The 113,264-nt window shown below is 71.4% G+C and carries 104 protein-coding genes, 2 tRNA genes and 1 riboswitch (2 of these 107 running past the window's edge); of the genes, 51 read left to right on the top strand and 55 right to left on the bottom strand.

What is annotated here, in order from left to right; genetic code table 11:
* Window positions 1–2,317: the 5' portion of an EcoAI/FtnUII family type I restriction enzme subunit R gene (gene hsdR, locus H7A72_RS02235; protein WP_185221495.1), read on the bottom strand. The gene continues 80 nt to the left of window position 1, outside the view; only the first 2,317 of its 2,397 coding nucleotides appear in the window; its start codon is at window positions 2,315–2,317; its stop codon lies beyond the left edge, outside the window.
* An 87-nt stretch (window positions 2,318–2,404) separates the two neighbouring features.
* Here hsdR and menE point away from each other — a divergent pair, with 87 nt between their 5' ends.
* Window positions 2,405–3,553, top strand: a complete 1,149-nt coding sequence (gene menE / locus H7A72_RS02230) for an o-succinylbenzoate--CoA ligase (protein ID WP_370543553.1) — start codon at window positions 2,405–2,407, stop codon at window positions 3,551–3,553.
* A 22-nt stretch (window positions 3,554–3,575) separates the two neighbouring features.
* Window positions 3,576–4,466: a 1,4-dihydroxy-2-naphthoate polyprenyltransferase gene (locus H7A72_RS02225; protein WP_185221493.1), complete on the top strand. Its 891-nt coding sequence runs from the start codon at window positions 3,576–3,578 to the stop codon at window positions 4,464–4,466.
* Window positions 4,467–4,579: 113 nt separating this feature from the next.
* On the opposite strand, the gene H7A72_RS02220 is transcribed toward H7A72_RS02225, so the two are convergent.
* The 6 genes from H7A72_RS02220 to rsmI are packed head-to-tail and all read right to left on the bottom strand — an operon-like array spanning window position 4,580 to window position 10,424.
* A complete protein-coding gene (locus tag H7A72_RS02220; protein ID WP_084449927.1) occupies window positions 4,580–4,897 on the bottom strand; it encodes a DUF4229 domain-containing protein in 318 nt (105 codons plus the stop codon).
* 8 nt (window positions 4,898–4,905) lie between these two features.
* Window positions 4,906–7,404: a c-type cytochrome biogenesis protein CcsB gene (gene ccsB / locus H7A72_RS16570; RefSeq protein WP_223277739.1), complete on the bottom strand. Its 2,499-nt coding sequence runs from the start codon at window positions 7,402–7,404 to the stop codon at window positions 4,906–4,908.
* Between the two features lie 26 nt (window positions 7,405–7,430).
* Window positions 7,431–8,207, bottom strand: coding sequence for a cytochrome c biogenesis CcdA family protein (locus H7A72_RS02205; RefSeq protein ID WP_185221492.1), 777 nt, complete (start codon window positions 8,205–8,207; stop codon window positions 7,431–7,433).
* Complete coding sequence (locus H7A72_RS02200; RefSeq protein WP_159451147.1) at window positions 8,204–8,794, bottom strand: TlpA disulfide reductase family protein; 591 nt, start codon at window positions 8,792–8,794, stop codon at window positions 8,204–8,206. The genes H7A72_RS02205 and H7A72_RS02200 overlap by 4 nt, the downstream gene beginning before the upstream one ends.
* Before the next feature lie 7 nt (window positions 8,795–8,801).
* Window positions 8,802–9,569, bottom strand: coding sequence for a histidine phosphatase family protein (locus H7A72_RS02195; RefSeq protein ID WP_223277738.1), 768 nt, complete (start codon window positions 9,567–9,569; stop codon window positions 8,802–8,804).
* An 18-nt stretch (window positions 9,570–9,587) separates the two neighbouring features.
* Complete coding sequence (gene rsmI, locus H7A72_RS02190; RefSeq protein ID WP_084449922.1) at window positions 9,588–10,424, bottom strand: 16S rRNA (cytidine(1402)-2'-O)-methyltransferase; 837 nt, start codon at window positions 10,422–10,424, stop codon at window positions 9,588–9,590.
* Between the two features lie 28 nt (window positions 10,425–10,452).
* Here rsmI and H7A72_RS02185 point away from each other — a divergent pair, with 28 nt between their 5' ends.
* The 5 genes from H7A72_RS02185 to H7A72_RS02165 all read left to right on the top strand — a co-directional run bounded on the left by H7A72_RS02185 (window position 10,453) and on the right by H7A72_RS02165 (window position 15,787).
* Window positions 10,453–12,000 (top strand): dolichyl-phosphate-mannose--protein mannosyltransferase, encoded by a 1,548-nt coding sequence (locus tag H7A72_RS02185; RefSeq protein ID WP_185221491.1) that lies wholly within the window; start codon window positions 10,453–10,455, stop codon window positions 11,998–12,000.
* 84 nt (window positions 12,001–12,084) lie between these two features.
* The gene (locus tag H7A72_RS02180; protein WP_185221490.1) at window positions 12,085–13,605 is read left to right on the top strand and encodes a TM0106 family RecB-like putative nuclease; all 1,521 of its coding nucleotides are present in this window, start codon (window positions 12,085–12,087) and stop codon (window positions 13,603–13,605) included.
* Window positions 13,606–13,632: 27 nt separating this feature from the next.
* Complete coding sequence (locus H7A72_RS02175; protein ID WP_185221489.1) at window positions 13,633–14,430, top strand: DUF3152 domain-containing protein; 798 nt, start codon at window positions 13,633–13,635, stop codon at window positions 14,428–14,430.
* Window positions 14,431–14,460: 30 nt separating this feature from the next.
* Entirely contained in the window at window positions 14,461–15,027 is a 567-nt protein-coding gene (locus H7A72_RS02170) for a hypothetical protein (RefSeq protein WP_185221488.1), read from the top strand.
* Window positions 15,028–15,085: 58 nt separating this feature from the next.
* Window positions 15,086–15,787, top strand: a complete 702-nt coding sequence (locus tag H7A72_RS02165) for a YcnI family protein (RefSeq protein ID WP_185221487.1) — start codon at window positions 15,086–15,088, stop codon at window positions 15,785–15,787.
* A 23-nt stretch (window positions 15,788–15,810) separates the two neighbouring features.
* Here the strand turns inward: H7A72_RS02165 and H7A72_RS02160 are convergent, their stop codons facing one another.
* The 4 genes from H7A72_RS02160 to H7A72_RS02145 form a co-directional block, all read right to left on the bottom strand.
* Window positions 15,811–16,398: a dihydrofolate reductase family protein gene (locus H7A72_RS02160; RefSeq protein WP_185221486.1), complete on the bottom strand. Its 588-nt coding sequence runs from the start codon at window positions 16,396–16,398 to the stop codon at window positions 15,811–15,813.
* A gap of 31 nt (window positions 16,399–16,429) precedes the next feature.
* Complete coding sequence (locus tag H7A72_RS02155) at window positions 16,430–16,939, bottom strand: DUF1990 family protein (protein ID WP_223277737.1); 510 nt, start codon at window positions 16,937–16,939, stop codon at window positions 16,430–16,432.
* A 10-nt stretch (window positions 16,940–16,949) separates the two neighbouring features.
* A complete protein-coding gene (locus H7A72_RS02150; protein WP_185221484.1) occupies window positions 16,950–18,659 on the bottom strand; it encodes a hypothetical protein in 1,710 nt (569 codons plus the stop codon).
* Between the two features lie 821 nt (window positions 18,660–19,480).
* A complete protein-coding gene (locus H7A72_RS02145; protein ID WP_185221483.1) occupies window positions 19,481–20,227 on the bottom strand; it encodes a hypothetical protein in 747 nt (248 codons plus the stop codon).
* Between the two features lie 627 nt (window positions 20,228–20,854).
* Here H7A72_RS02145 and H7A72_RS02140 point away from each other — a divergent pair.
* Together H7A72_RS02140 and H7A72_RS02135 are read left to right on the top strand one after the other, a co-directional pair.
* Window positions 20,855–21,037, top strand: coding sequence for a hypothetical protein (locus H7A72_RS02140; protein ID WP_185221482.1), 183 nt, complete (start codon window positions 20,855–20,857; stop codon window positions 21,035–21,037).
* Window positions 21,037–21,279: a hypothetical protein gene (locus H7A72_RS02135; RefSeq protein WP_185221481.1), complete on the top strand. Its 243-nt coding sequence runs from the start codon at window positions 21,037–21,039 to the stop codon at window positions 21,277–21,279. Before H7A72_RS02140 ends, H7A72_RS02135 begins: the two co-directional genes overlap by 1 nt.
* Window positions 21,280–21,285: 6 nt before the next feature.
* Here the strand turns inward: H7A72_RS02135 and H7A72_RS02130 are convergent, their stop codons facing one another.
* Window positions 21,286–22,578, bottom strand: a complete 1,293-nt coding sequence (locus H7A72_RS02130; RefSeq protein WP_185221480.1) for a hypothetical protein — start codon at window positions 22,576–22,578, stop codon at window positions 21,286–21,288.
* Between the two features lie 658 nt (window positions 22,579–23,236).
* Here H7A72_RS02130 and H7A72_RS02125 point away from each other — a divergent pair.
* From H7A72_RS02125 to H7A72_RS02115, 3 genes are read left to right on the top strand one after another with little or no spacing between them, the layout of a single operon-like run.
* Complete coding sequence (locus tag H7A72_RS02125) at window positions 23,237–24,652, top strand: replication initiator (protein ID WP_185221479.1); 1,416 nt, start codon at window positions 23,237–23,239, stop codon at window positions 24,650–24,652.
* A complete protein-coding gene (locus tag H7A72_RS17045; RefSeq protein ID WP_370543552.1) occupies window positions 24,649–24,867 on the top strand; it encodes a helix-turn-helix transcriptional regulator in 219 nt (72 codons plus the stop codon). Before H7A72_RS02125 ends, H7A72_RS17045 begins: the two co-directional genes overlap by 4 nt.
* A complete protein-coding gene (locus H7A72_RS02115) occupies window positions 24,864–25,946 on the top strand; it encodes a site-specific integrase (protein WP_185221478.1) in 1,083 nt (360 codons plus the stop codon). Before H7A72_RS17045 ends, H7A72_RS02115 begins: the two co-directional genes overlap by 4 nt.
* A gap of 58 nt (window positions 25,947–26,004) precedes the next feature.
* Here the strand turns inward: H7A72_RS02115 and H7A72_RS02110 are convergent.
* Window positions 26,005–26,080, bottom strand: a tRNA-Ala gene (locus H7A72_RS02110).
* Window positions 26,081–26,169: 89 nt separating this feature from the next.
* Between H7A72_RS02110 and H7A72_RS02105 the strand changes: the two genes are divergently transcribed.
* Window positions 26,170–27,432 (top strand): AI-2E family transporter, encoded by a 1,263-nt coding sequence (locus H7A72_RS02105; protein WP_185221477.1) that lies wholly within the window; start codon window positions 26,170–26,172, stop codon window positions 27,430–27,432.
* Between the two features lie 14 nt (window positions 27,433–27,446).
* Here the strand turns inward: H7A72_RS02105 and H7A72_RS02100 are convergent, their stop codons facing one another.
* From H7A72_RS02100 to H7A72_RS02090, 3 genes are read right to left on the bottom strand one after another with little or no spacing between them, the layout of a single operon-like run.
* Window positions 27,447–28,298, bottom strand: coding sequence for a hypothetical protein (locus tag H7A72_RS02100; protein WP_185221476.1), 852 nt, complete (start codon window positions 28,296–28,298; stop codon window positions 27,447–27,449).
* A gap of 41 nt (window positions 28,299–28,339) precedes the next feature.
* On the bottom strand, window positions 28,340–28,993 hold the full coding sequence (locus H7A72_RS02095) for a GNAT family N-acetyltransferase (protein WP_185221475.1): 654 nt from the start codon (window positions 28,991–28,993) through the stop codon (window positions 28,340–28,342).
* Window positions 28,990–30,387, bottom strand: coding sequence for a UTP--glucose-1-phosphate uridylyltransferase (locus H7A72_RS02090; RefSeq protein WP_185221474.1), 1,398 nt, complete (start codon window positions 30,385–30,387; stop codon window positions 28,990–28,992). Before H7A72_RS02090 ends, H7A72_RS02095 begins: the two co-directional genes overlap by 4 nt.
* 23 nt (window positions 30,388–30,410) lie before the next feature.
* On the opposite strand from H7A72_RS02090, the gene H7A72_RS02085 reads away from it, so the two are divergent.
* Complete coding sequence (locus tag H7A72_RS02085; protein WP_185221473.1) at window positions 30,411–30,986, top strand: 5-formyltetrahydrofolate cyclo-ligase; 576 nt, start codon at window positions 30,411–30,413, stop codon at window positions 30,984–30,986.
* Here H7A72_RS02085 and H7A72_RS02080 read toward each other — a convergent pair.
* On the bottom strand, window positions 30,952–33,528 hold the full coding sequence (locus tag H7A72_RS02080; protein WP_185221472.1) for a penicillin acylase family protein: 2,577 nt from the start codon (window positions 33,526–33,528) through the stop codon (window positions 30,952–30,954). The two genes, H7A72_RS02085 and H7A72_RS02080, sit on opposite strands and share 35 nt — an antisense overlap.
* A 49-nt stretch (window positions 33,529–33,577) precedes the next feature.
* Here H7A72_RS02080 and H7A72_RS02075 point away from each other — a divergent pair, with 49 nt between their 5' ends.
* The 4 genes from H7A72_RS02075 to mscL all read left to right on the top strand — a co-directional run bounded on the left by H7A72_RS02075 (window position 33,578) and on the right by mscL (window position 36,373).
* Entirely contained in the window at window positions 33,578–35,098 is a 1,521-nt protein-coding gene (locus H7A72_RS02075; protein WP_185221471.1) for a potassium/proton antiporter, read from the top strand.
* An 11-nt stretch (window positions 35,099–35,109) separates the two neighbouring features.
* A complete protein-coding gene (locus tag H7A72_RS02070; RefSeq protein WP_084451362.1) occupies window positions 35,110–35,424 on the top strand; it encodes an FmdB family zinc ribbon protein in 315 nt (104 codons plus the stop codon).
* 41 nt (window positions 35,425–35,465) lie between these two features.
* Complete coding sequence (locus tag H7A72_RS02065) at window positions 35,466–35,900, top strand: hypothetical protein (protein ID WP_084451363.1); 435 nt, start codon at window positions 35,466–35,468, stop codon at window positions 35,898–35,900.
* A gap of 110 nt (window positions 35,901–36,010) precedes the next feature.
* Window positions 36,011–36,373: a large conductance mechanosensitive channel protein MscL gene (mscL, locus tag H7A72_RS02060; RefSeq protein WP_084451364.1), complete on the top strand. Its 363-nt coding sequence runs from the start codon at window positions 36,011–36,013 to the stop codon at window positions 36,371–36,373.
* 31 nt (window positions 36,374–36,404) lie between these two features.
* Here mscL and H7A72_RS02055 read toward each other — a convergent pair whose 3' ends face one another.
* From H7A72_RS02055 to H7A72_RS02045, 3 genes are read right to left on the bottom strand one after another with little or no spacing between them, the layout of a single operon-like run.
* Window positions 36,405–36,575, bottom strand: coding sequence for a hypothetical protein (locus H7A72_RS02055; protein ID WP_185221470.1), 171 nt, complete (start codon window positions 36,573–36,575; stop codon window positions 36,405–36,407).
* Entirely contained in the window at window positions 36,572–40,213 is a 3,642-nt protein-coding gene (locus H7A72_RS02050; protein WP_185221469.1) for a DUF4011 domain-containing protein, read from the bottom strand. The genes H7A72_RS02055 and H7A72_RS02050 overlap by 4 nt, the downstream gene beginning before the upstream one ends.
* A gap of 10 nt (window positions 40,214–40,223) precedes the next feature.
* Window positions 40,224–41,462 carry an MFS transporter gene (locus tag H7A72_RS02045; protein ID WP_185221468.1) on the bottom strand — a complete coding sequence of 413 codons (1,239 nt, stop codon included), beginning with the start codon at window positions 41,460–41,462 and terminating at the stop codon, window positions 40,224–40,226.
* A gap of 60 nt (window positions 41,463–41,522) precedes the next feature.
* Between H7A72_RS02045 and H7A72_RS02040 the strand changes: the two genes are divergently transcribed.
* A tRNA-Arg gene (locus tag H7A72_RS02040) sits at window positions 41,523–41,594 on the top strand.
* Between the two features lie 3 nt (window positions 41,595–41,597).
* Here the strand turns inward: H7A72_RS02040 and H7A72_RS02035 are convergent.
* Window positions 41,598–41,819 carry a hypothetical protein gene (locus H7A72_RS02035; RefSeq protein WP_185221467.1) on the bottom strand — a complete coding sequence of 74 codons (222 nt, stop codon included), beginning with the start codon at window positions 41,817–41,819 and terminating at the stop codon, window positions 41,598–41,600.
* Between the two features lie 62 nt (window positions 41,820–41,881).
* On the opposite strand from H7A72_RS02035, the gene H7A72_RS02030 reads away from it, so the two are divergent.
* On the top strand, window positions 41,882–42,547 hold the full coding sequence (locus H7A72_RS02030) for a hypothetical protein (RefSeq protein ID WP_185221466.1): 666 nt from the start codon (window positions 41,882–41,884) through the stop codon (window positions 42,545–42,547).
* Here H7A72_RS02030 and H7A72_RS02025 read toward each other — a convergent pair.
* Both H7A72_RS02025 and H7A72_RS02020 read right to left on the bottom strand, forming a co-directional pair.
* Complete coding sequence (locus tag H7A72_RS02025) at window positions 42,544–43,485, bottom strand: 5'-nucleotidase (RefSeq protein WP_185221465.1); 942 nt, start codon at window positions 43,483–43,485, stop codon at window positions 42,544–42,546. The genes H7A72_RS02030 and H7A72_RS02025 overlap by 4 nt on opposite strands.
* A 381-nt stretch (window positions 43,486–43,866) precedes the next feature.
* Window positions 43,867–45,324, bottom strand: coding sequence for an HNH endonuclease signature motif containing protein (locus tag H7A72_RS02020; RefSeq protein WP_185221464.1), 1,458 nt, complete (start codon window positions 45,322–45,324; stop codon window positions 43,867–43,869).
* Window positions 45,325–45,516: 192 nt separating this feature from the next.
* Here H7A72_RS02020 and H7A72_RS02015 point away from each other — a divergent pair, with 192 nt between their 5' ends.
* The 6 genes from H7A72_RS02015 to mnhG are packed head-to-tail and all read left to right on the top strand — an operon-like array spanning window position 45,517 to window position 51,604.
* On the top strand, window positions 45,517–48,336 hold the full coding sequence (locus H7A72_RS02015; RefSeq protein ID WP_185221463.1) for a Na+/H+ antiporter subunit A: 2,820 nt from the start codon (window positions 45,517–45,519) through the stop codon (window positions 48,334–48,336).
* Window positions 48,333–48,776 (top strand): Na(+)/H(+) antiporter subunit C, encoded by a 444-nt coding sequence (locus tag H7A72_RS02010; RefSeq protein WP_072623636.1) that lies wholly within the window; start codon window positions 48,333–48,335, stop codon window positions 48,774–48,776. The genes H7A72_RS02015 and H7A72_RS02010 overlap by 4 nt, the downstream gene beginning before the upstream one ends.
* Window positions 48,773–50,404 (top strand): Na+/H+ antiporter subunit D, encoded by a 1,632-nt coding sequence (locus H7A72_RS02005; protein WP_185221462.1) that lies wholly within the window; start codon window positions 48,773–48,775, stop codon window positions 50,402–50,404. Before H7A72_RS02010 ends, H7A72_RS02005 begins: the two co-directional genes overlap by 4 nt.
* The gene (locus H7A72_RS02000; RefSeq protein WP_072623634.1) at window positions 50,401–50,967 is read left to right on the top strand and encodes a Na+/H+ antiporter subunit E; all 567 of its coding nucleotides are present in this window, start codon (window positions 50,401–50,403) and stop codon (window positions 50,965–50,967) included. The genes H7A72_RS02005 and H7A72_RS02000 overlap by 4 nt, the downstream gene beginning before the upstream one ends.
* Complete coding sequence (locus H7A72_RS01995) at window positions 50,964–51,230, top strand: monovalent cation/H+ antiporter complex subunit F (protein WP_072623633.1); 267 nt, start codon at window positions 50,964–50,966, stop codon at window positions 51,228–51,230. Before H7A72_RS02000 ends, H7A72_RS01995 begins: the two co-directional genes overlap by 4 nt.
* Complete coding sequence (gene mnhG / locus H7A72_RS01990; RefSeq protein ID WP_072623632.1) at window positions 51,227–51,604, top strand: monovalent cation/H(+) antiporter subunit G; 378 nt, start codon at window positions 51,227–51,229, stop codon at window positions 51,602–51,604. Before H7A72_RS01995 ends, mnhG begins: the two co-directional genes overlap by 4 nt.
* Before the next feature lie 60 nt (window positions 51,605–51,664).
* On the opposite strand, the gene H7A72_RS01985 is transcribed toward mnhG, so the two are convergent.
* The 3 genes from H7A72_RS01985 to H7A72_RS01975 all read right to left on the bottom strand — a co-directional run bounded on the left by H7A72_RS01985 (window position 51,665) and on the right by H7A72_RS01975 (window position 54,703).
* Window positions 51,665–52,132 (bottom strand): C40 family peptidase, encoded by a 468-nt coding sequence (locus H7A72_RS01985; RefSeq protein ID WP_185221461.1) that lies wholly within the window; start codon window positions 52,130–52,132, stop codon window positions 51,665–51,667.
* Between the two features lie 351 nt (window positions 52,133–52,483).
* Window positions 52,484–52,659, bottom strand: a riboswitch (cyclic di-AMP (ydaO/yuaA leader).
* A gap of 123 nt (window positions 52,660–52,782) precedes the next feature.
* Window positions 52,783–53,499 carry a metal-dependent transcriptional regulator gene (locus H7A72_RS01980; RefSeq protein WP_185221460.1) on the bottom strand — a complete coding sequence of 239 codons (717 nt, stop codon included), beginning with the start codon at window positions 53,497–53,499 and terminating at the stop codon, window positions 52,783–52,785.
* Between the two features lie 7 nt (window positions 53,500–53,506).
* The gene (locus tag H7A72_RS01975; RefSeq protein WP_072623629.1) at window positions 53,507–54,703 is read right to left on the bottom strand and encodes an MFS transporter; all 1,197 of its coding nucleotides are present in this window, start codon (window positions 54,701–54,703) and stop codon (window positions 53,507–53,509) included.
* A gap of 71 nt (window positions 54,704–54,774) precedes the next feature.
* Between H7A72_RS01975 and H7A72_RS01970 the strand changes: the two genes are divergently transcribed.
* Window positions 54,775–55,512 carry an SDR family NAD(P)-dependent oxidoreductase gene (locus H7A72_RS01970; protein ID WP_185221459.1) on the top strand — a complete coding sequence of 246 codons (738 nt, stop codon included), beginning with the start codon at window positions 54,775–54,777 and terminating at the stop codon, window positions 55,510–55,512.
* A gap of 12 nt (window positions 55,513–55,524) precedes the next feature.
* Complete coding sequence (locus tag H7A72_RS01965; protein WP_185221458.1) at window positions 55,525–56,820, top strand: hydroxyacid-oxoacid transhydrogenase; 1,296 nt, start codon at window positions 55,525–55,527, stop codon at window positions 56,818–56,820.
* Window positions 56,821–56,826: 6 nt separating this feature from the next.
* On the opposite strand, the gene pdxH is transcribed toward H7A72_RS01965, so the two are convergent.
* The gene (pdxH, locus tag H7A72_RS01960) at window positions 56,827–57,531 is read right to left on the bottom strand and encodes a pyridoxamine 5'-phosphate oxidase (RefSeq protein WP_223277736.1); all 705 of its coding nucleotides are present in this window, start codon (window positions 57,529–57,531) and stop codon (window positions 56,827–56,829) included.
* Between the two features lie 1,245 nt (window positions 57,532–58,776).
* Between pdxH and H7A72_RS01955 the strand changes: the two genes are divergently transcribed.
* Entirely contained in the window at window positions 58,777–60,786 is a 2,010-nt protein-coding gene (locus tag H7A72_RS01955) for an acyltransferase family protein (RefSeq protein WP_185221457.1), read from the top strand.
* A gap of 18 nt (window positions 60,787–60,804) precedes the next feature.
* Here H7A72_RS01955 and H7A72_RS01950 read toward each other — a convergent pair whose 3' ends face one another.
* The gene (locus tag H7A72_RS01950) at window positions 60,805–62,775 is read right to left on the bottom strand and encodes an acyltransferase (RefSeq protein WP_185221456.1); all 1,971 of its coding nucleotides are present in this window, start codon (window positions 62,773–62,775) and stop codon (window positions 60,805–60,807) included.
* Window positions 62,776–62,898: 123 nt separating this feature from the next.
* Between H7A72_RS01950 and H7A72_RS01945 the strand changes: the two genes are divergently transcribed.
* Genes H7A72_RS01945 through H7A72_RS01930 form a run of 4 tightly spaced genes read left to right on the top strand, consistent with a single transcriptional unit; the run spans window position 62,899 to window position 67,506 of the window.
* On the top strand, window positions 62,899–64,008 hold the full coding sequence (locus tag H7A72_RS01945; RefSeq protein WP_084451382.1) for a citrate synthase 2: 1,110 nt from the start codon (window positions 62,899–62,901) through the stop codon (window positions 64,006–64,008).
* The gene (locus H7A72_RS01940; protein ID WP_084451383.1) at window positions 64,008–64,889 is read left to right on the top strand and encodes an LppX_LprAFG lipoprotein; all 882 of its coding nucleotides are present in this window, start codon (window positions 64,008–64,010) and stop codon (window positions 64,887–64,889) included. The genes H7A72_RS01945 and H7A72_RS01940 overlap by 1 nt, the downstream gene beginning before the upstream one ends.
* The gene (gene serC, locus H7A72_RS01935) at window positions 64,886–66,004 is read left to right on the top strand and encodes a phosphoserine transaminase (RefSeq protein ID WP_185221455.1); all 1,119 of its coding nucleotides are present in this window, start codon (window positions 64,886–64,888) and stop codon (window positions 66,002–66,004) included. The genes H7A72_RS01940 and serC overlap by 4 nt, the downstream gene beginning before the upstream one ends.
* Window positions 66,005–66,012: 8 nt before the next feature.
* Window positions 66,013–67,506: a glycosyltransferase family 39 protein gene (locus H7A72_RS01930; RefSeq protein WP_185221454.1), complete on the top strand. Its 1,494-nt coding sequence runs from the start codon at window positions 66,013–66,015 to the stop codon at window positions 67,504–67,506.
* 60 nt (window positions 67,507–67,566) lie between these two features.
* Here H7A72_RS01930 and H7A72_RS01925 read toward each other — a convergent pair whose 3' ends face one another.
* From H7A72_RS01925 to H7A72_RS01915, 3 genes are all read right to left on the bottom strand, one after another.
* Entirely contained in the window at window positions 67,567–68,850 is a 1,284-nt protein-coding gene (locus H7A72_RS01925) for an MFS transporter (protein ID WP_185221453.1), read from the bottom strand.
* Window positions 68,847–69,284, bottom strand: coding sequence for a MarR family winged helix-turn-helix transcriptional regulator (locus tag H7A72_RS01920; protein WP_223277735.1), 438 nt, complete (start codon window positions 69,282–69,284; stop codon window positions 68,847–68,849). Before H7A72_RS01920 ends, H7A72_RS01925 begins: the two co-directional genes overlap by 4 nt.
* Window positions 69,285–69,446: 162 nt before the next feature.
* Entirely contained in the window at window positions 69,447–70,931 is a 1,485-nt protein-coding gene (locus H7A72_RS01915) for an NCS2 family permease (RefSeq protein WP_185221452.1), read from the bottom strand.
* Between H7A72_RS01915 and H7A72_RS01910 the strand changes: the two genes are divergently transcribed.
* Entirely contained in the window at window positions 70,930–71,190 is a 261-nt protein-coding gene (locus H7A72_RS01910) for a DUF2530 domain-containing protein (RefSeq protein WP_084451564.1), read from the top strand. The two genes, H7A72_RS01915 and H7A72_RS01910, sit on opposite strands and share 2 nt — an antisense overlap.
* A 12-nt stretch (window positions 71,191–71,202) precedes the next feature.
* Here H7A72_RS01910 and H7A72_RS01905 read toward each other — a convergent pair whose 3' ends face one another.
* Entirely contained in the window at window positions 71,203–71,940 is a 738-nt protein-coding gene (locus tag H7A72_RS01905; RefSeq protein WP_084451388.1) for a DUF3027 domain-containing protein, read from the bottom strand.
* Window position 71,941: 1 nt separating this feature from the next.
* Window positions 71,942–72,337, bottom strand: coding sequence for a cold-shock protein (locus tag H7A72_RS01900; RefSeq protein ID WP_072623615.1), 396 nt, complete (start codon window positions 72,335–72,337; stop codon window positions 71,942–71,944).
* A gap of 126 nt (window positions 72,338–72,463) precedes the next feature.
* On the opposite strand from H7A72_RS01900, the gene H7A72_RS01895 reads away from it, so the two are divergent.
* Together H7A72_RS01895 and H7A72_RS01890 are read left to right on the top strand one after the other, a co-directional pair.
* On the top strand, window positions 72,464–73,774 hold the full coding sequence (locus tag H7A72_RS01895; protein ID WP_185221451.1) for an MFS transporter: 1,311 nt from the start codon (window positions 72,464–72,466) through the stop codon (window positions 73,772–73,774).
* A 14-nt stretch (window positions 73,775–73,788) separates the two neighbouring features.
* Window positions 73,789–75,987: a helicase-associated domain-containing protein gene (locus tag H7A72_RS01890; protein ID WP_185221450.1), complete on the top strand. Its 2,199-nt coding sequence runs from the start codon at window positions 73,789–73,791 to the stop codon at window positions 75,985–75,987.
* Here H7A72_RS01890 and H7A72_RS01885 read toward each other — a convergent pair whose 3' ends face one another.
* Complete coding sequence (locus tag H7A72_RS01885) at window positions 75,988–76,926, bottom strand: hydroxymethylglutaryl-CoA lyase (protein ID WP_185221449.1); 939 nt, start codon at window positions 76,924–76,926, stop codon at window positions 75,988–75,990.
* A gap of 70 nt (window positions 76,927–76,996) precedes the next feature.
* Between H7A72_RS01885 and H7A72_RS01880 the strand changes: the two genes are divergently transcribed.
* Together H7A72_RS01880 and H7A72_RS01875 are read left to right on the top strand one after the other, a co-directional pair.
* A complete protein-coding gene (locus H7A72_RS01880) occupies window positions 76,997–77,434 on the top strand; it encodes a hypothetical protein (RefSeq protein ID WP_185221448.1) in 438 nt (145 codons plus the stop codon).
* A 2-nt stretch (window positions 77,435–77,436) separates the two neighbouring features.
* Window positions 77,437–79,071, top strand: a complete 1,635-nt coding sequence (locus tag H7A72_RS01875) for a DNA repair helicase XPB (protein WP_185221447.1) — start codon at window positions 77,437–77,439, stop codon at window positions 79,069–79,071.
* Window positions 79,072–79,075: 4 nt separating this feature from the next.
* Here the strand turns inward: H7A72_RS01875 and ehuA are convergent, their stop codons facing one another.
* Genes ehuA through ehuB form a run of 4 tightly spaced genes read right to left on the bottom strand, consistent with a single transcriptional unit; the run spans window position 79,076 to window position 82,116 of the window.
* Window positions 79,076–79,876: an ectoine/hydroxyectoine ABC transporter ATP-binding protein EhuA gene (gene ehuA / locus H7A72_RS01870; protein WP_185221446.1), complete on the bottom strand. Its 801-nt coding sequence runs from the start codon at window positions 79,874–79,876 to the stop codon at window positions 79,076–79,078.
* Window positions 79,866–80,534 (bottom strand): amino acid ABC transporter permease, encoded by a 669-nt coding sequence (locus tag H7A72_RS01865; protein ID WP_185221445.1) that lies wholly within the window; start codon window positions 80,532–80,534, stop codon window positions 79,866–79,868. Before H7A72_RS01865 ends, ehuA begins: the two co-directional genes overlap by 11 nt.
* Window positions 80,534–81,232 (bottom strand): ectoine/hydroxyectoine ABC transporter permease subunit EhuC, encoded by a 699-nt coding sequence (ehuC, locus tag H7A72_RS01860; RefSeq protein ID WP_072623609.1) that lies wholly within the window; start codon window positions 81,230–81,232, stop codon window positions 80,534–80,536. The genes H7A72_RS01865 and ehuC overlap by 1 nt, the downstream gene beginning before the upstream one ends.
* Window positions 81,229–82,116 carry an ectoine/hydroxyectoine ABC transporter substrate-binding protein EhuB gene (gene ehuB / locus H7A72_RS01855; protein ID WP_185221444.1) on the bottom strand — a complete coding sequence of 296 codons (888 nt, stop codon included), beginning with the start codon at window positions 82,114–82,116 and terminating at the stop codon, window positions 81,229–81,231. The genes ehuC and ehuB overlap by 4 nt, the downstream gene beginning before the upstream one ends.
* Before the next feature lie 176 nt (window positions 82,117–82,292).
* Here ehuB and H7A72_RS01850 point away from each other — a divergent pair, with 176 nt between their 5' ends.
* The 5 genes from H7A72_RS01850 to H7A72_RS01830 all read left to right on the top strand — a co-directional run bounded on the left by H7A72_RS01850 (window position 82,293) and on the right by H7A72_RS01830 (window position 88,338).
* A complete protein-coding gene (locus tag H7A72_RS01850) occupies window positions 82,293–83,006 on the top strand; it encodes a response regulator transcription factor (RefSeq protein ID WP_072623607.1) in 714 nt (237 codons plus the stop codon).
* A 7-nt stretch (window positions 83,007–83,013) separates the two neighbouring features.
* The gene (locus H7A72_RS01845) at window positions 83,014–84,486 is read left to right on the top strand and encodes a cell wall metabolism sensor histidine kinase WalK (protein ID WP_185221443.1); all 1,473 of its coding nucleotides are present in this window, start codon (window positions 83,014–83,016) and stop codon (window positions 84,484–84,486) included.
* Between the two features lie 86 nt (window positions 84,487–84,572).
* On the top strand, window positions 84,573–85,820 hold the full coding sequence (locus H7A72_RS01840) for a S1C family serine protease (RefSeq protein WP_223277734.1): 1,248 nt from the start codon (window positions 84,573–84,575) through the stop codon (window positions 85,818–85,820).
* Window positions 85,821–86,104: 284 nt separating this feature from the next.
* Window positions 86,105–87,988, top strand: coding sequence for a DUF2339 domain-containing protein (locus H7A72_RS01835; RefSeq protein WP_185221442.1), 1,884 nt, complete (start codon window positions 86,105–86,107; stop codon window positions 87,986–87,988).
* A gap of 53 nt (window positions 87,989–88,041) precedes the next feature.
* On the top strand, window positions 88,042–88,338 hold the full coding sequence (locus tag H7A72_RS01830; protein ID WP_084451398.1) for a WXG100 family type VII secretion target: 297 nt from the start codon (window positions 88,042–88,044) through the stop codon (window positions 88,336–88,338).
* A 63-nt stretch (window positions 88,339–88,401) separates the two neighbouring features.
* Here the strand turns inward: H7A72_RS01830 and H7A72_RS01825 are convergent, their stop codons facing one another.
* The 15 genes from H7A72_RS01825 to H7A72_RS01755 form a co-directional block, all read right to left on the bottom strand.
* Window positions 88,402–90,936 carry an ABC transporter permease gene (locus H7A72_RS01825; protein ID WP_185221441.1) on the bottom strand — a complete coding sequence of 845 codons (2,535 nt, stop codon included), beginning with the start codon at window positions 90,934–90,936 and terminating at the stop codon, window positions 88,402–88,404.
* Window positions 90,936–91,676, bottom strand: coding sequence for an ABC transporter ATP-binding protein (locus H7A72_RS01820; RefSeq protein ID WP_185221440.1), 741 nt, complete (start codon window positions 91,674–91,676; stop codon window positions 90,936–90,938). Before H7A72_RS01820 ends, H7A72_RS01825 begins: the two co-directional genes overlap by 1 nt.
* A 162-nt stretch (window positions 91,677–91,838) precedes the next feature.
* A complete protein-coding gene (locus tag H7A72_RS01815) occupies window positions 91,839–93,431 on the bottom strand; it encodes an alkaline phosphatase D family protein (protein ID WP_370543551.1) in 1,593 nt (530 codons plus the stop codon).
* 54 nt (window positions 93,432–93,485) lie between these two features.
* Window positions 93,486–94,241, bottom strand: coding sequence for an SRPBCC family protein (locus tag H7A72_RS01810; RefSeq protein ID WP_185221439.1), 756 nt, complete (start codon window positions 94,239–94,241; stop codon window positions 93,486–93,488).
* A 10-nt stretch (window positions 94,242–94,251) separates the two neighbouring features.
* On the bottom strand, window positions 94,252–95,103 hold the full coding sequence (locus tag H7A72_RS01805; protein WP_072623599.1) for a xanthine dehydrogenase family protein subunit M: 852 nt from the start codon (window positions 95,101–95,103) through the stop codon (window positions 94,252–94,254).
* A complete protein-coding gene (locus H7A72_RS01800; RefSeq protein ID WP_185221438.1) occupies window positions 95,100–97,616 on the bottom strand; it encodes a xanthine dehydrogenase family protein molybdopterin-binding subunit in 2,517 nt (838 codons plus the stop codon). The genes H7A72_RS01805 and H7A72_RS01800 overlap by 4 nt, the downstream gene beginning before the upstream one ends.
* Window positions 97,613–98,107: a (2Fe-2S)-binding protein gene (locus H7A72_RS01795; RefSeq protein ID WP_084451404.1), complete on the bottom strand. Its 495-nt coding sequence runs from the start codon at window positions 98,105–98,107 to the stop codon at window positions 97,613–97,615. The genes H7A72_RS01800 and H7A72_RS01795 overlap by 4 nt, the downstream gene beginning before the upstream one ends.
* A gap of 85 nt (window positions 98,108–98,192) precedes the next feature.
* Entirely contained in the window at window positions 98,193–99,323 is a 1,131-nt protein-coding gene (locus H7A72_RS01790; protein WP_084451405.1) for an XdhC/CoxI family protein, read from the bottom strand.
* Complete coding sequence (locus H7A72_RS01785) at window positions 99,316–100,446, bottom strand: VWA domain-containing protein (RefSeq protein ID WP_084451406.1); 1,131 nt, start codon at window positions 100,444–100,446, stop codon at window positions 99,316–99,318. Before H7A72_RS01785 ends, H7A72_RS01790 begins: the two co-directional genes overlap by 8 nt.
* Window positions 100,443–101,315, bottom strand: a complete 873-nt coding sequence (locus H7A72_RS01780; RefSeq protein ID WP_072623595.1) for a MoxR family ATPase — start codon at window positions 101,313–101,315, stop codon at window positions 100,443–100,445. The genes H7A72_RS01785 and H7A72_RS01780 overlap by 4 nt, the downstream gene beginning before the upstream one ends.
* A gap of 81 nt (window positions 101,316–101,396) precedes the next feature.
* Window positions 101,397–103,031: a chaperonin GroEL gene (gene groL / locus H7A72_RS01775; RefSeq protein WP_072623594.1), complete on the bottom strand. Its 1,635-nt coding sequence runs from the start codon at window positions 103,029–103,031 to the stop codon at window positions 101,397–101,399.
* 246 nt (window positions 103,032–103,277) lie between these two features.
* Window positions 103,278–103,847 carry a hypothetical protein gene (locus H7A72_RS01770; protein WP_185221437.1) on the bottom strand — a complete coding sequence of 190 codons (570 nt, stop codon included), beginning with the start codon at window positions 103,845–103,847 and terminating at the stop codon, window positions 103,278–103,280.
* A gap of 102 nt (window positions 103,848–103,949) precedes the next feature.
* The gene (locus H7A72_RS01765) at window positions 103,950–104,414 is read right to left on the bottom strand and encodes a hypothetical protein (protein WP_185221436.1); all 465 of its coding nucleotides are present in this window, start codon (window positions 104,412–104,414) and stop codon (window positions 103,950–103,952) included.
* A 151-nt stretch (window positions 104,415–104,565) separates the two neighbouring features.
* On the bottom strand, window positions 104,566–104,865 hold the full coding sequence (locus tag H7A72_RS01760) for a DUF3263 domain-containing protein (RefSeq protein WP_185221435.1): 300 nt from the start codon (window positions 104,863–104,865) through the stop codon (window positions 104,566–104,568).
* Window positions 104,866–104,971: 106 nt separating this feature from the next.
* Window positions 104,972–106,330 (bottom strand): aminotransferase class V-fold PLP-dependent enzyme, encoded by a 1,359-nt coding sequence (locus tag H7A72_RS01755; RefSeq protein ID WP_223277733.1) that lies wholly within the window; start codon window positions 106,328–106,330, stop codon window positions 104,972–104,974.
* Between the two features lie 108 nt (window positions 106,331–106,438).
* Between H7A72_RS01755 and H7A72_RS01750 the strand changes: the two genes are divergently transcribed.
* From H7A72_RS01750 to H7A72_RS01720, 7 genes are all read left to right on the top strand, one after another.
* On the top strand, window positions 106,439–106,672 hold the full coding sequence (locus H7A72_RS01750) for a three-helix bundle dimerization domain-containing protein (RefSeq protein ID WP_072623590.1): 234 nt from the start codon (window positions 106,439–106,441) through the stop codon (window positions 106,670–106,672).
* Between the two features lie 67 nt (window positions 106,673–106,739).
* Window positions 106,740–107,417 (top strand): uracil-DNA glycosylase, encoded by a 678-nt coding sequence (locus H7A72_RS01745; protein WP_185221434.1) that lies wholly within the window; start codon window positions 106,740–106,742, stop codon window positions 107,415–107,417.
* Window positions 107,414–108,232 (top strand): SGNH/GDSL hydrolase family protein, encoded by an 819-nt coding sequence (locus H7A72_RS01740; RefSeq protein WP_185221433.1) that lies wholly within the window; start codon window positions 107,414–107,416, stop codon window positions 108,230–108,232. The genes H7A72_RS01745 and H7A72_RS01740 overlap by 4 nt, the downstream gene beginning before the upstream one ends.
* 73 nt (window positions 108,233–108,305) lie before the next feature.
* Window positions 108,306–108,707, top strand: a complete 402-nt coding sequence (locus H7A72_RS01735; protein ID WP_072623587.1) for a molybdopterin-binding protein — start codon at window positions 108,306–108,308, stop codon at window positions 108,705–108,707.
* Window positions 108,704–109,474, top strand: a complete 771-nt coding sequence (gene modA, locus H7A72_RS01730; protein ID WP_185221432.1) for a molybdate ABC transporter substrate-binding protein — start codon at window positions 108,704–108,706, stop codon at window positions 109,472–109,474. Before H7A72_RS01735 ends, modA begins: the two co-directional genes overlap by 4 nt.
* Window positions 109,471–110,250 carry an ABC transporter permease gene (locus tag H7A72_RS01725; protein WP_072623585.1) on the top strand — a complete coding sequence of 260 codons (780 nt, stop codon included), beginning with the start codon at window positions 109,471–109,473 and terminating at the stop codon, window positions 110,248–110,250. The genes modA and H7A72_RS01725 overlap by 4 nt, the downstream gene beginning before the upstream one ends.
* Complete coding sequence (locus tag H7A72_RS01720) at window positions 110,247–111,317, top strand: sulfate/molybdate ABC transporter ATP-binding protein (RefSeq protein WP_185221431.1); 1,071 nt, start codon at window positions 110,247–110,249, stop codon at window positions 111,315–111,317. The genes H7A72_RS01725 and H7A72_RS01720 overlap by 4 nt, the downstream gene beginning before the upstream one ends.
* Here the strand turns inward: H7A72_RS01720 and H7A72_RS01715 are convergent.
* Together H7A72_RS01715 and H7A72_RS01710 are read right to left on the bottom strand one after the other, a co-directional pair.
* The gene (locus H7A72_RS01715) at window positions 111,310–112,437 is read right to left on the bottom strand and encodes an LCP family protein (protein WP_185221430.1); all 1,128 of its coding nucleotides are present in this window, start codon (window positions 112,435–112,437) and stop codon (window positions 111,310–111,312) included. The genes H7A72_RS01720 and H7A72_RS01715 overlap by 8 nt on opposite strands.
* Before the next feature lie 18 nt (window positions 112,438–112,455).
* The gene (locus H7A72_RS01710; protein ID WP_185221429.1) at window positions 112,456–112,803 is read right to left on the bottom strand and encodes a hypothetical protein; all 348 of its coding nucleotides are present in this window, start codon (window positions 112,801–112,803) and stop codon (window positions 112,456–112,458) included.
* A gap of 132 nt (window positions 112,804–112,935) precedes the next feature.
* Between H7A72_RS01710 and H7A72_RS01705 the strand changes: the two genes are divergently transcribed.
* On the top strand, window positions 112,936–113,264 hold the 5' portion of the coding sequence (locus H7A72_RS01705) for an acyl-CoA dehydrogenase family protein (protein ID WP_185221428.1). It continues 832 nt past the right edge of the window; the window shows 329 of its 1,161 coding nt (coding positions 1–329); its start codon is at window positions 112,936–112,938; its stop codon lies beyond the right edge, outside the window.

Here is a 113,264-nt window from a genome sequence, read left to right as displayed (position 1 = left end):
CGGCGATCTCGCGCACCGTCCCCAAGGGGACGATCTCGGGCAGGCGCAGTCGCTCCGGCGAGGAGACCTCGTCGATGCCTCGCTCCGCGTAGACGTCGAGCAGGCGCGTCAGCACCTCTCGCGCCAGCTGGGAGCGCCGCTCGAGATCGGCGTGGTGACGCTCTCGCACCCGCCGCGCCCTCTCGGCTCGCGTCCGCGAGGGCAGGCCCCACGCGAGCTGGACGAGGAAGTCGAACGGATCCACGTCCCCTTCGCCGACCGGCAGCAGCGCGTCGACCTCGATGCCCTCGTCCTCGAGGAGGGTCAGCACTTCATCGCGCGACGGCCTCCGTGACCACTGGCGCGCCAGGTCGCTGGGCGTCGGCGCCACCCGGCGGACCACGCCCGCGACGAACTCGCCGTACTCGGTCAACCGCAGCTTTCCGCTGGAGTGGTCGACCACATGGAGCGACTCGGAGACCACCGAGAAGCCCCCCTCGTCGACGACGAAGGTCGGCCTGCCCTGATGCTCAGGGTCGTGGTCGGGCGACGGCGGACCTCCAACGTCCGGGTCGCCCGGGTTGTGCACGACGAATGGAGGCTCGGGCTCGTGCACGGCGGCATCGCCCCCTTCGTCGCTACCGCCGCCCTCCAGCGGCGGGTCGCAGATGATTCGCACGGGATAACCATCGAAGTCAGGGTCCTCGAAGTGCCGCGTCGCCCCGACGAAGTCGACGATCTCGAAGGACGTCTTGTCCTTGTCCGGGCACAGTCGAGTGCCACGCCCCACGATCTGCTTGAACTCCACGATCGACCCGACGGCGCGAAAGATCACGACGTACTTGAGATCGGGCACGTCGATGCCCGTCGACAGCAGCCGGGACGTCGTCGCCACGACCGGCGAGTCCTGCCGCGGGTCGCAGAAGGCCTCCAGGAGGCGGGTCTTCTCCCCTTCGACACCGACGATGCGTACTGCCCACTCCGGGTCGGCCGCCACCAGATCCGGGTTGGCGTTGACCAACGCCTGACGCATGTCGTCGGCGTGCTGGGCGTCGACGCAGAAGATCATCGTCCGGGCCGTGGGGTCAGCGCGCAGCAGGTCGGAGATGTAGGCCGCCGCCAGATCCGTGCGCGCCAGCAGGCGGAGCAGCCGCTCGAAGTCCCGGGTGGTGTAGACGCCCTGCGGGATCTCGCGGCCGAAGCGGTCCACCTGCCCGGGCGTCGGCTCCCAACCGTCAGCATCGGGACTCAGCGTGACCCGTCGCACGCGGTAGGGGGCGAGATAGCCCTCCTCGATGCCCTGCCGCAGCGAGTACGTGAAGACGGGATCGCCGAAGTACCGGTAGGTGTCGACCGTGTCGTCCTGCTTCGGCGTGGCCGTCAGGCCGAGCTGGATCGCCCCGCCGAAGTGGTCGAGGATCCGGCGCCACGACGAGTTCTCCGAGGCGCTCCCACGGTGGCACTCGTCGACGATGACGAGATCGAAGAAGTCCGACCGGTACTCGTCGAGTCGGTCTTCGTCACCCTGCACCAGGGACTGATAGGTCGCGAAGTAGACCTCGCGATTGAGGTTGGCCGTGCCCCCCACCCGGAAGAGCGGCTCCCCACCGAAGGCCACCCGGAAGGTCTTGTCCATGGGATCGGCGACCAGCGCGTCGCGGTCTGCGAGGTAGAGGACCCGGTAGTTGCGCTCGGGGGTGACGACCCGCGCATGCTCCCGCACCAGATGCACGATCTGCATGGCGGTGAAGGTCTTGCCCGTGCCCGTGGCCATGAGGAGCAGAACCCGGCGCTCACCTCGAGCGATCTCGGTGAGCACCCGGCGGATCGCGACGGCCTGGTACCAGCGGGGCTCCTGCACATCTCCTGAGGCCAGCCTCTGCTGCCGGTTGAAGCCACGCGCCTGCAGGTCCGCTCCACCAGGGTCGAGGTCGTGCAGCCGAACGAAGCTCGACCACGCTTCCGGCGGAGTAGCAAATCCGTCGACACGACGCTCATGGCCCGAGACCATGTCCCGCTCGATGATCTCTGCACCGTTGGTGGAGTACGCGAGCGGCACGTCGAGCTGCTGCGCGTACCGCACCGCCTGCTGCAGGCCGTCCGACGCCGATCGGTAGGCGCGCTTGGCCTCGACCACAGCCACGGGTACCTGGTCGACCTCGAGCACGTAGTCGACGAAGCCGTCACCCAGCTCTCGCCTGCGCCGCCCCAGCCGCAGGCTCCTGGTCGCCTTGACCGGGTACTGCTCTCGGATGTCCGCCGGGTCCCACCCGGAGGAGTGCAGCGCCGGCACGACGACGTCCCGACACGTCTCGCTCTCCAGAGGCCCCTGACTCATGAGGTCAATCTACGAGCGGAGTCAAGATTTCCACCGAGGACCTCGGGTGGCCGAGCACGCCAGCGACGATGGGAGAGGATGAGTCCCGTGCCGATCACCCCCCTCCCCCTCCCCGCCGGCCTGGCCGCGCTCGAAGCGCTCCCCGCGCTCGAGCGGGCACTGACCGGCACCGCGCCGATCCACCCGCACACGCCCGGCGAGACCCCGAGCCTGCCCGAGGGCGAGCTGCCCGCCGACCTCGCCGTCGCCATCGCCACCTCCGGCTCGACGGGCACGCCGAAGCTCTCGTTGCTCACCGCCGCCAACCTCATCGCGAGCGCCGAGGCGACCGCGCAGCGGCTCGGCGGGCACGGCCAGTGGCTGCTCGCGCTGCCCCCGCACCACATCGCCGGCCTGCAGGTGCTGCTGCGCAGCATCGCCGGCGGCACGACACCGGTGGCGCTGGAGCCGTCGGGGGTCACCCCCTTCGCGCTGGTGGAGGCGACGGCCGGCATGCACGCCGAGCGGCGCTACACCTCGCTCGTGCCGACCCTGCTCGCCCGGCTCGTCGACGACCCGCTCGGGCTCGAGGCGCTGCGACGCTTCGACGCGATCCTCGTGGGCGGGGCCGCCACTCCCGCAGCGCTGCTCGACCGTGCGCGGTCGGAGGGCGTGCGCGTGGTGACCACCTATGGCATGTCCGAGACCGGCGGTGGTTGCGTCTACAACGGCCAGCCGTTGCAGGGCGTCGCGGTGCGCACCGACGCCGCCGGTGCCCTCGAGATCGGTGGCCCGGTCGTCGCCCACGGCTACCTCGGCGCGGACACCGGCGCCTTCCGCAGCGAAGGGGGCCAGCGCTGGTTCCGCACCGGCGACCTCGGCAGCGTCGACGACAAGGGTCGGGTGAGCGTCACCGGCCGCGCCGACGACCTCATCAACACCGGCGGCCTCAAGGTCGCACCCCGCGTCGTCGAGGAAGCCGTCCTCGCCCACGTGCCCGCCGTGACCGAGGCGGTCGTCGTCGGCGTCCCCGACCCCGAGTGGGGCCAGGCCGTCGCGCTCGTCGCGGTCACCTCGCCCGGCGGCCCGCCGGTCGGCCCGGTCCCCGACGCCGGGGTCGGCGAGATCCGCGAGATGCTGCGGCCTCACCTCGAGTCCGCCGCGCTCCCCCGCCGCGTGCTCGTCGTGCCCGAGCTGCCGATGCGGGGGCCGGGCAAGCCGGACCGTGCCGCCGTGGCGCGTCTGCTCGGGGGCTGACCGCCTCGTAGGATCGCCTCTCGTGGCCACCATCAAGCAGTGGGTCGCCGGCGCCCGTCCGCGAACCCTCCCCGCAGCACTCGCCCCCGTCATCGTCGGCACCGCCGCCGCGGCAGCCAACCGGGACGTCGAGGAGGGGACGAAGGGGGCCAACCTCGGCCTGGCACTGCTGGCCCTGATCGTCTCGTGCTGCCTGCAGGTCGGCGTCAACTACGCCAACGACTACAGCGACGGCATCCGTGGCACCGACGAGGAGCGGGTCGGTCCGGTGCGGCTGGTCGGCCAGCGCCTCGCCGACCCGGCCAACGTCAAGCTCATGGCCTTCACCTTCTTCGGCATCGCCGCCTTCGTCGGGTTCGCGCTCGTCGCGCTCAGCCAGGCGTGGATCATGATCCCCATCGGTGCCTTGGCGATCCTCGCGGCCTGGCGCTACACCGGCGGCGACAACCCCTACGGCTACCGCGGCCTCGGCGAGGTCTACGTCTTCATCTTCTTCGGGCTCGTCGCGACGCTCGGCACGCAGTACACCCAGATCGGCTCGATCACCGCGGTCGGTGTGCTCGGCGCGATCGGCGTCGGCGCCCTCGCCAGCGCGATCCTCGTCGCCAACAACCTGCGCGACATCCCCACCGACTCGGTGACCGGCAAGACCACGCTCGCGGTCCGGCTCGGTGACACGCGCACCCGTCAGCTCTACCTCGGGCTCTTCGGCGTGACGATCCTGTGCACCCTGCTCATGGCGATCTGGCGCCCGTGGGCCCCGATCGGCCTGCTGGGCCTGGTCATCGCCTGGCCCGGGATCCAGGCGGTGCGCTCCGGCGCGACCGGCAAGGCACTCATCCCGGCCCTCGGGCTCACCGGCTTCGCTGAGCTGATGTGGGCGATCTGGCTCTTCGCGCCGCTCGCGCGCTGACCCCCCTTCGGCACTCCGCAAGAGAAACTGCCCCTTGGCAAGAGTTTGAAACTCTTGCCAAGGGGCAGTTTCTCGGGTGACCCGGAAATCGTGGGGCGAGCGAGGTCCCGACCTCAGCGGAAGGTCTCGGGCTCCTCGGCCTCGGACCCGGTCTCGGCCTTGCCCTCGCTCGATCCCCGGCCGTCCTCGACGGCCTCGTCGGTGTCGGGGCGGGCGGCCCGGGCGCGGGCCTTGGCCTCCTGGCGGTCCTGGATCTGCTGGACCATCTCGGCGCGGAAGGGCTTGAGCACGACCATCGAGATGAGCATCGAGGCGATCGCCGCGGTGACGACGAGCCAGGGCAGCTCGGTGGGCTCGCGCAGGCCGACGAGCCACAGGGCCGCGAGGCAGCCGAAGAAGATCATCAGGCGGAGCAGGGTGTAGCGGACCATGTAGTGCCTCACTGGGCGTAGCTGTGCATGCCGATGAAGTAGAAGTTCACGACCGTGTAGTTGATGATGATGCACACGAAGCCCGCGATGGCGATCCAGTTCGCCGTGCGACGTGGGGTGTTCTTCGTCGCGCGGGCGTGCAGGTAGGCGGCGTAGACCGTCCAGATGACGAAGGTCCACACCTCCTTGGGGTCCCAGGTCCAGTACGCGCCCCAGGCCTCGCGGGCCCAGATGGCGCCGGCGATGAGGGTGAAGGTCCACAGCGGGAAGCCGATGATGTGCAGGGAGTAGGAGAACCTCTCCAGCGCCGGAGCTGACGGCAGCTTGCGCCAGAACCGCTCGCCACCGACCTCGCGGTCGCTGAGCAGGTAGAGCCCGCTGACGATGGCGCCGACGGTGAGGACACCGACGGCGAGGGTGGCGACGGTCACGTGGATCGGCAGCCAGTAGGACTGCAGCGAGGGCACGACCTCGTCGGCCTCGACGTACCAGGAGGTCGAGGCGATCATGAGCAGCAGCACCACGAAGGCCGTGACGAAGACCCCGAGCCAGCGCAGGTCACGCCGCGACTTGGCCACGCTGAACGTCGCCATGGCGAAGAAGGCTGCGCCGATGCTGAACTCGAAGAGGTTGCCCAGGGGGAATCGGTCCACCGCGAACCCCCGCAGCGCGAACGACAGCAGCAGGAACCCCGCACCGAGCCACGAGAGGGAGCCGGCGACACCGGCGGCCTTGCGCGCCCGCATCGGGGTCTCCACAGCGGTCGCGGTGCCGGTCTCGGCGGGTGCGTCGCCCCCTTCGTCCGTGGCAGGAGCGCCCACAGCAGCAGGGACTTTGGCTGCCACCTCGTCGCGCTCGCGCACCGGCACCGCCTGCGCGAGGTACAGGGCGTAGCCGAGCATCGCCACGGTGATCACCAGCGCGGCCGCGGCCAGCGAGTAGTTGGCGTACTGGGCCAGCATCGCGTTCGTCATCATTGTCCTCGATTCTCCCACGAGCTCGTCGCGGATCTCCTGGACCACCCCGAGGATGCCCTCGTCGTCGTCCTTGCTCATACCAGCGACCTCCACCCGCACGACCTCGCCCACCTGGACGAGACGCACGAAGACGCGGCGGCGCTTGATGGTCAGGGTCGTGATCAGGCCAGCCAGCGCAGCGAGCGCCGACCACAGGGTCAGGCCCTTGCCGGGGTCGTGGCGCACCGAGAAGCCCGCGTATCGCTCGATGCCGTCGAAGGTGATCGTGCCCATGCCGTCGGGCAGCGTGGCGCCCTCGCCGGGCTGCAGCCACAACCGCAGCGCGTCCTTGCCGTCCTTGGTCTCGACCTTCTTCATCGACGCGGTGTCGAGGGTGAAGACGGACTGCGGACGGCCGTTCGGGTAGAGCTCGCCGGTGTACATGCTCATCGCGAGCGCCGGGCTCCTGGTGTCCGGGAAGACCGAGATCGGCCCCTGGTCGGGGTCGATGTAGGCGGTGGGGAGGAAGAGCCCGACGAAGCCGAACTGCTCCTTGGCCGCCCCGACCTTGATCGCGCCGGTCGAGCGGTAGTTGCCGTCCTGCGCGAGGAAGGCGGTGGCCCCCGAGTACAGGACCTTGCCGTCGGCGTCCTTGACGGTGACGACAGGCGCGTAGCCGTTGCCGAGGAGGAAGACCGTCGCGCCCTTCATCTCCAGGGGGTGGTTGACCTTGATGCTGTCGGTGAAGGAGTTGCCGTCGGCCTCGGTCACGTCGACGAGGGCCTCGAAGTCCCGCGGCTGGCCGAAGGTCGTCGCGCCGGGCTTGCGGTCGTTGAAGTCGGCGCTCATCTTCTTCACGTCGATGGCGAAGGGGGACATCGAGGACGCGTCGACGAAGGGCCCCGGGGCGAAGGTGTCGTAGCGGGTCACCGTGCTCACGAAGGACTCCCCGGAGGGCACGATGATGTCGGCCTTCCAGCCCCACAGGTAGCCGACCGCGATCCCGATGATCAGGGTGACGAGGGCGGTGTGGAAGACGAGGTTGCCGGTCTCCTTGAGGTATCCCTTCTCCGCCGACACCGACGCGTCGTCGTGGCTGGCGACGCGGTAGCGGCGGCGGCGCAGCACCGCGGTGGCCGCTGCGCGCACCTCGGCGAGGTCCCCGTCGACCTCGCCGTCGGCGTGCGCCTCGAGCCGGGCGAGCCGCTTGGGCGCGCGAGGGGGCTTGCTGCGCAAGGCCTTCCAGTGCACCGCGGTGCGCGGCAGGATGCAGCCGATGAGCGAGATGAAGAGCAGCAGGTAGATCGCGGAGAACCAGGGCGAGGAGTAGACCTCGAAGGCCCCGAGCTTGTCGAGCCACGGCCCGGTCGTCTCGTGCCGGGAGATCCAGTCCTCGGTGCGCGCCGGGTCGATGCTGCGCTGCGGGAAGACCGAGCCGGGGACGGCGCCGATGGCGAGGAGCAGCAGCAGGAAGAGCGCCGTGCGCATGCTCGTCAGCTGCCGCCAGCCCCACCGCAGGTAGCCGACGACGCCGAGCCGGGGTTGGGTCACGGTGGACCTGTCGGGCCGGTCCGCGCTCACAGGATGACCTCCGTGTCGCTGATGAGATGGATCTGCAGCCACTGGGTCATCGCGTCCCAGCCGCCGGTGAGCAGGAGCAGGCCGACGGCGATGAGCAGCACCGCACCGGCGATCTGGATGGCCCGCTGGCGACGGCGCAGCCACGCCGAGACGGGCGCCCAGCGTTCGTAGGCCGCAGCGATGAGCAGGAAGGGCAGGCCCAGACCAAGGCAGTAGGCGACGGCGAGAACCACCGCGCGGGTCGTGGACGCGTCACCGGTGAGGTTGAGCGCGAGGACGGCGCCGAGGGTCGGCCCCATGCACGGCGCCCAGCCCAGACCGAAGACCGCGCCGAGCAGGGGCGCCCCGGCCAGCCCGGTCGCCGGCTTGACGGGCAGGCGCAGGGTGCGCTGCGAGCCGGCGCCGAGGAAGACCAAGGCCATGAGGATGACGAGCACGCCGCCGAGGCGCATGAGCAGCTCGCGGTGCTCGACGAGCGCCCGTCCGGCGGTCGCGACGAACATCGACGCGAGGACGAAGACCGCACTGAAGCCGAGGATGAAGAGCAGGGTCCCCAGGACCATCCGGCCGCGGCTGCGCTTCTCGAGCGCGACATCGGACAGGCCGGTGACGTAGCCGAGGTAGCCGGGCACGAGCGGCAGCACGCACGGGGTGGCGAAGGAGACGAGGCCGGCGAGCGCCGCGACGAGCACGGCGAGGGGCAGCGCCCCGTCGGCCACCTGGTCGCTCAGTCCGCTGGCGAGCGCCGGGAGCGAGGTGTATGCCGTAATCATCCCTTTTCGGCCAGGGTGTCCTCGACGAGCCCGACGAGCGTCGAGGTGGTCACGGGCCCGAGGACGACGGCCGCGATCCGACCCTCACGGTCGAGCACGGCGGTGGACGGCGTGGCGGTCATCTTGCCCTGCATGGCCAGGGCGCTCTGGCCGGACTTGTCGTAGACGGAGGGCCAGGTGAAGCCCCACTCCTGCGCCTGCGCCCGGCCGGTCTCCTTGGAGGACTCGCGGAAGTTGATCCCGACGAACTCGACGTCCTCCCCCTTCGTCTCCTGCTGGGCCTCGACGAGGTGCGGCGCCTCCGTGGCGCACGGACCGCACCAGCTCGCCCAGCTGTTGACGACGACGACCTTGCCGCGCTCGTCGGCGCTGTCCCAGGTCTTGCCGTCGATGGTCTCGCCGGACAGCTCCACGGGCTCGGCCCGGTCGGCCTCGGCGACGAGGTGGGCGCCGCCGTCGCCATTGCGGTAGCCGAGCTCCTTGGCGGCCTTGGACGAGGCGGACTCACCGCAGGCGGCGAGGCCCCCGGTGATGGCCAGGGCGCTCGCGGCCGCGACGAGGGTGCGGGTCAGGCGGTGCATCTGCATGAAGGGGTCAGGCTCCAGGGATCTTCGCGGCGTGCGCGTAGAGGTGGGCGGCGGGCTCGCTGTACGCGACATCGGTGATCTCGTCGCCGATGAAGGTCACCGAGGTGAGGGAGGCGAGGTTGCACTCGCGCTTGCGCGGGTCGTGCCAGAGGTTGCGCTGCTCGAGGACGCTGCGGATGGTCCAGATCGGTAGCTGGTGGCTGACGATCAGGACCTCGCGGCCCCGCCCGTGGTCGCGGGCGTCCTCAATGGCGGCGGTCATCCGCTTGCCGATGGCGCGGTAGGACTCGCCCCATGTCGGCTTCGTCGGGTCACGCAGCCACCACCAGCGGCGAGGGTCGAGGAGGAGCCGCTTGCGGAAGCGCCGCCCTTCGAACTTGTTGCCCGCCTCGATGACCCGCGGGTCGACGACCGCGGTCAGGCCATGGCGCTCGAGCGTCGGGGCCGCGGTCTCGGCGGTGCGCACGAGCGGGCTGTGGACGACGAGCGCGAGGTCGGCGTCGGCGAGGTGGTCGGCGACGACCCGGGCCATCTCGTGCCCGAGGTCGGACAGGTGGTAGCCCGGCAGCCGGCCGTAGAGGATCTTGTCGGGGTTGTACACCTCGCCATGGCGCAGCAGGTGGACGACGGTGCGCTCGGTCCCGGGGTGGACGCCGTGCTCGGCGTGGGCCTCACGGGCGCCGGCGGCGGCCTCTCTCGTGGCCTCCGCGGCGACGGCGGAGGACTCCTCGTCGAAGGGCAGGTCGGTGCCGGAGTCGGGCATCGGCTCGGTCATGCCGCGGATTGTGCCATCTCAGTCTGAGTGCTCCTTGCGGTGGGCCAGCACCGCGTCGTAGAGCGCCTTCTTGCCGTGGCCGGTCGAGGTGGCCACGGCCGCGCACACGTCCTTGAGCCGGGAGCCTCGGTCGTGGCGGGCGAGGACCTCGGCGACGGCGTCCTCGACGGACACCGAGGTGTCCGGGGCGCCCCCGACGACGATCGTGATCTCGCCCTTCACTCCCTCGGCAGCCCATTCCGCGAGCTCGGCCAGGGTGCCGCGCCGCACCTCCTCGTAGGTCTTCGTCAACTCGCGGCAGACCGCCGCCTCCCGGTCCTCGCCGAGCACCTCGGCCATGACCTCGAGCGACACGGCGATGCGGTGCGGTGCCTCGAAGAAGACCATCGTGCGTCGCTCCTGCGCGATCTCGGTGAGCAGCCGGGTGCGCTCGCCTGCCTTGCGCGGCAGGAAGCCCTCGAAGGTGAAGCGGTCGACCGGCAGCCCGGAGACCGCCAGGGCCATGAGCACCGCGCTCGGCCCCGGCACGCAGGTGACGACCTCGTCGGCGTCGATGCAGGCCCGCACGAAGCGGTAACCGGGGTCGGACACCGAGGGCATCCCCGCGTCGGTGACGAGGACGACCCGCTCCCCCGCGACGACCGACTCGAGCAGCTCGGCGGTCTTCGTCGCCTCGTTGTGCTCGTGGTAGCTCACGACGCGCTCGGGCAGGTCGACGCCGAGCTCGCCGGCCAGGCGTCGCAACCGGCGGGTGTCCTCGGCCGCGACGACGTCGGCCCCGGCGAGCTCCTCACGCAGCCGCGGGCTGGCGTCGCGGGGGTCTCCGATGGGCGTGGCGGCGAGCACGAGAGGCATGGCCCCATCCTCGCCTACGATGACGGCCATGGACCGGGGGGAGCAGTTGCGCGCGCGTCTGCTCGGCTTCCGTCCCACCGACGCCCTGTGGGGCTGGGCCGGTCCGCTGCTCTTCGCCGCGATCGGCGGCATCCTGCGCTTCTGGACCCTCGGCCGACCCCACCAGCTGGTCTTCGACGAGACCTACTACGTCAAGCAGGGCGTCTCGATGCTCGAGTACGGCGTCGAGATGCGGTGGAAGGGCGAAGGGGAGAAGGTCGACCCGCTCTTCACCACCGGCAACCTCGACGTCTTCAAGTCCACCGAGGGCGACATGGTCGTCCACCCGCCGGTCGGCAAGTGGATCATCGCCGGCGGCGAGTGGCTCTTCGGCCCGACGTCGAGCTTCGGCTGGCGCTTCGCCGTCGCGCTCCTCGGCACGCTCTCGATCCTCATGGTCGGCCGGATCGCCCGCCGGATGTTCGGGTCGAGCTGGCTCGGGGCGATCGCGGCCTTCCTCATGGCCTTCGAGGGGCACCACTTCGTCCACTCACGCACCGGCCTGCTCGACATCATCGTCATGTTCTTCGCGCTCGCGGCCTTCGGCGCCCTGCTGATCGACCGGGACTGGTCGCGCGAGCGCCTCGCCGCCCGGGCCGCGGCACGCGGGGTCCGCGGTGCCGGCGCGATGCTGTGGTGGCGCCCGTGGCGGCTCGTCGCGGCGCTCTCCCTCGGCCTGGCCTGCGGCACGAAGTGGTCCGGCCTGTACTTCTTCGCCGCCTTCGGCCTGATGACCGTCTTCTGGGACCTGGGTGCCCGCCGCGCCGCCGGCACCCGGCACTGGGCCCTCACCGGCCTTTTCAAGGACGGCGTCTGGGCCTTCGTCACGATGACCGCCGTCGTCCTGGGCACCTACCTCGCCTCGTGGACCGGGTGGTTCGCCACGAAGACCGGCTACAACCGCACCTGGGCCGTGGAGCACCCCGGCGAGGGCGTCCAGTGGCTGCCGCCCGCCCTTCGTTCGTTGTGGCAGTACCACGTGCAGGCCTACGAGTTCCACGACGGGCTGACCTCGCCGCACACCTACCAGTCCAACCCGTGGTCGTGGATGATCCAGTCGCGGCCGACGTCCTTCTTCTACGAGAACAAGGCGATGGGCGTCGACGGCTGCGAGGTCGACAAGTGCTCCAAGGCGATCACCTCGCTCGGCTCGGTGTCGATCTGGTGGCTCGCGACCGCCGCCCTGTTCTTCCTGGTGTGGCACTGGGCGATGCGGCGCGACTGGCGCGCCGGGGCGATCCTCGCCGGCTTCGTCGGGGGCTGGCTGCCGTGGTTCTTCCTGCAGCACCGCACGATCTTCACCTTCTACACGATCTCCTTCGAGCCCTGGGTGATCCTCGCGGTCGTCTTCATGCTCGGTCTGGCCCTCGGCCCGCCGGGCGCCGACGCCCGCCGACGCCGCCTCGGTCACCTCGTCATCGGCGCCTACCTGCTGCTCGTCCTGGCCAACTTCGCCTTCTACTGGCCGGTCTGGACCGCGCAGGTCATCCCCTACGACCACTGGCGCTGGCGCATGTGGTTCCCGAGCTGGGTGTGAGCCCGGGAGGTCTCGAGGGTCGACCGCCGGCGGCCTCCCACCTCGACCAACGGGGTGTCGGCGGCGCCTCGTACCCTCGAGGCCATGGACCTGCCCCTCGTCGACGACCGGCCGCAGCCCGCGGTGCTCACCGCGGGTGACCTGCGCCGAGGTCGTGAGTGCGAGTTCGGCCTCCTCGTCGACCTCGACGTGCGGCTCGGCCGACGCGAGGCCCTCCCGGTCGAGGTCGACCCCGTGCGCGAGCGCTTCGGCGACCTCGGCCGCGACTACGAGCAGGAGGTCACCGACGAGCTGACCGCCGCGACCGGTGACGGCGTCGTCGACGCCGCGCGGCTGTCGCCGGAGCAGCTCCTGCCGCTCCTGCGCGATCCCTCGGTGCGGCTCATCCACCAGGCCCCGGTCGCCGGCGAGCGCTTCCGCGGCCGTGCCGACCACCTGCTCCGACACGACGACGAGACCTGGGTCGTCGCCGAGACCAAGCTCGCCCGCAGCGCCCGGCCCCACGCCCTCCTCCAAGTGGCCGCCTACGCCGAGGCGCTCGCCTCCTCCGGGGTGACGGTCGCCCCCTTCGTCCGGCTGATCCTCGGTGACGGGAGCATCGTCGACACCCCGCGCGAGGAACTCGCCGAGCCGCTGGGCGAGCTGCGCGACCGGCTGCTCGAGGTCATCGACACGCACACCGGCGAGTCCGGCCCGGCCCGGTGGGAGGACCCGCGGTGGCGGACCTGCCTCTTCTGCGACGCCTGCCGGGCCGAGCTGGCTGTCCGAGAGGACGTCGGGCTCGTCGGCGGCGTGCGCGCCACGACCCGGGCGCGACTGCTCGAGGCGGGCGTCACGACGATGACCGCCCTCGCCGAGCGCACCGAGCCCATCGAGGGCATCGACGACGACCAGCTCGCCGTCCTGCGCAGCCAGGCGGGGCTGCAGCTCACCGAGCCGACTCCCGAGACACCGCTGCCCTACGAGGTCTTCGCCCCCGAGGTGCTCGCCGAGCTGCCGGCGCCGAGCGACGGCGACGTCTTCTTCGACTTCGAGGGCGACCCGATGTGGCGGGGCTCGACGCCGACCGACACCGGGCTGGAGTACCTCTTCGGGTCGCTCACGGCGAGCGAGGAGTTCGTCGCCTTCTGGGCCCACGACCGGGAGCAGGAGCGGGCCGCCCTCGTCTGCTTCGTCGACTGGCTGCGCCACCGGCTCGAGCGCTGGCCCGACCTGCACGTCTACCACTACTCCGGCTACGAGCGAGCAGCCTTGTCCCGCATGGCCGCTCGCCACGGCGTCTACGAGGCCGAGGTGGCCCAAATCCTCGACGACGGCGTCTTCGTCGACCTCTACGCGGCGGTCAAGTCCGCCGTGCGCGTCGGCAGCCGCTCCTACTCGATCAAGCGGCTCGAGCCGCTCTACATGGGTCACGACCTGCGCGACGCCGACGGCGTCACCGCGGGCGGCGACTCGATCATCGAGTACCAGCGCTACCGCGAGGCGATCGCCGCGGGCGACGAGGCCGAGGCCGCCGCCCGCCTCGAGGACCTGCGCCAGTACAACGAGTACGACTGCCTGTCGACGCTGCGGCTGCGCGATTGGCTGCTCGCGCACGCGGGTTGACCACCGGGGCGGCCTACCCTGATGGACGTGTCCCACCTTCGATCCCTGGCCCCGGCGGGCGCCGCCCAGGCACGACGCCGACAGCTCGCGGCCGCCGGCCTGGCGCTGCTCGTCGTGGTCGCCCTCGTCGTCGGGCTGCGCTCGGCCTACGGCGCGCCCGACCGGGACGACCCCGGCGCCGGGGCAGCCGTCACCACGGCCACCTCCTCCGAGCCGTCCCCCACGTCGTCGAGCCCGACGTCCGCCTCCCCGACCCTGCCGGAGTACCGCTCGACGGGCCGCTACACCCGCATGCAGACCGGGACCCCGGTGCACGGCCGGTCCGGGCGGGTGGTGACCTATCGCGTCGAGGTCGAGCAGGGCGCCGGGGTGACCACGCGCGAGTTCGGCCGGGTCATCGACCAGGCCCTCTCCCACGAGCGGGGGTGGACGGGTGACGGCCGGTGGCGCTTCCAGCGGGTCGCGCGGGCCCAGCCGGAACTGACGATCCGGCTCGCGACCCCCGCGACCGTCGACAAGCAGTGCGAGGCGGCCGGAGCCGCCACCGACGGCTACACCTCTTGCCGCGCAGGGCAGTTCATCGTGCTCAACCTCGACCGCTGGTTCCTCGGGGTGCCGCACGTCGACGACCTCTCGCTCTACCGCACCTATCTCGTCAACCACGAGGTCGGGCACGGGCTCGGCCTGGGCCACGAGCGGTGCCCGGGCAAGCGCTGGCGGGCACCGGTCATGCTCCAGCAGACGCTCGGTCTGCAGGGTTGCACGGCCAACCCCTGGCCGTTCGACGCAGACGGCGACATGATCAGCGGACCCCCCGCTGCCTAGGATCAGCACGTAACCGAGCCGAGCAGGGGTGTGCTGCGGCCGGCGCGCACCCTCGCGTGGACGCTCGCGGCCGGTGGGCTGTCGACCGGCGCCCACCTCGCTGCCGGCGGCGGGCTTCCTTCGACCGGCGGGATCGTGCTCGTCATCGGGGTGCTCCTGTGGAGCGGCCTGCTCCTCACCCGCTGGCGGCTCGGCCGCGTGGCGCTGGCCGCCACGCTCGGCGGGGCCCAGGTGGTCCTGCACACCCTGCTCTCCGCCGGCCACCACGCCCCAACGTGCGCCGTCGGTGGTGGTCACCACGAGATGGTCGTCGGGTGCGCCGGCGGGGCCGAGGTGTCCCACACGAGCCCGGCGATGGTCCTGGCGCACACCGTCGCCGCGCTGCTGCTGGCCCTGCTCCTCGCCCGTGGCGAGGAGGCCGTGTGGTTCCTCGCCGGACTGCTGCGACCGGTCCTGCCGCGGCCTATCCGGCGGGTCGTCGACGCCGCGCCGTCCGAGATCCCGGCCCGCGCGGACCAGCGGCGACGGGCTCCCTTCGTCCTCGGTGGGGTGGGGCGACGCGGTCCGCCGGTGCGGCCCGCTCCCACTCCTGCCTGACCCGTCCCTCGCCGTGAGGGCGCGGGCGGGCTCCGCACACCTCACCGAAGGACATCTCATGAACCGCACCACCCTGCGCTCCGCCGCTGCCCTGACCCTTGCCCTCGCCGCCACCGCCGCGATGGCACTGCCCGCCGCCGCCCACGTGCGCGTCATCCCCGAGGCGACGGCGTCCGGCGGTTACGCGGCGATCACCTTCCGCGTGCCCAACGAGTCGGACACCGCCGCGACGACCAAGCTCGTCGTCACCCTCCCCCAGGACCGGCCGCTCGCGACCGTCTCCGTCCGCCCGGTCCCGGGCTGGACGGCGAAGGTCACGACGGCGAAACTCCCCGAGAAGGTCACCGCCAACGACCTCACGCTGACCGAGGCGCCGCGGACGGTCACGTGGACCGCCGACTCCGAGTCGGCCGGCATCGCGCCGGGCGAGTACGCGGAGTTCGCGATCAGCGCCGGCCCGCTGCCCACCCCCGGCGAGCTCGTCCTCCCGGCGAAGCAGACCTACTCCGACGGCGAGGTCGCCGACTGGTCGGACGTCGTCGAGGAGGACGGCGAGGAGCCGGAGCACCCCGCTCCGAGCTTCGAGGTCACGGCCGCCGAGGAGGGTGGCCACCACGCCACCGCCGCGGACGACGGGAGCGAGGACGAAGGGAGCCAGCCGGCCTCCGCCGACACCCTCGCCCGGGTGCTCGGCGGGCTGGCGCTCGTCGTGGCCCTCGTGGGCACGGGCGTTGCCGTGGCAGGGCGACGCCGGGCCTGACCCGCCCCGGTGCGGCCCGGCGCTCAGGCGCCGGGCCGCACCACCCGGTAGCGCGACGCCACGACGCCGTTGCCGAAGGTGCGGCTGGAGACGTGCTCGAGGTCGATCCGGTCCAACCCCTCGGGCCAGTAGGGGCGACCGCCCCCGACGACGACCGGCAGGACGAAGGGGCGGTACTCGTCGACGAGGTCGGCCGCCGCGGCCGCCGCGGCGAGCTCTGCGCCACCGAGGGCGATCTCCCCTTCGTCGGGCTCGGCTCGCAGGGCCGCGATCTCCTCGGCCAGGCCTCGGGTCGCCAGCCGGGTGTTGGTGCCGGTCACCTCCGTGAGGGTGCGGGAGAAGACGACCTTGGGCACCGCCCGCCACATCTGCGCCCACTCGACGGTGGAGTAGTCGGACTCGGGCTCCTGGTCGGCGGTCTCCCAGTAGGACATCGTCTCGTGCAGCCGGCGGCCGAGCAGATGCACGCCGACCCCGCGCAGCTCGTGGGTGTGGGCGGCGAAGACCTCTTCGTCCGGCTCCGACCAGTCGAAGCCGCCGTCCGGCCCGACGATGTAGCCGTCGAGCGAGATGTTCATCGAGTAGGTGACGAGGCGGGACGTAGGTGCCATGGACCGACGCTACTGGCGAAGGGGGAGCCCGTCACCCCTCGTCGTCGGCGAGCGCCGACAGGTAGCGGTCGGTGATCCGCGACTGCACCAGGCGGCCGACCGGCCCGGAGAGGCGCGCCAAGCGTGACGCCGGACGGGAGATCGCGGCGATCGTGAGGGTCACGTCGCCCGTTTCGCCCAGCTCCACGACGAACGACTCCTCGCCGCTCTCGGGGTGACCGGGCAGGGTGCCGTAGGCGAAGCCGCGACGGGTGGGCTCGTCGACCACGTCCACGACCCGCACTGGCGCGCGAACGCCTAGCCGACCCACGCCCAGGCGCAGTTCGGCGACCGCTCCGGTCTCGACCCGCGCGTGCGATGCCATCACCGCGATCCCGGCGCGACGGTGCATCTGCCAGGACAACAAAGCGTCGGCGGCCCGCTCGAAGCCGTCGCGCCCCGATCCGACCCGACGGCTGCGGCGCAGCTCGTCGAACCCGTCCGGCACCACGCCCGTGCGCGTGCACCCGACGGGGGCGTAGGTGACGGGGGGCTGGTCCATGTCTACGACCTCATCTTCGAACATCATCAGCATCGAGCTCGTCCAGGGTGAGAATGACAAGAGCTGAGGTCCAGCCGAGCGGCGCCGGCCCGCCTGGGTCGCCCTTCCAGTCGACCTTCTCGGGCAGAGAACCCCATTCCGTGCGATGCCTGTCCAGCCATGCGAGCCAGTGAAGCGCCGTCGACCTGTCGCCGGACGCCGCGGCGCTGTATGCGACAAGCGCGACTTCCGGTGTCCACGATGTCCCGTCCTTCTTCCACTCCGCACCCGGCGCGAGGCCTCCGGCCGGGCGAACGGCGTCCCGTTGGTACTTCGCCCAGGCATCGGCGACTCCCGGAAGAGGTTGGGGGTCGAAGGGAGGCATGAGCATGGCGCTCGACGCGTCGACACCTCCTTGGGTGGGCGATCGTTGGAAGCCCGGCCCAAAGATCTCGTTGACCTCAGCGCGCACTCCCTCTGCTGCCTGTTGAACAGTCTCGGCTCGCTGGGACTGGCCGAGCCTCCGGTAGTCGCTCGCGGCGAAGCGCAGGCCAGCGGCAACGGGTGCACTGGCGCCCAGGAGATATCGGTGGCTGGTCTGCTCCCAGTAGTCCTGCCCAGGTGACGGGAGGTGGCTTCCTCCGCCCGTAGACCTCAACAGCTGGTCGGTGCATCGGTCGCGGAGCCGGTCGATCTTCGACGTTGACCTGGCGTCCTGACTCGTCTCGTGGATCGCCCACAGCACCCAGCCGCACCCGTCAACTTGCGCCCGGCGGGGATCGAGGTAGACGCGTTCACCAGACAAGAGATACCGGGCGTCGAACCCATACATCGGGTCCAGGTAGAGAGTGCTGACACCCTCGAGCACACCTGTGGCCTCGAGCTCGTGCCCGGTGCGATGCAGTGCCACGGCCAGGAAGGCTCCGTCACGCGGCCAGAAGTAGCCCCACTTCTCGGATGGCCCTGCAGCCGGCAGCGCTCCGACCTTCAAGCCGTTGGTGGTCAGCAGGTGGAGGTCCCAGAGGGCGACTCGGCTCATCTCCTCGTACGGCCCGCCACTGCCAGGAATCGTCCCGTCCGCCAACCACACCGCGGCCTCGGGCGCGGGAGTGTCGCCCGCCGGAACATGGAAGCCCTTCCCAGCCACGGGGGTCGAGGCTCTGGGGTCAATTGATTCGCCCGGCGCGGCGATAGCGGCACCAACAGCAACCACCGCGGCGAGGGCAGCGACCACGACCACCCTCCGCGACACCGGCGGGCGCCGAGCCCAGAGAGAGGTCGCGGCTATGCCAATAAAAGCCCCACAGGCCAAACCCATCCATGCGTGCACCAGATCCGGTGTCGAGCCGACTCTGGCCAGTGAGGGGACCACATACTGCAACACCTCGACGACAAGGGGAGTCCCGGCGGCCCAGAACAGCATGCGCGGCCGGCGGCCCACTAGCAGACCTGCCAGAAGCATCAGCACGATCCCCCCGAGTCGAGGGTCCGGCTGGAGCCACTGCCACGGCCACAACACGTGCTCAACCGGCAGGTCCCAGGTACGCGGGAGCCCCGACACCAGGCCGCGGCTCGGCGGAACAAGTTCCCGCACCACGATCGCTCCCAGCGGCCACGTGACCAGCCACGCCGTTGGGACACCCCGCCCTCGACCCCACATGACCGCCGCAGCGGCGACCCAGACCAGTGACCAGACGACCAGAGGCACGTCATAGCGGAAGAGCAGGTCGAGGCCAGTCACCGTCGCATCCTATGAGCGCTTCTCGCCATGCTTGGGGACGCCTTGCCGACGACGGTGGATTCCAGGAGCCGGACCAGTTCTCGCCCTCACGTCAACGTCCAGAATCAGGCGACAGGCTCGAGGGCGTGGCAGGTCGCACTTCCTGGGCACAGGAACCGATCGGGCGGGCGTCGACCTACTCAATGTCGAGGCGGGACCAACTCCCCTGCCGATGATGAGGGCGGCACTGTCGCGATGCGCCCCAGAACGGCGAAGGCCCCCGGCGCGACGCCGGGGGCCTTCGGTGGTGGAGCTGAGGGGATTCGAACCCCTGACCTTCTCATTGCGAAGGCGTGCTGCCACGGCCGATCCCCGGTGTTACCGCAAGGACGGGTGTGCATACGTGCCACCCAGACCCTGGAATGTCGCGCCGGGGGGCATCAGGGGGGCACGGAGAGCCGGCGACCCGATAGCGGAGCAGAGCCGGTCGGAGCGGGTGCGGGTCAAGCGGCCGGGAGTTGTGATCAGGTGTGGATCGCAGGCGCGGAGCGCGTCCCGGATGCCGTGCGCGGTGGCCGCTTGAGCCGTGGCCGTGGAGGCCGGATGGTGTAGCGCCGGGTCGGCGGTTCGCAGAGTGAGGGCACTCGGTGAGGTGATCATCGGGTGCCCGCTCTTGTGCTCGGTCGGCGACGAAGGGCGCGCAGGTGGGGGTGCGCGGAGGGCGAGGAACGAGCCCGGAGCGCGGGGGTCCCCACCGGAGCGGCCGTAGGCGACGGCCGCGGGCCGAAGGCCCGCCTTGAGTCAGTAGAGAAAGTCCTCACAGGCAGCAGACCGCCTGCGCGTCACTTGCCTACTTCCGGGCATTGTTCGTTGCCGTCCGGCTGGACGGGGTCGACAGCGCCGAGGACCCGAGTGAAGTCTTCCGGGCGTTCTAGTTGAGATCGCGCTTGGCCGGCGTTCATGGCGTCCGGGTGCTCCGCAATCTCGGCAGCGAGGTCGAGCCGCTCAGGGTTACTGACGAGGACGGACCACTGGACCTGGACCGAGCGGTCCTTCGCCATCGCCGTCAGTGTCTCGGCGGGCAGACGACGAGAGGCAGCCGCAGCCGACCTGACGCGGGCACTCTTGTCGTGTGCGAGGGTCTCGAGGACGTCTAACGGCAATGCCTCATTGAGGGCAAGACTGGCTCTAACCGCGGGGTGAGGATCGCTCGCTAGCCTTCGCAGCACCTCATCATCGGTGGTCACCTCTGAGAGCCGTTCTCTCACCGAATGGGCTGGATCCCGGAGGATCTGATCGATCTGCGCGCGACTCAAGTCGTCGCGTTGGGCTGCGAGCCCGCGCACATCGGGATCAGAGCACGACATGGCAATGCGACACGCCTCTGAACTCGGGTTCTCAGCTACGGCATATCGGACTTGCCACCGGCCATCTTCGACGAGCTGGGCTAGAACTTCCGGCGGTGTCGATGGGTTCTCCGCAACTGCTGCGCGAACTTTCGGAGATTTGTCGATCGACGCGGCGACCAACACGTTCACGCTTGCGCTCGGGTCCCCTGCAGCTCGGGCGCGGTCATTGGTTGACGGCATCGCTTCCACCCTTCGTGACGTCCTGAGGTGCTCCGGAGGCGGCGTTCCGCGGCGCAAGATCCTTCGACTCAGCGGGAACTCGCGAGTGGTGAGGACACCCCGCAACTACGACACCGAGGGCGGCAATCGCCCACCACACGAACCAGTAGGGAGCGCCATCAATCAATCCGGCGATAGCACTTCCCACCCAAGCCAACATCGCCACATTGAGGACCACTGAGAGAACCCGACGCCAGCACAAGTCACCGTGGGGGTGCTGGAACCACGAACTGAGCATGTTCACGGCACCTCCCTGGTACGGGCGCTGGCTCAAGCGCCGGACCCCAGTCGCCAGCATAGGGACGGCGGCACGGATCAACTGAGTAGCCCATATAGCCAGTGAAAAGTCAGGGTTTCGTCAAGGAACGCGGCGAAAGTGCGCGGGCAGTATTTGGGAGGGCGTACCTATGCTGACCCTTCCCGCGTGAGCCAACGTCGCAGACCCGGCAACGCGTCCTTCGCGTTGCTGTCCGCGTAGCCCCCTCCCCATGGGTCCGCCGGCCTGCCCTGTGGCCAGGCAAGCACGTCGGTAGGGTCCGCGTGGCCGTCTACCCGGGACTCAGTCCTGGATGTGCTTTAGTGGCGAGCATGCCGCCGTACGTGCGCTGGTCAATTGCCAGCATCGTCTGTCTCATCGCCGGCCAATTGATCGGTCTCTGGTTCGAAGGTGACGTGGCCGATTGGTTGGCGTTCATATTCGGGGCCGGACTCATCGTGACTCTGGTCGTGGCGTTCTTCACTTGGTTTAGCTGGACTCAGCGGGAAGAGTGATGGGTTCCCCTTTCGAACCGCCCGAGCCCACGGCAGCCGAACGACGTCGCAGTCGCCACCTCTCCGCGACCCTGGCGCTGCTGATCTTCCTGTTCTTCGTCCTAAGCGGATTCACCTACGAGACATCATGGTTTCGGCCCGTGATGACTGTCGTTCTTCTCGCCATAGGTGTGGTGCTGGTCGCTGGCTCCATCCACCGGGCGAAGGTGGCGCGTTCCCTTGAGGAGCGAGAGAAGGGCTGAGGCCTCTCAGTCGGCTTCGTTCGCCTCGTGCCACCACTGCCACAAGGCTTCAACGCTGAAGAGCTCCCCGGTCTTAGTTTCGTAAGCCCAGAAGTCGCCCTTCACCTCTTCGCCAAGGGCAGCCATGCGCTCCATGTCACGATGCGACAGGCTTGCAGAGTTGACAGTCAGCATCAGCGCATCACCGGAGCGTGATTCCTCTACATCCCAACCGTCCCCCAGCTGTTGCAGGAGTCGCTCGAATACGCCCTCGCTGCGTGGGCGAACCGTTGTGTCCAACCGTTCGAGGAAGTGGTCAATAGGCGGCGCGTGGTCCTCTGAGCGCGGCGAGATGATCAGTTGGAGTTCCGAGGCAGAGACTGCCGTCGTGGGAAGGTCAGGGTTCTCATCGACAAGGTCCTGCACATCCGCCCACCACGCCCGTAGATCCTGAGGGCTGAACCGATCCATGGCCCTGGTCTCGTAGACCCAGAAATTGTGATCGGCCTGCTCGATGACCTCCGCCATGCTCGCCACATCATTGGGCGACAGTTCCCGCGCCGAGGAAACCGAGGCTATCGCGGCATCCCCGTTTCGTGTCTCATCTACGTCCCATGGGGGTGACACATCCTGAAGCAACTGCCAGAACCGTCCCTTCGGTCGAAGAGTGACTGACGAGTCCAGCCGCTCAAGGGCCTCCCGAAATGTGGGTGCCTGTCCGGCATGACGCGGCAAGAAAATGACCATCATGTCCATGTCGAGGATGGTGAACCGCGGAACGTGAGAGGAACTGAATGCCGCGCTCTCGACGTGCTCCCCCTTGACCCAGCGAGCCTCGTTGGACAGGTCCCCAACAAACTGGCCCGCCCACTCCCGCGCCGAGTTGCCGAACTCGTTCACCGAGCCGAAGACCCCGCTCCGCTCCGACCGGCGAACCCATGGAGCCCCTGCATGTCGATATAGGCCGTCCACTGCGAACAGTTTGTGCCAGGTGACTGGGGCGATGTCCGTCCATGCGCGCAACTGATCGTCCCCGCGGCCCAGAGCCCGGGCTCCTTCTTGCCAATGCTCGCGGCTCACCGCGGTCAACGAAAGTGCCGACTGGTCGTCCTCGTCGACGACCTCAGCCAGCACATACCAGTCACCTGCTGCAAAGCATGCCCACGCGTCCGCGGTGTACTCCTGCGCTCTAAGCCGCAGGTCGTAGTCGTCGAGGTCTTCTAACGCCCATGCGCGCATGACATCAGCAATCGGTGGCCGACTCAGAGGGCTGCCGAGGACCGGAAAAAGAAGATCAGCACAGGAAGTCTCGTGAGCCACTCTTGCACCCTTCACGGTAGCTGCCGGTTCGAAACACTCGTCCTGGAGAGCGACGATGCGCGCCCAACCTCAAGACAGTTCCGGCGGTTCCCTGAGCCTAAACCAGCGATCAAGCCGATTCCGCTTCTGGCTCGCCCGGCGGCTCGCCTACCCCGCTCGCCCCACCCCGACGGCTGTCATCCAAGAGTCAGGTCATCCACAGGGATCTTGGGTGAAAGATGCGCGGGGCCTTCGGGTGCGGCAAGGTAGTGGGTGCGGATCAACACACACATTGAACGGGATAAGTCCCTGGGGGTCGGCTCCCCACCTCGGGCCCAGTGCGCTCGCATCACCGATGGCCGTTACAACCACTTGACTGGATCCGCGCCCTGCACCCCCTCTATGCGGCGGTGCGACCGGCGTTGAGCGGCCTTGCGACGTCCGACCTCCCTACTTCTTTGCCGCGCTCCCCCACAGACTGGGTGTGCCGCGTGAACCCCAAGGCCAGCACCACCGTTCACGCGGCACACCCTTCTGATCAGGAGGGACCGTGCACACCACAGACACATCACGATCCCCCGCTGTGGGCCCAGACCGGTTCCCCGGGTTCGGGGAAGACACCCCACTCGACCTACCGGCCCTGGCCCGCCCCGCGAACGCGCAGCTGATCGCCTCCCGCATGCGCGACGGCACCATGGATGCCTTCTTCGACGCGCTGGCCGCCACCGGCAACTGCGCCCACCCCATCCGACTGGTCGGGTCCTCGGCCACCGTCGACACCACCACCGGTCAGGTCATCTCCACCTTCGACTCCCGCGAGCTGCCGTTCGGGACCCTGCACCGCCCATGCGGCAACCGCCGCGCCTCGGTGTGCCCGTCCTGCTCACGCCTCTACGCCCGCGACACCTACGCGTTGATCCATGCCGGCGTCAACGGCGGCAAGACCGTGCCCGAGCAGGTGCGCGACAACCCGCTGCTGTTCGTCACCCTCACCGCCCCCTCCTTCGGGCACGTCCACGGCCACCGCACCGGCCGCCCCTGCCGGCCCCGACGACCAGAATCGCGCACCCGCTGCCCCCACGGCCGCCCCACCTGGTGCAACCGCATCCACGACGCAGACGACGAGATCAACGGGTCCCCGTTGTGCTTCGAGTGCCACGACACGGCCTCTGCGGTGATGTGGCAATGGCACGCACCTGAGCTGTGGCGACGCTTCACCATCGCCCTCCGGCGCGGCATCGCCCACCGCCTGGGCGTCTCCGACTCACGCTTGAGCCGACACGCGTCGATCCAGTACGCCAAGGTCGCCGAGTACCAAACCCGCGGACTGGTGCACTTCCACGCCCTGATCCGCCTTGATGGCCCCGCCAGCGGTGGCACCGGCTCACCCGCGCCCGTCTCCTTGGATGGCGCCGATCTCGCTGCGCTCGTCCGCAAGGTCGTCCCGAGCGTGACCGTCCTGGCCGACCCCGTCGACCACGAAGACACCCCACGCGTGCTGACCTTCGGCGCCCAAGTCGATGCCCGCACCGTCCGCGGAGGGTCACGTACCGACGACCCGAGCGGCCCACTGACCCCCGACCAGGTCGCCGGGTACCTGGCGAAGTACTCCACCAAGGACTCCTCCAGCCTGCACGGCCACGGCCAAGGACGCCCCCACCTCCTCGCCCTCAAACGGGAATGCCGCGAGATGGCGCAGCGAGCCGCGACCTTCCACGACGTCGACCACGACTACCAACGAATGGGCAAGTGGGTGCGCTGCCTGGGCTTTCGCGGCCACTTCGGCACCAAGTCCCGCCGCTACTCCATCACCCTCGGCGCCCTTCGCCGCGCGAGGTCACGCTGGCAAGAACTCGCCGCGGAGTCCCGCCGCACCGGTACCCCGATCGACACCCGCGACCTCGAAGCACGCCTGCTCGCCGAGGACGCAGACGAAACCACCCAGGTCGTCGGGTCCTGGACCTACATCGGCACCGGCTGGCGCGACCACACCGAAGAAGCCATGGCCCTGGCCGTCGCCGCCCGCACCCGCGAATACGTCCTGTGGAAAGCCCAGCAGCGCACCACCCGAAATGGAGTACAGAAAGGGGAATGATCATGAGCGAGAACAGACCGACACCTCTGGAGGGGCCATCGCTGCCTCGGTTGTTGACCACCAACGAGGTGGCGCGGGCCGTCCAGGTCTCACCTTCGACGTTGTGCCGCTGGCGTCAATCCGGTGAGGGACCTCGGGTGACGTGGCTGTCCCCCTTCATCCCGCGTTACCGGCAGGAGGACGTGGATGCCTGGTTGAAGAGCGCGGCAGCATGAGCGTCCAGAGGACGCCGAACGGTCGGTTCCGGGCGAAGTTGAAGAGCGGGCGGGTCGATGTCGCCAGCCGTGTCTTCGACACCCAACGCGAAGCGAAGGCCTGGCTTGCTCGAGAGCGGGCAGCCCTGGCCGGCGGTGTCGATCCCCGCGCAGGGCGTCAGCGAGTCCGCCTCCTCGTGGTGGAGTGGCTCGAAGTTCGCCGGACCACCGTTGCTGCGAAGACCTATCGAGCGGACCAGGACCTGCTGCGGCTGATGCCGACGAGCATGCTGGCGCTGCACGTGTCGGCGGTCTCCGGGCGGGAGGTTGCGCGTTCCTTCGAGGCACTGCTTGCTGCGGGTCTCGCGGAGAGCTCCGTTCGGCGGTATCGGGCAAGTCTGTCGTCGTTCTTCGCTTGGTGTGTGCGGGAGAAGCTCGTCCTGGCCAACCCGGTCATCGGCGTCACCGTGCCCAAGCAGTCCGGCGAGGTCGAGGAGATGGACCCGTTCAGTGAGGAGGCACTCGAGGAGGTCCATGCAGAGTGGAGCACGGTCTCCCCACATCTGGCGGACCTGCTGCTCTTACTGGCGTGGACGGGACTGCGCTGGGCCGAAGCGAGGGCAATGCGGGTCGAGGACGTCATGCGGGTTCCCACGCCCGGCCTCCTCGTCCGCCGTTCCCAGCCCGAGGGCCAGCCGGTGAAAGCGACGAAGGGCCGGCGATCACGACGGGTGCCGCTGGCCAACCGCGTGCTACCGATCGTGCTGCGGCTGACGGAGGGCAAGGCACAAGGAGACCTGCTCTTCACCACCGAGCGCGGGTCGCAGCTGCACCGCTCAGCAGTGCTGCGCACCTTGAACTGGTCCACGACCGGTCGAGGTCGCCGGGTGCACGACCTGCGGCACACGGCTGCGTGCCTCTGGCTCAGTCGCGGGGTCGATCCCGGGACGGTGCAAGCGTGGATGGGGCACGAGTCCATCGCGACGACGAACCGGTACCTGCACTTCCTCGGCACGGGTGCTGACCGGGCGGGGCTAGAGCGGCTCAATTCCACGCCGGGGGGCACCCGGGGGGCAGATCAGGAGGCGAGGTCGGAATGACAAAGAGAAACCCCGGCCACAGAACCAGCGATTTCGCTGCTGTGCCGGGGATCTCCGGTGGTGGAGCTGAGGGGAATCGAACCCCTGACCTTCTCATTGCGAACGAGACGCGCTACCAACTGCGCCACAGCCCCGAGAACGACGGCAACCATAACACCGGCGTGGCCGGGACTCGCAATCCGGGCGACTAGAGTCGGCAGACCACGGACCTGTGAGGAGCCGCATGAGCGACGAGCGCCGCCCGAAGGGAGTGCGGCTGCCCCGCATCCCCCGCCGCCTGCCTCAGCTGCCTGCGGCCCCAGCGCCTGAGCGCCAGATCGTCATCCAGACCACGCCCCCGACGTCGTCGGCCCCAGCGACGGTCCCTCCGACCTTCCGGGCGGCCTCGGAGTGGGTGTGGCGCAGCCTGGTCATCGGCGTCGGGATCCTCGCGCTGCTCTGGATCATCTCGAAGCTGTCCGAGGTCGTCTTCCCGGTGATCATCGCGCTGCTTCTCGCGGCCCTGCTCGAGCCGCTCTACCAGCGGCTGCGCGTGGTCCTGCCCCGCGGGCTGGCCGCTGGCGCCACGGTGCTCGGCACCCTCGCCGTCCTCGTCGCGCTCTTCAGCTTCGTCGGCAACCAGTTCGCCGACCAGCTCGACGACATCGTCGGCCAGGTGACCCAGGGCATCGAGGAGTCGCGCGAGTGGATCGTCTCCACCTTCGGTCTCACCGAGGGCCAGATCACGAGGTGGCTCACCGAGCAGTGGGCCAAGGTCGCGCAGGGCGAGGACCTCTCGGCCCGCGCGACCCAGGCCGGCCTGACCGTCGGCCACCTGCTCACCAGCTTCTTCCTGGCGATGTTCTCGCTCTTCTTCTTCCTCTACGACGGGCCCGGCATCTGGGCGTGGATCGTGCGCCTCTTCCCGCGCGGCGCCCGCGCCAAGGTCCTCTCCTCCGGCGCCATCGCGTGGAACCAGCTCAAGGCCTTCACTCGCGCGACGATCCTCGTCGCCGGGGTCGACGCGCTCGGCATCGGCCTGGGTGCCTTCGTCCTCGGCGTCCCCTTCGCCTCCGGCATCGCGCTGCTCGTCTTCGTCGGGTCCTTCGTCCCGATCGTCGGAGCGCTCGTCTCCGGCTTCATCGCGGTCGCGCTGGCCTTCGTCGCCAAGGGACCGGTCACCGCCCTGATCATGCTCGGTGTCGTCATCTCGGTGCAGCAGCTCGAGTCGCACGTGCTGCAGCCGCTGCTCCTCGGCCGGGCCGTGCGGGTTCACCCGCTCGCGGTGATCCTCGGCATCGCCACGGGCATCATCGTCGGCGGCGTCATCGGGGCCCTCGTCGCGGTCCCGACGGTCGCCGTGCTCAACGCCGTGGGCCACAACCTCCTCGACCCCGAGCCCGAAGACGTCGACGACCCCGCAGACCTCGTCGAGTCACGGGAGCAGGACGCGGAGATCCGTGAGGACGTCGCCGAGGATGACGAGCGCAGCCGCCTCGAGTCCTGATGGACGAAGGGGGCTCAGCCCCAGCCCGCGATGGCCGGCAGCTCGTCGTCCTCGACGTCGATGATCTGCGGCACGTCGTCGGCGGTCGCGGGTGCAACCGGAGCGGCGGTCGGCGCGGGAGCCGGCTCGGGCCGGTGGGCCGCGGCCTTCATCGTGTAGACGGGGCGCGGCACGGGGGTGGGCTGCCAGGTGCCCGGCTCCGGCTCGGCCTCGGCGACCGGGGTCGCGACCTCGGTCTCGGGCTCGGCGGCCGGGGCGGCGGCAGCGACGTCGTAGATGCGCTCGGGCGCGCGGGGCGCGGCGGCCGGAGCAGCGCTGGCCCGGGGCGCGCTCGGCGCGTTCGGGCGTGCGGCGGCCCGCTCGCGACGAGCCGCGGCACGCTCGGCGGCACGGGCCCGACGCTCGACCTGCACGGCCTGACGCAGCCAGCCGAAGGCCGCGACGGTCCCGACGAGCCAGGCGAGCCCGACCCACCAGGGCAGCGGGCCGAAGGCCGCGACGAGGACGACGACGGGCAGCAGCACGACCATCGAGAGCAGCACCAGACCGCGCACCCGACGGGGAGCACCGACGGCCGGCTCGGCGAGGCGGCCGCGCTGGGGCGCCTCGGCGCGCTGCGGAGCCTCGGCGTGCTTGACGGTCACCTCGGGTCGCGCGGCACGCACCGGAGCGACGGAGTAGGAGCGCGGCGTCGGCTCGGCCGACTCACGACGCAGTCGGTGGTCGTCGAGGACCCGCATGGCAGCGGAAAACCGGTCGACGGACCGCACGGTGGACAGGTGGTCGCGGCGCTTGATCCAGTACTGGAGGAGATAGACAGCCCAGATCGCCACGACGAGGACGAAGATGAGGCTGCTCGGCTGCACGAGGACAACGCTATGAGGACGAGCACCGCGCGTGGCGCAGGTTACTCGGTGTGTCGCGCACGTGACGGATGTTGTGGGTGTGACAAGCGTGCCGTGAGCCCTCCGGGACCGAGCTCCTCGCGCACGACGGCGAAGCTGCGGTGGTCGCGCCAGTCGCCGTCGATGTGGAGATAGGCACGCCGCAGCCCCTCCTCGCGCAACCCGAGCTTCGCCGCGACGGCCAGGCTCGCGGGGTTGTCCGGGCGGATCTCCAGCTGCACCCGGTGCAGGTTGCGGCCGCGCGGGTCCATGAGGTGGTCGGCGATCGTGGCGACCGCCGTCGGAGCGATTCCCCGGCCGGCGACCTCCTGCCCGACCCAGTAGCCGATGCTCGCCGAACGCAGCGCGCCTTCGACGATGCTGCTGGCCGCGACCATCCCGACGAGTCGCCCGGCGACGACGACCACCAGGCTCAGCCCGCCGCCGGAGCGGGCCTCGCGCCGCAGCGCCCGCACATAGCCACCGAAGTCGGCCGCGATGTCGCGTCGCGCCGGCCCGCCGGGCGGCACCGTGGGGTCCCACGGACGCAGCCAGTCGGCATTGCGCTCCCGCAGCGCGATGAACTCGGCGCGGTCCCCCCTTCGCACGGGACGAAGGGAGATCTCCTCGCCCGCAGGAGTGGTCCCGGTGAGGACGACCTCGCGCGAGCGCCTCACTGCGGCAACGTGACCCGGCCCTCGAGCCGGGTCCCGTCCGCCACCGTCGTCGGCTCGCTCGCGACGACCTCGACATCTCCCACGGCCACGACGTCGGCACCGAAGGTCACATCGCCCTCGACGGCGAAGCTCGTGCACTCGCGCAGCGAAGGAGCCCCGGCGGGGAAGCGGGCGTCGAAGTCGGCGAGGAACTTGTAGCTGCCGTCGAGGCTGACCCGCGGGTCCTTGCGCTCGATCCGCGAGACGACCCGCGAGGCCTCGTCGAGCTCGAAGACGTCGCTGCGCACGAGGAGCAGCTCGTTGGTCGTCTTGACCGGACGGAAGCGCGAGCGCGGCACGCGCAGCGCGACGCTGCCCTCGAAGGCCTCGACGGCCGTGCCCATCGCCGACTCGATCTGGATGATCGGGGTGGAGTCGGCGCGCGTGGGGTCGACGGTCTTGCGGTTGATGATGATCGGCAGGCCGAGGACGCCGTCGCGCTCCCGCAGCAGGGCGTCGAGCTCGTCGAGGCCGACCCACAGGTTGTTGGTGTTGAACCAGCCGTGGCGCGAGGTGTCCTGGAAGAGATCCTCCTCGCCGTCGACGACCATGGCCGACTCGCGCAGGACGATCCGTCCGTCGCTGCGGCGCACGGCGACGTGACCACCCTTGCGGTCGTTGGCCGTTCGCTCAGCGACCTCGGCCGCGAAGGGGATGCCCTCGGCGAGCAGCCAGGCCGCGATGTCGGGGTCGCAGGTCGCGCCGAGGTTGTCGGAGTTGGAGATGAAGGCGTAGCGGATGCCGGCGGCGCGCATCTGGTCGAGCAGGCCGGAGGCGGCGAGCGAGACGTAGACGTCGCCGTGGCCGGGCGGGCACCACTCGAGGGTGGGGTCGTCGGGCCAGGTCACCGGCGCAAGGGTCGCGGCGTCGAGCTTGGGCTCCATGCTCTGCACGAAGTCGAGCGGCAGGTCCTGGCGCGCCAGCTGCGGGTAGCGCTCGAGGATCTCGAGCGACTCCTCGCGGGTGCGGAAGGAGTTCATCAGCACGAGGGGCGGACGGGTGCCGTAGCGCTCCTCGAGGGCGATGAGCTGGCGGGCGATGATGTCGAGGAAGGTCAGCCCGTCACGCGCGACGACGGCCGACTTGGGCCCGGACATGCCCATGCTCGTGCCGAGACCGCCATTGAGCTTGATGACCGCGACCTTGGCCATCGCGGCCCGGCGCTCGTCGTCGCTCACCTCGATGGCGGCGAGCTCGGGCGGGTCGACGAGAGGCTCGATGCTCTCCTCGGGGATCGTGCCCTGGGCGCCGTCGGCGAGCTGCTGCCAGTAGTCCTCGAAGACCGCCACAGCCCGCGGGTCCACCCCGCGCGCGGTCATCCTGGCGACGGCCTCGTCTCGCCCTGCTGCTCCCATGACGGTCACCCTACGATGCGCTCATGGCACCCGCCCGGAGGACGAAGGGAGAGATCCGTCGCCTCCTGCGGGCCCGGCGGCGGGAGCTGGCGGCCGCTCGTGACCTCACGGCGGACGGGGCGGCGCTGGCCGAGCACCTCCTCGCCGACCCGCCCGCGGGCTGGCCCGGGGCGGTCCCGGGCGCCGCCCCGACGACAGTCCTGTCCTACGAGTCGCTGCCCCACGAGCCGCCGACCGCGGCGGTCAACACCGCCCTGCAGGCGGCCGGCCACCGCGTGCTCGTGCCGATCACCCTGCCCGACATGCGGCTGGAGTGGTGCGACCTCGCCGACCCCGACCGCACCCCGCTGGGCATCGACTCCCCCACGCGCGCCGACCTCGTCCTCACCCCGGCGCTGGCCGTCGACGCGGCCGGCACGCGGCTCGGGCAGGGCGGCGGCTGCTACGACCGGGTGCTGCCGATGCTCGCGGAGGGCACCCCCTTCGTCGTCCTGCTCCACCCCGGTGAGGTCACCGACGAGCCCCTGCCCGCCGACCCCCACGACGTGCCGGTGGCGCTCGTGCTCACTGCCGACGGGTGGAGCCGGGCACGAGCGTGAGGGTCTCCTCGGTCGACTCCTCGACGGCGCGGCGGGTGCTCGGCCAGGGATAGGTCTCGCCCGCGAGCCAGGCCTGCGTCTGGTCGTCGTAGTGGTCGCTGAAGGGGTGCCCCGAGGCCCCGGTCTGGTTGACCCACCGGGAGGCGTCGAGGTCGCCGAGGTCGACGACCATGCGCATCGACGGCGCATTGGTCACGCCGAATCCCTCGGGCGCGGTCCAGGCCATCGCGTTGACCGTCGAGGTGCCGCCGGCGACCGGGTGCGACCCGCCGTTGACGAGGCGGCGCACCGGCCCGGGCACGTCGTCGCCGCCGAGCACCTGGTGGCGGAAGGTCACCCGGTGCAGCTGGTCCCACCGCCACGTCGTCGGGTCCTTGCCGAGCTCGCGGGTCAGCTCGAGTCGGGCGTCGACGAGGGCGCGCCGCAGGATCTCGTCGCGGCCCTCGAGCACGCCGGGCGTCGTCCGGTCGTCCCACCAGCCGCTGCGCGGCTTGTCGAGCAGCTGCTCGATCGCGGTCCAGTAGGCCGACTCCCCGCTCGCCGGCAGCTCGGCGGGCAGGTCGTCGTCGAAGGTCAGCCGCACGAGCTGCTGCCACACGGCGTTGAAGTACATCGCGGCGGCGGCGTGCGAGCCTTCACCGGCCGGCTGGCTGTCGTCCCAGTCGCGCAGCAGGTCCCGTGCGTCCTCGGTGAAGTCGTCGTCGAGGTCGATCTCGAGCAGTCGGTCGACGAGCACCGGCGCCAGCCCGTGGTGGGTGTCGAGCTGCACCCGCGCCATCTTGTCGGGGCTCACCCGCTCCTCGCTGAGCAGCAGGTCGTGGATGCGTTGCGACCGGTAGCCGTGGTCCCACTCCGTCGTGAGGAAGGGGGTGGTGCTCGCCGTGACCTGCTGGTTGGCCGTGACGACCAGGCCCTCCTGCGGGTCGAGCGTCCACGGCAGGTCCTCGAAGGGCACGTAGCCCGTCCAGTCGTAGGTCTCGTCCCAGCCCGGCGCCGGCAACCAGCCCGGCGGGTGGTCACCGACCCCCTGCCGGATCGGCACCCGGCCGGGCGCCTGGTAGCCGATGTGGCCGGCGGTGTCGGCGTAGACGAGGTTCTGGCTGGGCACGGCGAAGTCCTGTGCCGCAGCGCGGAACTCGTCGAAGTTGCTCGCGGTGTTGAGGCCGAAGATCGCGTCGGCGGTGCGCCCCGGCTCGAGCGCGGTCCAGGCGAGCGAGACGGCGTAGCTCTGCGTGCTCCGGCCCTCGACCTCGACCTCCTCCCCCGCCTCGGCGACCGTGGGGACGACGTCGGAGAGGATCGGACCGTGGCCGGTCGAGCGCACGGTGATCCGCTGCGTCTTGCCACCAGCGACCCGGATCCGCTCGACGCGGGTCTCGAGCGGCACGAGACGCCCCTTGCGCAGGTAGCGGTCGTCGGTGATCTGCTCGAGGTAGAAGTCGGTGACGTCCGGCCCGAGGTTGGTCAGGCCCCAGGCGATGTCGCGGTTGTGCCCGATGACCACGCCCGGCACCCCGGCGAAGGTGTAGCCCGACACGTCGAAGGGGCAGGCGTCGCTGACCTCGCGGCAGTGCAGCCCCATCTGGTACCAGATGCCCGGCTGCGTCACCCCGAGGTGCGGGTCATTGGCGAGCAACGGCTTGCCCGTGGTCGAGCGCTCCGCGCTCACCGCCCAGGCATTGGACCCGACACCCTCGCCGTGGCCGAGGAGCGGTGGGACGGCGTCGATCGCGGCGACCGTCTCGGTCATCGCGGTGCGGGCCTGCGAGGCACGAAGGGGGACGCCCTCCCCCTTCGTCGTGAAGGCGGGACGCTCCTGCGTCGACGGCCGCCAGTCGCTGCCGGACAGGATCGGGGCGTGCTCACGGGTCGGGTAGGCCGGGTAGAGGTCCTCGATCATCGCGTCGCTGACCCGGCCCTGGAGCAGCGCGCGGGTCAGCTCGCCGTCGTAGTTGCCGCGCAGGTCCCAGGCCATCGCCTTGAGCCAGGCGAGCGAGTCGACCGAGGTCCAGTGCTCGACCTGGTACTCCGGGAGGGTGAGGTCGAGGACGGTGTACTCCAGGGCCATCGACGCCGTGGAACCGTGCTCGTCGATCCACGCGTTGACCCCGTCGGTGTAGGCCGAGAGGGCCTGCCGGGTCCGCGGGTCGAGCGTCGGCAGCTCCGCCTCGGCGACGCGCCGCCAGCCCATCGTGCGCACCACCTTGTCGGTCTCGACACCGGGTTCGCCGACGAGCTCGGCGAGGCGACCGGCGGTGATGTGCCGCCGCAGGTCCATCTCGAAGAACCGGTCCTGCGCCTGCACATAGCCCTGCGCCCGCACGAGGTCGCCGGTCGTGTCGGCGTAGACGTGGGGCACGCCCTGCGCGTCGCGCAGCACCTCGACCTTGCCGTCGAGCCCGGCCAGCTCGATCGTCCCGCTCGTCTGCGGCAGGGGTCGGCGGCCCTGACCGATGACGACGCCGGCGAGGACCACCGCGGTGACGAGCACGAGCGCCAGCACGACGACGAGCGTGCGGCGGACCTTACGCACGAGGCTCACCCTGAGAGACTATGCGCAGACGACGGGCGGAGGAGGTCTTCAGGTGACGATGGGCGATCCTGCGGCCGCGGGCTTCGACCTGTCGCAGCTCTCGCTCGTCCTGCTCGCCGGGTCGCTCGTGCTCGTCGTCGCCGTCGCCGCCGTGCGGCTGGCCACCCACTCGGGCCTGCCGACGCTCCTGCTCTACCTGGCCATCGGCCTGGCGCTGGGGCGGGAGGGGCTGGGCATCCCCTTCGACTCCGAGCAGATGGCGCAGGTACTCGGCTACTGCGCGCTCGTGCTCATCCTCGTCGAGGGCGGCCTCACGACGAAGTGGTCCTCGATCCGCGCGTCGGTCGCCCCCGCGCTCGCCCTCTCGACCGTCGGCGTGCTCGTGTCCGTCGCCGTGGTCGCCGTCGCGCTGCACCAGATCCTGCACACCGACTGGCGGATCAGCCTGCTCATCGGCGCGATCCTCGCCTCCACCGACGCGGCCGCGGTCTTCTCCGTGCTGCGGGTGGTGCCGCTGCCGCGGCGGCTGTCCGGGATGCTCGAGGCCGAGTCCGGCTTCAACGACGCCCCCGTCGTCCTGCTCGTCACCGCCCTCTCGCTGCAGATCGCCCACCCCGCAGACGCCGAGCCGTGGTGGGCCATCGGCCTGCTCGCCGTCGCCGAGCTCACTGGTGGGGCGCTCATCGGTCTGGCGATCGGGTGGCTCGGCGGCAAGCTCATGCAGCGGCTGGCCCAGGGCACGTCCGGGCTCTTCTCCCTCGGGGTGGTGGCCGTCGGCGTGCTCGCCTACGCGGCGGCCGCGACGCTGCACACCTCGGGCTTCATCGCCTGCTACCTCGCTGCGCTCGTCCTGGGCAACATGCACCTGTCGCACCGTCAGTCGGTCACCGGCTTCGCCGAGGCGCTCGGCTGGCTCGCCCAGATCGGCCTCTTCGTCATGCTCGGCATGCTCGCCCGCCCCTCCGGGATCGTCGAGGAGATCCCCCGCGCGATCGTCGTGGGGCTCGTCCTGCTGCTCGTGGCCCGGCCGCTGTCGGTGCTCGTCTCGCTCACCCCCTTCGGCGTCCCGTGGCGCGAGCAGGCCTTCCTGTCGTGGGCCGGTCTGCGCGGGGCCGTGCCCGTCGTGCTCGCCACGGTGCCGGTGACCAACTCCGTGCCCGGCGTCGAGTGGGTCTTCGAGCTGGTCTTCATGCTCGTCGTGATCTTCACCCTCGTGCAGGCGCCCCTGCTGCCGTGGGTGGCCCGTCGGCTGCGGGTCACCGAGCCGGCGCTGGCGACCGGGGTGGTCGTCGAGTCGGTCCCGCTCGAGCAGCTCGGTGCCGAGATGCTCGAGGTCGCGGTCGTGCCCGGCTCTCGTCTGGCCGGCGTCGAGGTCTACGAGCTGCGACTGCCCCGCGGGGCCAATGTCTCGCTCGTCGTCCGCGACGAGGCGACCTTCGTCCCCGACGCCCACACCCGGCTGTTGACCGGCGACCGGCTCCTCGTCGTCACCCCCGGGGCGCTTCGCGAGGCGACCGAGGCCCGCTTCCGTGCCGTGTCGCGGGCAGGTCGACTGGCCGGATGGCGGACCGACGTATGATATGACCCGATATGCCTACCTATGCCTACGCCTGCGCCGACTGCGGCCACGCCTTCGACATCGTCCAGTCCTTCAGCGACGACGCGCTGACGGTGTGCCCGCAGTGCGACGGCACCCTGCGCAAGCAGTTCAACGCCGTGGGCGTCGTCTTCAAGGGCGGCGGGTTCTACCGCAACGACTCGCGCTCCAACGACTCGTCCTCCTCGAGCTCGAGCGACTCGTCCTCCTCGAGCGCGTCGGGGTCGTCGAGCAGCTCCTCGAGCGCGTCGAGCTCCAGCTCGTCCACAAGCTCGAGCGCTGCGACCGCGTCGTCCACCGCCAGCTGACGCCTGCCCCGACCGGCCCGCCGCGCCCCTAGCGTCGGGCCATGGCCGCATCCGCTCTCGCCCAGCACCTGCCCTCGCTCTTCGGGCCCTCCCGACGTGCCGCGTGGCGCCTCTCGCTCGCCCGCCGGGCCCTTGCCGCGCTGTCGATCCTGCTCGCACTGCACCTGGCGCTCGGCGCGCTCGCGCCGGCCGAGAGCCTCGCCCCGAGTTCCTCGACACCCACCGGCCCCGAGCTCTCCCTGCCGCTGGCGATGCCCGCAGACCACCTCTCCCCCGGCGACCGGGTCGGCGTCTACCTCCCCGGCCGTGCGGAGCCCGTCGTCGCCTCGGCCCGCTTCCGCGGGGGCGACGAGGACGCGTCCGGGCGCAGCGTGGCTCGGATCACGCTGCGCGACAACGACATCGGCGCGATCCTGCGCCAGATGGGGGTCGACGGGCCGACCCAGGGCGGCTTCGTGCTCGTCCGCCACGGCTGATGCGACACGACGGGTGGCGCATGGCCGCGCAAACGGCCTCCCCATGGTCCACACTGAAAGACGAGCGGCCTCGGTCGCGACCCCTGTTACCCAGTTGAAGGGAGACCCTCGTGAAGGGCTTCAAGGACTTCCTCATGCGCGGCAATCTCGTCGAGATCGCCGTCGGTCTGATCATGGCGACCTCGTTCGGCACCGTCGTCGCGACGTTCACCGAGCTGCTGCTGTCGGCCATCGCCAAGGTCGTCGGCGCCAACCCCGACTTCACCAGCTTCAAGCCGGGCGACCTGCCGGTCGGTGCCTTCATCACCGCCGTCATCGCCTTCCTCATCCTCGCCTTCGTCGTGTACTTCTTCGTCGTGAAGCCGTACACCGCGATGCGTGCGCGCTTCGTCGCCGCCGAGGAGGAGACCACCGACGAGTCCGTCGAGCTCCTCCGCGAGATCCGCGACTCCCTGCGCGCCGGCCGCGCCTGAGTCACGCGACGAGCACGACCCGACGCCCGCCTCACTCCCAGTGAGGCGGGCGTTGCTCGCGCAGCCAGCGGTCGTGCTCGTCCTCGTCGGGGCGCTCGCCCCAGCCGCGGTCGGTGTCGTCGCGGGTCTGCTCCGGACGGGTGCGGGGACGAGGCGTCCGCGGCTGCTCCTCCGGCGCCTGCTCCTCGGGTGTCGTACTCATGACTGCTCCTGATCTCCGATGGCCTCGCGCACCGCTCGGGCGACCTGGGCCTCCTGACGTGCCGGGTCGGCGAAGATGTCCACGGCCCACAGCCGCAGGTGGTGCCACCCGAGGTCGGTGAGTCGCTCGACGAGGATCCGGTCGCGCTGCCGGGTCGACGCCAGGCCGGCGTAGCCGGGCCCGTCGACGTCGACGGCCAGGAGCATGCGCTCGGTGTCGCGGGGGTCGGCGACGGCGATGTCGATACGGTGCTCGCCCATGCCGACGCCGGTGCGCACCGACAGGCCGCCCTCGCGCAGCCTCTGGACGAAGCCGTCGAGCAGCGGGCTGAGCGCGGGAGGCTCGGGTTCCTCCTGCGGGGTCCGGTCGGCCAGACCGGCCAGCAGGGTGCGCAGCGCGCGATGCCCCGGCCGGTCGCCGTGCTCGCCGGTGAGCTCGTCGGCCTCGAAGGTCGTCACCCAGGTCACGCTGAGACGGGCGCGCGTGGCCGCGAGCAGGACGAGCTCGCCCCCGGTGTCGCCGCTCAGCGCACCGAGCCGTCGCACGACCCGGCCCTGCGGCGTGCGGCCGAACCCGACCGAGACGATGACCGCGTCGCGCTGCTCGCGCTGCCAGCGGTCGGCGGGCTTGATGAGCAGGGGCTCGGGCAGCTCGGCGATCGCCCGCGCGATGGCCGGGTCACCCTGGGCGAGCTCGGCCACGGCATCGGCGATCCGCTCGGTGTGCGCCCGGCCGAAGGTCACGATGCCCACGGAACGCCCCGGGTGCCCGCTCAGCTGGCGGCGCAGCCGCTCGAGCACCGCCTCGACCTCGGCGGTCGAGCTCTCGACGAGCCCGGTGCGCTCGTCGAGGATGCCCAGACCCTCGACGCGCACGAGGTGGACGTCCTCTCGGGCGAGGGGCGGCGGCGGGTGGACGAGCTCCCCGGCGGACGAGCCGTCGACGAGCAGCTTGGCGACCCGCGGGCGGGGGTAGGCACTGTCCCGCAGCGCGGCGGTCGGCAGCACCTGCGCGGCGACGTCGGCGAGCGAGCGCTTCGGTGCCGCAGGTGCGGACACCCCGGCGTCCGCGGACCAGGTCGCGGGCGGCAGCTGACCGCGGTCGCCGATGACGAGCAGCTGGCTGCCGCGGGCGATCCCGGTGAGGGTGCGGGCGAGCGAGGTGCGTGAGGCGTCATCGACGACGACCAGGTCGAAGCGCTCGTCGCCCGGCAGCACCTGTCCGATGACGAAGGGGGACATCGCCCAGGTGGGAGCCGCGGCGCGCAGCAGCCCGCCCCAGGAGTCGAAGGCCCGGGTCCACGGCGGTCGCGCCACGATCCCCTCGTGGGCGGCGGCGACGTCACGAGCGGCGGAGCGGAAGCGCCGACCCTCGACGTGGAAGCGCTCCCGCTGGCGGGTCGCGATGCGAGCGACGTTGGCGCCCAGGCTCGCCCGGTCGGCCTCGACGAAGGTGCGCAGTGCCTCGTCGAGGCTCTCCCCGGTGATCGCCGAGTATCGCTCGTCGCGGCCGGCCTCGGCGAGGACCGAGGTCCACCAGACGAAGCGGACCTCATCGGCGACAGCGTCGGGCGCGACCCGGCGGGCAGCGAGGTCGTCGAGCAGGTCACCGAGACCACGGGCCCGCAGGTCGTCGAGATCCTCGATGACCTCGGGCACGGCACGCACGCCCGTCGTGTCCTTGGCGAGGGCGTCGAGGCGGGCGGTCAGCTCCTCCCACGGGGTGTCGAGCAGGTCGCCGCCCGCGTCGGTGTCGGCGAGCACGGACCCCACGTGGGTCAGGTCGGCGTAGACGCGCTCGTAGGCGGTGTGCGCGCGGTCCATGTCGGCGGGGATGCGGGGGCGTCCGCCGCCACCGGTGAGGCGCGACCAGGAGCGACGCTGCTCGGCAGCCAGCCGCAGCGCGGCGTGGAGGTCCTCGGGCGGGCGACCCGGGCGCAGCAGTCGGCGGGCCTGACCGCGCAGGCGCCGCCGCTCGATGGCGCCGAGCGCCTCGAGGTCGGGCGTGCCCTTGGGTGCGGTGGCGGCGAGCAGGTGGTCGAGCGGGGTGTCGAAGACCTCCGGCCGGAAGACCTCGAGGGTGTCGCGGATCTCCTCGATGCCGGCGAGGAATCGGCCGAGGTCGGCCGGGCGCCCGGACCGCGGCTCGGCGATGTCGGCGAAGACGTCGCGCACCGTCGTGCGCAGCGACGCGAGGCTGCCGTCCTTGCCGCGCAACCGCTCCAGCGCCGCGAGCACCTCGTCGACGTCGGCCGCGGAGGTCAGCCGGGCGCCCTGCCAGGGCTCGTCGCTGCGCTCGGGGCGCCAGGCCTTGCGGGTCGCGACACCGGTGAGCTGCGTGGCGAGGGCGTCCCTCCCTTCGGCATCGAGGGCGGCGAGGGTGCGGCCGGTGATCCGGACACGGGAGCGGGGCGCCGGTCGTCGGGTCGACAGGCCGACGATCGCGTCCTGGGCGTCGGCGATGGACACGCCCCAGGGCTCACGCGGCTGGTGCATCGCGTGGGTGTGGCCGTCGAGGATGCGGGCGGCCGACGCCGCGCGCCGGCCCGGCTGGCTGAAGGAGCGGTCCGAGTCCGGCAGCGCGCGAGGCCATCGCTCGGTGACCAGGGCGGGGTCGATCTCGGCGGCGGGGTCGGTGACGTGGACGAGCAGGTCCGCCAGGCCGGCCTGGTGGAGCTCGCCGGCGACGGCCTCGATGGCGGAGGCCTTTTCGGTGAGGAGCAGGACGGAACGGCGCTCGCCGGCGGCCTGCGCGATGACCGAGGCGACGAGCCGGGCGACACCGGTTCCGGGCGGCGCGTCGACGTAGAGGTCCTGACCGTCGGCGACCCGGTCGAGCACCCCCTGCTGGTCGGCGGTGACGTCGAGGACGGCGGAGTCGGCGACGCTCGGCGCCTCGGCCTCGGGCGAAGGGAGTGCCTCGCCCGCCAGCAGCGCCGCCGCCGGGCCCTGCTCGAGCGCACCCGACTCGGTGAGCCGGGAGAGGTCGGCGAGCGCCTCGGCCTTGCCGTGGGGGAAGGCGGCCAGGACGATCCGCGAGGAGATGTTGAGCTCGGGCAGGTCGGCGCACTGCTCGCGCAGGGCGTCGAGCACGGGCGTGGGGTTGAAGCCGCGACCGTCGCCGCGGCCGAGGTCGGCGAGGGCCTCGCCGTCGATGTCGCGCCTCAACGCCCGACGCAGGTAGGTCAGGAGCGCGGGGTTGATCTCGACCCGGGGGGCCAGGTCGAGGGCGAAGTCGGGCCCGGGCCGCAGCCGCCGCAGGGCGGCTCGGCGGAGCACGACCGGGGCGAGCGGGCGCTCCTCCTCGCCGGGCACGTGCCACGAGGCGGCGCCCATGGCGAGGAAGCAGGTGTGCACGCCGTGCTCCTCGGCGATCCGCTCGACGTGCTCGGTGAGGCTGGCCGCCCGGCGCTGTGCCCGCAGCAGGGCCCCGGGCTCACGGACGAGGTCGGACAGGCGGGCGTCGCGGCCGGAGAGGAGCATCGCCACGCCACCGGGGTGGGCGTTGGTCAGGTCGACGACGTGGGGATCGCGGGTCGGCCAGATGAGAGTGTTGGGGCCGCCGAGCTCCATCAGCTCGCGGCGCAGGGAGGAGACGTCGGCCGGCGCCTGGGCAGGGGTCGTCGGCACAGGAGTCACGACGCCAACGCTAACAACCGGAGCGGCGCCCCAGCGGGACCAACAGCCCGAGCAGCAGCGCCGCGCCGCCGGCGAGCAGCCCGAGCGCGGGATAGCCCCACCAGCCGACGACGACGCCCGCCAGGGCTCCCCCGCCACCACCGGCGAGGCCCATCGCGACGTCCGACAGCCCCTGGGCCGCAGGCCGCTGACGCAGTGGCACGGCGGCCGTCAGCAGGGTCGAGCCGGCGATGAGGGTGCAGGACCAGCCCATGCCGAGCAGCACCAGCGCCGCCGTCAGGCGAAGGGAGTGCCCGCTCGCGGTCGACGCGGCGAGCAGGCTCGCGGTGAGCAGCACCCCCGCACCGACCGCGATGACCGCCCGGGAGCCCCAGCGGTCGACGGCCCAACCGGTGAGTGGTGAGAAGGCGTACATCCCGACGACGTGGAGGGAGATGACCAGACCGATGATCTCGAGGCCGGCGTGGCCGTGCCGCATGTGCAGCGGGGTCATGATCATCACCGACACCATGACGACGTGACCGAGCGCCATGGCGACCACGCCCATGAGGGCGTCGGGTCGGGTGCGGATCACCGCCCAGCCGCGGGTCGCCTCCCCTTCGAGCCCGGCCGTCGGGTCCGGCTCGTCGTGGTCGACCTGCAGGCTGCGGGCGGTCAGGAGCGGGTCCGGCCGCAGCGCGGCCGTGAGGACGAGGGCGGCCAGGGCGATACCCACGAGCGAGAGGACGTAGGGCCCGACGAGCGCCGGCAGGTGTAGCTGGCGGGCGACCCACTGCCCCGGACCGGTGAGGTTGGGGCCGGCCACCGCCCCGACCGTCGTCGCCCAGACGACGACCGACAGGTGGCGGCCACGGTGCGCGTCGTCGGCCAGGTCCGTCGCGGCGAACCTCGCCTGCGAGTTCGCCGCCGTCGCCCCGCCGAAGAGGAGGAACCCAACGAGCAGCACCGCGAAGGAGCCCACCACCGAGGCGGCCACGATGAGTAGCCCGCCGAAGATCGCCATGAGGTACCCCGTGGTCAGGCCGGGGCGCCTCCCCTTCGCCGCCATGACCCGCGCCACGACGAGGGCAGCGAGCGCGCCGCCCAGGGTCTGGGCGGTGCCGCCGAGGCCGGCCCAGGTCTCGCTGCCCGACACGTCGGCCGCGAGCAGGGCCCCGACCGCGGCGCCGGCGCTCACCCCCACGCCCCCGAGGACCTGCGACCCGGCGAGGGTGGTGACAGTGCGCCGCTGCAGGGCCGGGATGCTCACCGAAGGGAGTATGACGCGTACCCTGTCCCGTGGCGTGGTCGCCTCACCGCACCGCGCCGGGCCTCCGTAGCTCAGGGGAAGAGCGCTTCTCTCCTAAAGAAGGTGTCGCAAGTTCGAATCTTGCCGGGGGCGCCCCTAGATTCCGGGGTTTTCGCCACCGTGCGGGTCCTCGTCCGGGTCAAGTCGCCCGCTTTTCGCCCGCATGGCCCGTGCGGACGAGGTCTTTCCGAGCCCGTCCAGGGCCGAGGCGACGATGTCGAGCTCGTCGTCGTACAGGTGCGCGTAGATCCTGGCCGTCGTCGTGATGGAGCCGTGGCCCATCGCTTTCTGGATGAAGCGCAGGTCAGCCCCGGTCATTCGAGCGAGACAGGCCCGCTGGGGCTCCTTACCGGCCGGCGGACGTCGGGCAGAATCAGGCCATGGATCATCAAAGTGCAGGCTGGACGGACGAGCAGTGGCAACTGACCTCAAACTATGTCGACGAGCTCGACATCATCATCAAGATCCCCCAGGACCTTCCACATGGCCCAGTCCCCAAGGCGTTCACGATCTCCGTGAACCAGCCTGAACTCCCCCGCGACTGGGCAGAGCGTCAAGTCGCAGATCTCGCCTTTGTCGGACCTGACGGGCCAAGACCGGCCCCTGGACCGTTCACCTTGGAAAGCCGCCACCGACAAATCTCTTGGGGGGCGAGCGGAGGCCTCCAAGAGGTAACCATTTGGTTGGCAAACAGCGGGGCCGAGATCGCACTCGGAATGGCGCTCAGTACCCTCGCCCGCAAGATCGCCGAGTTACGGAAGAGTCGGCTCGAACCTGCACCTCAGCCCCCACTTGACCGCGAACAAGTAGAGGCATCCGCAAGACACCGCGTATGGCTGGCCCGGGACCGCATCGACCCTTCTGCCGACACCGTGCACGCCGAGTCGACGACAGCTCACAAGAACGGCTCCTGGACGACAATAATTCTGGCTCCCGACGGAGTTCATTACGTAGTGAAGACACGCCAGATCGCAGACGGGATCATCTTGAGCGACATCGAGGACACGACATGGCGAAACTCTGACAACGCACCAGAGCTCTCCTAGTTGTCGACCACGTTCCTCACGCCAAAAGGTACGTGAACACTTGGGACTACGTCCTGCGTCCCCATCAGATGATTCATCTGGTCGTCAAAAAATATATGCGGCCGGAGAATGGCCAATACCCGAGACTTCTCCCAACCACCTAAGAAGAATGCGTCGTTCACTCGCAAACCCCACTCTTTCAGAGTGAAAATTGCCCTGGCATGAGCAGGGGCATTCCGCGCCGTTACGATGGAAACGAACAAGCGACTTCGATAGTGCGGATCCTCCTCCATGCGCGCATCTTCGAGGTCTTGAATTCGGTTTATTGCTGCAAGCAGATCCCTCATCGGCCCAGGATCTAAAGCCGTCTGGGCGTTATCCGCCTCGTGAGCCTTGTAAGCCTCCAGCCCTTCCTCTTGGTAGACCCGTTCTGCTGCGTCATCGGCGAGGACAGCATCGAAGTCAAATGCAATTCGAAGGTCTTCGTCATCAGGGTCGTCAGTAAGAGCATCCGAGGAGCCAAGAATCCGCCCTGCAGAGTGGCCAGACTCAGTCGCCCGCCCCACGTCTTCCTCGTTGGCAGAAAGAAAGAGCTTCATCCCAAAGGCCGGCATGAAGGCATACGGAGATCGACCCTGCATGGAAACAGCCCGAGTGATAGGCAGTCCGTGGGACTCGATGGAGCGCATCACTCGCGCCCCAGTCTCTGGATCATTGCGCGATAGAACGACAACCTCCACGGCCGGCTGATGACTCTCAGCTAGATCATTGAGGCTCAAAATTCGCTTTATGAAGGAAAAGGCGACCCCAGGGGCGAGTCGCGTGTCGTAGTTCTCGGCCTGATAGTCCCGATAGGCATCCTCGCCGCGCTCGGTGAAGACAGCATGGGAATCCTGAAGATCGAACAACGCGCTAGACGCGATACCGATCACCAGAGTGTTCTCGCTCGGGTTCACCATGACGCGAGACTAGCGCTCCTCGGCACCGGCCAGAGGAGGCTGGAAGCTGGGATTGTGAGGGACCACGCGGTGACACGACACCCTGATCGCGGCTACGGACCAGAGCGTGTGATGACTTTCCCTACTGACTCAAGGCGGGCCTTCGGCCCGCGCGCCCGCCGCCGGCGGGCGCTCCGGTAGGGAACCCCGCGCTCCGGGCTCGTTCCTCGCCCTCCGCGCACCCCCACCTCCACGCCCTTGGCTGCGGCGCCAAGACAGACATGGTCCGAGCCCGGTCCATCACCCCGCGCGGGCAACGATCCGAGCTCGTCGAGAACCGGTCAAGGCCGACTTGGTCAGGTGGTTCAGGTATGTCCTCCCGGACATGCGGAGCTGCCCTGCTTACGCCGCGTCGAGCAGCGCCAGCAGGCGGGCCTCGAGCGCCGACGGTTGCTCCACCACCGGCCGTCTCTCTGCACGACCGAGGCCGAGCAGGGGTGGCGCGAGGCAGCGGACCTCACCAGCCGGGGTCGTCAGCCGCACCTCGTGTGCCCCGCCGCCCGGGTCGAGCCCGGTCGAGATCACCTCGGCCCGCCAGCCGGGGGCCTCCTTGTCGAGGTTGTGCCGCTGGCAGACGCCCATGCCGTTGCTCGCGGAGGTCTCGCCGCCCCGGGCGACCGGGCGGACGTGGTCGACCTGGCGCACCGGCGCATCGCACCACGGCACCCGGCAGGTCGCGTCGCGCAGCTCGATCAGCCGCCTCAGCCGACCGGCGAAGAGCCGCTGCCTCGAGTCGACGGCCACGAGATCGCGCCCGTCGGGCGCCGTCCAGAGCCGCCGCAGCCAGAGCGCCGTCTCGCCATCTCGGTCAACGCCCTCGTCGAGCAGTCGCAGCACGTGCTCGCGGGCGAGGTCACCGGCCAGCGCGCCGTGACCCGGCACCTCGACCTCGTCGGCGCCGCCAGCGTCCGAGCCCGTGCCCGGGAGGAGCACGCCCTCACTCATCACGAGCCCGATCTCCACCGGCTGGGCCTGACCGGGCGCCCGCCCGGAGAGCAGCTCGAGGGCCGTGTCGGTCATCCAGGCACCACGACCCCGCTCGTCGGCGGCAGCGGCCGCATCGGCCTCGGGGTCACCGGTCGCCACGTGCCGCGCCTGCTCGGCCGCGCGCAGCGCGACGTGGGCGCCGACGACGTCGACGAGCGGCCCGAGGATCGACAGCCAGGCCATGCCGTCAGGCGCCGGGCGGACCGACACGTGCCGCGAGGCCGCGGCCCGACGCCGCCGCTCGACGACCGACTCCTGGTCGAGGTCGACGCACGCCCGGTGCGCGGCGGCAGCCAGCGCCCGGTCACCGAGGTCGCGCAGCCCACCCGCCAACCGACGGTCGGCCTCGCGCCGGCGCACCGGCGACAGGCAGGCCGTTTCGCGGACGACGATCGTCGCCCGCCACTCGCTGATCTCACCCGCGGTGAGCGCGGCCATCGTGCCGGGCAGCTCGTGGACGAGCGCCTGCGCGGCGCCCACGTGACGGTCGGCCTGACCCGGCGAGCACCGCCGCGCCAGCGCCACCTCGCTGCGGGTGGCCCGGCGTCGCAGCGAGGCCTCGCGACGGGAGATCTCCTCGGCGGCGGCCATCTCGGCAACCCGCGCGTCACGCTCCTCGACAAAGCGTGCAGTGGCGCGGGCCTGCGCGGCGGCAGCGGCCCCCTTCGTCATCTCGAGGAGGGCGACGACCTCGAGCAGCTCGACCTCGGTCAGCCCGTCGACGCCGGTGGCGGACACCTCGGCAAGCACGGCGCGCAGGCGCCCCGGGACCGTGGTCCCACTGACCTGATCGGTGATCGACTGATGTGTCATGGCGCCTCCCCTCGCCCCTCCAGTATCGAACATGTGTTCGAAGAATTCAAGAGGGTGGGCCGAGATGTCTTCGGGAACCTGCCGAGCCGGGCACCTACGGCACCGCGAGGACGCGCGTGCACCCCGACCTCGGGGCGCTGGGTCACCTGCCGTTAAACTGGCCTCCCGTCCCCGGACCCGTGAGAGGCCCTCGTGACCCTGCTGCTGCTTGCGCACTTCGCGGCGGCAGCAGTTGCGCCCGGCCTCGCCAAGATCCTCAACCGACGCGCTTTCCTCGTCCTGGCCCTCGTGCCCGCCGCGGCCTTCGCCTGGCTCCTCGCCCAGACCGGCGACGTGACCGCCGGCCGGTCGATCGTCGAGGACATCGCCTGGGTCCCCTCGCTCGGCATGGACTTCGCGCTACGACTCGGCACCCTCCAGTGGCTCCTCGGGCTGCTCGTCACCGGTGTCGGTGCCCTCGCCCTGCTCTACTGCGCCTGGTACTTCAAGCCCGACGACCCCAGCCTGTGGCGCTTCACGGGCGTCTTCACCGCCTTCGCGGGCGCCATGCTCGGCCTCGTCCTCGCCGACAACCTCCTGGCGCTCTACATCTTCTGGGAGCTGACGACGGTCTTCTCCTACACGCTCATCGGGCACAACCCGGTGCGCTCGGCCAACCGCCGCTCCGCCACCCAGGCCCTGCTCGTCACGACCTTCGGCGGCCTGGCGATGCTCATCGGCACGGTGATCATCGGCGAGACGAGCAGCTACACGATCAGCGAGATGCTCGCCTCGCCTCCCCCGGCCGGCGCCCTGACGACGACGGCCGCCCTCCTCGTCCTCGTCGGCGCCCTCACCAAGTCGGCGCAGGTGCCCTTCCACTTCTGGCTGCCCGGCGCCATGGCCGCCCCGACCCCGGTGAGCGCCTACCTGCACGCAGCCTCGATGGTCAAGGCCGGCATCTACCTCATCCTGCTGCTCGAGCCGATCTTCGCGGACGTGCCCGGGTGGCGTCCGGTCCTGCTCGTCCTCGGCCTGTGGACGATGATCCTCGGTGGCTGGCGGGCCCTGCGTCAGGACGACATCAAGCTCCTCCTCGCCTACGGCACGGTGAGCCAGCTGGGCTTCATGACCGTCCTCGCGGGCGTCGGCACCCAGGCCGCCGGGCTGGCCGCCCTGGCCCTCGTCCTCTCCCACGCCCTCTTCAAGTCGGTGCTCTTCTTCAGCGTCGGCATCATCGACAAAGGGACCGGCACCCGCGACCTGACGCAGCTGCACGGCCTCGGGCGCACGGCACCGGTCCTCGCCGCGGCCGCGACCCTCTCCGCCGCCTCGATGGCCGGCCTGCCGCCCCTCGTCGGCTTCGTCGCCAAGGAGTCGGCGCTCACCGCCGTCATCGAGTCCGCCCACGGCCCCCTGTCGACGACCACCGGCTGGCTGGCCGTCGCCGGCCTCGTCACCGGGTCCGTGCTCACGGTCGCCTACTCCGCGCGGTTCGTCTGGGGTGCCTTCGCAACGAAGGGGGCGGCCGGCGCCGCCCCGAGCCCCACCCCCTTCGCCGCACCCCACGCGCTGCTCATCGCGCCGGTCCTGCTGTCGCTCGCGACCCTGGCGTCCGGTTTCTTCGGTGAGCCCCTCACCGAGCTCTTCCACCCCTACACCGAGACGCTGCCGGGCGCCGAGCCCGAGCACCTCGCGCTGTGGCACGGCCTCACCCCGGCCCTCGGGCTGACCGTCGTGGCGATCGTCGCCGGCCTCCTGCTCTTCGTGGGGCGGGCCCCCTTCGCCCGGGTCCAGGCCGCGCTGCCCGAGGTGGTCAACGCCGAGCGGGTCTACCAGCGCTTCATGAAGGCCCTCGACCGCTTCGCCGTCGAGGTCACCGCCCTCGCCCAGGGCGGCTCGCTGCCGACCTACCTCGGTGCGATCTTCCTCGTCGTCATCCTCCTGCCGGGCGTCGTCGCCGCCACCGCCCTGCCGGGCACCGAGGTGCGGCTGTGGGACACCTTCAGCCAGGCGGCCGTCGGGCTCTTCGTCATCGCCGCGGCGATCCTCGCCGTGCGCGGCCGCAACCGCCTCCAGTCGGTGATGTTCGTCGGCCTCACCGGCTACGGGCTGGCCCTGCTCTTCCACCTGCACGGGGCGCCGGACCTCGCCCTGACCCAGGTGCTCGTCGAGACCTTCTCCCTCGTGCTCTTCGTCCTCGTGCTGCGCATGCTCCCGCAGGACTTCCGCCGCCGTCCCCGCTCCGGCCGCCGCTCGCGCCGCCGCCTGTGGCGCCTCGCCCTCGCCGGGACCATGGGCGCGGCGATCTCCACCCTCACGGTCGTCGCGGCCAATGCCCGCATCCACGAGCCGATCAGCAAGGCCTTCCCCGAGCAGGCCTACGACTTCGGCCACGGACAAAATGTCGTCAACGTGACCCTCGTCGACATCCGCGCCTGGGACACCCTCGGCGAGATCTCGGTCCTCGTCGCGGCCGCGACCGGCATCGCCAGCCTGGTCTTCGTGCGCACCCAGGACGTCGAGCGCTCGTGGACCCGCCGGCGCAACCAGGGCCCGATCACCGCGTCGCTCCCCCGCGAGCGCCGCTCGGTCATCCTCGAGACCGCCACCCGGCTGGTCTTCCACGTGATGATCGCGCTCTCGCTCTACCTCCTCTTCTCCGGCCACAACCAGCCCGGCGGTGGCTTCGCCGGTGGCCTCGTCCTCGGTCTGGCGCTGCTCGTGCGCTACCTCGCCGGCGGTCGCGCCGAGCTCGACCGCGCCGCCCCGGTGAGCGCCGGTCTCGTCCTCGGGGCCGGTCTGGCCGTCGCGGCGATCTCCGCGCTCGCGCCGCTCGCCTTCGGCGGCACCGTCCTGCAGTCGGCGGTCGTCGAGTTCGACGTCCCCGTCTGGGGTCACGTCAAGCTCGTCACCGCGATGTTCTTCGACATCGGCGTCTACCTCATCGTCATCGGGCTCGCGCTCGACGTCGTTCGCTCGCTCGGTGCGGGTGTCGACAAGCAGGCCGAAGAGGACGGGGCCACCGCATGAACGCCATCGCACCCAACCTCAGCCTCGTCGTCGTCGCCGGCTTCCTCATCGCGACCGGCGTCTACCTGCTCCTCGAGCGAGCGCTCACCCGCCTGCTCCTCGGCATCGTCCTGGCGTCCAACGGCGTCGCCACGCTCTACCTCGTCGTCTCCGGACCGGCGAAGGGAGCCCCCTTCGTCGGTGCACGACCGGCCGACGAGATGAGCGACGCGCTCCCCCAGGCGATGGTGCTCACCGCGATCGTCATCGCCCTGGCCTCGGTCGGCTTCGTCCTCTCCCTCGCCTACCGCCAGTGGCGGATCACCGGCAGCGACGACGTCCCCGACGACGCCGAGGACGAGCTGATCAAGCGCCTCGCCGAACGCGACGAGGTCTCCAGCACCTACGACGACGACACCCAGTCCACGACCGAGGCCCAAGAGGAGGACGCGACCGCATGACCGTGGCCAACCTCCTGCCCATGCCGGTGCTGCTGCCGCTGCTCGGTGCCGCCCTCACCCTGGTCGCCCGCCGTCACCCGCGCGTGCAGGTCGCCATCAGCATCGTCGTGCTCGCCGCCAGCCTCGCCGTCGCCGCCACCCTCATGTGGTCCACCCACCACGACGGACCCATCGCGCTGTGGCTCGGCGCGTGGTCCGAACCCTTGGGCATCGCCCTCGTCGCCGATCGGCTCTCGGCGCTCATGCTGCTCATCAGCTCCTTCGTCATCCTCGTCGTGCTCGTCTTCGCCATCGGGCAGGGCGTCGCCGACGGCGACGAGGACTCGCCGCTCGCGATCTACTTCCCGACCTATCTCGTGCTCTCGGCCGGCGTGTCCAATGCCTTCCTCGCGGGCGACCTGTTCAACCTCTTCGTCAGCTTCGAGATGCTGCTCTTCGCGAGCTTCGTCCTGCTGACCCTCGGCGGCAGCGGCACCCGGATCCGGGCGGGGACGACCTACGTCATCGTCTCGATGGTCTCCTCCTTCCTCTTCCTGTCGGCGATCGCCGGGGTCTACGCCGCGACCGGCACGGTCAACCTGGCGCAGCTCTCCCTTCGCCTGCCCGAGATCGACTCGACGGTCTCGCTGGCGCTGCAGCTGATGCTCCTCACCGTCTTCGGCATCAAGGCGGCCGTCTTCCCGATGTCGGCGTGGCTGCCCGACTCCTACCCGTCGGCGCCGGTGCCGGTCTCGGCCGTCTTCGCCGGACTGCTCACCAAGGTCGGCGTCTACGCGATCGTGCGCACCCAGTTCCTGCTCTTCCCCGAGTCACCGCTGCACCACCTGATCATGGGGGCCGGCCTGCTGACGATGATCATCGGCATCCTCGGGGCGGTGGCCCAGCCGGGGATCAAGCGGATGCTCTCCTTCACCCTCGTCAGCCACATCGGCTACATGCTCTTCGGCATCGGGCTGGCGAGCGAGTCCGGGGTGTCGGCGGCGATCTTCTACATCGCCCACCACATCACCGTGCAGACCGCGCTCTTCCTCATCTCCGGCCTCATCGAGCGGGTGGGCGGCTCGACGGTCATCGACCGCCTCGGCGGGCTCGCCGCGAGCACCCCGGTGCTCGCCGTCCTCTTCTTCGTCCCGGCGATGAACCTCGCCGGCATCCCGCCCTTCTCCGGCTTCGTCGGCAAGGTCGGCCTGCTGCAGGCCGGCACCCAGGACGGCAGCGTCATCGCCTGGACGCTCGTCGTCGGCTCGGTCGTCACCTCGCTGCTCACCCTCTACGCCGTGGCCAAGACGTGGAGCGCGGCCTTCTGGCGGCCGCGTGCTGTCGAGGGCCAGGACCAGACCTTCGAGATGCCGACGCTCACCCCGAGCTTCGGGCGCCTGAGCGACGCCATCGGCGCCGCCGTCGCGGCCCAGCGCCCCTCGACCCCGATCGCCCCGCCGCCGGCGGTGACCCAGGTCGAGCGGCCGATGCCGCCGCTCATGCTGGGCGCGGCCGCCGCGGTCGTCGCCTTCAGCCTGGGGCTCTCGCTCTTCGCCGGCCCGCTCTTCACCTACACCGACGCGGCGGCCCGGCAGATGCTCTCCAGCGATGCCTACGTCCGCGCCGTCCTGCCCGAGGAGGCGCCGTGAGCGACACCGCCATCGACACGACCCCGGCGACCCGTCGGCGCGGCGGCTTCCAGCCCCGGGCGATCATCGCCCTGGCCGTCGTGTGGGTCCTGCTCTGGGACCGCATCACCCTGGGCAACATCGTCAACGGCCTGATCATCGGCGCGGTCGTCACGCAGATCTTCCCGCTGCCCTCGATCCAGTACTTCGGGCGGATCCACCCGTGGCGCCTCCTGCTGCTCATCGGGCGCTTCCTCGTCGACCTCGTGAGCGCCGCGGTCCAGATCGCCGGCGCCACCCTGAGCCGCCGCCCCAGCCAAGGTGGCTCGATCGTCGAGGTCCGGATGCGCACGCAATCGGAGTTCTACATGACGATCGTCTCCGCGCTCGTCTCCCTCGTGCCCGGGTCGATCGTCGTCGAGGCCAGACGCGGCGCCAACGTCCTCTACGTCCACGGCTTCCACGTCACCACGCCCGAGGGCGTGGAGGAGCTGCGCCGAGACGTCCTGGCCGTCGAGACCCGGGTCGTGCGGGCCATCGGCACCCCCGAGGAGATCTCGATCTGCACGCAGGAGGTCGCATGAGCATCATCCTGTCGATCGGGCTCGGGCTGCTCTTCGCCGCCGCCGGCCTGGTCCTCGTGCGCATCGCGCGGGGTCCGACCACCCTCGACCGTGCTCTGAGCCTCGACGTGGTCATCGTCATCGTCATCGGCATCATGGCGACCCAGATCGTGCGCACCGGTGACGCCGGGACGCTGCCGATCCTCGTCGTCTTCAGCCTCACCGGATTCGTCGGGTCGGTCTCGGTCGCCCGCTTCATGGCCCGCAAGGACGATGCCTCATGAGCTGGGCGCAGATCCTCGACCTCGCCGGGGCGATCAGCCTGCTCCTCGGTGCCACGCTGGCGCTCGTCGGCGCGATCGGCCTGGTGCGCCTGCCCGACTTCTTCGCCCGCATGCACGCCGCCACCAAGCCGCAGACCCTGGGCCTGCTGCTCATCCTGCTCGGCCTGGCGCTCACGGTGCGCACCTGGGCCTCGGTCGCCACGCTGCTCATCGTCGTCGGCGCCCAGGCCCTCACCGCCCCGGTCACGGCACACATCCTCGGCCGCGCCGGCTACCGCACCGGCATCGTCGAGGACGGCCTGCTCCACCACGACGAGCTCGGCGCCGCCTACCGACGGATGCAGGAGCAGGACCGGCAGCGCGAGCAGTCCTGACGACATGACGCAGGGGGCGAAGGGAGCAGCTGCTCCCTTCGCCCCCTGTCGGGTCGGCGGTCAGACCCGGCCGTAGCCGGAGACCCCGTCGAAGATCGGGCGGATCGAGACCGACGAGCCGGTGCGCGGCGAGTCGATCATCATGCCGTCGCCGACGTAGATGCCGACGTGCCACGACGGGGACCCGAAGAAGACCAGGTCGCCGGGCTGCGGGCTGGACACCGGGGTGGCGGCGGCCTGCTGGGCGGTGGTCACGCGCGGGATGGACTTGCCGGCCTTGGCGAAGACGTACTGCGTGAAGCCGGAGCAGTCGAAGCCCGCGGGGGTCGAGCCGCCGTAGACGTAGGGGGTGCCGATGTACTGCTTGGCGATCTCGATGACATTGCTCGAGGCGGCCGGGGCCGGCGCCGCGGTCTCGGCGGCGGGGGTCGAGGTGCTCGCCTGCGGGGCGGGCGACTGGCGCTCCTGCGAGCGGCTGGCGGCCTCGGACTCGCGCTCCTGCGCGGCCTGCTCACGCTCGGCGCGCATGCGCAGCTGGTAGGGGGTGGGGCCGGTCGGCTTGGCGACGGGCTCGACCTCGATCTTGCCGAAGGCGGAGGTCGCGGCCGTCGAGGTGGCCGGGGCGCTCGGCGCGGTGACGGCCGCGGCAGCCGGGGCGGCGGGGGCAGCAGCGGCCCGGACCGGGGTGGCGTCGACCTGGTCGGCGGCGGTGCTCGCCTGCGCGGGGATGGCGATGGCGGCGACGAGACCACCGGAGGCGGCGAAGGACGGCGGAGCCCTTGGCCAGCGGGGTGCCCGTCTGGCTGATGACGGTGCCGATCTCGGTCAGGGGGTTGTAGCGCTCAGGAGCGCGGTGGCGCCCGACGTTGTGAGACACGATGTATACCTCTGTCCCGCCTGCGAGGTCAGCTGTCGGGTTCGGGCCAGAGGTGCGGTCCGGTCCCGCGGCACCGGACCGACCCAGCGGTCCGCACGCCCCGGGACTTCACCCCGAGGAGCATCCGCGATGCCCCATGAGTGGGTCCCCCGCTCCTGCCATGCGGTGCTCTCACTACCGTCGGTGCGGTGGCAGGACTTGTCGTCCGCGTGACGGATCCGCCCAGGGGAGGCGGACCTCCCGACCGCACCTGCCGATCACGAAAATGTCACACCGAGGTCACGGCACGGTACGCACGCGGTCAGGGCGCGATCTGCTCCACGAAGACGTGGACGGCCACGTCGCGCGGCAGCGAGACCGCGTCGGAGGGGGCCGCGCCGTCACGGGCGACGATGATGCGGTCGTCCTCGGGAGTGACGCGCACGACCTCGCGCGGGCGCAGCCGGGCCTCGGTGAGCAGTGCGAGCGCCTCGTGGTCCTCCTGCGCCGGCTCACCGATGCGCCGCACACGGAAGGGACCGGTCAGGCCGCCGTCGACGACGTCGGTGAGGCTGGAGAGCCCCTCGAGGTAGTCGTCGGCCGGGGCCTCGTCGCCGCCGGCGAGCAGCTCGTCGAGGCCGGGGATCGGGGTGCCGTAGGGCGACTCGCGGTGCTCGGGGATCATGGCGAGGATCTTGCGCTCGACGCGCTCGCTCATCACGTGCTCCCAGCGGCAGGCCTCGTCGTGGATGTGCTCCCACTCGAGGCCGATGACGTCGGCGAGCAGTCGCTCGGCGAGGCGGTGCTTGCGCATGACGCGGGTGGCGAGGAGCCGGCCCTCGTCGGAGAGCACGAGGCGACGGTCCTCGCCGAGGCTCACCAGCCCGTCACGCTCCATGCGCGCGATCGTCTGCGAAACGGTGGGACCCGAGTGCCCCAGCCGCTCGGCGATGCGGGCCCGCATGGGCGGGATGTCCTCCTCCTCGAGCTCGAAGATCGTGCGGAGGTACATCTCCGTGGTGTCGATGAGATCCTTCACGGCTCCATCATGCCTTGCCGCGCTCCCGGTCGGCTCGCGAGACCCACAGGCTCGTCCAGCCCAGCCCGACGAGCCCGGTCGCGCCGAGCACCACCGCCGCGACCGGCAGCGACACCAGGGCCGTCACGGCGCTCAGCCCGAGCGTGCCGCCGGCGTGGCCGAGCTCGCCCATGAGCCGCCAGGCGCCGAGGAACTGCGCGCGGTCGCGGTCCGGCGCCGCATCGGCCCCGAGGGTCATGACGATGCCGGACCCCAGACCATTGCCCAGGGCCATGACGAGGGCCACGGCGAGCAGCTCCCCCTTCGTGCCGGCGAGGGGCAGCGCGAGGAAGGACGTCGAGACCACCGACAGCAGCACCGCGACGACCCACACCCGGCCGAGGCGGTCCATGACCCAGCCTCCCGGGTAGACGAGGAGCAGCTCGGCGACGCCGGCGACGGCGAAGATCTGCGAGGAGTCGACGCCGTCGAGCCCGATGTGCACCGCCCACAGGGGCAGGATCACCAACCGCGACTGCCGCAGCGCGGAGATCACCGTGACGCCGATGCCCTGGGTGAGCAGGAGGCGCGCGTGCTGCCGCACGACCCGCAGGACCCCCGTGTGCGGCTCCCCGGCCCGGGCCCGCTCGTGGTCGCCGGTGAGGTCGGGCGCGGTGAGCACGGTGACCACCGAGCCGACGGCGAGGAGCACGGCCACTCCGTAGGCCCCCTGCAGGCCGAAGGGGGCGATCGCCACCGAGCCCAGGACCGGCCCGAGGAGCAGCCCCGCGCGCATCGAGCCGCCGAGCAGCGACATGCCGCGGGCGAGCAGCCGCTGCGGCAGCACGTCGATCATGTAGCCCTGCCGGGCGAGGAAGAAGGCCGAGGACGCCAACCCGCTCAGCAGGAGCGCCACGCCCATGAGCCACAGCGAGGGCGCCCAGCCGGCGACCGCCAGGGCGACGATGTCGAGCAGCCCGGCGCGCACGAGCGTGGCCCGCTCCCCGATGCGGGCGACGAGCGCCCCGGCGGGCAGGACCCCGACGAGCTGGCCGACGCCGGTGAGGGCGACGACGAAGGCGGCCGTGCCGATGCTCGCCCCGAGCTCGTCGGCGCGCAGCGCCGCGATCGGCACGACGGCACCCGTGGCCGCGGCGGAGAGCAGGGTCGGCCCGAAGGCGGGTACGGCGATGCGCCTCCAGCCGAAGGTCTCGCTCTCGCTCATCCCGGCCATCCTCTCCTGCCGCGGTGTCGATACCTTGGGCGGTGTCAGCGTCGCCGCCCGAAGGAGTGCCCATGACCCGCCCCCTCGCCCTCGTCACCGGCGCCAGCTCCGGCATCGGCGCCGCCACCGCGCGCGCCCTCGCAGCGGCCGGCCACGAGGTGGTCTGCGCGGCCCGCCGCACCTACCGCATCGCCGACCTCGCCGCCGAGATCGACGGGCGCGCGGTCACCTGCGACGTCACCGACCCCGACGCGGTGGCCGCCCTGGCCGCCGAGGTGGGCGACCGGCTCGACGTGCTCGTCAACAACGCCGGTGGCGCCTACGGCCTCGACCCCGTGGCGACCGGCGACGTCGAGGACTGGCGGGCGATGTACGAGGTCAACGTCATCGGGACCCTGCGCGTGGTGCAGGCGCTGCTCCCTTCGCTCGTGGCGGCCGAGGGGGTCATCGTCAACGTCGGCTCCATCGCGGGGCGCACCTCCTACGAGGGCGGCGCCGGCTACACCGCGGCCAAGCACGCGCTGGCGACGATGACCGAGACGATGCGTCTAGAGCTCGTGGACCAGCCGGTGCGGGTCACCGAGATCGCGCCCGGGATGGTGCAGACCGAGGGATTTTCGCTCACCCGCTTCAAGGGTGACCGGGAGCGGGCGGAGCAGGTCTACGCCGGCGTCGCCGAGCCGCTCGTCGCCGACGACATCGCCGAGGCGATCACCTGGATGGCCACCCGGCCGCGCCACGTCAACATCGACCTCATGGTCATCAAGCCGCGGGCGCAGGCCGCCGCCCACAAGGTCCACCGGGAGTAGGAAGGCACCGTCATGTCCACGTCACCGCACACGCCCGAGTCCGTCTTCACCTATGCCGCGCCGCGGCTGAAGTTCGGCCCCGGCGCCGTCACGGAGATCGGCCACGACGTCGCCGGACTGGGCGCCCGCAGCGCGCTCGTCGTCACCGACCCCGGGCTGGCCGCGACCGGCCACCCCGAGCGGGTCGCCAAGGCCCTGCGCACGGCCGGGCTGCGGGTCGACGTGCACGACTCCGCCGCCGTCGAGCCCAGTGACGCGTCGCTGGCCGCCGCCGTCGAGCGGGCGAAGGGGGCGGCCCCCTTCGACGCCGTCGTCGCCGTCGGTGGTGGGTCGAGCATCGACACGGCCAAGGCAGTGTCCCTGCTGCTCACCAACCCGGGTGAGCTCATGGACTACGTCAACGCCCCGGTCGGGGGCGGGCGCGCGCCCGAGCAGCCGGTGCTCCCACTCGTCGCGGTGCCGACGACGACGGGGACCGGGGCCGAGTCGACGACCGTGTGCGTCCTCGACGTGCTGGCGTCCAAGGTCAAGACCGGCATCAGCCACGAGCGGCTGCGGCCGGTGCTCGCGGTCGTCGACCACGAGCTGACCGAGACCCAGCCGCCCGGGGTCACCGCGTCGTCGGGCATGGACATCCTGTGCCACGCCCTCGAGTCGTGGACCGCGCGGCCCTACACGAGCTACGAGCACAAGACGCCCGAGCAGCGCGTGCCCTACTGCGGGTCCAACCCGATCTCGGACCTCTACGCGGAAAAGGCGATGCGGCTGCTCGCCGGCGCCTTTCGCGGGGCGGTGGCCGGTGAGGAGCAGGCGCGGGCCGACATGGCGCTCGCGGCGACCTTCGCGGGGATGGGCTTCGGCAACGCCGGTGTGCACGTGCCGCACGCCAACGCCTACCCCATCGCCGGGCGGGTCCACGACCTCGGCTCGGACTTCCGGCCGCGCGACTACGACGTCGACGAGGCGATGGTGCCCCACGGCATGGCGGTCGCGTCGACGGCTCCGGCGGCCTTCGCGATGACCTTTGCGGCCGACCCACAGCGCCACCTCACCGCCGCCGCCTGGCTCGACCCGCAGGGCCTCGACGCCGACGTCCCCGAGCCGGAGCGCCTCTCGGCCGTGCTGCGCCGGCTCATGCGTGACATCGGCCAGCCCTCGGGCCTGGCCGAGATCGGCTACGGCGACGCGGACGTCGATGGCATCGTGTCGGGGACGATGCAGCAGCAGCGGCTGCTCGCGACGGCCCCGCGGGAGGTCACCGAGGAGGATGTCGCCGGCGTGGTGCGGGCGTCGATGCACCACTGGTGAGGCGACTCACGGCTGCAGGCGCTCGACCTGCCAGGCGCCCGCGACGTCCAGGCCCCCGTCGGCGACCCGCGTCCAGCGGAAGCGGTCGTGCAGCCGGTTGCTCCGACCGGCCCACGCCTCGACCTCGTCGCAGACGATCCGCCAGCCGCCCCAGAAGTCGGGGCGCGGCACGTCCAGACCGGCGAAGCGCTCCTCGACCTCGGCCCAGGCGCGCTCCAGCGGCTCGCGGCCCGCGATCGGCTGCGACTGGTGCGAGACCCACGCGCTCAGCTGCGACCCGCGCGGACGCTCCGCGAAGTAGCGGTCGATCTCGGCCTCGGCCACGAGCTCGGCCCGCCCGCGGAAGCGGACCGCGCGGAACATCGCCGGCCAGGTGATCGTCGCGGCGATGCCCGGGGTCGCCTGCAGCTGCCGGCTCTTGGCCGAATCGAGGTTGGTGACGAAGCCCGGACCGCGGGCGTCGAGGAAGCGCATGAGCACCGTGCGCACGTCCGGCCGTCCGTCGGCGTCGACGGTCGCGACGGCGAAGGACAGCGGCTCCGGCACGTCGCCGCGGTCGGCCTGGCGGGCCCGTGCGGTGTCGATCCACGACGTCACGAGCGCGAAGGGAGCGCCCGGCACCTCTCCGTCGGCCAGCCCCTCCCCGGCGTAGTCGACGTGGTCCACCGTCGGTGGCGTGCGGGGGATCATGCCGTCGGGCGAGGCGCTCATGGCCGCCAGACTACGACGCCACAGGTTACGGATACGGCCGGTCTTGGTTAGGCCAAGAAAAGTGCTCACGGCATCGCAGGTTCCGTTTGGGGTCAGAATGCGGCGGGTTCGACTGCTGGTCGGGCGATTTCTGCCGGCTACGCTCCGCGCAGGATGAAGACGAGACGGTTGGAAGTCGACGCCCCTTTATAGGCGAAGACAATGCGGAAATCCCACACCGCGCCGTTCATTTGGAAAGCAACGCGGACGCCTCTCGGCCTAGAACGGGGTCCGAACGCAAAGACTCGACGAACGACCGGCCCCGCATACCGCCAATTCTGAGGATTGCCCCAACGAAGTGAACCCGAGACTCCCCATTGCCCTCATCTCGCACGAGAGCCTCCACGGCATCCATGTGCTCGGCGGCAGCGGCCACGGCCACGGCCAACGCCACGGCAACACCTTCCTTTGCGCCTCGACCCAAGGGCTTCTGGTACACGGCCCGCAACCTATCCCAGTAGACCGTGCAGGGATCACAGCCAGGGCTCTAGCGATCCCCTCCCGGACACGATCTGGGTACACGTCCCGCTCGAGATGCGCCATCAAGACGGCTAACGCCTCTGGGTACGGCTCCGAAGTGTTCACCAAGTCCCACACCGAATCCACACAGACGCCCTCGCGACGCAGATCCTCGACGAGTGGTTGCTCAGCTTCGCGCCAACGTCGAACCCGTTGCTCAAGTTCAGCTTCACCCGAAGCCCGCCCAGCCCGAAACGCGGGATCCTGCTCGAGGAGGTCCATGAGTTGCTCGGCGGTCAAGCCGCCTTCTGGAAAGTTGTCCTCGCTGATCACGGAATAAACCTCAGAATGATTTCTCTGCGCGCAATCGCCGCAAGCAACGGCCGAGAGAGTTTCGTATCTGGCCGAACATACAGATCGAACTGGCGATCGCCTTCTCTTGCGTAGTGAGCATTGTCTCGGAGTTGCGACAGCGACCACCACAAACAGCCACCGCCGCACCACCACACGCCTCCCCAGGCACACGCCGTCGATCCCCCGAATGATTCACGATCGGCGAGCCACATCTTGGCAGACAAAGCGACCTGAGATGGTCTCGGCGCGAAGGCGGGCTGGAACGACGCCACGAACTCATGCGTGCGCTTCCTACGCCGGGTTTGGTCGGGTTCGCATACGGCACGACGACGATCGCCACCTGCGGCGGTAACCTGCCCGGGACCGTCGTCCGCCCGTCATGTGGAGTCCTTCATGCGTCCTGCCGCCCCGCGGCGCGCCCGCCGTCAGCGCGGCCGGTGGCGCGACCTCGTGAGCACGGACCTCGACCTGATGGGCCGCTCCTACCGCCCGGCGCTCGACGGCTACCGCGGGCTCTTCATCGTGCTCGTCATGCTCTACCACTTCGGGGTCACCCAGCTCGCTGGCGGGTGGGTGGGCATCAACCACTTCTTCACCTTCTCCGGCTTCCTCATCGGGGGCATCCTCATCAAGGAGTGGCAGCGTCGGGGCCGGATCGACGCGGTGCGCTTCTACCTGCGACGCGCGCGGCGCCTCGTCCCCGCACTGGTCCTGCTCGTCATCGCCGTCCTGGCGCACACCCTGCTCGTCGACCAGGGCGACCGACCCCAGACGGCAGGTGACGCCTTCGCCAGCCTGACCTTCTGGCAGAACTGGCGCCTGATCGCCCGCGACGACCAGTACTTCGACGTGCTCGTCGAGCCCAGCCCGCTGCGACACGTGTGGACGCTCGGCGTGGAGGAGCAGTTCTACCTCCTCGCCCCCTTCGTCGTCGCAGCCGTCCTCGTGGTCCGCCGCCGCTGGGCACGCACCGCGATCGTCCTCGGGCTCGCCGTGCTCAGCGCCGCGTGGACCGCCGTGCTCGCCGACAGCGGCGCCACCGGCTCACGCCTCTACTACGGAACCGACGTGCGCGCCCAGGCCATCCTCGTCGGGCTGGCGGTCGCCATGCTCCTTACCCCCGACCGGCGCGGCGACGCACCGCGACTGAGCCGGTCCGCCGCCGAGGTGGTCGGCTGGGGCGGCACCGTGCTGTCGGTCTCGGCCTTCTTCGTCCTCGACGAGACGGGCCGGTGGGTCTTCGAGCGTGGCGGCATGCTGGTCTTCGCCGTCATGGCGGCGTGCATGGGCGCCTCCGCGCTCGACCCGCGCCCCCTGCGGATCAACCGGATCGTCAGCTGGTCCCCACTGGTCCACCTCGGCCAGATCTCCTACGGCCTCTACCTCTTCCACTGGCCCATCTCCCTCTGGCTGCCGTTGGACGGGCTGCCCCTCGTCATCGCCATCGCCATCAAGCTCGCCCTGGCCTGGGTCTGCGCCGTCGCGTCCTACCGGCTCGTCGAGCTGCCCGTGATGATCGGCGGCTTCGGCGCGCTCGTGCCCCGCGGGCTGGGACGACGAGCTCGCCAGTGGGCGGCTCCTGCGCTCGTCGCCGCCGTCGCCGCGCTCGCCTACGCCCTGAGCACCGTGTGGTCCCCGCTCATCGACGGCGACTGGGACGGCCGCCCCCTCGCGGCCGCAGCCGACTACGACCCACCCTCCGGGGACCTGCGGGTCTCGGTCGTCGGCAGCTCCATCGCCCAGTCGATCCGCGACGGCTTCGTGGGACGCGACTACCCGGGGCTCGACGTCAGCGGCCACACCCGCCGCGGCTCCTGCAACCCGGTGCCGATCACCTTCAAGTACCTCGGTGGGGGCGAGGTCGAGGAGGACCAGACCTGCGCCGCCTGGCGCGAGCGCTGGCCCGACGAGGTGCGCGGGGCAGGATCGCAGATCGTCCTGTCCCCCATCGAGACCGCACTCACCCAGCCGATCGTCCGCGACGGACGCACGGTCCGGCCCGGCACCGAGGCGCACGCCCGCGAGGTCCGCCGCGCCCTGAACGCCCTGCTCGAACAGACCCGCCGCTCCGGCGCCCGACAGCTGCAGCTGGTCAACGCCACCTGCCACGACGACCCGGCCACGGTCCGCGACGGTGAGCAGCTCGGGGCCGTGAAGATCGACCCGACGGCCACCAACAAGGTCGTGACCCGGTGGGCCAAGGAGGTCCAGGAGCAGCACAGCGAGGTCTCGGTCGCCGTCCTCGACCTCAACTCCGCGGTCTGCGCCCAGGGCTATCGCGCGCAGATCAACGGCGCCGAGCTCTACGCCGACCGGGTCCACTTCTCCCGGCAGGGCGCGCAGCTCGTCTGGACCTGGCTGGCTCCCGAGATCACCACGGCCTGGAACTTCAGGGACGCCTGAGGCGCCCGTCCGGTGACCTCACCGATCGGCGTAATTGGCGCTCACCTGACCCAGGAGCCACTTCCACAGGGTGGGTGTCACCTCGGGTGAGTAGTGCAAGAAGTCGTTGTACAGCTGCATCCCCGCGACCTCGTCGGTGAACCCCTCGGTACACAGAGCACCGTCCAAGTCGATGACCTCGACGTCGTCGTGGGTGTCGGCCCACCGGTCGATGAGCCGGTTGATGACCTTGGGATCCTTGAACTCGGCGACCTTCTCCGGCTCGTCCTCGAGGCCGGCACGGATCTCGTCGGGGATGTCGTCGGGCACGACCCGGCACGGCACGTTGACCACCTGCACCTGCTCGACGCCGGCGCCCACCGCCTGCGAGCGCAGCTGCTCCAGCTTGTCCGTGATGACCCGGCGGAAGGCCGGGTCGTCCAGCCACAGGCGCTCGCCGTCGACGAGGTGGGGCATGGCCGTCAGCGGTGAGGCGAAGATGACGAAGACCTCGTCGCCGTTGGCAGCCAGCGTGTCCGGCCACTCCTTCTTCAGGTCGGCGCACCACGGCTCGGTCTCCTTGCGCAGGCCGGCCGCGTAGCTGATGGGCTCGTCAAGCAGGTCGCACCCCTCGCCGGCGAGGTTGTCGACGCGCACGCCGGGGAAGGTCTCGGCGGGCAGCCGCTGCACGAGGTAGTAGGGCACCGAGTCGCCGTGGACCGCGATGCGCGCCGGCGCGTCCGGTCGGTAGCCGGGCTGGCCCTCGACGAGGTCGGGCACCGACTGCAGGCTCGGCGCCGCGTCGGCCGTGATGTCCGCCTGCGGCGGCGGGGCGGTGCGCACGAGGCCGAAGGCGGCGACCGCGACCACGACGACCGGGGTCAGAGCCAGGAGCAGCGGCCTGCGGGTCCGCGGCAGCAGGCCCCGGACGCCCTTGGCGAGGACCGGGACCTCCAGATGGCGGTAGCACAGGTCGGCGACGACGAAGGTCACGACCATGCACAGCACGAAGAGCAGCAGCCCCGACCCCACGACCCCGGAGAGGGCGACGAAGATCGGCCAGTGCCAAAGGTAGAGCCCGTAGGTGCGACGTCCGGCCCAGGCGAAGGGGGCGAAGGAGAAGAAGGACTGGACCGCGGAGCGCTGCCGGTCGGCGCAGGCCAGGACGATACCCGCACCCGCCAGGCCGAAGAGGAACTGACCCGGACCGCTGAACATCCACGGGGTGAAGGGGGTGACGAACCAGAAGCACGAGATCGAGCCGACGAGTCCCGCGACGCCGAGCACCTCGAGCCCCCGACGCGGGATGCGCCACGGGCCCCGCCCGGATCGTCGCGGCGCCCGCCAGGCACCGAGCGCGGCGCCGAGGAAGAGCGACTGGGCGCGGGCATCGGTGCCGTAGTAGACGCGGCCGTGGTCCGCCTGCTCCGGGAACCCGAGGTGCCAGGTCCACAGCACGGACGCGAAACAGCCGACCACGAGAGCCGCGACGACCACCCACCGTCGACGACGACCCGCGAGCGCGAAGAGGGCGATGACGAGCAGCGGGACAACGAGGTAGAACTGCTCCTCGATGGCGAGGGTCCAGGCGTGCTGGAGCGGCGAGGCCGCGCCCTGGTCGCCGAAGTACTCGTCACCCTGCGCGATGAGGCGCCAGTTCATGACGTAGCCGAGGGTCGCGAGGATGTCTCCCCCGATGCGGCGACGCTGTCCCCCTTCGGCGAAGAGGGCCCCGTAGACGGCCACGAAGGCCAGCACGGCGACCAGTGCCGGCAGCAGGCGACGGATGCGCCGCCGGTAGAAGCCCATGATGTCGATGTCGCCGTGGCGCTCGTACTCCTGCACGAGCAGCCGGACGATGAGGAAGCCGGAGAAGATGAAGAAGTGGTTGATGACCACCCACATGCCAGCGAGCTGCGAGAGGCCGAAGTGGTAGGCGAGCAGGGCCACCACGAAGACCCCACGGGCACCGTCGAGTGCCGGGCTGTACTGCCGGCCTGCCTGCGCCATCGCATCCCCTGTCGCTCCGTCGTCGACGGGCATGCTACTGGGCGCCCGCACGTGAGCGAGCCGCTGCCCGCGTGCAAGACTGGGCGCCGAGCACCGCAGCACCGGAACGAAAAGAGGCAGATCATGTCCGACACCGAGGTCAAGCACGGTCTGGAGGGCGTCGTCGCCTTCGAGTCGGAGATCGCCGAGCCGGACAAGGCCGGGGGCAACCTGCGCTATCGCGGCGTGGACATCAACGACCTCGTCGGCAAGGTCTCCTTCGGGCGCGTCTGGGGGCTGCTCGTCGACGACAGCTTCGACCCGGGCCTGCCGCCCGCCGAGCCCTTCCCCCTGCCGGTGCACAGCGGCGACATCCGCGTCGACGTCCAGTCGGCCCTGGCGCAGCTCGCGCCCCTGTGGGGCTTCAAGCCGCTCCTCGACATCGATGACACCCAGGTCCGCGACGACCTGGCCCGCGCGTCGGTCATGGCGCTGTCCTTCATCGCCCAGTCCGCGCACGGGCAGAACTCCGCGATGGTCCCGCAGGCGCGCGTCGACGAGGGCAAGAACATCGTCGAGCGCTTCATGATCCGCTGGCGCGGCGAGCCCGACCCCAAGCACGTCGAGGCCATCGACGCCTACTTCATCTCCGCGGCCGAGCACGGCATGAACGCCTCGACCTTCACCGCCCGCGTCATCGCCTCGACCGGCGCCGACGTCGCCGCCTGCCTCTCCGGCGCGGTCGGCGCGATGTCCGGCCCGCTGCACGGCGGCGCCCCTTCGCGCGCCCAGCACATGATCGAGGGCGTCGAGCGCACCGGTGACGCGACGAAGTACGTCAAGGACGCGCTCGACCGCAAGGAGCGCCTCATGGGCTTCGGCCACCGCGTCTACCGGGCCTACGACCCGCGCGCGGCCGTCCTGCGCGACACCTGCAAGCGCCTGGGCGCCCCGCGCTACGAGGTCGCTCTCGAGCTGGAGAAGGCGGCCATCGCCGAGCTCGCCGACCGCTATCCCGAGCGCAAGATGGAGACCAACGTCGACTACTGGGCGGCGGTCCTGCTCGACTTCGCGGACGTCCCCGGCGAGATGATGACGCCGCTCTTCGTCTGCGCCCGTACCGCCGGCTGGGCAGCGCACGTCCTCGAGCAGAAGCGCACCGGCCGCCTCATCCGCCCGAGCAGCAACTACGTCGGTCACGGCCCCCGGGCGATCTCCGACGTCGCGGGCTACGACCAGCTGCCCTCGGTCTGATGCGCACGGCCGCGATCGCCCTCACCGCCACGACCGCCCTCGCCCTGTCGGCGTGCGGCGGCGACGGCGGGCCGGGGCCGACGGCCGGGGCCGGCGACGACTCCGTCTCCAACTCATCGACACCCACCCCCGGCGGCGACAAGGGCAGCACCCCCGGCGGATCGAGCACGAGCTCGCCCCGCTCGACGAGCAGCGGCTCCGACGAGCCGACGCTGTCCAACTCCACCAAGAGCTCGTCGGCTGCGGCGTCGAGCTCCACCTCGACGGACACCGGCAAGCCCTTCGACGCCCAGGAGTTCGCCGACCGGCTCGAGGCCGCCGTGGACGCCAACCCGACGGTCAAGATCGACGTGCGCTTCGGGCCCGACGCCACGGCGAGCGGCTACCAGGACCTCGCCGACGACGCCCTCGAGATGGACGTCGATGCGGGCGGCCAGCAGATGACCTACCGACTCGTCGACGGGCAGTACTACCTGGCCCAGCCGCCCAAGTGGTTCGAGGTGACCGAGGACTCGACCAACCCGCTCGTCAAGCGGGCCCTGGAGCAGACGGCCCTGCTGAGCATGCGGACCCAGCTCGACGCCTTCATCGCGGGCGTCGAGTCGGCCGGCGACAAGGGGGACGAGCAGGTCGACGGCGTGCGTACGCGGCACTACACGGCCACCGTGCGTACCGCGGACGTGCGCAAGGAGCTCGGCCTAGAGGCCGACCCCGACGCCCCGCCGACGATGACCTACGACGTGTGGCTCGACGAGGACGACCTCATCCGCAAGATGTCCTTCACCCAGGGTGGGGCCGATGCGGTCCTCACCGCCTCCGAGTGGGGCGAGCCGGTCTCGATCACCAAGCCCAAGTCCTCCGAGCTCGCCGAGGTCCCATGACCGACATCACCATCCCCGAGACGCTGCGCCCCCGTGACGGCCGCTTCGGCTCGGGTCCCTCCCTCGTGCGCGCCGAGCAGGTCGACTACCTCCGCTCGATCGCCCGCGACGTCATCGGCACCTCGCACCGGCAGGCACCGGTCCGGGGTCTCGTCCACGAGCTGCGCGAGGGTCTGGCGACGCTCTTCGGTGCCCCCGAGGGCTACGAGGTCGTCCTCGGCAACGGCGGGTCGACCGCCTTCTGGGACATCGCGGCCCTCGGCCTGATCCGCGAGCGGGCGCAGCACTGCGTCTTTGGCGAGTTCTCCGGCAAGTTCGCCGCCGTCACGCGACGCGCTCCCTTCCTCGCCGAGCCCGATGTGCGCTCGGCCGAGCCGGGCGGGCTGAGCCGACCCGAGGCGGTCGCCGGCGTCGACGCCTACGCCTGGCCGCACAACGAGACCTCCACCGGCGTCATGGCACCCGTCGAGCGCCCGGCCGGCACCGACGACGACGCGCTCGTCCTCGTCGACGCCACCTCCGGCGCGGGCGGCCTGCCCGTCGACATCGCGCAGACCGACGCCTACTACTTCGCGCCGCAGAAGTCCTTCGCCTCCGACGGCGGCATCTGGTTCGCCATCATGAGCCCCGCGGCCCTGACCCGCGCCGAGGAGGTCGCCGCGACCGACCGGTGGATCCCCGACTTCCTCTCGCTGACCGCCGCGATCGACAACTCGCGCAAGGACCAGACGCTCAACACCCCGGCCGTCGCGACGCTCGCCCTCATGGCCGAGCAGGTCCGCTGGATGCTCACCTCGGGCGGCCTCGACTTCACGACCGCCCGCACGGCCGAGTCCTCCTCGCGCATCCACGAGTGGGCGACGAAGGGGGAGCACACCAGCCTCTTCGTCACCGACCCCGCGGCCCGCTCGCAGGTCGTCACCACGGTCGACTTCGACGACGAGGTCGATGCCGCGGCGATCGCGACCGCCTTGCGCCGCAACGGCATCGTCGACGTCGAGCCCTACCGCAAGCTCGGCCGCAACCAGCTGCGCATCGCGACCTTCCCCGCCGTCGAACCCGACGACGTCTCCGCACTGCTCGCCTGCATCGACCACGTGCTGGAGCGGCTCTGACCGCTCGGGTGCGCGCCCGGCACGTCGGGCTGCTCGCCGCCGGCGGCGTGGGCGCGTGGACGCTCGGGTGGCGGCTCGACGCCCTCCACCTGCGCGGTGACGAGCTCTACTACCGCCAGGCCGCCCTCGACATGCTCGAGGGGCAGTGGCTCACCAATGCGCAGCACCCGCCGCTGGCCAAGCAGCTCATGGCCCTCACCCACCTCGGGCTCGGCGACACGGTCGTCGCCGACCGCCTGCCCGCAGCGCTCGCCGCGTGGGTCACCGGGCTCCTCCTCGCCCTCCTCGTGTGGCAGGTCGGGCGCCCCGGCCGGTGGACCGCCCTCGTCGGCATCGCCACGGCGCTGCTGTGGTGGACCCTCCCCTGGGCTCCCGGGCGCACCGCCACCCTCGAGTCGGTGATGACCTGCGGGCTCGTCGCCGCCCAGCTCGCCTGGACCCTCGCGGTCACCCGGCGCGACCCGCGCTGGCTCCTCGTCGGTGGCGCCCTCGCCGGGCTGGCCGCCGCGGCCAAGCTCACCGGCGCCCTCGCCCTCGTCGGCCTGCTCCCGGCAGCGCTGCTCCTGCTGCGGCACCGCCCCGCGCGCACCGTCGTCCCCCTCGCCGCCGCGGCACTGGTCGCGGCCGGGGTGACCTGGGTCTTCCCCTTCGTCCCGATGGAGGGCGAGGCGCTGCGGGCGATGACCACGCCGGTGACCTTCCAGCTCGGCCACGCCGAGGCGGGGCACACCGTCGTCGTCGCGGGGCAGACCCACCACCACGCGCCCTGGTGGACCTCGCTGTGGTTCGCGCTTGAACGGCTCGGGCCGCTCGCGGCTGCCGGGCTCGTCCTCGGTGCCCTCGTCGGGTTGGCCCGGCACGGGGCGCGGCTCGCGCCCGTCGCCACGACCCTGCTCGGTCTCGTCGTCGCGATGAGCCTCTCCCCCGTGCAGCTCGGCCACTACCAGTACGTCTGGTGGCCGCTGCTCCTCGCGCTCGCGGGGTGTGCGCTGGCGCCGAGCCACCGGGCCACCCGGCGTGGACCCGCCGGGCGGTGGGCCGGGCCCGTGGCGTCGGGCGGGGCCGCGCTCGCCCTCCTGCCCGCCGTCGTCCTCGCCGCTGACCACGTCGGCGCCGTGGCCCGCACCGAGCCCAGCGGGCTCACCCTCGCCCCCGACGTGCTCGCGCGCGAGGTGCCCGAGGGGACGACGATCACGATCTGGTCCGACCCCTGGCCGACCCAGGTCGCCCTGCCCGGCCGCCGGCTGACGACGACGATGCCGGGCAGTCTGGCTCCCCGCGCCCTGCTCGTCGACCGCGCCTACGCCGCTCGGTCGAACGCCATGGACCCGCACCTGTGGCGGGTCTGCCGGCCGGTGCCCTACTCCGAGCACCGGGTCGGCGACCTCGTGCTCTTCGTCCGGCAGGCCGACCCGCACCCGGCCTTCGTGCCGGACCCGGGCTGCGGCCCCCTTCGCCCGACGGGGTCCGGGAGCGTGGGTCGGCCTACAGCGCCGCGATGATCGCGACGAGGACGAGGGAGGCGAGCACGACCCAGGTCATGACCCGGCGGAAGCGCGGGGTCATCGGGCGGCCTGCGGCACGTCGTGGGTCGGCGCGGAGGAGACCCGCACCCGGGGTCGGCGTTGGCTGGAGTAGGTCACCTCGACATTCTCGTGCCGACCGAGCCAGATCGAGACTCCGACGAGCGTGATCCCGACCGCGGCGGCCCCGATGCCGATCGTCCAGCGCGGGCCGAGGACGTCGCCGACCCAGCCGATGATCGGCGCGCCGAGCGGTGTCCCGCCGAAGAAGATCGCCATGTAGAGGGCCATGACGCGGCCGCGCATCATCGGGTCGGTGCGCATCTGGACCATGGCATTGGCCGTCGTCATCGCCGTCAGAGCGGTCAGGCCGCATGCCGCGAGCGCCACCGCGAAGCTCGCGTAGGTCGGGGCGATCGCGGCCCCGGCCGCGGCGAAAGTGAAGCCGACGAGCGAGAGCAGCAGCACCCGCAGCCGCGGCTCGCTGCGCCGGGCGGCGAGCAGCGCGGCGCTCAGCGAGCCGACCGCCATGATCGAGCCGAGCAGGCCGTAGCCCTCGGCGCCCCGCCCGAAGACCTGGGTGGCCATGAGCGCGATGGTGATCTGGAAGTTCATGCCGAAGGTGCCCAGGACGAAGATCAGCACCATGACGAGGATGATGTCGGGCCGGCCGCGCACGTAGCGCAGGCCCTCGCGGGCCGAGCCGCGCCCGGTCACCCGCCGGGCCGGCGTCAGCTCGCTCGCCCGCAGCGCGAGCAGCGCGACGATGACCGTGACGAAGGACAGCGAGTTGAGGAGCAGCGCCTGACCCGAGCCGATGCCCGCGATGACGAGACCGGCGACCGCCGGGCCGATGAGCCGGCCGAGGTTGAAGGAGGCGCTGTTGAGGGCGACCGCATTGCTCAGCCGCTCGCGCGGCACCATCTCGGAGACGAAGGTCTGCCGCGCCGGGTTGTCGAAGGCCGTGGCGACACCGGTCATGAGCGCCAGCAGGTAGAAGTGCCACAGCTGCGCCGCCCCGGTGACGACGAGAACACCGCCGACGAGCGCGGTCAGGCCGAGCACCGCCTGAGTGAGCAGCAGCAGTGACCGCTTGGGGAAGCGGTCGACGACCGCGCCGGTCCACGGCGCGAGGAGCAGCATCGGGAGGAACTGCAGGCCGGTGACGATGCCCAGCGCGCTCGCCGAGTGGTCGGTGAGCTCGGTGAGCACGACCCAGTCCTGGGCGACGCGGCCCATCCAGGTGCCGACGTTGGAGACGATCGCGCCCAGGGCGTAGATGCGGTAGTTGCGGATCGAGAGGGAGGCGAAGGTCGGGCTCATCGGGCGGCGATCCGCTGCAGCAGGTCGGTGGCGGCCCGCAGGGTCGCCTGCTCGTCGCCGGTGAGCTCGGCGACCCGCTCGGTCATCCACTTGTCGCGGCGACGGCGGGTGAGCGTCAGCGTGGCGCGCCCCTCGGCGGTGAGCTCGACGAGCACCCGGCGCCCGTCCTGCGGGTCGTCGTGCCGCTCGACGAGGCCGTCGTCGGCGAGGCAGCCGACCGTGCGGGTCATGCTCGGGGCCGAGACCTTTTCGACGTCGGCCAGGGCGCGCGGGGTGAGCGGCCCGTCCTCGAGCCGCGACAGGACCGAGAACTGGTGCGGCGCAATGGCGTCGGTGCTCTCGAAGCGGACCCGCCGACTGATCCGCATGCACGCGAGGCGCAGGTCCTCGCTCAGGCTGCTGATGGCCTCGTGGCCCACTTCGTCACCGGACACGGGTCTCCCTTCGCTCGCCAGAACACGTTAGCACAACTCATTACCTGTGCTAACTAATCCCACGTGCCCCGGGATTCTCGGGTGACCCGGAAAACCCCCGCTTCGCAAGGGTGTGGAACTCTTGCGAAGCGGGGGTAAGTCCTGCGAAGTGGGAGGGGCCCGTCACTCGACGCCGAGGATCCCCTTGATCGGGTCGATGCCGAAGTAGAGGACGAAGAGCACGCCGACGAGCCACATGAGCGGGTGGATCGTCGCTGCCTTGCCACGCACCACCTTGATGAAGACATAGCTGACGAAACCGGCGCCGATGCCCGCGGTGATCGAGTAGGTGAAGGGCATGAGGATGATCGTCAGGAAGGCCGGGATGGCGATCTCCAGGTCGTCCCAGTCGATCTCCTTGACCTGCTGCATCATGAGGAAGCCGACGAGCACGAGCGCCGGGGTTGCCGCCTCGTAGGGCACGACGGCGACGAGCGGCGACAGGAAGGTCGTCAGCAGGAAGAGCACACCGGTGACCACCGAGGCCAGACCCGTGCGCGCGCCCTCGCCGACACCCGAGGCGGACTCGATGTAGCTCGTGTTGGAGCTGACCGAGGCGGCGCCACCGGCGACCGCGGCGAGCGAGTCGACGACGAGGATCTTCTGGCTGTTGGGCGGGTTGCCCTCCTCGTCAAGCAGGTCACCCTCGGCGCCGACGGCGACCATCGTGCCCATCGTGTCGAAGAAGTCGGCGAGCAGGATCGTGAAGACGAGCAGCGCCGCGGAGACGATGCCGATCTTGTCGAAGGAGCCGAGCAGGTTGAAGTCGCCGAGGAGACCGAAGTCCGGGGTCGCGACGAGCGAGCTCGGCAGGCTCGGGACGTTGAGGCCCCAGCCGGTCGGGTTGACCAGCTCGCCGGCCTCGTTGGTCTGGCCGCCGATGTCGAAGACCGCCTCGACGACCATCGCGAGGATTGTCGTGCCGAGGATGCCGTAGAGGATCGAGCCCTTCACCCCGCGCACGTGCAGCGTGATGATGATGAAGAGGCCGACGACGAAGACGAGCAGCGGCCAGCCGGCGAGGAAGCCACCGACACCGAGCTCACCCAGCGGGCCGCCCTCGGCCTTGCGCACGAAGCCGGCGTCGACGAGACCGACGACGGTGATGAAGAGGCCGATGCCGACGCTGATCGCCGTCTTGAGCGGCGGCGGCACGGCGTGCAGCACCGCCTTGCGGAAGCCGGTGAGCACGAGCAGCAGGATGATCAGGCCCTCGAGGACGATCAGGCCCATCGCGTCGGCCCAGGTCATCTCGGGCAGCTTGGCGATGCCGAAGGCGACGAAGGCGTTGAGCCCCAGGCCGGCCGCGAGCGCCAGCGGATAGTTGGCGACGACACCCATGAGGAGGGTCATCACGCCGGCGACGAGCGCGGTGCAGGCCGCGACCATCGCGAGGTTGGGCCCGTCACCGCCGCCGAGGAAGCCTCCGGTCGAGTCCTCCTGGGTGCCGATGATCAGCGGGTTGAGGACGACGATGTAGGCCATGGTGAAGAAGGTGGCGAACCCACCACGGACCTCGCGGCTGACGGACGAGCCGCGTTCGGTGATCTTGAAGTACCGCTCGAGAGCGGAGCCCTTTGTCGACGGGCGGGCAGCAGGGGTGCTCATGGGCCGACATCGTATTGCCGTGGCGGCCGTGCTCCTGCATCCGATCCCCCTGCCCCGCACCTACGCTGGGGCCATGACCCGGATCGTCCTCGTGGGCTCGCTGCTGTGGCTGCTCGCCCTCGTCGCGACCCTCGTCGTGCCCGGTTGGCACACCGGCGACCGGTCGTGGTGGCCGTGGACGTGCGTCACCGGCCTCACCCTGGGGTTGCTCGGCTGGGGCTACCTGCGCCGCGGCCGCGGCAATGCCGAGCAGGCCTAGGGCCGAGCAGGCCTAGAGGACCTCGAGCACCTCGTCGTCGAGGATCGGCTCGCCGACCTTCTCCGGCTCGGGGGCGTCCATGTCGATCTCGGAGTGGGCGCCACACCCGTGGTCGCGACTGACGACGCCGCCGTCGCTCGGGCTCCACTCGTTGGCGCAGACGCCGAAGACCGAGCGCAGTGCACCCGCCATCGGGATGAAGTAGCCGCACCCCGCGCAGCGCGCGGGAGCCTTGGTCGCGACCTCGGCGGTCGGGCCGTGGGCGCCGTCGTACCAGCGCTGGGCGGCCCGGTCACGGCCCTCGGCGGACAGCACCCGCGGGCGCCCGAGACCGAGCTCCCACAGGGCCACCGCGTCGACGTCCTCGTCACCCGTGGCCTCGAAGCCGGCCTCGAGGTTGGGGTCGTCGTCGATCTTGGGCGTGACGTCGCCGGGGCCGACGTCGCCGGGGGCGAGGCGGTCGGCCCACGGCAGCCACTCCGGCGAGAGGATCGCGTCGTCGCCGGGCAGCAGCTGGGTCTCGCAGACGGTCGCCGTCTTGGCGCGCGGGGCGCGGGTGACCGTCACGGCCCATGCCCACCCGCCGTAGCCGGGCAGGGTCGCGGCGAACCAGTGGGTGCCGAGGCGCTCGCCGTCGAGGGTGAAGCCGACGTGCTCGCCGACGCCCTCCCCCTTCGTCGCCTCGAGCAGCTCGCGACGGGCCGGCTCGACCGCGGCCGCGAGCACGGCATCGGACTTGGCGCGTGCCATCTCAGCCCTCCAGGTCGTCGGCGACGCGGCGCAGGACCTGCGCGACCTTGGCGCCCTGCGCCTTGTCGGGGTAGCGACCACGGCGCAGGCCGTTGCCGATGCCGTCGAGGAGCTTGATGACGTCCTCGACGATCGCGGCCATGTCCTCGGCGCCCTTGCGGTCGCGCTGGCGCAGGTTGGAGGTGACGCTCGGCGGGGTGTCGAGGACCTTGACCGCCAGAGCCTGGGCGCCGCGGCGGCCCTCGACGATGCCGTAGTCCACGCGGGTACCGCCCTTGAGCGTCGTCGTCCCCTCGGGCAGGGCATTGGCGTGGAGGAAGATGTCCGCGCCGTCGTCCCCGGAGATGAAGCCGAAGCCCTTCTCCGCGTCGTACCACTTGACCTTGCCAGTGGGCACCGTGCACCTCTTGCTCGCATACGAAAGTGTGTGGGCGCACCGGATCGTGCACCACCCCCAAGGCTAACCCGAGCAGGCCGAAACCCAGTGGTCGGCCGTCGGTGCCGTGGGGCACCATGGCCCCTCGTGACCACGCTGCCCAAGGACCTCCCCGCCGACGAGATCGGGCCGGGTCTGGCCGGCTTCTGGCGGGCGCTGCCGCGCGAAGGGAGGTTCCTCCTCTCGACCGTCGCCGTCCAGCACCTCGGGCGGGGCATGACCTTGCCCTTCACGGTCATCTACCTGCACGAGGTGCGCGGCTTCTCCCTCGACACCGCGGGCTCGATCATGGCCCTGCTCGCGCTGGTGGCCGCCCTGGCCGCGGCACCGATGGGCGCCCTCACCGACCTCCTCGGCGCCCGGTGGATGCTCATTGTCGCCGGCGTGTGCCAGAGCCTCGGGGCGGTCGCGCTGGCCTTCGCGACGAGCCTGCCGATCGCGGTCCTCGGCGCAGTGCTCATGGGCCTGTCGCAGAGCATCGGCTGGTCGGCGTCCAACACCTTCATCTCCGCTCTGGTGCGAGGGCCCTTGCGGCAGAGGTACTTCGGGGTCAACTTCGCCCTGCTCAACCTCGGCATCGGCGCGGGCGGGCTCATCGCCGGAGCCTTCGTCGACGTCGCCCGGCCGGTGACCTTCGAGACGATCTTCCTCGTCGACGCCGTCCTCGTGCTCATCCCCGGCATCTGGCTGCTCGGCCCCCTTCGTCATGTGCACGCCCGCGCCGAGCACCCCGACGACGGCTCCGCCACCGCGAACTACGCGACGGTCCTGCGGCTGCCCGGCATGCGGTGGGTGCTGCTGCTGGCGCTCGTCACGAGCTTCGTCGGCTACGGCCAGCTCGAGGCCGGCATCCCGGCCTTCGCGCACGGGGTGGCGCAGGTGAGCACCTCCGTCGTCGGGCTGGCCTTCGCGGCCAACACCGCCGTCATCGTCCTGCTGCAGTTCTGGGTGCTCCAGCGCATCGAGGGCCACCGGCGCACCCGCGTCGGCCTCGTCATGCTCGGCATCTGGGCGGTCGCGTGGCTCGCCCTCGGCCTGAGCGGCCAGCTCCCGGGGAGCCTCGCGGCGGCCGTGCTCGTCGTCGCCTTCCTCACCCTCTTCGGCCTCGGCGAGACCCTGCTGCAGCCGACGCTCCCCGCGATCACCAACGACATGGCGCCCGACCACCTGCGGGGCCGGGTCAACGCCGCCCAGTCCACGGCCTTCATGGCCGGCGGGGTGCTCGGGCCGCTCGTCGCCGGGGTGCTGCTCGAGCGCGACCTGTCGACGACCTTCGTCCTCGTCGTCGTCGCCGGGCTCGTCGTCACGGCCTGGCTCTTCCTGCGGCTGGAGCGGATCGTCAGCCCCGCGGTCAACGGACTCCCGGTGACCGCGACCGACGAGCCGTCCGTGCACTGAACTACCGTGGGTCGGTGCGTTCCCTCGCCGAGGACATCCGCGACCGCTCCGACGCCGAGCTGGTCGCGCTGCTCGAGCTGCGACCCGACCTGGCGCGACCGCAGCCTGCCGATCTCACCGCCCTGGCCGCCCGGGCGAGCACCCGCGCGAGCACGGCCCGCGCCGTCGACCACCTCGACCTCGACCACCTGAGCGCCCTGCAGGCCTGTGCCGTCACCGGCTCGACGGACCCGGCGACCATCGCCCCCTTCGTCGGGGTGGACGAGCACGAGGCCGCCACCCTCGTCGACGACCTGACGGCCGCGGCCCTGCTGTGGCGCTCCCCCGACGGCCCGGTCCTGGCCCGCACCGTCACCGACGTCCTCGGCCCGCACCCCGCGGGGCTCGGCCCAAGCGCCGCGACCCTCGGTCACGCGCTGCCCCTCGACCTGCCGACGACCCTCGCCGACCTCCCCGCCGAGCAGAGCCAGGTCCTGGGCCACATCACCGCGCACGGTCCCACGGCCGCCGTCCCCGGCGACCCGGAGGGACGCACCGGGCGGGCCGTCGCCGCGCTCGTCGACGCCGGTCTCCTGGCCGCCCCCGACGCCGAGCACGTCGTCGTGCCACGCGAGGTGGGGCTGGCCGTCCGCGGCGGCCGCCTGCACCCCGAGCCGCGCGAGCAGGCCACGACACCCCCGACCTACGACCCCGACGACGTCGACCGAGCCGCAACCGCCTCGGCCACCGAGCTCGTCGCCCTGGTCGACGAGCTGCTCGACCACGCCGATGCCCTGCGCCCGCGGGTCCTGCGCAGCGGCGGTCTCGCGGTGCGCGACCTGCGCACCCTCGCCACCCGCATCGACCTCGACGAGGCCGCCACCACCCTGCTCCTCGAGCTCGCCCTGGGCGCGGCCCTGCTCGCCGACGACCACGCGCTCGACCCGACCTGGCGCCTCACCACCGTCGTCGAGGACTGGCGCGCCCTCGCACCCGCGCGGCGCTGGAGCGCGCTCGCCCTGCCCTGGCTGCACTCCCTGCGCGCCACCGTCGTGCCCGCCCCCGAAGACGGCGGGCGGGTCAACGCCCTGTCCGAGGGCATGGTCTGGCCGCCGGTGCGGGCGCTGCGCCACGAGGTGCTCGAGATCCTCGCCGCGCTCCCGGCCGGCAGCGCCCCCGACACGGCGACCGTCGTGCACCTGCTCCACCAGCGCCGTCCACGCCGCATGCCCCACCAGGCCGACGAGGTCGTCGCCGCGCTGCTGCGCGAGGGCGAGTCCCTCGGCGTCACCGGTCGCGGGGCCCTCGGCTCCTTCGGCCGGCTGCTGCTCAGCGACGAGGCCGCCGCGACCGAGCGGCTGGCCGAGCTCGTCCCCGACCCCGTCGACCAGCTGCTCCTGCAGGCCGACCTCACGGCAATCGTGCCGGGCACTCCGGTGCCCGAGCTCGCGGCGATGCTCCGCCGCAGCTCGGTGCTCGAGTCACGAGGCGGCGCGAGCGTGCACCGCTTCACCGAGGCCGCGCTGCGCGGGGCGCTCGACGCCGGGTGGACCGCCGACGACCTGCTCGAGTCGCTCGCTCGCTTCAGCGCCACGCCCGTGCCCCAGCCGCTGGACTACCTCGTGCGCGACGTGGCCCGCCGCCACGGGCAGCTGCGGGTCGGCAACGCCGGCAGCTATCTGCGCAGTGACGACCCGACGCACCTCGAGGCGCTGCTCGGCCACCGCGACCTCGGCCACCTCCAGCTGCGGCAGATCGCCCCGACCGTCCTCGTCTCGCCGGCCGGCCCCACGACCCTGCTCGACGCGCTGCGCGAGATCGGCGCCGCGCCGGCGCTCGAGGGATCCGGCGGTGTCGTGAGCAGCACGCCCACCGGGTCGCGGATCACGCCGCGCACCGCTCGCCCCGTCCTCGAGGTCCGCCCCGAGCCGGCCCAGGAGGTGCTCGAGCGCCTCCGCGCCGGCGAGGCGCGCGCCGCCGCCCAGCGCACCGCCGGCACCCCCGACGGGCCGAGCATCCCCGCTCTCGACCCCGCGAGCAGCTCGGCGCTGCTGCGCGAGGCAGCCGCCGACCGGCTCGCCGCATGGATCGGCGTCACCGACGCCGTCGGCGCCACCCGCCGGCTGCTCTTCCACCCCCTCGCCGTCGAGGGTGGCCGCGTCATCGGCGAGGTCGACGCGATGCCCCAGACCTACTCGCTGCACCGCATCACCGGCGTCGTCATCGACGGGTGATCACCCGCCCGACAGCGCCTTGACGACCCGCGAGGGCGAGGGCTTGCCGAGCTGCTGCGCCATCCACGCGCTCGTCTCGACGAGTGCGTCGAGGTCGACGCTGGTCTCGACGCCGGCACCGTCGAGCATCCACACGAGGTCCTCGGTGGCCAGGTTGCCCGTCGCCGACTTCGCATAGGGGCAGCCGCCGAGCCCGCCGGTCGAGGCGTCGACGACGGTCACGCCGGCGCGCAGGGCCGTGAGGGTGTTGGCCAGGGCCTGCCCGTAGGTGTCGTGGAAGTGCACGCCGATCCGGTCCACCCCGACCCCGCGCCGGTCGAGGGCGGCGAGCAGCGCCTCGACGTGCCCGGTCGTGCCGGTGCCGATCGTGTCGCCGACGGAGAGCTGGTCGCAGCCGAGGTCCATCAGCTCGGCGCAGGCATCGGCCACCTGGTCGACGGGCACCGGCCCCTCCCACGGGTCGCCGAAGCACATCGACACGTAGGCGCGCACCCACAGGCCGGCCTCCTGCGCCCGGCGGACCACGGGGGCGAACATCTGCACCGACTCCGCCCGCGAGCGCCCGAGGTTCTTCTGCGCGAAGGTCTCCGTCGCGCTGCCGAAGATCGCGACCGCCCCCACACCGGCCTCGAGGGCACGGTCCAGGCCGCGTTCGTTGGGCACGAGCACGGGCCGAAGGGGGCTCCGCCCCACCTCGTCGAGATCGGCGAGGAGCTCGGCCGCGTCGGCGAGCTGCGGGACCCACCGCGGCGAGACGAAGGAGGTCGTCTCGACCGTCTCGAGCCCCGCCGCGACGAGTCGGCGGACGAACTCCGCCTTGACGGGGGTGGGCACGCTCCACGACTCGTTCTGCAGGCCATCACGCGGGCCGACCTCGTAGATCGTCACCCGTGGGGGCAGGTCGCTGGCGGGCTCGGTCTGCGGCAGTGCACGACTCATGGGGCCCATGATCCCCCATCACGTACCGTGGGCCCGGGCCGCAGTCGTCGGCCCGGGAGGACAGCACAGGATGAGCAACGACCCGTACCCGAGCCAGCGGCCCGACCCGAGCGGCAGCGACCCCTACTCGAGCGACCCCTACCTCCCCGTGGGCCGACCCGACGAGACCCGGCCGCCCGCCCCCTACCCGGCGACCCCGGCACCCCAGCAGGCGCCGCCGGCCCTGCCGCCGCCGTATGCCTACGCCTATGCGCCGCCGCGGCCCATGGGCGCCTCGGTCATCGTCCTGGTCATCCTCTCGGCGATCATGACGATGTCCGGCTACTGCTGCTGGGTCGGCATCCCGTCGCTCGTCATGGGCATCGTCTCCATGACCAAGAACTCCTCCGACCCCGAGGGCGCCGACCGGCTGACCCGCTACGGCTGGATCACCTTCGCCGCGCTCTTCGCCATCGGGCTGCTCGCCGTCATCGGCTTCATCGCCGCCGTCGCCCTGAGCGAGGCCTGAGCGTGGCCCCCGACGGTGCCCTGATCGTCCAGAGCGACAAGACGCTCCTGCTCGAGGTCGACCACGAGCGGGCCGCCGACGCGCGGCGGGCCATCGCCCCCTTCGCCGAGCTGGAGCGCGCACCGGAGCACATCCACACCTACCGGGTCACGCCGCTCGGCCTGTGGAATGCCCGAGCCGCGGGCCACGACGCGGAGCAGGTCGTCGACGCCCTCATCACCCACTCGCGCTACCCCGTGCCGCAGGCGCTGCTCGTCGACGTCGCCGAGACGATGGACCGCTACGGCCGCCTCGTGCTCGACAAGGACGGCGAGCAGCTCGTCCTGCGCGCCACCGACCGGGCCGTGCTCACCGAGGTCATGCGGCACAAGAAGATCACGCCACTCCTCGGCGCCCAGCTCTCCCCCGACGAGGTCGTCGTCCACCCCTCCGAGCGGGGCACGCTCAAGCAGGAGCTGCTCAAGGTCGGCTGGCCCGCTGACGACCGGGCCGGCTACGTCGACGGCGAGGCGCACCCGATCGACCTCACCGAGGACGACTGGACGCTGCGGCCCTACCAGCAGCAGGCGGTCGACGGCTTCTGGGACGGCGGCTCCGGGGTCGTCGTCCTGCCGTGCGGCGCCGGCAAGACCCTCGTCGGTGCCGGGGCGATGGCCTCGGCCAAGGCGACCACCCTCATCCTCGTGACCAACACCGTGAGCGCCCGCCAGTGGAAGCAGGAGCTGCTCGAGCGGACCTCGCTCACCGAGGACGAGATCGGCGAGTACTCCGGTGCCCGCAAGGAGATCCGGCCCGTGACCATCGCGACCTACCAGGTGCTCACGCTCAAGCGCAAGGGCGTCTACCCGCACCTCGACCTGCTCGACGCCCGCGACTGGGGGCTCATCGTCTACGACGAGGTGCACCTGCTGCCGGCGCCGATCTTCCGGATGACGGCCGACCTGCAGGCCCGCCGTCGGCTCGGACTGACCGCGACCCTCGTCCGCGAGGACGGCCGCGAGGCCGACGTCTTCTCGCTCATCGGCCCCAAGCGCTTCGATGCGCCGTGGAAGGACATCGAGGCGCAGGGCTACATCGCGCCCGCCGACTGCGTCGAGGTCCGGGTGACCCTGAGCGACAGCGAGCGAATGGCCTATGCGACGGCCGAGCCCGACGACCGCTACCGGCTCGCCTCGTGCTCCCCGGTCAAGCCGCCCGTCGTGCGTCGGCTCGTCGAGCAGCACCGCGGCGAACCGACGCTCGTCATCGGCCAGTACCTCGACCAGCTGCACGAGCTCGCCGAGCAGCTCGACGCCGACCTCATCACCGGCGAGACCTCGGTCAAGGAGCGCCAGCAGCTCTTCGCCGACTTCCGCGAGGGCCGCTCGAGCCTGCTCGTGGTCTCCAAGGTGGCCAACTTCTCCGTCGACCTGCCGGAGGCGACCGTCGCCATCCAGGTGAGCGGGACCTTCGGCTCACGCCAGGAGGAGGCCCAGCGCCTCGGTCGGGTCCTGCGGCCGAAGGGGGACGGCCGCACCGCGCACTTCTACACCGTCGTCACGCGCGACACCGTCGACGCCGAGTTCGCCGCCCACCGCCAGCGCTTCCTCGCCGAGCAGGGCTACGCCTACCGAATCGTCGACGCCGACGACCTCTAGCCCGTCACAGGATCGAGGTCAGGAAGCGCTTCGTCCGCTCGTGCTCGGGGTTGCTGAGGATCGCGTCGGGCGTGCCCTGCTCGAGGATCTGCCCGTGGTCGAACATCATCACCTTGTGCGAGACGTCGCGCGCGAACTGCATCTCGTGGGTGACGATGAGCATCGAGATGTCCGTCGAGTCCGCGACATCGCGCAGCACACCGAGCACGTCGCCGACGAGCTCCGGGTCGAGGGCCGAGGTCACCTCGTCGAGCAGCAGGATCTTGGGGTCCATCGCCAGGGCCCGGGCAATCGCGACCCGCTGCTTCTGACCTCCGGACAGGCGGCTGGGGTGCTCGTCGGCTCGGTCCTTCAGGCCCACCTGGTCGAGCAGCGCCAGTCCGCGCTCGCGGGCCTCGTCCTTGCTCCGCCCGAGGACGTGCACGGGCGCCTCGGTGACGTTGTCGATGACCGACATGTTGGGGAAGAGGTTGAAGTGCTGGAAGACCATGCCGATCTTCTTGCGGGTCTGGGCAACCTCCTTCTCCCGCAGGCGGACCCGCTTGCCGTCGCGGCGGTCGTGGGTCAGCGGCTTGCCGTCGATCCAGATGTAGCCGCCGGTGAGCTCCTCGAGCGTCATGACGAGCCGCAGGATCGTCGTCTTGCCCGAGCCGCTCGGGCCGATGAGCGTCACCCGCTCGCCCTGCGCGACGTCGAAGTGCAGGTCCGACAGCACCGTGTGGTCCCCGAAGGACTTCTCGACGTCCTCGAAGCGGATGACGGGGGTGGACGAAGGGGGCGTCCCCCCGGTCGGGTCAGTAGACAAGAGCTTTTTCCAATCTGCGGACGGCGAGGGCGGTGACGAGGCTCGCGACGAGGAAGATCAGCCCCGCGATGGTGAAGGCCTCGTTGTAGCGGAAGGTGTTGCCGCCGGCCTGCTGGGCGACGGTGACCATCTCGAGCACCGTGATGGCGAAGAGGTAGGGGGTGTCCTTGAACATCGAGATGGCCCAGTTGCCCAGGGCCGGGAGCGTCGAGCGGAGGGCCTGCGGGAGGACGATGTCCCGCCAGGTGCGCCCCTGCGGGAGGCTGAGCGCGCGGGCCGCCTCCCACTGGCCGGTGTCGACCGAGCGGATGCCGGCGATGAAGGACTCGGCCATGTAGGTCGCGTAGTGGATACCGATGACCACCGTCCCGACCCAGAGCATGTCCCAGTCCACGGGCACGAGGAACTTCGCGAAGACGAGCTGGACGATGAGCGGCGTCATCCGGATGACGTCCATGACCCAGCGCACGGGACGCGACAGGAGCGTCGGTGCGACCTGGGTGATCACGGCCAGGAGCAGGCCCACGACGACGGCGACGGCCGTGCCGACGACGGTGATGAGCAGGGTGGCCGTGAAGAAGGCCTCGATGATCTCGGGCGCCAGCTCACGGGCGGCCTCCCAGCTCCAGAACTCCTCGAAGGTGATGGCGGGCCTCATCACAGCGCCACCCCCGCTCCGGCGTGGGCACTGCGGGTGGGCAGGCCGAGTCGACGACGGGCACGCTTCTCCAGCTGTCGCAGACCGGAGGAGAAGACGAGCGCGAAGAGGTAGTAGATGATCAGGCCGATGCCGTAGGCGAAGATCGTCGTCGTGTTGATGCGCAGCTGGTCGATCTCGTAGGCGAGGTCCTGCAGCCCGATGAAGAGCGCCACGGCCGTGCCCTTGATGAGCATGACGAGCAGGTTGTTGTAGCCGGAGAGCATGAGCACCCAGGCCTGCGGCCAGATGATCCGACGCATGCGGGTCAGCGGCGACATGTTGAGGGCCTTGGCGCCCTCCCACTGGCCGCGGTCGACGGCATTGATCGAGCCGCGCACGATCTCCGCGCCGTAGGCGCCGTAGTTGAGCCCGAGCGCGATGACGCCGGTGAGCACGGCATCCCAGCTGACCCCGAAGAGCGGCATGACGTAATAGAGCCAGAAGAGCTGCACGACGAGCGAGGTGCCGCGGAAGAACTCCACGACGATCGTCGCGAGCCACCGCAGGGGTGCGACGGGGCTGATGCTCAGCAGGCCGAGGGCGACCGAGACGACGAAGGCGACCAGGGCCCCGCCGAGCGTGAGCTGGAGCGTGACGAGCACGCCCTCGCCCAGTCTCGGCAGGGCATCCCGGAGCGCGTCGAGATGATCGGTCACTTGGCGTCCGGCAGCTCGCCCTTGCAGAGCTGCTCGGTCGTCAGGTCGCCCTTGGGCCGCTCGGCGTCGGTGAAGCCGAACTCGCCGACGACGTCGGTGTAGGCCTTCTCGTCGCCGGTGATCTTGGCGAGCTCCTCGTTGTAGGCATCGCGCAGGGTGTCGTCACCCTTCTTGAAGACGGTCGCGCCGGCGCCGACCTGCTCCTTGCCGTCGACGACGGCGACGAAGGAGTCGGTGACCTCGACCTTGACGTCGGGGTTGTTCTCGTCCATGGTCCGCAGGGAGATCCCGGTCAGCGCGAAGACGTCGCTGCTGCCGCGTGCCACCGCGTCCATGCCGTCCTGCGGGGACTTGACCTGGGTGGCCTCGATGTCGAGCGACTTGGCGTAGTCGGTCTCGATGGCGCCGCTCATCGTCGCGAGCTTGGCGCCGGACTTCTTGACGTCGTCGAGGTCCTTGAGGTTCTTGGGGTTGCCCTCGGGCACCATGAGCGCCGTCGTGTAGAGGATCTCCGGGTCGCCGAAGGAGGCCTCCTTGCAGCGGTCCGGCAGGATCGACATGCCCGCGGAGATGGCGTCGTAGCGGCCGGCCTTCAGGCCCGGGATGAGCGCATTCCACTCCGTCTTGACGCCCTTGACCTCCTTGATCCCCATGTCCTTGAAGATCTTCTTGTGCAGGGCGATGGTGGCCCCGGTGAGCTCCCCGTCCTTCTCGAAGGAGTAGGGCTCCTCACCGGCGAAGGCGACGGTGATCGTCCCCTCCTCCTTGAGCTCGGCGAGCTTGTCGCCCGACCCACCGTCCGATCCGGAGTCGGAGCCGCAGGCGGCCAAGGTGAGAGCGAGGGTCAGTGCTGCGGTTCCGGCCAGAGTTCGTGAGTGACGCACGTGTTTCCTCCCCTCGGAGGTTCTTCGCCGGGCCCCTCCCGGTCCTCCGAGTCCCCCCACCCGACCAAATCAACGGCGCGAAGGGGGGTTCCCGCCCCCTTCGTTGTCACTCCGTGACCCCACCGCGCCCAGCGCTCGTTCAGCCGACACCCAGACAACGGGCGCACACTCGACGGGTGAGCACTCCCACCACCTCCGTCGATGCCCCCCACCTGCTGGTCGTCGAGGACGAGCCCAACATCCGCGAGCTGCTCGCCACGTCGCTGCGCTTCGCCGGCTTCGAGGTCGAGGTGGCCGGCGACGGCGCGAGCGCGCTCGACGCGGTGCACCGCATGGAGCCCGACCTCATCGTCCTCGACGTCATGCTCCCCGACACCGACGGCTTCGAGGTCGCCTCCCGGCTGCGCGCCTCCGAGCGCCACCAGCCGATCCTCTTCCTCACCGCGCGCGACTCCCTCGACGACAAGCTCAAGGGCCTGACCGTCGGCGGCGACGACTACGTCACCAAGCCCTTCTCCCTCGAGGAGGTCATCGCCCGCATCCGGGTCATCCTGCGCCGCACGACCGACATCCCCTCCACCGAGTCGGTGCTGCGCTTCGCCGACCTCGAGCTCGACGACGAGGCCCACGAGGTCCGCCGCGCCGGGCGGGTCATCGACGTCTCGCCGACCGAGTTCAAGCTGCTGCGCTACCTCATGCTCAACCCCAACCGCGTCCTGTCGAAGGCCCAGATCCTCGACCACGTGTGGGACTACGACTTCCGGGGCGAGATGGGGATCGTCGAGTCCTACATCTCCTACCTGCGCCGCAAGATCGACACCGAGGGGCTGCCGCCGCTCATCCACACCAAGCGCGGCTTCGGCTACGTGCTGCGCTTGCCGCCCGAGTGACCCGCCCATGAGCCTCGAGCGCGTCACCGCGCCCGTCGTCCGCCGGTTGGAGGCGATGCCGCTCACCTGGCGGCTCGTCGTCATCCTGCTGACGCTGCTGCTCGCGGCGCTGCTCGCGACCTCGCTGACGACGGCGTGGCTGCTCCAGCGCGACCTCGAGGCCAATGTCGACGAACAGCTGCGCACGGTCGCCATCCCGGTCGCCGAGGACAGCTCCGGGCTGACGACCGGGGGCGAGACCCCGGACTTCTACCAGCCGCGCAGCGGACCGACCAACCTCTTCTTCGTGCGCCAGCCCGCCGACGGCGACGCCTGGCAGTACCGCTTCCCCACGGGCGTGAGCTCCCGCCCCGACGTGCCGGTCATCCGTGCCGACGACGCGCGGGCCATCACCAACCAGCCCTTCACCGTCGAGTCGCTCGACGGCACCGTCCAGTGGCGCTTCATCGCCGGCCGCTACGAGGACGGCTCGACCTTCGCCGTCGGCATGCCGCTGTCCGGGGTCAACAAGGTCATCGGCCGCTACGTCATCGTCACCGCCTCCGTCGGTCTGGGGGCCCTGGCGACCTGCGGGGTCCTCGGCTGGTTCGCCACCCGCCGGGCCTTCCGCCCCCTTCGTCGCATCGAGGACACCGCCGCGGCCATCGCCGCCGGCGACCTGACCCGACGTGTCCCCGTGCGCCACAGCCATGACGAGGTCGCGAGCCTGAGCGAGTCGCTCAACTCCATGCTCGGTCAGGTCGAGCGCAGCTTCGCCGTGCAGGAGGCGTCCGAGACCAAGATGCGCCAGTTCGTCGCCGACGCGAGCCACGAGCTGCGCACCCCGCTCGCGACCGTCCGCGGCTACGCCGAGCTCTACCGGCAGGGCGCCGTCCAGGGCCCCGACCAGACGACCCAGGCGATGGAGCGGATCGAGGGCGAGGCCTCGCGCATGACCGGGCTCGTCGACGACCTGCTGCTGCTGGCCCGCCTCGACGACCAACGCCCGCTGGAGCTCGAGGACGTCGACCTCGTCGTCCTGTCCGCCGAGACCGTCCACGACGCCCGCGCCCGGGCTCCCCACCGGTCGATCCAGCTCGCCGGTCTCGACGGCGACCTGCGGCCCGCGGTCGTCCGCGGCGACGACGGCCGGCTGCGGCAGGTGCTGAGCAACCTCATCGGCAATGCCCTCATGCACACCGCCGACGACGTGCTCGTCGAGGTCCGCACCGGCCAGGTCGGCGACCGAGCAGTCCTCGAGGTCCGCGACCACGGCGCCGGCATCGACCCCGAGGTGGCCGCCCGGGTCTTCGAACGCTTCTACCGGGTCGACAAGGCCCGCTCGCGGGCACGCGGTGGCAGCGGCCTCGGCTTGGCCATCGTCGCGGCGATCGTCGCCCAGCACTCCGGCACCGTCGCGGTCCGCGAGACCCCGGGCGGCGGCGCGACCTTCCGCGTCGAGCTGCCGGGCGCGACACCGGCGCGCCCCGGCCACGTCTGATCACAGCAATCTGACAGGTGGGGCCAAGGACGATCAGAAGTCCGCGGCGCAGAGTGGGTCGCACAGCCTCGAGAAGGAGCCCCACGATGGACCAGCCCACCGCGCCACTGCCGCCGCAGCACCCTTCGTACGCCTCGGCGCTCGCCGCTCCCCCGCCGCCGCGCATGCCGCGCCACCGGGGACGACGGATCGGCGAGCTGACCGCGGTCGCGGTCCTCACCGCGGCCCTGGCCAGCGGTGGCACCTGGGGTGTCATGGCGCTCACCGACGACGGCACGACCGCCGTCTCGTCGACGGGCGCGAGCACATCCGGTGACTCCGCCGCCAGCGTGGTCCCGGTGAGCAGCGCCTCCAAGACCAACCCCGACTGGAACGCCGTGACCGCCGCCGTCACGCCGAGCGTCGTCTCGATCACCGTCGCGGCGGGCAGCTCCGGCGGCGAGGGGTCCGGGGTCGTCCTGGACAAGGAGGGGCACGTCCTTACCAACCACCACGTCGTGAGCGGGGCGGGCGACGACGCGACGATCACGGTCACCCTCTCCGACGGCAAGACCTACCGGGCGAGCATCGCCGGCGAGGACGCCTCGACCGACCTGGCAGTGCTCACCCTCGAGGACCCGCCCGATGACCTGCAGCCGATCACCGTCGGCTCCTCCTCGGGACTGGAGGTCGGCGACCCGGTCATGGCGGTCGGCAACCCCCTCGGCCTCTCCGGCACGGTGACCACGGGCATCGTCAGCGCCCTCGACCGCCCCGTGACGACCAGCTCCACCGAGAGCGAGCAGCAGGACCCCTTCGGCCAGCAGCAGCAGTCGAGCCAGGTCGTCACCTCGGCGATCCAGACCTCGGCGGCGGTCAACCCGGGCAACTCGGGCGGCGCGCTCGTCGACGCGGCCGGTCGCCTCGTCGGCATCAACTCCTCCATCGCCAGCCTGGGCAGCAGCAGCGGCCAGTCCGGCAGCATCGGCATCGGCTTCGCGATCCCCGTCGACGAGGCCCAGTGGATCGCCGAGCAGCTCATCGAGGACGGTCAGGCCGAGCACGCCTTCCTCGGGGTCACCCCCAGCGACGGCACCGCCGAGCTCGGGTCCGCGACCCGCTCCGGCGCCCAGATCCGCTCGGTCTCCGACGGCAGCCCCGCCGCCGAGGCCGGCCTGCAGGAGGGCGACCTCGTCGTGGGCGTCGACGACAGCACGGTCACCTCGGCCGAGTCGCTCGTCGGGATCATCCGCTCGCACCGGATCGGGACCAAGGTCTCGCTCGCCGTCGTCCGCGACGGCGAGGAGCAGACCATCGAAGCCACCCTCGGGACGGCCCCGACGTCCCAGGGGTGACCTGGGGAGCCACGTGCTCAGCAGACTCTCAGGTCGATGCCAGCGGTGTCCCATCCCGGTGTCGCACGATGGTCTCAGGAGCACAGGACATGGAAGCAACGGTCGCTCGATCGTCTCCTCCCCCGACGAAGCACCGACTTCCTCCGGCTCCCACAGGGGTGCTACCCCCGCCTTCGGGTGTGGCGTCTGAAGGCGGCGCTGAGTAGCCGAACTCATGCCCCCGGTGTGCTGGCAACAGCACACTGGGGGCATGAGCATGTCAGGAGACCCCGGTCCTCGAGCAGGTGCGCGCGATCGAGGACGACTTCGCAGACGCGATGTCGCGCATGTACGGCGTCGGCAACGAGCTGGCCAGGCTCCGTGCCCACCTCGCCACCGAGGCCTCCCCCGAGCACTGGACGCGGGTCGCGGCCCCCGAGATCCCCCCTTCGCCCTCGCCCGCGGCCACCGCTCCCGCCGCGGCGCCCGTCGCTCCCGGCCACGTGACGCCTCCGCCGCGAGTCGCCCCGCAGGCGGGGCCGTCCATGGCCCCGCCGCCGTCCCCTCCGCTGCCGCCCACCGAGCCGTGGTGGCAGCGGGAAGGGATCATCGCCAAGGCCCTGGCGGCCGTCGGCGCCGCGATCACCCTCATCGGCGTCGCCTTCCTCCTCGCCCTGGCGATCCAGCTGGGGTTCTTCGGCCCCCTCGCCCGGGTCATCAGCGGCGGACTGCTCTCCCTCGCGCTCGTCGGCGCCGCGGCGCTCGTGCGCTCCCGGCAGACGAGCACCGTCGGCGCCCTCGGTCTGGCGGCGACCGGCATCGCCACCGCCTACCTCGACGTCCTCGCGGTCACCTACGTCTACGCGTGGGTCCCGCTCGGCGTCGGACTCGTGCTCGCCGGCCTCATCGCCCTCGGCGGCGTCCTGCTCGCCCGCGCCTGGGACAGCCAGCTGCTCGCGGTCATCGCCGTCCTCGGCGTCGCGCTCATGGCCCCCTTCGTCGGCCTCCAGCACGGCCTGCTCACCGGCGGCTTCCTGCTCGTGCTCACCGCAGCGACCTGGCCGGCGCAGATCGGTCGCGATTGGTGGGCCCTCGAGCTCTCCCGCGTCATCCCGACCGCACTCTTCCTCGCCGCGCTCGCCGTCGCGCACGACGAGCAGGGCATCGCCGCCGCCCTGGCCATCGCCTTCGCCCTCCTCGTCATGACCACGACGCTCGCCGGGGCCCGCGTCGACCGGCTGCCGGAGCAGCTCGGGCTGCTCGTCCCGGTCGGCATCGGCCCGCTGTGGTTCGCCGGCATGGCGTTCGACGGCCGGTGGACCGGCACCGGGCTGCTCGTCATCGCCACCTGCCTGCTCGTGCTCGTCGCCGGTCTCGTCGGGCACGACGAGCACACCGCCCTGGTGCACCGTGTCCCCGAGCTCGCACTGGCCGCAGCCGGCGTCACCTCGCTCACCGCCGCCGTGCGCGGCGCCGACGGCAACGGCTGGACGCCGGTCGTCGGGCTGGCACTGTGCCTGCTCTGGGCCGTCGCCGCGCTCGTCCTGCGGCACCGCACGACGCTCTTCGTCTCGTGGGCACTGTCGGCGCTGGGCCTGATCGGCGCGTCCACGCTCCTGCCCCACGTCGCGCTGCGCAGCCTCGCCGACGAGGTCGGGCCCACCCACCTGCTGGCGACCGTGCTCCTCGTCGCGACGCTCGCCGTCACCGCGCGGGCGAGCCACGTGCTCGTGCCGGACACCTCACCCGCGCTGCCGCGCATCCTCGTCGCCCTCTCGGTGCTCGTCACCGGCGGCGCCGTCGTCCTGCTCGGCGCGCTCACAGGCCAGCTCGTCGACGACGCCCGCGGGGGCTACACCGCGGGCCAGGCCGGCGCCACGGTCGTGTGGATGGCCACCGCCGCGGTCCTGCTGCTGCGTGGTCTGCGCGGGTCGACGATCGCCGTGCCGGCCGGCCTGGGTCTCGCCGCGCTGAGCGTCGGCAAGCTGCTCCTCTTCGACCTGTCCTTCCTCAGCGGGCTGGCCCGGGTGCTGTGCTTCATCGTCGCCGGCCTGCTCCTGCTCGGGATGGGCGCCGGCTACGCCCAGGCGCTCGAGCGGTCGCGCCGCGGCGGTGGCGGCCCCGGCACCGGGCCGACCCCTCCTGTGGATAACCCGGCGGCGCCGGTCCCGGTTCCTCCTACGGTCTAGGGAGACGTCGGGCCGCAGGGGCCCGGCCGATCACCAGCCGAAGGGGAACCACCATGGCCAGCTTCACCGTCGACACCGCCCAGGTCGCGAGCAGCGCCTCCGACGTCTCGCGCATCTCCGAGGACGTCGAGACCACCGTCGCGAGCATGATGTCGCGCCTGCTGTCGCTCCAGAACCAGTGGCAGGGCGAAGCCTCCTCGTCCTTCCAGGACCTCATCAACGACTGGCGCGCGACCCAGCGCACGGTCAAGGAGAGCCTCGACGAGATCGGGCGGGTCCTCGGCGAGGCCGGCCGGACCTACGACGACACCGAGACCTCGGTCAAGAGCACGATGCGCCCCGGCCGCTGACCGGCCCGACCACGACGGGGGGCGGTGACCTGCCCGGTCACCGCCCCCCGTCGTGCTCGCAGGTCACTCCGTGCTGATCGCCTGCAGGACGTCCATGCGCGAGGCCCGGCGGGCCGGCAGCAGGGCCGCGAGGACGCCGATGACCCCGGCGAGGGCGACGAAGACGGCCATCTGCGCCCACGGGATCGCCAGCTCGGTGATGCCGTCGTCGACGAGCGAGCGCTGGATCGCCACGCCCGCGACCACCCCGAGCACGACGCCGAGCAGAGCACCGAGCAGCGCGATGGTCACCGACTCGAGGGTGATCATCCGCCACAGCTGCCGGCGGGAGAGGCCGACCGCCCGCAGGAGCCCGACCTCACGGGTGCGCTCCATGACCGACAGGCCGAGCGTGTTGACGATGCCGAGCACGGCGATGACGATCGCCAGGCCGAGCAGGGCGTAGATGAGGAAGAGCAGCTGGTTGATGCTCGAGCGCTGCTCGTCGGCGTAGCCGGCCTGGTCCTTGAGCGTGACGAGCGGCTGCTTGTCGACGATCTGCTCGATGCCGGACTCGACCTGGGCCTTGTCGGCCCCCTCGTCGACGAAGATGAAGGCCCAGTTGTCCGCGGCCGAGCCGCCCATCGACTCGACGGTGTCGACCGACATGAGGACGTCCGGCGAACCGATCGCCTGGACCTCGTCGTAGAAGCCGACGACCGTCAGGTCGCGGGTCGTCGAGCCCATCTTCACCTCGACGGTGTCGCCGACGGAGCGGCCGCCCTCGTGCTTCGTCGAGAGCATCACCGAGTCCTTGTCGAGATCGGCCGTCCCGTTGGTCGGCTCGATCTGCTCGACGTCCTCGAAGCTGCGCGGGTCGATCGCGGTGACGAAGAGCTGGCCACCGTCGACGCCGGCACTGCTGAAGCGCACCGGCGAGACCTCCCGGACCCCGTCGACCTCGGCCACCCGCTCGGCGACCGTCGACGAGAAGGGCTGGCCGACCGCGTTGCTGAGGATGTAGTCGGCGCGGAAGGTCTCCTCGATCTGCTTGTCGACGCTCGCCGTGGTGCTCGTGGCGACGACGCCCATGAGCGCGACGAGCGTCATGCCGATCATCAGCGCCGACGCGGTCGCGGCGGTGCGACCGGGGTTGCGCACGGAGTTCTGCTCGGCCATCCGGCCGATGCTCCCGAAGGTCGTGCGATAGACCCAGCCAAGCCCGGAGATCACCGGACGCCCGACGAAGGGGGCGAGGAAGGCCGTGCCGAGGACGAGCCCGACGATGCCGCCACCGATCCACCACAGTTCGCGGGTGTCGGCGACGAAGAGCCCGTAGAGGAAGGCGACGACGCCGAGCACGAGCACGCCGACCTCGAGGCCACGGCGGATCGGGTGGTGGCCGATACCCGTGTCGACCGAGTCGCGCATCGCCGCGACCGGCGGCACCGACCCGGCCCGTCGGGCCGGCACCCAGGCCGCGAGCATCGTCACGACGATGCCGACGGCGTAGGCCGCGATGACCGTCCGGGGCGTGAAGACCAGTCCGGTGCCCGACAGGTCGAGCCCGAAGGTGGCGAAGAGCGCCTGGATGCCCAGGGCGAGCACCACCCCGAGGGCCAGGCCGAGGGTCGCGCCCACGACGCCGATGATGAAGGCCTCGAGGAGGACCCCGCGCACGATCTGCCGGCGAGAAGCACCGATGGCCCGCAGCAGGGCCAGCTCCCGGCCACGCTGTGCGACGAGGATGCTGAAGGTGTTGATGATGAGGAAGGAGCCGACGAAGAGGGCGATGCCGGCGAAGACCAGGAGGAAGGTCGTGATGAAGCCGAGTGCCTGCTGCACGTCGCTCTGGTTTTCCTCCGCGAGCCCCTTGCCCGTCCAGCCCTTGTAGCCCTCGGGCACGAGCGGCTCGACCTGGGTGAGCAGCTCCTGCTGGCTCACGCCCTCGTCGGCGGTGACCCAGACGGAGGAGTACTCGTCCTTGCCGTCCATGTAGTACTTCTGCATGGTCTTGGTGTCAAAGACGACGACCGAGGCGCCGGCCATCCCCCCTTCGCCGAAGGTCATCGTGCCGACGAGCTCGGCCTCGATCTCGGGGGTGTCGCCGGTCGTCACGAGGCTGATCCGGTCGCCGACCTCGTGGCCGGCCCGCTCGGCGGTCACGGAGTCGACCATGACCTCGCCCTCACGCTGGGGCTCGCGGCCCTCGTCGATGACGAGCGGGTCCTCGCCGAGCTGGTTGGGCGCGTCGGAGTAGTTGAAGGCCAGGGCGGGTGCCCCCTGCCCGCCGACGACCTTGCCGTTGTCGCCGACGACGAAGACCCCGATGGCGTCGACCGAACCGTCAGCCCGTGCCGCGCCCGGCAGGTCGGCCATCTTGTCGACGTCGGCGGCGGACATGCGCCCGCCACCCGTGCCGCCGTACTCGTCGGTCTGCTCGGGCTGGACGACGACGTCACCGACGGTGCCGTCCATGATGCCGTCGAAGGTGCGTCCGAGGGTGTCGGTGAAGATCAGCGACCCGGCGACGAAGGCCGTGCCGAGGACGATCGCCATGGCGCTCATCAGCAGGCGCGCCTTGCGCGCCAGCAGACTCTTGAAGGTGGCCTTGAGCATCAGTGCGCTCCGTCGGTCAGCGCGACCATCCGCTCGAGGACGGTCTCGCGGTCCGGCTCCCACAGCTCGTCGACGATGCGCCCGTCCGCGAGGAAGAGGACTCGGTCGGTGTGGCTCGCGGCCACGGGGTCGTGGGTGACCATGACGATCGTCTGGTCGAACTCGTCGACGCTGCGGCGCAGGAAGCCGAGCACCTCGGCGCCGGAGGTCGAGTCGAGGTTGCCGGTGGGCTCGTCGGCGAAGATGATCGCGGGCTTCGACACCAGGGCCCGGGCGCACGCGACGCGCTGCTGCTGGCCGCCGGACAGCTCGTTGGGCCGGTGGCCGAGGCGGTTGCGCAGGCCGACGGTCTCGATGACGAGGTCGAACCACTCGCGGTCGGGTTTGCGGCCGGCGATCGCCAGGGGCAGGAGGATGTTCTCCTCCGCGGTCAGCGTCGGGATGAGGTTGAAGGCCTGGAAGATGAAGCCGATCCGGTCGCGGCGCAGCCTGGTGAGGTCCTTCTCCTTCAACCGGGTGATGTCGGTGTCACCGATGAGTGCCCGGCCCTCGCTCACCGCGTCGAGCCCCGCGAGGCAGTGCATGAGGGTGGACTTGCCGGAGCCGGAGGGCCCCATGATGGCGGTGAACTGCCCCGCCCCGATGTCGAGGTCGATCCCGTCGAGCGCGGCGACCTGCGCCTCGCCCTTGCCGTAGACCTTGCGAAGCTCGTGCGTGCTGGCGGCAACCTGCGTGCCCATGTCCCCTGCTCTCGTCCGTCGTGGATGTCCGACGACAAATCTAGGGTCGACGCTGGGCGGCCGTCACTGGGGTTTCCCCCCCAACGCCTCCCTGCGGCCGGCTACACCTCGACCGTGGCGACGACCCGCAGGCGCGGGTGCTCGTCGTCGCCGTCGACGACGTCACCGGTGACCCAGCGCAGGGTCAGGTGCCCGTCGTGGACCTCGGCGACGGCGAGGTTGTTGTCGAACCACGGCCCCTCGGTGAGCTCCCACGGGTAGCGCAGCTCGGGCACCCCGTCGGTCCGGGCCGCGAGCCAGCGCATCGGGCGGACGAGCCCCTTGGCCATCTGCGACATCAGCACGCGCAGCGCGCGGGGCATGGTTGCGGATCGGGCTGCACACGGCCTGCACGATCCGGCTGCTCGCCCCGTGACCGGCGGGATCGGTCACCTCGGCGACGTAGGAATGGTGCACGTCGCCGGAGAGGAAGGTGATCGTGCCCGGCGGGCGGCCGCGCTCTCCGCGGGCGACGGACATGACGAGCTCGAAGACCTCGACGAAGCCGGACTGGAAGGCGCCCCAGTGCTCGAGGTCGACGACCTGTCGCAGCGCCTCGGTCGCGCGGTGCACCGGCTGGGGCCGGTCCGGCCCGGCGAGGGACTCGCTGATCGACTCGGCGTCGTGCAACCCGGGCGGCAGGAGGAAGGGCAGCGAGGTCCCGACGAAGAGGTGGTCGAGGTCGCCGGTCATCTGCTCGTCGAGCCAGGCGAGCTCGTCGTCGTCGAGCATCGAGCGCCGCTCCGGCTCGAGCACCCGCGCGGCCCGGGAGTCGAGCATGATCAGCCGCGACCCGCCGAGGGCCCGGGTGTAGCTCCAGCGGTAACTCTCGGGCTCACGGTCCACCCGCTCCGCGAGGGCACGAAGGGGGCCGGTCAGGTCGACCTCGCCCGGCCCGGCGCCGTCGAGCCGGGCCCAGATCTCATCGCGGGCGAGCTCCTCGGGCGCGAGGTTGCCGATGTGCTGGTGCACCCAGTAGCTCGTCAGCCCCGCGACCAGCCGCTCGTGCCACCACGGGGTGCGGTTGATCTCCTGGTGCCACGACCACGAGGTGTTCCAGTCGTCGCGGATGTCGTGGTCGTCGAAGATCATCGCGCTCGGCACGACCGAGAGCACCCACCGGATGGCCGGGTCGCTCCACGCGAGCTGGTAGAGGTGCGCGTACTCCGCGTAGTCCTTGATCTCCTCGCCCGGCGGCTCGTCGAGGCTGCGCCGCGAGGCGATGAAGTCACGCATCTGCGGGCTCGTCTCGTCGGCGTAGACCTGGTCACCGAGGAGGGCGAGGACGTCGGATCGTGGGGACTCCCCCTTCGCCAGGGACAGAGCGAAGGTGCGCAGCGCGTCGACGCCGTGGCTCGCGTGGTGCTCCGCGTCGTGCGGGACGCTCGTGCGGCAGGAGCCGAAGGCGAGCAGCGTCGCACGCGTGCGGTCCAGCGTCGCGATGCTCGAGGACGGCAGGTCGGACCCGGCCGGCGGCCACACCTGCTCGTCGTCGATGCTCACCACGTAGTCGTAGGTACGGCCGGGCTCGAGGTCGTCGAGCAGGACGAGGGCGTAGTGGTGGCCCTCCACGACGAAGCTCGCGGCGTGCCACGCGCGGCCGTCGGCCGCGACGGTCACCCGCGCGGGGGCGGCGGTCTCCACCCAGACGGAGGCGTCGTGCTCACCGACGAAGCGCAGGAGGGGACCGAGGACGAGCGGGGACGTGGCGGTCATCCGCTCATCGTCTCGCCCGTGGCTGTGAGTCGGCTGGCCGGGGGGTGCGTCAGCTCACCCCTTGCGACGCCGCAGGGCGATGATCAGGAGGACGAGCGGGGCGAGCGCCGCGGCGATCTGGGGACCGTAAGCCCGCAGCAGCACCGGAAGGGCGGTCGCCCCGAGGTCGATCGCGTCATCGGACGAGCTCGCCGGGCGCGCGGCCGGCGAGGACACGGCCGGTGAGGAGACGGCCGGTGAGCTCGCGGCGGGAGCCGCAGCGGAGGCGGGCCCCGTGGCCGCCGGCGTCGTGGTCGACCGGGTCGGCGTCTGCGCAGGCGATGTGGCCGCCTCCTCCTCGCCCGTCGGCTCCGGGGTGGCCTCGGGGGCGGCGAAGCGGCCCGCCAGGCAGTCGACGAACTGCCCGAGGAGCTTGTCGGAGACGTCCTGCATCACGCCACGGCCGAACTGCGCGGGCTTGCCCGTGATGTTGAGGTCGGTGACCACCTCCACCTTGGTGCTGGCCGCACCCTCGGGGGCCATCGTCACGACGACGTCGGCGCCCGCGGTGCCGTTGCCCCGCTTGTCCTTGCCCTTGGCGGTGATACCCATCCGGTGAGCGGCCTCGTCCTTGTCGACGAAGTCGCCGCTCCCCTTGTACACGAGCGCGATCGGACCGAGCTTGACCTTGACCGTGCCCTCGAAGGAGTCGGCGTCGGCGTGGGTCACCTGGGCACCGGGGAAGCACCCGGCGACGGACTCGATGTCGTTGAGCGCGGCCCAGGTCTCGTCGATGCCGGCGGGAACGGTGAAACTGTGGGTCAGTTGCACGAAGGTCCTCTCATCCTGCGGCCGTGAGCACGGCACGCCTCGTCAGTACGGTGGCCAGGTGCCGGCGGTAGTCGGCATCGCCGTTGAGGTCCGACGGCGGCTCGGTGCCCTCGCCGGCCAGTTCGCAGGCCGCCCGCACGCCCTCGGCGGTCGGCTGGTTCCCGACGAGCGCGGCCTCGACTGCGCTGGCTCGGACCGGGGTCGCGCCCATGTTGGTCAGGCCGACCCGTGCCTCGGCGATCGCGCCACCCTCGACCCGCACCTGCGCGGCGACCGCGACGATGGGCCACTGGTGGGCGACCCGCACGAACTTTTCGTAGTGCGAGCCCCATCCGTCGTAGGTGGGCACCCTGACGGCGGTGAGCAGCTCGTCCTCGCCGACCGCGGTCTCGAAGAGGCCGTGGAAGAAGTCGGCCGCGGGGACGACCCGTTGGCCTGACGCTCCGGTGATGACGAGCTCGGCGTCCATGGCGAGCACAGGTGCCCCGCAGTCGCCGGCGGGGTCGGCGTGGACCAGGGCCCCGCCGAGGGTGCCCCGGTGGCGGATCTGCGGGTCGGCGACCTCGCTGATCGCCTGGTGCAGAAGTCGACAGCGTCCACTCACCCGATCGTCGGCGAGGATCTCGTGGTACGGCGTCATGGCCCCGATGGTGAGCGTCCGACCGTCGTCGCTGATGCCGCGCAGCTCGGGGATCCGACCGATGTCGATGATCATCTCGGGGGCGTTGAGCCGCATCCGCAGGACCGGGAGCAGGGACTGCCCGCCGGCGAGCACCTTGGCGTCGTCGCCATGCTCGCCGAGCAGCCCGAGCGCCTCCTCTACCGACGTCGGTGCTGCGTAGTCGAACTTCGCCGGGATCATCGGACCTCTCCTTCCGTGCTCATCGCCGGTCCCGTGGGTCCGTCGGCGCCCGCCATCCGGTCGGTCTGCCCCTGGTCACCAGTCGCCTCGTCGAAGTGGGGCGCCGCGGCCCCGGTCGTGTCCTCGCCACCGGACCCGGACCGGATCGCCTGCCACACCCGCTCGGGGGTGCACGGCATCTGCACGTCATCGACGCCGAAGATGCGCAGCGCGTCGACGACACCGTTGACGATGCAGGGGGTCGAGGCGATCGTTCCCGCCTCACCCACTCCCTTGGTCCCGAGCGTGTTGCCCGTCGCCGCCGTCGAGGTGGTCGCGGTGTCGAAGCTGATGGTGTCGGCCGCGGTCGGGACGAGGTAGTCGACGAAACTGCCGCTCACGAGCGTGCCGGAGTCGTCGTAGACGGCCTCCTCCCACAGCGCCTGCGAGATGCCCTGGACGAGTCCGCCGTGGATCTGTCCCTCGACGATGAGCGGATTGATCACCTGTCCGACATCGTCGACGCAGGTGTACTTGCGCAGCCTGACCTCCCCGGTCTCGGTATCGATCTCGATGGCACTCAGGTGGGTGCCGTGCGGGTAGTTGAAGTTCACCGGGTCAAAGGTGGCCTCCGCGTCGATGCCCGGTTCGATGTCGTCCGGGTAGTCGTGCGAGGCGAAGGCCGCGGCCGCGATGTCGGTGATCCCCACGGACTGGTCCGTGCCCGCGACACCAAAGCGACCGGCCGTGAACTCGAGATCGTCGGGGTTGGCCTCGAGCACGTGCGCCGCGTAGCGCCGCGCCTTGTCGATGACCTTGTCCGCGGCACGAACCACGGCCTCGCCGCCGACGACGAGCGAGCGCGAGCCGTAGGTGTCGAGTCCCTTGTGCGAGATCTGGGTGTCGCCGTGCAGGATCTCGACGTCCTCGAAGGGGACACCCAGCCGGTCGGCGACGATCTGGCTGAAGGCCGTCTCGTGCCCCTGACCGTGCGGGCTCACGCCGACGACGACCTCGACCTTGCCCGTCGCGAGCATGCGCACGCTCGCGTGCTCCCAGCCACCCGCGCCGTAGTCGAGACTGCCGAGGACACGGCTGGGCGCGAGACCGCACATCTCGGTGAAGGTCGAGATGCCGATGCCCAGCTGCACGGGGTCCTTGGACTCGCGCCGACGACGCTGCTCCTCGCGCAGCTCGTCGTAGCCGAACATCTGCTTGGCCAGGTCCGTGGCGGCCTCGTAGTTGCCGGAGTCGTACTCGAGACCGGCAACGGAGGTGAAGGGGAACTCCTCGTGGGTGATCCAGTTACGCTCGCGCACCACGAGCGGGTCCTCACCGAGCTCGTGCGCCAGATCGTCCATGATCCGCTCGATGCCGAAGGTGGCCTCGGGGCGACCGGCACCCCGGTAGGCATCGGTCCAGGCCTTGTTGGTGAGGACCGACTGCATCGAGAAGTGGTAGGCCGGGAACTTGTAGATGGCGTTGAACATGAAGGCGCCCAGGACGGGAACGCCGCCGCCGATGAGGGCGACGTAGGAGCCGAGGTCCGCGAGCAGGTCGACCTTGAGCCCGGTGACCTTGCCCTGCTTGTCGGCGGCGAGCGTCAGCCGCTGCCACTGGTCACGGCCGTGGTGGGCCGCCATGAGCGACTCCGAGCGGGTCTCGGTGTACTTGACGGGCCGGCCCAGCTGGCGGGCCACCCACCAGGCCAGCCACTCCTCCGGCGTCACCTGCAGCTTGCCGCCGAAGCCGCCGCCCACGTCCGGGGCGATGACCCGGATCTTCGACTCCGGGACGCCGGTCGTGGCCGCGAGCGCGAAGCGCACGATGTGCGGGATCTGGGTCGCCGTCCACATCGTCAGCTGCTCGCCGGTCGGGTCGACGACGACGGAGCGCGGCTCCATGAAGGCGGGGATGAGTCGCTGCTGGCGGTACTCGCGCTCGATGACGATGCCGTCCTGGCGTGCGGTGGCAATGGCCTCCTCGACGTCACCCCCAGTGCCGGCCTCGGCGGAGTCGAAGGTCCACAGGGCCGACTTGTTGGTGCCGAGGTCGGGATGCGCGAGGACGGTGTCCTCCGCCGCCTCCTTGAGGTCGAGGGCGGCGGGCAGCTCCTCGTAGTCGACGTCGATCAGCTCAGCGGCGTCGCGCGCCTCCGCGGCGCTGCGGGCGACGACGACGGCGACGATCTCCCCGGCGAAGGTCACCCGGTCGGCCGGCATCGGCGGGTGCACCGGAGCCACCTGGTCCGGACTGACCGGCCACGCGTTGATGAGGACGCCGGCCGATTCGTCGAGGTCGGCGCCGGAGTAGACGGCGACGACATTGGTCGCGCTGGCCGCCTCGCTCGTGTCGACGGACGCGATCCGAGCGTGCGCGAAGGGGCTGCGGACCATCGCCATGTGCAACATGCCCGGCAGCACGATGTTGTCGGTCCAGCGGGTACGACCGGTGATGAGCCGCTGGTCCTCCTTGCGACGGCGGTCGCGGCCGATCTCGGTGGTGGCGGGCCGGTCGGTGACCTCCGCGGTCATGACGCATCCCCAGCGGCACCGGCGGAGGCGGCCGAGGCACTCGCCGCGGTCTGCACCGCGCGGACGATGTTGTGGTAGCCGGTGCACCGGCAGAGGTTGCCCTCGAGCCCCACACGGATCTCCTCCTCCGAGGGATCGGGGTTGTCGCGCAGCAGGTCGGCGGACTGCATGATCATGCCGGGGGTGCAGTAGCCGCACTGGAGGGCATGGCACTCGTGGAAGGCCGCCTGCACCGGATGCAGCTCGCCATCCCTGGCCATGCCTTCGATGGTCGTCACCTCGCAGCCATCTGCCTGGACGGCGAGGACGTTGCAGGACTTCACGCTCCTGCCGTCGAGGTGGACGGTGCACGCTCCGCAGTTGGAGGTGTCGCACCCCACCACCGTGCCGGTCTTGCCGAGGGTCTCGCGCAGGTAGTGCACGAGCAGAGTCCGGGGTTCGACGTCGTCCGCGACGCGGGCGCCGTCGACGACGAGCTCGATATTGGCCATGGAGCGCTCCTGATCTCGATCACGACAGTGTGATCTGGCTCATGCTAGCCACGACCGCCTCGGGAGTCACCCCCTTCGCGAGGACTCATTCCCCGCCCGACTGGTGGATCCGTCCTGCGCGCCCGGCCAGCGGTCGACCGGAGCCACCCCACCGCTCGGCGACGAACTCGGCCGCGATGCTGATGGCGGTCTCTTCGGGCGTGCGGGCCCCGAGGTCGAGCCCGATCGGGCTGCGCAGCCGGGCCAGCTCCTCGTCGGTGACGCCGACCTCGCGCAGCCGCGCCTCGCGGTCGTCGTGGGTCCGCCGCGAGCCCATCGCGCCGATGTAGCCGACCTCGGGCAGGCGAAGGGCGACCTCGAGCAGCGGGACGTCGAACTTCGGGTCGTGGGTGAGCACCGCGATGACCGTGCGGCCGTCGATGCGCCCGGCCTCCTCCTCGGCGGCCAGGTAGCGGTGCGGCCAGTCGACGACGACCTCGTCGGCGGCGGGGAACCTCGTGCGGGTGGCGAAGACCGGTCGCGCGTCGCACACCGTGACGCGGTAGCCGAGGAAGTCGCCGACGCGGGCGACGGCCGCCGCGAAGTCGATGGCGCCGAAGACGAGCATCCGCGGCGGTGGGGCGAAGGCCCAGACGAAGACGCGCATGCCCTCGCCGCGGCGTTCGCCGTCGGGGCCGTAGCCGAGGGTGGCGTTGTGACCGAGGGCGAGCTGGCCGAGCGCGTCGTCGCGGACGGCGGCGTCGACCCGCGCGGAGCCGAGGGTGCCGGTCGGCTCCTGATCGGGGCGCACGAGCATCCGCCGGCCGAGCCATGCCTCGTCGGGGTGCTCGATGACGGTTGCGACGGCCACCGGCCGGCCGGCCTCGACATCGGCGGCGATCTCGCCGAGCTCGGGGAAGGTCTCGCGGTCCATGACCTCGACCCAGACGTCGAGGATGCCGCCGCAGGTCAGCCCCACGGACATCGCGTCGTCGTCGGAGATGCCGTACCGGTGGAACTGCGGCCGGCCGGACTCCACGACCTCCTGGGCCGACTCGTAGACCGCGCCCTCGACGCAGCCCCCGGAGACCGACCCGACGGCGGTGCCCTCCGGCCCGACGAGCATCGAGGCCCCGGGGGGCCGTGGCGCGGAGCGGAAGGTCGCGACGACGGTCCCGACCCCGACGGAGTGGCCCTGCTCCCACCACTGCATCAGCTCGGGCAGCACCTCACGCATCGGCGATCACCTCCAGCAGGTCCTCGAATGCTCGCAAGGAGTGCCCCGCGACGAACTCGTCCACGTGCGGCAACGCGGCGACGATGCCGACCTGCACAGGACGGTACCCCTCCTTGCCGCGATGGGGGTTGGCCCAGACCAGATGGTGGGACATGCGGTGCAGCCGGGACAGCTGCTCGGCGAGCTCGGCCCCGTCACCGCGCTCCCAGCCGTCGCTCACGACGACCACGACCGCTCCGCGGGCGAGGTAGCGGGTGTGCTCGCGGGTGAGGAAGACCTGCAGGGCCTGCCCCAGCCGGGTACCGCCGGACCAGTCCGGCACGGCCTCCCCCACACGCACGAGGGCCCGCTCGGGGTCGCGGGTGCGCAGCGCCTCGGTGACCCGGGTGAGGCGGGTACCGAGCGTGAAGACCTCGACGGCGCCGGAGGACCCGCCCTGGCGCGGTGCCTGGGCGACGGCGTGCGCGAGTCGCAGCAGGGCGTCGGCGTAGGGCCGCATCGAGCCCGAGACGTCGACGAGCAGCACGACCCGGCGGGTGCGGGTGCCGCGGCGACGGTGGTGGACCCGGGCCGGCTCGCCCATCTGCCGCAGCATGGCGCGAAGGGTGGACCGCACGTCGATCTCCCCGCGCCGCCAGGCGGTGCGCCGGGTGGCGCGACGCACGGGCAGCCGGGGGCGCAGCTGCCCGATCATCCGGTCGAGCAGCGCCTTGCCCTCCGGCGACAGGGCCGCCACGTCGCGGTGGCGCAGGACCTCGACCTCGCTCGCGGCCACGTGCAGTGCGTCGGCCTCCCCTTCCACGCCGGCGGCACCGTCGTCCTCGGGCAAGGGGGAGACGAGCTCGTTCTGCTCCTCCCTGTCGACCCGCCGCGGCAGGTCGTCGCGCCCGGCGAACCATTCGGCGTACACCTGCTCGAAGCGCACGATGTCCTCGGGGCCCGCGCACAGGGTCGCGCGGCCGGCGAGGCGCACCTGCGCCAGGCCCCCGGCGCCGACGAGCGCGGCCGCCTCGAGGAAGGTCGTCGCCCGGTCGTGGGTCACCGGCACCCCGGCCGCCCGCACCGCATGGGTCAGCCCGAGGAGGATCTCGTCGACCTTGCCGGCGTACTGGGGTGCCGTCATCGGGCGAGCACCCGGTCCAATGCCTGCCTCACCCGCTCAGCGTCCTCGCGGTACTTGATCACGGCCCCGAGTGTGCGGGCGGCGGTCTCGAGGTCGAGCTCCGGCGACCCGAGACGCTGCAGGGCGGCCACCCAGTCGAGGGTCTCGGCAACGCCCGGCGGCTTGACGAGGTCCTCGGTGCGCAGCCGCTGCACGGCCGCGACGACCTGACGGGCGAGGGTCTCGCTCACCTCGGGGATGCGGCGGCGCACGATCGCCACCTCCCGGTCCAGACCGGGGTGGTCGATCCAGTGGTAGAGGCAGCGGCGCTTGAGTGCGTCGTGCAGGTCTCGGGTGCGGTTGGAGGTGAGCACGACCGTCGGCGGCACCTGGGCGCGCACGGTCCCGAGCTCGGGGATGCTCACGCTCCAGCTCGAGAGGACCTCGAGCAGGAAGGCCTCGAACTCGTCGTCGGCCCGGTCGATCTCGTCGACGAGCAGCACCGCCGGGGCCCGCCGCAGGGCCTGCAGGACCGGCCGCTCGAGGAGGTAGCGCTCGTCGAAGAGCGAGCTCTCGGCCTCGGACGCCTCGAGCCCACCACTCGCGTGGAGCGCCTCGAGGGTGCGAAGGTGGAGGATCTGCCGCGGGAAGTCCCAGTCGTAGAGGGCCTGCGAGGCGTCGATGCCCTCGTAGCACTGCAGCCGGACGAGCGGCACGCCCTCGAGCTCGGCGAGGGCCTCGGCGAGCGCGGTCTTGCCCGTGCCCGGCGCCCCCTCGAGCAGCAGCGGCCGGCGCATCTCCCGGGCGAGGAAGACCACGGTGGCGAGGTCCTCGTCGGCGAGGTAACCCGTGGCACCCAGCCGGTCCGCCAGCTCCTGCGGTGACGTCATGCAGGAAGGGTACGCCGAAGGGCGGTCCCCCGTGACCGGGGAACCGCCCTTCGCGCGTGGTGCAGGTGGTGCGGGGTGGGCTCAGAAGCCCATGCCGCCCATGCCACCCATGTCGTCGCCACCGGGCATGGCCGGGGCGGCCTTCTCCGGCTTGTCGGCGACGACGGCCTCGGTGGTGAGGAAGAGCGCCGCGATGGAAGCGGCGTTCTGCAGCGCGCTGCGCGTGACCTTGGCCGGGTCGATGATGCCCTGGGCGATCATGTCGACGTACTCACCGGTCGCGGCGTTGAGGCCCTCGCCCGCAGGCAGGTTCTCGACCTTCTCGGTGACGACGCCGCCGTTGAGGCCGGCGTTGGCCGCGATCTGCTTGAGCGGGGCACCCGCCGCGACGCGCACGATGTTGGCGCCGGTCGCCTCGTCACCCTCGAGCGAGAGCTTGTCGAAGGCGGCCTTGGTCGCCTGCAGGAGCGCGACGCCACCACCGGCGACGATGCCCTCCTCGACAGCGGCCTTGGCGTTGCGCACGGCGTCCTCGATGCGGTGCTTGCGCTCCTTGAGCTCGACCTCGGTGGCCGCGCCCGCACGGATGACGGCGACGCCGCCGGCGAGCTTGGCGAGGCGCTCCTGGAGCTTCTCGCGGTCGTAGTCCGAGTCGCTGTTCTCGATCTCGGCCTTGATCTGGTTCACGCGGCCGGCGATCTGGTCCTGGTCGCCAGCACCCTCGACGATGGTCGTCTCGTCCTTGGTGACGACGACCTTGCGGGCGCGGCCGAGCAGGTCGAGCTCGGCGGTCTCGAGGGAGAGGCCGACCTCCTCGGAGATGACCTGGCCACCGGTGAGGATGGCGATGTCGGCGAGCATGGCCTTGCGGCGGTCACCGAAGCCCGGGGCCTTGACGGCGACGGACTTGAAGGTGCCCTTGAGCTTGTTGACGACGAGCGTCGACAGCGCCTCGCCCTCGAGGTCCTCGGCGATGATCAGCAGCGGCTTGCCGGCCTGCATGACCTTCTCGAGGACGGGCAGGAGGTCCTTGATCGAGCCGATCTTGGAGTTGGCGATGAGGACGTAGGGGTCCTCGAGCACGGTCTCCATGCGCTCGGTGTCGGTGACGAAGTAGCCGGAGATGTAGCCCTTGTCGAAGCGCATGCCCTCGGTGAGCTCGAGCTCGAGCCCGAAGGTGTTGCTCTCCTCGACGGTGATGACGCCTTCCTTGCCGACCTTGTCCATGGCCTCGGCGATCTTGGCGCCGATCTCCTGGTCAGCGGCGGAGATGGAGGCCGTGGCAGCGATCTGCTCCTTGGTCTCGATCTCCTTGGCCATCGCGAGCAGCTCGTCGGACACCGCAGCGGTGGCCTTCTCGATACCGCGCTTGAGGGCCATGGGGTTGGCGCCGGCCGCGACATTGCGCAGGCCCTCGCGCACGAGCGCCTGGGCGAGGACGGTCGCCGTCGTCGTGCCGTCACCGGCGACGTCGTCGGTCTTCTTGGCGACCTCCTTGACCAGCTCGGCCCCGATCTTCTCGTAGGGGTCGTCGAGCTCGATCTCCTTGGCGATGGACACGCCGTCATTGGTGATCGTGGGGGCGCCCCACTTCTTCTCCAGGACGACATTGCGGCCCTTGGGGCCGAGGGTGACCTTGACGGCGTCGGCGAGGGTGTTCATACCCCGCTCGAGACCGCGACGGGCCTCCTCGTCGAAAGCAATGAGCTTTGCCATTCGGGTGGTTCCTCCACGCGAATCGAAGGGTGCGACCGGGGGTGCCCGCGACGGACGGAGTGCGACCACCCGGCTCACGTCACCGTGCGATCGCGCCCCTCACCTGACCGGTCAGGACTGTCACTCTCACAAGGAGAGTGCTAAGACCCATTATTGGCACTCTCACCGAGCGAGTGCAAACGCCGTGGCGGACGACGGAGTGCGGCCAGCCGGCCGCACTCCGTGGTCGTGGGTTCGTGGGTGACCTCAGCGCACGGTCTCGTAGCGGTGGATCCAGGCCTCCCCTCGGGTGCTCCACCGCACCCGGGCCCCGCCCACGGTGCCGGACACGTTGGCGTCGACCTCACGGCGCACCGCCCCGCCGTGGTTGCTCGTGCGCTGGGCGCCGTCGGCGAAGAGCGTCAAGTCAGCGGCGAAGCGCCGGCTACCGGACACGAGGGTCCCGTCCACCACGGCCGAGCGCATCGTCGAGCTCACCCGGTAGTCGGCGCTCCGGGGCCGCAGGTATCTCGTGCTGCGGTGAGTGCACCGGCTCGACCGCCACGTCTGGGCGACGGTGGCGCCGGTCGGGCAGAAGAAGGAAGTGATCTTCATGGCCGAGGCCGGCCACGGCATCCCCTCGGTGTCGGTCTGGTAGGTGAACCGGTGCTGGTTGCCCCGCGCCCCGCTCATCGCCCCGTCGAGCATGACCCGGACGGTGACGTGCTCGGCGAGCACGCGCGTCGTGTCGGCCGGCGCGGCCTGGGCACTCGCCCCGGTGGCGACGAGACCGACGGATGCCGCGGTCACCAGCAGTGTGCGTGTGGTGGTCTTCATGTCTCTCCCCTGTCTGTCATGGGGTCGTCGACGGTGACGACCCTCACAACGGGAGACGCACGAAGGGGGCGGACGGTTGCGTCGACCGGCGGCGGGCGTTGGTCAGGCGCGCGGGTGCAGCCCCTCGAACCCGGCGCGCATCTCGCCGTCGGCGTCGGAGGAGACCGGGTCGTCGAGGTCGGCGACGAAGACCGCCACGAGCTCACGGACCGGGTTGTCGCGGGCCTCGGTGAGCAGTCCGCGCCAGGCGCCGATGTTGGGGTGCTCGACGGTCGTGCACGCCTGCGCGGGCTCGAGTCCCTCGACGGCCGCCTGCAGCTGGTCGACGGAGACGTCGAGGGTGGCAGTGGCGCCGTCGTGCCGCAGCACGGAGGCGAGGACGACGGCCGCCAGCCCGTGGCTGCCGCCGGGGAGGTTGACGTGCGGGAACTGCACGTCCGGGTCGCTGGTCGCGGGGGTGATGCCCACGGCCCAGGCCACCGGCGGCGTCCAGCCGTCGAGGCGCTCGGCGAGGTGGGCGCGGATCGCGGCGAGGCCCTCGGGGGTGCTCCAGTCCATGTCGCTCATGGCCCCACCCTGCCAAGTCCGAGGGCGGCTCCGGTACCCCCTGCGCACCGGAGCCGCCCTCGGCGTCCCTCCCGTGGAGTCAGACGTGGCCGGGGCGGCTCCGGTTGGCCCGGACGCGAATCCGAGACCGATCTGTGATCTGGAGCGGCGCTCAGACCTCGAACCCGAGGCGGCGGGCGCTGCGGGTGCGCTGCCTCTGGTCGCGCAGGCGGCGCAGACGCTTGATCAGCATGGGGTCCTCGGAGAGCGCCGCGGGGTTGTTGATCAGGGCGTTGAGCACCTGGTAGTAGCGGGTGGAGCTCATGTCGAAGAGCTCCTTGATCGCCTGCTCCTTGGAGCCGGCGAACTTCCACCACTGGCGCTCGAAGGCGAGGATCTCGCGGTCGCGGTCCGAGAGCGGGACCGAGGGGGTCGGCGCGGCGGTCTGGTCTGCGAGGTTCACGCGTCGCACTGTACCGGCGTAATCACACGCCTGTCATTCCCTTCGGCGTGTCGGCTGGACAGCGCGGACGAGGGGGGTCACTCGCGCCCCCTTCGCCTCACCCGTCACAGCACACTCAGCCCATGGAGTCGAGGATCGCGACGATGTCCTCCGTCGTCGTCTGCGGGTTGACGATCGCGAAGCGCGCCAGCGTCTCGCCGTCGTGGTTGGTCGGGACGACGAAGGCGAACTCCTCGTCGAGGATCCGGTCGGACCAGACCTGGTAGTCGGCCGCGGCCCAGCCCTTGCGCCGGAAGACGAGGACGGACAGGAAGCGTTCGCCGACGAGCTCGAGGTCGTCCCTGCGGGCGACCTCGGCCTCGGCGAAGGCGGCGACACGCAGCGTCTGCTCGACCGAGTCGCTGTAGGCCTGCGTGCCGTGCGTGGCGAGGGAGAACCAGAAGGGCAGCCCGCGGGCCCGTCGGGTGAGGCCGACGGAGTAGTCGGTGGGGTTCCAGTCGGTCGCCTCGGTGAGCACGTCGAGGTAGCCGGCGTGCTGGGTGTGGGCATTGAGGGCCGCCGCGGGGTTGCGGTAGATCAGCGCGCAGCAGTCGAAGGGGGCGAAGAGCCACTTGTGCGGGTCGACGATGAAGCTGTCGCAGTGCTCGATGCCCGCGTAGAGGTGGCGCACCGACGGCGCCGCGAGGCCCGCACCGCCGTAGGCACCGTCGACGTGGAACCAGATGCCGAGCTCGCGGCACACCTGCGCGACCGACTCGAGGTCGTCGACGATGCCGAAGTTGGTCGTGCCCGCGGTCGCGACGACCGCGAAGTAGGTCTCGGGCCCGTTGACCAGGAGCACCTCGCGCAGCCGCTCCCCCGCGAGCCGGCCTCGCTCGTCGGGCTCGACGGTCGTCAGCTCGGCGTCCATGACGTCGCACGCCGACTGGATCGACGAGTGCGCGCCGTGGGTGGTCGCCACCCGGAAGGGCCGCTGCCCCGGGGCTGCGGTGCGTCGCGCCTCGGTGCGGGCGGCGACGAGGGCGGAGAGGTTGCCGATCGTGCCGCCGGGGACGAAGACGCCGCCCGCCGACTCCGGCAGACCGACGAGGTCGGCGATCCAGCGCAGCGCCTGGTTCTCGGCGTAGACGGCACCGGAGCCCTCGAGCCACGACCCGGCGTAGATCGAGCTCGCCCCGACGACGAGGTCGAACATCGCGGCCGCCTCGGTGGGGGCGCACGGGATGAAGGAGAGGTAGCGCGGGTGGTCGACCGACAGGCAGGCCGGCGCGAGCACCTCGGCGAAGAGGTCCATCGCCTGCTGACCGCCCAGGCCGTCTCGGGTGATCGTCTGCCCGGCCTGCTCCTGCAGCTGCGCGGGCGTCAGCGTGCGGTCGAGCGGCACCGGGTCGAGCTCGAGCCGCTCGCGGGAGTAGTCGAGAACCGTCTGCGCCAGCTCGGCGAGGGACATGTTGTCGTCAGCGAATCCGTGCACGCGTGCACTCTAGGTGCGCCGCGCACTTCACCACGTCGTCCACCTTCTGTTAACCTTGTGTTCACCAAGGCACACCGTCTGGTTCACCCGGCCCACCAGGAGGCCCACATGTTCACGATCAACGTCGACCACGTCGCCGCCAACATCGCTGCCGACCTGTGCGTGCGCTACCCCCAGGTCGCCTGCGAGCGCATCGAGGCCATGGTCGCCTCCGCCCGCGAGCGGATCGAGCCGACCAACACCCACCCCGAGTTCATCGCGCCGCTCATCGAGCACGCCGTGCGCATCGAGCTGCACGACCTCGCCGGCGCCCCGGTGCCGCCGACGAGCGCCACCTGCTGATCCCCCTTCGCACCGCGACGATCCCCCCGGCACCCCTGCGCCGGGGGGATCGTCGTACGTTGGGGGCGTGCCCACGCGACCGCTGACCGAGCTCGTCCAGCCGTCGTGGGCACAGGCACTGGAGCCGGTGGCACCCGCGATCGCCGCGATGGGCGACGTCCTGCGGGCGGAGCTCGACGCCGGCCACGGCTACCTGCCGGCGGGCGAGCACGTGCTGCGCGCCTTCACCATCCCGCTCGAGCAGGTGCGGGTCCTCGTCGTCGGCCAGGACCCCTACCCGACGCCCGGGCACGCGATCGGTCTGTCCTTCGCCGTCGCACCCGAGGTGCGGCCGCTGCCGCGATCGCTGACCAACATCCACCGGGAGCTCGTTGACGACCTCGAGGTCCCCCAGCCGACCAACGGCGACCTCAGCCCCTGGGCACGGCAGGGCGTCATGCTGCTCAACCGCTGCCTCACGGTCCGGCCGGGCGCGCCGGGCAGCCACCACGGCCGCGGCTGGGAGACCGTCACCGACCGGGCGATCGAGGTCCTCGCCTCCCGCGGCGGACCGCTCGTCGCGATCCTCTGGGGCCGTCAGGCCCGCAACCTCGCCCCGGCGCTCGGCGACGTGCCGCGCGTCGAGAGCGCCCACCCCTCTCCCCTGTCGGCCCGCAACGGCTTCTTCGGCTCGCGGCCCTTCAGCCGCACCAACGAGCTGCTCGCCCGCCAGGGCGCCGACCCGATCGACTGGAGCCTGCCGTGACCGACCCGACCGTCCCCGCCGAGCACCCCTGGCGCCGCTACGTCGCAATCGGCGACTCCTTCACAGAGGGCATGGTCGACACCGACCCGCGCCACGAGGGCCGCTTCATCGGCTGGGCCGACCGGCTCGCGGCCGAGCTCGCAGGCCGCACCGGCGGAGAAGAGCTGCACTACGCCAACCTGGCGATCCGCGGCCGCAAGCTCGACGACGTCGTCGGTCGTCAGCTCGACGAGGCGATGACGATGGCCCCCGACCTCGTGTCGATCGTCGGCGGCGGCAACGACATCCTCCGGCCGCGCGTCGACCTCGACGCCATCGCCGCCCGGCTCGAGGAGGCCGTCGCGCGGATCCGGGCGACCGGCGCCGACGTGCTCCTCGCGACCCCGACCGACCCGCGCGGGGCGGGACTCTTCTCCGCCCTGCGCACCCGGCACGCGGTGCACACGGCCAACCTCTACACGATCGCCTCCCGGCACGGCGCGCATGTCCTCGGCCTGTGGGGCATGCAGTCGATGCGCGACCCGCGCATGTGGGGCGAGGACCGCATCCACCCCAGCACCGAGGGGCACCAGCGGCTCACCCAGGCGGCTCTCGCGGCGCTCGGCCTCGGCGCGCGGGAGGGGTGGGACGAGCGGCTGCCCGCTGCGCCGCCGGTCACGGCCGCGCAGCGCCGTGCGGAGCGCGCGCGGTGGGCCGTCTCCTACGCCGGCCCGTGGGTGCAGCGCCGGCTCACCGGCCGCTCCTCCGGCGACTCGGTGACGGCCAAGATCGGGCGACCGACCCCCTTCGGCCCGCAGAACCTGCCCACCGACTGACCCGCGCCCGAAGTCGCATTGCCCAACAGCAATGCGACCTCTGTGCTGCATCTGCGGCTGATACGGTCCTGTCATGACGCAGATGCGGGTGTCCGAGGCGGCCGAGCTGCTCGCCGTCTCCCCCGACACCATCCGACGGTGGATCGACGGCGGGCGCCTCACGGCGACGAAGGGAGCGGGGCCCGTCCTCGTCGACGGCGCGGACCTCGCCCGGCTCGCGCAGGAGATCGCCCAGCCACCGGCCATCGGCAGCGTGCGCGACGAGTCCGCCCGCAACCGCATGCGCGGCATCGTCACCGAGGTCCTGCGCGACGGGGTCATGGCACAGGTGAGCCTGCAGGCCGGGCCCTTCCGCGTCGTCTCGCTCATGTCGCGCGAGGCCGCCGACGAGCTCGGCCTCGAGCCGGGCGTCGTCGCGGTCGCGTCGATCAAGTCGACCAATGTCGTCATCGCCACCCCGGGGAGCCCCGCATGATCCGTCGCACCCTCACGACCACGACCGTCGCCGCGCTGGCCCTCGCCCTGGCGGCGTGCGGCTCCGACTCCGGCGACGGGTCGGGCGGCGAGGGCGGCACGACCACCCTCCACGTCGCGGCCGCCGCCTCGCTCACCGAGGCCTTCGAGGAGATCGCCACGGACTTCGAGGCCGAGCACGAGGGCGTCGAGGTCGAGTACCAGTTCGCCGGGTCCTCCGACCTCGCGACCCAGATCGAGAGCGGGGCGCAGATCGACGTCTTCGCCTCGGCCGACGAGGCCAACATGGACAAGGTCGCCGACTCCGTCGAGGACCCGCAGATCTTCGCCACCAACGTGCTGACGATCATCACCGAACCCGGCAACCCGAAGAAGATCAGCGGGTTGGACGACCTCGCCGCGAACCCCGACCTGGCCGTCGTCGTGTGCGCCGAGCAGGTCCCCTGCGGGGCCGCGGCCACGACGCTCACCGAGCAGCAGGGCGTCACGCTCGACCCGGCGAGCGAGGAGTCCAAGGTGACCGACGTGCTGACCAAGGTGAGCAGCGGCGAGGCCGACGCGGGTCTGGTCTACGTCACCGACGCCACCGCCGCGGGCGAGGACGTCGAGACCGTCGAGACCGAGGGCGCCGACGAGGTCGTCAACAGCTACCCGATCGCGACCCTCACCGACGCCGCCGCCGCTGACCTCGCCGAGGACTTCGTCGCCCACGTGACCGGCCCCGAAGGGCAAAAGGTGCTGCAGGACAAGGGCTTCGGCACCCCGTGAGACCACCCGCCTGGCTGTGGCTCCCGGCGGCGGGGGCCGTCCTCGTCGTCGTCGTCCCGCTGCTCGGCCTGCTCACCTCCGTCGACGTCGGGTCGCTCTGGCCGCTGCTGACCTCCGAGGCGTCGCTCGACGCGCTCCTGCTGTCGCTGCGCACCGCGGTCGTCTCGACCCTGCTGTGCATCCTGCTCGGTACCCCGCTCGCGATCCTGCTCGCCCGGGGCCGCTGGCCGGGTCGGTCCGTGCTGAGGGCGCTCGTCCTCGTCCCGCTCGTCCTGCCACCGGTCGTCGGCGGTCTGGCCCTGCTGACGACCTTCGGTCGCCGGGGCCTGCTCGGCGAGCACCTCGTCGCCGCGGGCGTGACGATCTCCTACACGACCACCGCGGTCGTCCTCGCGCAGACCTTCGTCGCGCTCCCCTTCCTCGTGCTCTCGCTCGAGGGCGCGGTCCGCGGCCTCGACCCACGGCAGGAGCAGGCCGCGGCGACCCTCGGTGCGAGCCCGTGGCGCCGCCTGACGCGGGTCACCCTCCCGCTCGTCGGACCGGGGCTGCTGTCGGGCTCGGTGCTGGCCTTCGCCCGGGCGCTCGGCGAGTTCGGCGCCACGCTGACCTTCGCCGGGTCCGCGCAGGGCCGCACCCGCACCCTGCCGCTCGAGATCTACCTCCAGCGGGAGGTCGACCAGGACGCCGCCATCGCCCTCTCGCTCGTCCTCGTCGTGCTCGCGACGCTCATCGTCGGTGCCGTCTACGCCCGGACGACGAAGGGAGGACCGGCGTGAGTCTGCAGGTCACCGCCCGCTGGGCCCAGCGCGGCCTCGACGTCGACCTCACCCTGCCGGCGGGGCGGCACGCGCTGGCCGGACCCAACGGCGCCGGCAAGTCCTCGCTGCTGTCGGTCATCGCCGGGCTGGCCCCGATCGACGGGAGCCGGATCGTCCTCGGCGGCCGCAGCCTCGACGGCGTGCCGCCGCACCGTCGCCGGGTCGTGCTGATGAGCCAGGCGGCGCAGCTCTTCCCCCACCTCGGCGTGCGGGACAACGTCGCCTTCGGCCCCCGCAGCCTCGGTCACGGTCGACGAGCGGCCCGGGCGCTCGCCGACCACTGGCTCGAGGTCGTGGGCATGAGCGCCTTCGCCGACCGGCGACCGGGTGGCCTCTCCGGCGGCCAGGCCGCCCGGGTCGCCCTCGCTCGGGCCCTGGCTGCGGAGCCGGTGGCGCTGCTGCTCGACGAGCCGCTGGCCGCCCTCGACGTCGAGGCGACACCGCAGATGCGGGCGGTCCTGTCCGACGTGACGCACGAGCGCGACGACCTCGTCGTCGTGCTGGCCACCCACGACGTCCTCGACGTGCTCACGGTCTGCGACGGCGCCGACGACACCCTCACGGTCCTGGGCGAGCAGGTCGAGCACGGCCCGGTGCGCGCCGTGCTCGACCGACCGCGCAGCGGGTTCACCGCAGACCTGGCCGGGGTCAACCTCGTGCGGGCACGGGCGGGCTCCGGGTCCGGAGCGCAGGCCCGCGACGACACCGGGGCGAGCACGGTGGTCGCCACCGGCCCGCACGACGTGACCGGCGACTGCTGGGTGACCTTCGCCCCCGACGCGGTCTCCCTGCACCGCGACCGGCCCGAGGGCTCCCCGCGCAATGTCTGGCCGGGTCGGGTCTCCCGGGTCGAGGCCCACGCGGGCCGGGTGCGCGTGGGGCTGGAGTCCCCCTTCGTCATGAGCGCCGAGATCACGCCCGCCGCGCTGACCGAGGTGCCCCTGCGGCCGGGCGCGAGCGTGTGGGTCTCGGTCAAGGCGACGCAGGTGCGGGTGCACCCGGCGCACGCCGGGGCGCTCAGCTGAGCCGGCCGTCGCGGAAGTCGCGGAAGGCCCGGCGGGAGTCCTCGTCCAGACGCACGATCGACTGCCCGGACTGCATGCCCGTCGGGCCCTGGGCCACCGCCGTGCCGACCCGGGTGGGATCGACCCGGAAGAAGGCCGCGGAGACGAGGAGCATGTCCTGCGCCGACAGGTTGCTGCTCGCGTGCTCGTCGATGACGGTGAGCGCCCCGGGGATCGAGCCCGGCCCGCGCAGCCGCGCCTGGATCGCCGCGGAGGCCAAGAGCAGGCCCTGGTTGCGGGAGCGGTCGAAGTCGCCGCCCGGCAGTGACTTGCGCTCACGGGACCAGGCGAGCGCCTCGCGGCCGTCGAGGTGGTTGTAGCCCTTCTTCACCTGGCCGCCGGACAGGTGCGAGTCCATCGCCCTGGGCGCGATGAAGTTCAGCCCACCGAGCTCGTCGACGATCGCCTCGAAGCCCTCGAAGCCGGTGACGACGTAGCCGTCGACGTCGATGCCGCTGATGCTGCTCACGGACTCGGTCTGCCCGCTCGGCCCGGCGAAGACCATCGAGGAGTTGAGCTTGCCCTGTCCGTGCCCGGGGATCGGGACCCACAGGTCGCGGGCGAAGCCCATGAGGCCCGCGCCGCCCGTGCCGTCGACCCCGAGGAGCTGGATCGCGTCGGCGCGTGAGCGCTCGACGTCCTGGCCGGGGCGCGCGTCGGAGCCGATGACCAGGACGTGCCTGGCCCCACCGAGGTCGGCCTTGCCGCGGGTCCCGCCGAGGCTCGGCCACCACCCGCCGACGACCTTCCAGCCCTGGCGGCCCCTGGGCTGGACGGCGAGGGTGACGTCGTCGCCGGCGGTGACGACGGCGACCTTCGAGCCGCGCCAGGTGCCGAGCGAGGCCTTGCCGCGCAGGGTCGCCGAGCCGTACTTCTTCGCCACGGCGGAGGTGAGCGCCGCGGGCGCACCAGTGACCTTGGCCGCGGGTGCGGCTGCGCTGCTGGAGGTCGGGGTGGGGGTGGAGCTCGACGAGCTCGCAGGGTCCGACGACGGGGCCGGCGACTCCTCGGCGGAGCAGGCCGCGACCGCCAGCGCGAGGGCGGTGGCGGTCGCAGCGGTACGGGCGAAGGGAGGTCTCACCCCTCCACCGTAGGCCGGTCAGCTGTCGTCGTCGTTGTCGTCGTCGTCAAGGTCGTCGTCGGCGTCCTCGACCCGGGCCGTGCCGTCGGCGGCGACCTGGACCTCGGAGGAGGTCTTCCCCTTCGCCACGTCGACCTCCCAGGTCTCGTCGTCGTCCTGGTCGTCAATCTCGTAGGCGGTGCCGTCGGCCTCCTGCTCGGCCGCCTCGATCGCCGCGTGCCACGTGTCGGACCCCGAGCTGCTCGCCGGGGCGGTCTCGCTCGTGGCGTCGTCACCCGGGGCGGGGTCGGACTCGCCACAGGCGGAGACACCCACGGCGAGTGCCGCGGTCAGGGCGATCAGGGCGGCGCGGCCGATGTTCTTCATGTCGACCACCATCCCCTGCAACGAGCCCGGGGCCAGCCCGAAGCGATTCTGAAGGGTCTCTCACGGCCCCCTCACCTCCCCCTCATCCACGCGGCCGACCACCTCCCCGATGCACCTCCTAGAGTGGCCCGCATGGCAGCAACGAGGCTCATGCCCACGGACATCGGTGACGATCTCATCGAGCTCACCCGGGCGATCTGCGACAAGACCCTGCGACCGCAGGTGGACGACGTCGAGGCGCGCGCGGCCACCGAGGAGGTCTTCCCGCGGGAGGTCTTCCGCACGCTCGGGCGGGCAGGTCTGCTGTCGCTGCCCTACCCCGAGGAGCTCGGCGGTGGCGGCCAGCCCTACGAGGTCTACCTGCAGGTCGTCGAGGAGATCGCCTCCGCCTGGGCGGCCGTCGCGGTCGGCGTCTCGGTGCACTCGCTGACCGCCTATGCCGTCCACACCTACGGGACCCC

Source organism: Janibacter sp. YB324 (genome assembly GCF_014217915.1).
Taxonomy (GTDB): domain Bacteria; phylum Actinomycetota; class Actinomycetes; order Actinomycetales; family Dermatophilaceae; genus Janibacter; species Janibacter indicus.
Note: the sequence above shows the minus strand (reverse complement) of the source record. Positions and strands in the feature narration are given on the sequence as shown.

Excerpts from the sequence above, each read along its gene's own strand:
- H7A72_RS02220 (WP_084449927.1), bottom strand. The coding sequence starts at position 4,897 with ATGGTCCGCTACACCCTGCTCCGCCTGATGATCTTCTTCGGCTGCCTC.
- H7A72_RS02205 (WP_185221492.1), bottom strand. The coding sequence starts at position 8,207 with ATGATTACGGCATACACCTCGCTCCCGGCGCTCGCCAGCGGACTGAGC.
- H7A72_RS02200 (WP_159451147.1), bottom strand. The coding sequence starts at position 8,794 with ATGCAGATGCACCGCCTGACCCGCACCCTCGTCGCGGCCGCGAGCGCC.
- H7A72_RS02195 (WP_223277738.1), bottom strand. The coding sequence starts at position 9,569 with ATGACCGAGCCGATGCCCGACTCCGGCACCGACCTGCCCTTCGACGAG.
- rsmI (WP_084449922.1), bottom strand. The coding sequence starts at position 10,424 with ATGCCTCTCGTGCTCGCCGCCACGCCCATCGGAGACCCCCGCGACGCC.
- H7A72_RS02185 (WP_185221491.1), top strand. The coding sequence starts at position 10,453 with ATGGACCGGGGGGAGCAGTTGCGCGCGCGTCTGCTCGGCTTCCGTCCC.
- H7A72_RS02180 (WP_185221490.1), top strand. The coding sequence starts at position 12,085 with ATGGACCTGCCCCTCGTCGACGACCGGCCGCAGCCCGCGGTGCTCACC.
- H7A72_RS02165 (WP_185221487.1), top strand. The coding sequence starts at position 15,086 with ATGAACCGCACCACCCTGCGCTCCGCCGCTGCCCTGACCCTTGCCCTC.
- H7A72_RS02160 (WP_185221486.1), bottom strand. The coding sequence starts at position 16,398 with ATGGCACCTACGTCCCGCCTCGTCACCTACTCGATGAACATCTCGCTC.
- H7A72_RS02155 (WP_223277737.1), bottom strand. The coding sequence starts at position 16,939 with ATGGACCAGCCCCCCGTCACCTACGCCCCCGTCGGGTGCACGCGCACG.
- H7A72_RS02145 (WP_185221483.1), bottom strand. The coding sequence starts at position 20,227 with ATGCCGTCAACCAATGACCGCGCCCGAGCTGCAGGGGACCCGAGCGCA.
- H7A72_RS02140 (WP_185221482.1), top strand. The coding sequence starts at position 20,855 with ATGCCGCCGTACGTGCGCTGGTCAATTGCCAGCATCGTCTGTCTCATC.
- H7A72_RS02135 (WP_185221481.1), top strand. The coding sequence starts at position 21,037 with ATGGGTTCCCCTTTCGAACCGCCCGAGCCCACGGCAGCCGAACGACGT.
- H7A72_RS02125 (WP_185221479.1), top strand. The coding sequence starts at position 23,237 with ATGCGCGACGGCACCATGGATGCCTTCTTCGACGCGCTGGCCGCCACC.
- H7A72_RS17045 (WP_370543552.1), top strand. The coding sequence starts at position 24,649 with ATGATCATGAGCGAGAACAGACCGACACCTCTGGAGGGGCCATCGCTG.
- H7A72_RS02115 (WP_185221478.1), top strand. The coding sequence starts at position 24,864 with ATGAGCGTCCAGAGGACGCCGAACGGTCGGTTCCGGGCGAAGTTGAAG.
- H7A72_RS02105 (WP_185221477.1), top strand. The coding sequence starts at position 26,170 with ATGAGCGACGAGCGCCGCCCGAAGGGAGTGCGGCTGCCCCGCATCCCC.
- H7A72_RS02090 (WP_185221474.1), bottom strand. The coding sequence starts at position 30,387 with ATGGGAGCAGCAGGGCGAGACGAGGCCGTCGCCAGGATGACCGCGCGC.
- H7A72_RS02085 (WP_185221473.1), top strand. The coding sequence starts at position 30,411 with ATGGCACCCGCCCGGAGGACGAAGGGAGAGATCCGTCGCCTCCTGCGG.
- H7A72_RS02075 (WP_185221471.1), top strand. The coding sequence starts at position 33,578 with ATGGGCGATCCTGCGGCCGCGGGCTTCGACCTGTCGCAGCTCTCGCTC.
- H7A72_RS02070 (WP_084451362.1), top strand. The coding sequence starts at position 35,110 with ATGCCTACCTATGCCTACGCCTGCGCCGACTGCGGCCACGCCTTCGAC.
- H7A72_RS02065 (WP_084451363.1), top strand. The coding sequence starts at position 35,466 with ATGGCCGCATCCGCTCTCGCCCAGCACCTGCCCTCGCTCTTCGGGCCC.
- H7A72_RS02055 (WP_185221470.1), bottom strand. The coding sequence starts at position 36,575 with ATGAGTACGACACCCGAGGAGCAGGCGCCGGAGGAGCAGCCGCGGACG.
- H7A72_RS02035 (WP_185221467.1), bottom strand. The coding sequence starts at position 41,819 with ATGACCGGGGCTGACCTGCGCTTCATCCAGAAAGCGATGGGCCACGGC.
- H7A72_RS02030 (WP_185221466.1), top strand. The coding sequence starts at position 41,882 with ATGGATCATCAAAGTGCAGGCTGGACGGACGAGCAGTGGCAACTGACC.
- H7A72_RS02025 (WP_185221465.1), bottom strand. The coding sequence starts at position 43,485 with ATGGTGAACCCGAGCGAGAACACTCTGGTGATCGGTATCGCGTCTAGC.
- H7A72_RS02020 (WP_185221464.1), bottom strand. The coding sequence starts at position 45,324 with ATGACACATCAGTCGATCACCGATCAGGTCAGTGGGACCACGGTCCCG.
- H7A72_RS02010 (WP_072623636.1), top strand. The coding sequence starts at position 48,333 with ATGAACGCCATCGCACCCAACCTCAGCCTCGTCGTCGTCGCCGGCTTC.
- H7A72_RS02005 (WP_185221462.1), top strand. The coding sequence starts at position 48,773 with ATGACCGTGGCCAACCTCCTGCCCATGCCGGTGCTGCTGCCGCTGCTC.
- H7A72_RS01995 (WP_072623633.1), top strand. The coding sequence starts at position 50,964 with ATGAGCATCATCCTGTCGATCGGGCTCGGGCTGCTCTTCGCCGCCGCC.
- mnhG (WP_072623632.1), top strand. The coding sequence starts at position 51,227 with ATGAGCTGGGCGCAGATCCTCGACCTCGCCGGGGCGATCAGCCTGCTC.
- H7A72_RS01985 (WP_185221461.1), bottom strand. The coding sequence starts at position 52,132 with ATGCGCGCCGAGCGTGAGCAGGCCGCGCAGGAGCGCGAGTCCGAGGCC.
- H7A72_RS01975 (WP_072623629.1), bottom strand. The coding sequence starts at position 54,703 with ATGAGCGAGAGCGAGACCTTCGGCTGGAGGCGCATCGCCGTACCCGCC.
- H7A72_RS01970 (WP_185221459.1), top strand. The coding sequence starts at position 54,775 with ATGACCCGCCCCCTCGCCCTCGTCACCGGCGCCAGCTCCGGCATCGGC.
- H7A72_RS01965 (WP_185221458.1), top strand. The coding sequence starts at position 55,525 with ATGTCCACGTCACCGCACACGCCCGAGTCCGTCTTCACCTATGCCGCG.
- pdxH (WP_223277736.1), bottom strand. The coding sequence starts at position 57,531 with ATGAGCGCCTCGCCCGACGGCATGATCCCCCGCACGCCACCGACGGTG.
- H7A72_RS01955 (WP_185221457.1), top strand. The coding sequence starts at position 58,777 with ATGCGTCCTGCCGCCCCGCGGCGCGCCCGCCGTCAGCGCGGCCGGTGG.
- H7A72_RS01950 (WP_185221456.1), bottom strand. The coding sequence starts at position 62,775 with ATGGCGCAGGCAGGCCGGCAGTACAGCCCGGCACTCGACGGTGCCCGT.
- H7A72_RS01945 (WP_084451382.1), top strand. The coding sequence starts at position 62,899 with ATGTCCGACACCGAGGTCAAGCACGGTCTGGAGGGCGTCGTCGCCTTC.
- H7A72_RS01940 (WP_084451383.1), top strand. The coding sequence starts at position 64,008 with ATGCGCACGGCCGCGATCGCCCTCACCGCCACGACCGCCCTCGCCCTG.
- serC (WP_185221455.1), top strand. The coding sequence starts at position 64,886 with ATGACCGACATCACCATCCCCGAGACGCTGCGCCCCCGTGACGGCCGC.
- H7A72_RS01925 (WP_185221453.1), bottom strand. The coding sequence starts at position 68,850 with ATGAGCCCGACCTTCGCCTCCCTCTCGATCCGCAACTACCGCATCTAC.
- H7A72_RS01910 (WP_084451564.1), top strand. The coding sequence starts at position 70,930 with ATGGGCCGACATCGTATTGCCGTGGCGGCCGTGCTCCTGCATCCGATC.
- H7A72_RS01915 (WP_185221452.1), bottom strand. The coding sequence starts at position 70,931 with ATGAGCACCCCTGCTGCCCGCCCGTCGACAAAGGGCTCCGCTCTCGAG.
- H7A72_RS01905 (WP_084451388.1), bottom strand. The coding sequence starts at position 71,940 with ATGGCACGCGCCAAGTCCGATGCCGTGCTCGCGGCCGCGGTCGAGCCG.
- H7A72_RS01885 (WP_185221449.1), bottom strand. The coding sequence starts at position 76,926 with ATGAGTCGTGCACTGCCGCAGACCGAGCCCGCCAGCGACCTGCCCCCA.
- H7A72_RS01880 (WP_185221448.1), top strand. The coding sequence starts at position 76,997 with ATGAGCAACGACCCGTACCCGAGCCAGCGGCCCGACCCGAGCGGCAGC.
- H7A72_RS01865 (WP_185221445.1), bottom strand. The coding sequence starts at position 80,534 with ATGAGGCCCGCCATCACCTTCGAGGAGTTCTGGAGCTGGGAGGCCGCC.
- H7A72_RS01845 (WP_185221443.1), top strand. The coding sequence starts at position 83,014 with ATGAGCCTCGAGCGCGTCACCGCGCCCGTCGTCCGCCGGTTGGAGGCG.
- H7A72_RS01840 (WP_223277734.1), top strand. The coding sequence starts at position 84,573 with ATGGACCAGCCCACCGCGCCACTGCCGCCGCAGCACCCTTCGTACGCC.
- H7A72_RS01830 (WP_084451398.1), top strand. The coding sequence starts at position 88,042 with ATGGCCAGCTTCACCGTCGACACCGCCCAGGTCGCGAGCAGCGCCTCC.
- H7A72_RS01825 (WP_185221441.1), bottom strand. The coding sequence starts at position 90,936 with ATGCTCAAGGCCACCTTCAAGAGTCTGCTGGCGCGCAAGGCGCGCCTG.
- H7A72_RS01820 (WP_185221440.1), bottom strand. The coding sequence starts at position 91,676 with ATGGGCACGCAGGTTGCCGCCAGCACGCACGAGCTTCGCAAGGTCTAC.
- H7A72_RS01815 (WP_370543551.1), bottom strand. The coding sequence starts at position 93,431 with ATGACCGCCACGTCCCCGCTCGTCCTCGGTCCCCTCCTGCGCTTCGTC.
- H7A72_RS01805 (WP_072623599.1), bottom strand. The coding sequence starts at position 95,103 with ATGATCCCGGCGAAGTTCGACTACGCAGCACCGACGTCGGTAGAGGAG.
- H7A72_RS01800 (WP_185221438.1), bottom strand. The coding sequence starts at position 97,616 with ATGACCGCGGAGGTCACCGACCGGCCCGCCACCACCGAGATCGGCCGC.
- H7A72_RS01795 (WP_084451404.1), bottom strand. The coding sequence starts at position 98,107 with ATGGCCAATATCGAGCTCGTCGTCGACGGCGCCCGCGTCGCGGACGAC.
- H7A72_RS01790 (WP_084451405.1), bottom strand. The coding sequence starts at position 99,323 with ATGCGTGAGGTGCTGCCCGAGCTGATGCAGTGGTGGGAGCAGGGCCAC.
- H7A72_RS01785 (WP_084451406.1), bottom strand. The coding sequence starts at position 100,446 with ATGACGGCACCCCAGTACGCCGGCAAGGTCGACGAGATCCTCCTCGGG.
- H7A72_RS01780 (WP_072623595.1), bottom strand. The coding sequence starts at position 101,315 with ATGACGTCACCGCAGGAGCTGGCGGACCGGCTGGGTGCCACGGGTTAC.
- groL (WP_072623594.1), bottom strand. The coding sequence starts at position 103,031 with ATGGCAAAGCTCATTGCTTTCGACGAGGAGGCCCGTCGCGGTCTCGAG.
- H7A72_RS01770 (WP_185221437.1), bottom strand. The coding sequence starts at position 103,847 with ATGAAGACCACCACACGCACACTGCTGGTGACCGCGGCATCCGTCGGT.
- H7A72_RS01765 (WP_185221436.1), bottom strand. The coding sequence starts at position 104,414 with ATGAGCGACATGGACTGGAGCACCCCCGAGGGCCTCGCCGCGATCCGC.
- H7A72_RS01750 (WP_072623590.1), top strand. The coding sequence starts at position 106,439 with ATGTTCACGATCAACGTCGACCACGTCGCCGCCAACATCGCTGCCGAC.
- H7A72_RS01735 (WP_072623587.1), top strand. The coding sequence starts at position 108,306 with ATGACGCAGATGCGGGTGTCCGAGGCGGCCGAGCTGCTCGCCGTCTCC.
- modA (WP_185221432.1), top strand. The coding sequence starts at position 108,704 with ATGATCCGTCGCACCCTCACGACCACGACCGTCGCCGCGCTGGCCCTC.
- H7A72_RS01710 (WP_185221429.1), bottom strand. The coding sequence starts at position 112,803 with ATGAAGAACATCGGCCGCGCCGCCCTGATCGCCCTGACCGCGGCACTC.